General features: G+C 61.7%; 72 protein-coding genes (1 of these 72 cut by a window edge). 38 read left to right on the top strand and 34 right to left on the bottom strand.

Features of this window, described 5'->3' with window-relative positions; all coding sequences use genetic code 11:
* Positions 1-109: 109 nt before the first annotated feature.
* A complete protein-coding gene (locus tag ACQRBT_RS09885) occupies positions 110-967 on the bottom strand; it encodes an SDR family oxidoreductase (RefSeq protein WP_412046215.1) in 858 nt (285 codons plus the stop codon).
* Positions 968-1,155: 188 nt separating this feature from the next.
* Here ACQRBT_RS09885 and exbB point away from each other — a divergent pair, with 188 nt between their 5' ends.
* From exbB to ACQRBT_RS09855, 6 genes are all read left to right on the top strand, one after another.
* A complete protein-coding gene (gene exbB, locus ACQRBT_RS09880) occupies positions 1,156-2,136 on the top strand; it encodes a tonB-system energizer ExbB (protein WP_198761018.1) in 981 nt (326 codons plus the stop codon).
* A 6-nt stretch (positions 2,137-2,142) separates the two neighbouring features.
* Positions 2,143-2,568: a TonB system transport protein ExbD gene (gene exbD / locus ACQRBT_RS09875; RefSeq protein ID WP_003195519.1), complete on the top strand. Its 426-nt coding sequence runs from the start codon at positions 2,143-2,145 to the stop codon at positions 2,566-2,568.
* On the top strand, positions 2,565-3,314 hold the full coding sequence (locus tag ACQRBT_RS09870; RefSeq protein ID WP_411984916.1) for an energy transducer TonB family protein: 750 nt from the start codon (positions 2,565-2,567) through the stop codon (positions 3,312-3,314). Before exbD ends, ACQRBT_RS09870 begins: the two co-directional genes overlap by 4 nt.
* A gap of 131 nt (positions 3,315-3,445) precedes the next feature.
* Positions 3,446-4,366 carry a hydrogen peroxide-inducible genes activator gene (locus ACQRBT_RS09865; RefSeq protein WP_016975936.1) on the top strand — a complete coding sequence of 307 codons (921 nt, stop codon included), beginning with the start codon at positions 3,446-3,448 and terminating at the stop codon, positions 4,364-4,366.
* Between the two features lie 8 nt (positions 4,367-4,374).
* On the top strand, positions 4,375-6,450 hold the full coding sequence (gene recG, locus ACQRBT_RS09860) for an ATP-dependent DNA helicase RecG (RefSeq protein WP_060756688.1): 2,076 nt from the start codon (positions 4,375-4,377) through the stop codon (positions 6,448-6,450).
* Positions 6,451-6,526: 76 nt separating this feature from the next.
* On the top strand, positions 6,527-7,927 hold the full coding sequence (locus tag ACQRBT_RS09855) for an aminoacyl-tRNA deacylase and HDOD domain-containing protein (protein ID WP_412046216.1): 1,401 nt from the start codon (positions 6,527-6,529) through the stop codon (positions 7,925-7,927).
* 153 nt (positions 7,928-8,080) lie between these two features.
* On the opposite strand, the gene ACQRBT_RS09850 is transcribed toward ACQRBT_RS09855, so the two are convergent.
* The 13 genes from ACQRBT_RS09850 to tagH all read right to left on the bottom strand — a co-directional run bounded on the left by ACQRBT_RS09850 (position 8,081) and on the right by tagH (position 25,548).
* Positions 8,081-8,458 (bottom strand): helicase, encoded by a 378-nt coding sequence (locus tag ACQRBT_RS09850; RefSeq protein WP_104995025.1) that lies wholly within the window; start codon positions 8,456-8,458, stop codon positions 8,081-8,083.
* A 124-nt stretch (positions 8,459-8,582) separates the two neighbouring features.
* Positions 8,583-9,506 (bottom strand): type VI secretion system-associated lipoprotein TagQ, encoded by a 924-nt coding sequence (gene tagQ, locus ACQRBT_RS09845; protein WP_060756676.1) that lies wholly within the window; start codon positions 9,504-9,506, stop codon positions 8,583-8,585.
* An 84-nt stretch (positions 9,507-9,590) separates the two neighbouring features.
* A complete protein-coding gene (locus ACQRBT_RS09840) occupies positions 9,591-11,303 on the bottom strand; it encodes a formylglycine-generating enzyme family protein (RefSeq protein ID WP_412046217.1) in 1,713 nt (570 codons plus the stop codon).
* The gene (locus ACQRBT_RS09835; protein ID WP_412046218.1) at positions 11,296-12,480 is read right to left on the bottom strand and encodes an ABC transporter permease; all 1,185 of its coding nucleotides are present in this window, start codon (positions 12,478-12,480) and stop codon (positions 11,296-11,298) included. The genes ACQRBT_RS09840 and ACQRBT_RS09835 overlap by 8 nt, the downstream gene beginning before the upstream one ends.
* A complete protein-coding gene (locus tag ACQRBT_RS09830; protein WP_060756673.1) occupies positions 12,480-13,184 on the bottom strand; it encodes an ABC transporter ATP-binding protein in 705 nt (234 codons plus the stop codon). The genes ACQRBT_RS09835 and ACQRBT_RS09830 overlap by 1 nt, the downstream gene beginning before the upstream one ends.
* Entirely contained in the window at positions 13,184-16,150 is a 2,967-nt protein-coding gene (locus ACQRBT_RS09825) for a serine/threonine-protein kinase (RefSeq protein WP_161548598.1), read from the bottom strand. The genes ACQRBT_RS09830 and ACQRBT_RS09825 overlap by 1 nt, the downstream gene beginning before the upstream one ends.
* Positions 16,147-16,866 carry a PP2C family protein-serine/threonine phosphatase gene (locus tag ACQRBT_RS09820; RefSeq protein WP_060756671.1) on the bottom strand — a complete coding sequence of 240 codons (720 nt, stop codon included), beginning with the start codon at positions 16,864-16,866 and terminating at the stop codon, positions 16,147-16,149. The genes ACQRBT_RS09825 and ACQRBT_RS09820 overlap by 4 nt, the downstream gene beginning before the upstream one ends.
* Positions 16,867-17,520: a type VI secretion system-associated protein TagF gene (gene tagF, locus ACQRBT_RS09815; protein ID WP_090367944.1), complete on the bottom strand. Its 654-nt coding sequence runs from the start codon at positions 17,518-17,520 to the stop codon at positions 16,867-16,869.
* Complete coding sequence (gene tssM, locus ACQRBT_RS09810) at positions 17,517-21,017, bottom strand: type VI secretion system membrane subunit TssM (RefSeq protein WP_412046219.1); 3,501 nt, start codon at positions 21,015-21,017, stop codon at positions 17,517-17,519. The genes tagF and tssM overlap by 4 nt, the downstream gene beginning before the upstream one ends.
* Positions 21,014-22,303: a DotU family type VI secretion system protein gene (locus ACQRBT_RS09805; protein ID WP_060756668.1), complete on the bottom strand. Its 1,290-nt coding sequence runs from the start codon at positions 22,301-22,303 to the stop codon at positions 21,014-21,016. The genes tssM and ACQRBT_RS09805 overlap by 4 nt, the downstream gene beginning before the upstream one ends.
* Before the next feature lie 6 nt (positions 22,304-22,309).
* The gene (tssK, locus tag ACQRBT_RS09800) at positions 22,310-23,644 is read right to left on the bottom strand and encodes a type VI secretion system baseplate subunit TssK (RefSeq protein WP_161548595.1); all 1,335 of its coding nucleotides are present in this window, start codon (positions 23,642-23,644) and stop codon (positions 22,310-22,312) included.
* 18 nt (positions 23,645-23,662) lie between these two features.
* Positions 23,663-24,172 carry a type VI secretion system lipoprotein TssJ gene (tssJ, locus tag ACQRBT_RS09795; protein WP_060756666.1) on the bottom strand — a complete coding sequence of 170 codons (510 nt, stop codon included), beginning with the start codon at positions 24,170-24,172 and terminating at the stop codon, positions 23,663-23,665.
* A 53-nt stretch (positions 24,173-24,225) separates the two neighbouring features.
* A complete protein-coding gene (gene tagH / locus ACQRBT_RS09790; protein ID WP_161548594.1) occupies positions 24,226-25,548 on the bottom strand; it encodes a type VI secretion system-associated FHA domain protein TagH in 1,323 nt (440 codons plus the stop codon).
* A 394-nt stretch (positions 25,549-25,942) separates the two neighbouring features.
* On the opposite strand from tagH, the gene tssA reads away from it, so the two are divergent.
* From tssA to ACQRBT_RS09730, 12 genes are all read left to right on the top strand, one after another.
* On the top strand, positions 25,943-26,962 hold the full coding sequence (gene tssA / locus ACQRBT_RS09785) for a type VI secretion system protein TssA (protein ID WP_060756664.1): 1,020 nt from the start codon (positions 25,943-25,945) through the stop codon (positions 26,960-26,962).
* 54 nt (positions 26,963-27,016) lie between these two features.
* A complete protein-coding gene (gene tssB / locus ACQRBT_RS09780; protein ID WP_003231688.1) occupies positions 27,017-27,523 on the top strand; it encodes a type VI secretion system contractile sheath small subunit in 507 nt (168 codons plus the stop codon).
* A gap of 2 nt (positions 27,524-27,525) precedes the next feature.
* Entirely contained in the window at positions 27,526-29,025 is a 1,500-nt protein-coding gene (tssC, locus tag ACQRBT_RS09775; RefSeq protein WP_060756663.1) for a type VI secretion system contractile sheath large subunit, read from the top strand.
* A 165-nt stretch (positions 29,026-29,190) separates the two neighbouring features.
* Positions 29,191-29,679: an Hcp family type VI secretion system effector gene (locus tag ACQRBT_RS09770; protein ID WP_060756662.1), complete on the top strand. Its 489-nt coding sequence runs from the start codon at positions 29,191-29,193 to the stop codon at positions 29,677-29,679.
* Positions 29,680-29,757: 78 nt separating this feature from the next.
* Positions 29,758-30,273, top strand: coding sequence for a type VI secretion system baseplate subunit TssE (tssE, locus tag ACQRBT_RS09765; RefSeq protein WP_060756687.1), 516 nt, complete (start codon positions 29,758-29,760; stop codon positions 30,271-30,273).
* Positions 30,270-32,129, top strand: a complete 1,860-nt coding sequence (tssF, locus tag ACQRBT_RS09760; protein WP_060756661.1) for a type VI secretion system baseplate subunit TssF — start codon at positions 30,270-30,272, stop codon at positions 32,127-32,129. Before tssE ends, tssF begins: the two co-directional genes overlap by 4 nt.
* Positions 32,093-33,136, top strand: coding sequence for a type VI secretion system baseplate subunit TssG (tssG, locus tag ACQRBT_RS09755; RefSeq protein ID WP_412046220.1), 1,044 nt, complete (start codon positions 32,093-32,095; stop codon positions 33,134-33,136). Before tssF ends, tssG begins: the two co-directional genes overlap by 37 nt.
* Positions 33,129-35,786 carry a type VI secretion system ATPase TssH gene (gene tssH / locus ACQRBT_RS09750; RefSeq protein ID WP_412046221.1) on the top strand — a complete coding sequence of 886 codons (2,658 nt, stop codon included), beginning with the start codon at positions 33,129-33,131 and terminating at the stop codon, positions 35,784-35,786. The genes tssG and tssH overlap by 8 nt, the downstream gene beginning before the upstream one ends.
* 155 nt (positions 35,787-35,941) lie before the next feature.
* Complete coding sequence (locus ACQRBT_RS09745) at positions 35,942-37,882, top strand: type VI secretion system Vgr family protein (protein ID WP_412046222.1); 1,941 nt, start codon at positions 35,942-35,944, stop codon at positions 37,880-37,882.
* Between the two features lie 15 nt (positions 37,883-37,897).
* Positions 37,898-38,332 carry a DcrB-related protein gene (locus ACQRBT_RS09740; protein WP_010207557.1) on the top strand — a complete coding sequence of 145 codons (435 nt, stop codon included), beginning with the start codon at positions 37,898-37,900 and terminating at the stop codon, positions 38,330-38,332.
* A gap of 12 nt (positions 38,333-38,344) precedes the next feature.
* Positions 38,345-42,730 (top strand): RHS repeat-associated core domain-containing protein, encoded by a 4,386-nt coding sequence (locus ACQRBT_RS09735; RefSeq protein ID WP_412046223.1) that lies wholly within the window; start codon positions 38,345-38,347, stop codon positions 42,728-42,730.
* 1 nt (position 42,731) lies between these two features.
* A complete protein-coding gene (locus ACQRBT_RS09730) occupies positions 42,732-43,301 on the top strand; it encodes an imm11 family protein (protein WP_060756657.1) in 570 nt (189 codons plus the stop codon).
* Between the two features lie 403 nt (positions 43,302-43,704).
* Here the strand turns inward: ACQRBT_RS09730 and ACQRBT_RS09725 are convergent, their stop codons facing one another.
* From ACQRBT_RS09725 to ACQRBT_RS09715, 3 genes are all read right to left on the bottom strand, one after another.
* A complete protein-coding gene (locus ACQRBT_RS09725; RefSeq protein WP_003213368.1) occupies positions 43,705-43,980 on the bottom strand; it encodes an HU family DNA-binding protein in 276 nt (91 codons plus the stop codon).
* Positions 43,981-44,171: 191 nt separating this feature from the next.
* The gene (locus ACQRBT_RS09720; RefSeq protein ID WP_161548587.1) at positions 44,172-45,320 is read right to left on the bottom strand and encodes an NAD(P)/FAD-dependent oxidoreductase; all 1,149 of its coding nucleotides are present in this window, start codon (positions 45,318-45,320) and stop codon (positions 44,172-44,174) included.
* 37 nt (positions 45,321-45,357) lie between these two features.
* Positions 45,358-45,525, bottom strand: a complete 168-nt coding sequence (locus ACQRBT_RS09715; RefSeq protein ID WP_060756655.1) for a rubredoxin — start codon at positions 45,523-45,525, stop codon at positions 45,358-45,360.
* Positions 45,526-45,720: 195 nt separating this feature from the next.
* On the opposite strand from ACQRBT_RS09715, the gene ACQRBT_RS09710 reads away from it, so the two are divergent.
* Both ACQRBT_RS09710 and ubiA read left to right on the top strand, forming a co-directional pair.
* On the top strand, positions 45,721-46,284 hold the full coding sequence (locus ACQRBT_RS09710) for a chorismate--pyruvate lyase family protein (RefSeq protein WP_060756654.1): 564 nt from the start codon (positions 45,721-45,723) through the stop codon (positions 46,282-46,284).
* Complete coding sequence (gene ubiA / locus ACQRBT_RS09705) at positions 46,284-47,174, top strand: 4-hydroxybenzoate octaprenyltransferase (RefSeq protein ID WP_060756653.1); 891 nt, start codon at positions 46,284-46,286, stop codon at positions 47,172-47,174. Before ACQRBT_RS09710 ends, ubiA begins: the two co-directional genes overlap by 1 nt.
* A 32-nt stretch (positions 47,175-47,206) precedes the next feature.
* On the opposite strand, the gene ACQRBT_RS09700 is transcribed toward ubiA, so the two are convergent.
* Positions 47,207-47,587 carry a COG4315 family predicted lipoprotein gene (locus ACQRBT_RS09700; protein ID WP_412046224.1) on the bottom strand — a complete coding sequence of 127 codons (381 nt, stop codon included), beginning with the start codon at positions 47,585-47,587 and terminating at the stop codon, positions 47,207-47,209.
* Between the two features lie 153 nt (positions 47,588-47,740).
* Here ACQRBT_RS09700 and phoB point away from each other — a divergent pair, with 153 nt between their 5' ends.
* The 3 genes from phoB to ACQRBT_RS09685 all read left to right on the top strand — a co-directional run bounded on the left by phoB (position 47,741) and on the right by ACQRBT_RS09685 (position 51,408).
* The gene (gene phoB / locus ACQRBT_RS09695) at positions 47,741-48,430 is read left to right on the top strand and encodes a phosphate regulon transcriptional regulator PhoB (protein WP_003176964.1); all 690 of its coding nucleotides are present in this window, start codon (positions 47,741-47,743) and stop codon (positions 48,428-48,430) included.
* A gap of 80 nt (positions 48,431-48,510) precedes the next feature.
* Entirely contained in the window at positions 48,511-49,797 is a 1,287-nt protein-coding gene (phoR, locus tag ACQRBT_RS09690; protein ID WP_218580481.1) for a phosphate regulon sensor histidine kinase PhoR, read from the top strand.
* Positions 49,798-50,067: 270 nt separating this feature from the next.
* Positions 50,068-51,408 carry a hemolysin family protein gene (locus tag ACQRBT_RS09685; protein ID WP_060756650.1) on the top strand — a complete coding sequence of 447 codons (1,341 nt, stop codon included), beginning with the start codon at positions 50,068-50,070 and terminating at the stop codon, positions 51,406-51,408.
* 70 nt (positions 51,409-51,478) lie between these two features.
* On the opposite strand, the gene ACQRBT_RS09680 is transcribed toward ACQRBT_RS09685, so the two are convergent.
* The 7 genes from ACQRBT_RS09680 to ACQRBT_RS09650 all read right to left on the bottom strand — a co-directional run bounded on the left by ACQRBT_RS09680 (position 51,479) and on the right by ACQRBT_RS09650 (position 60,984).
* A complete protein-coding gene (locus tag ACQRBT_RS09680) occupies positions 51,479-52,387 on the bottom strand; it encodes a response regulator (protein WP_090367918.1) in 909 nt (302 codons plus the stop codon).
* Between the two features lie 168 nt (positions 52,388-52,555).
* Complete coding sequence (gene phoU / locus ACQRBT_RS09675; RefSeq protein WP_060756648.1) at positions 52,556-53,317, bottom strand: phosphate signaling complex protein PhoU; 762 nt, start codon at positions 53,315-53,317, stop codon at positions 52,556-52,558.
* Positions 53,318-53,388: 71 nt separating this feature from the next.
* Entirely contained in the window at positions 53,389-54,222 is an 834-nt protein-coding gene (gene pstB / locus ACQRBT_RS09670) for a phosphate ABC transporter ATP-binding protein PstB (RefSeq protein WP_060756647.1), read from the bottom strand.
* 77 nt (positions 54,223-54,299) lie between these two features.
* The gene (gene pstA, locus ACQRBT_RS09665) at positions 54,300-55,970 is read right to left on the bottom strand and encodes a phosphate ABC transporter permease PstA (protein ID WP_060756646.1); all 1,671 of its coding nucleotides are present in this window, start codon (positions 55,968-55,970) and stop codon (positions 54,300-54,302) included.
* 15 nt (positions 55,971-55,985) lie between these two features.
* The gene (locus tag ACQRBT_RS09660; RefSeq protein ID WP_412046265.1) at positions 55,986-58,019 is read right to left on the bottom strand and encodes an ABC transporter permease subunit; all 2,034 of its coding nucleotides are present in this window, start codon (positions 58,017-58,019) and stop codon (positions 55,986-55,988) included.
* Positions 58,020-58,448: 429 nt separating this feature from the next.
* On the bottom strand, positions 58,449-59,438 hold the full coding sequence (locus ACQRBT_RS09655; RefSeq protein ID WP_060756644.1) for a phosphate ABC transporter substrate-binding protein PstS: 990 nt from the start codon (positions 59,436-59,438) through the stop codon (positions 58,449-58,451).
* A gap of 256 nt (positions 59,439-59,694) precedes the next feature.
* Positions 59,695-60,984, bottom strand: coding sequence for an MFS transporter (locus ACQRBT_RS09650; protein WP_060756643.1), 1,290 nt, complete (start codon positions 60,982-60,984; stop codon positions 59,695-59,697).
* Between the two features lie 456 nt (positions 60,985-61,440).
* Here ACQRBT_RS09650 and ACQRBT_RS09645 point away from each other — a divergent pair, with 456 nt between their 5' ends.
* The gene (locus ACQRBT_RS09645; RefSeq protein ID WP_003176975.1) at positions 61,441-61,845 is read left to right on the top strand and encodes an acyl-CoA thioesterase; all 405 of its coding nucleotides are present in this window, start codon (positions 61,441-61,443) and stop codon (positions 61,843-61,845) included.
* Positions 61,846-61,902: 57 nt separating this feature from the next.
* Entirely contained in the window at positions 61,903-62,802 is a 900-nt protein-coding gene (locus tag ACQRBT_RS09640) for a D-hexose-6-phosphate mutarotase (protein ID WP_412046225.1), read from the top strand.
* 53 nt (positions 62,803-62,855) lie between these two features.
* Here ACQRBT_RS09640 and ACQRBT_RS09635 read toward each other — a convergent pair whose 3' ends face one another.
* From ACQRBT_RS09635 to ACQRBT_RS09615, 5 genes are all read right to left on the bottom strand, one after another.
* Positions 62,856-63,392 carry a DUF3299 domain-containing protein gene (locus ACQRBT_RS09635; protein WP_060756686.1) on the bottom strand — a complete coding sequence of 179 codons (537 nt, stop codon included), beginning with the start codon at positions 63,390-63,392 and terminating at the stop codon, positions 62,856-62,858.
* 78 nt (positions 63,393-63,470) lie between these two features.
* Entirely contained in the window at positions 63,471-63,716 is a 246-nt protein-coding gene (locus ACQRBT_RS09630) for a GlsB/YeaQ/YmgE family stress response membrane protein (RefSeq protein ID WP_412046226.1), read from the bottom strand.
* A 105-nt stretch (positions 63,717-63,821) separates the two neighbouring features.
* On the bottom strand, positions 63,822-64,907 hold the full coding sequence (locus ACQRBT_RS09625; RefSeq protein ID WP_060756640.1) for a 5-(carboxyamino)imidazole ribonucleotide synthase: 1,086 nt from the start codon (positions 64,905-64,907) through the stop codon (positions 63,822-63,824).
* A gap of 11 nt (positions 64,908-64,918) precedes the next feature.
* Positions 64,919-65,410 (bottom strand): 5-(carboxyamino)imidazole ribonucleotide mutase, encoded by a 492-nt coding sequence (gene purE / locus ACQRBT_RS09620; protein WP_060756639.1) that lies wholly within the window; start codon positions 65,408-65,410, stop codon positions 64,919-64,921.
* 327 nt (positions 65,411-65,737) lie between these two features.
* The gene (locus ACQRBT_RS09615) at positions 65,738-66,646 is read right to left on the bottom strand and encodes a LysR substrate-binding domain-containing protein (protein WP_060756638.1); all 909 of its coding nucleotides are present in this window, start codon (positions 66,644-66,646) and stop codon (positions 65,738-65,740) included.
* A 182-nt stretch (positions 66,647-66,828) separates the two neighbouring features.
* Here ACQRBT_RS09615 and aspA point away from each other — a divergent pair, with 182 nt between their 5' ends.
* From aspA to ACQRBT_RS09580, 7 genes are all read left to right on the top strand, one after another.
* On the top strand, positions 66,829-68,253 hold the full coding sequence (gene aspA, locus ACQRBT_RS09610) for an aspartate ammonia-lyase (RefSeq protein ID WP_060756637.1): 1,425 nt from the start codon (positions 66,829-66,831) through the stop codon (positions 68,251-68,253).
* A 390-nt stretch (positions 68,254-68,643) separates the two neighbouring features.
* A complete protein-coding gene (locus ACQRBT_RS09605; RefSeq protein ID WP_244384841.1) occupies positions 68,644-70,095 on the top strand; it encodes an alanine/glycine:cation symporter family protein in 1,452 nt (483 codons plus the stop codon).
* 80 nt (positions 70,096-70,175) lie between these two features.
* Entirely contained in the window at positions 70,176-71,153 is a 978-nt protein-coding gene (locus tag ACQRBT_RS09600) for an asparaginase (RefSeq protein ID WP_412046227.1), read from the top strand.
* A 114-nt stretch (positions 71,154-71,267) separates the two neighbouring features.
* Positions 71,268-75,872, top strand: a complete 4,605-nt coding sequence (locus tag ACQRBT_RS09595) for a hypothetical protein (RefSeq protein ID WP_412046228.1) — start codon at positions 71,268-71,270, stop codon at positions 75,870-75,872.
* Positions 75,873-75,935: 63 nt separating this feature from the next.
* Complete coding sequence (locus ACQRBT_RS09590; protein ID WP_412046229.1) at positions 75,936-76,928, top strand: AraC family transcriptional regulator; 993 nt, start codon at positions 75,936-75,938, stop codon at positions 76,926-76,928.
* A 122-nt stretch (positions 76,929-77,050) separates the two neighbouring features.
* The gene (locus ACQRBT_RS09585) at positions 77,051-78,091 is read left to right on the top strand and encodes a histone deacetylase family protein (RefSeq protein ID WP_412046230.1); all 1,041 of its coding nucleotides are present in this window, start codon (positions 77,051-77,053) and stop codon (positions 78,089-78,091) included.
* A complete protein-coding gene (locus ACQRBT_RS09580) occupies positions 78,088-79,179 on the top strand; it encodes a polyamine ABC transporter substrate-binding protein (protein WP_244384821.1) in 1,092 nt (363 codons plus the stop codon). The genes ACQRBT_RS09585 and ACQRBT_RS09580 overlap by 4 nt, the downstream gene beginning before the upstream one ends.
* 50 nt (positions 79,180-79,229) lie before the next feature.
* On the opposite strand, the gene ACQRBT_RS09575 is transcribed toward ACQRBT_RS09580, so the two are convergent.
* Complete coding sequence (locus ACQRBT_RS09575) at positions 79,230-81,500, bottom strand: hypothetical protein (RefSeq protein WP_412046231.1); 2,271 nt, start codon at positions 81,498-81,500, stop codon at positions 79,230-79,232.
* A gap of 74 nt (positions 81,501-81,574) precedes the next feature.
* The gene (locus tag ACQRBT_RS09570; RefSeq protein WP_412046232.1) at positions 81,575-83,116 is read right to left on the bottom strand and encodes a PLP-dependent aminotransferase family protein; all 1,542 of its coding nucleotides are present in this window, start codon (positions 83,114-83,116) and stop codon (positions 81,575-81,577) included.
* Positions 83,117-83,203: 87 nt separating this feature from the next.
* On the opposite strand from ACQRBT_RS09570, the gene ACQRBT_RS09565 reads away from it, so the two are divergent.
* Genes ACQRBT_RS09565 through ACQRBT_RS09555 form a run of 3 tightly spaced genes read left to right on the top strand, consistent with a single transcriptional unit; the run spans position 83,204 to position 84,967 of the window.
* Complete coding sequence (locus ACQRBT_RS09565; RefSeq protein WP_412046233.1) at positions 83,204-83,842, top strand: FMN-binding negative transcriptional regulator; 639 nt, start codon at positions 83,204-83,206, stop codon at positions 83,840-83,842.
* Entirely contained in the window at positions 83,839-84,285 is a 447-nt protein-coding gene (locus tag ACQRBT_RS09560) for a GNAT family N-acetyltransferase (protein WP_412046234.1), read from the top strand. The genes ACQRBT_RS09565 and ACQRBT_RS09560 overlap by 4 nt, the downstream gene beginning before the upstream one ends.
* A gap of 10 nt (positions 84,286-84,295) precedes the next feature.
* A complete protein-coding gene (locus tag ACQRBT_RS09555) occupies positions 84,296-84,967 on the top strand; it encodes a GNAT family N-acetyltransferase (protein WP_090367891.1) in 672 nt (223 codons plus the stop codon).
* Between the two features lie 72 nt (positions 84,968-85,039).
* On the opposite strand, the gene ACQRBT_RS09550 is transcribed toward ACQRBT_RS09555, so the two are convergent.
* Positions 85,040-85,936 (bottom strand): homocysteine S-methyltransferase family protein, encoded by an 897-nt coding sequence (locus ACQRBT_RS09550; RefSeq protein WP_412046235.1) that lies wholly within the window; start codon positions 85,934-85,936, stop codon positions 85,040-85,042.
* A gap of 112 nt (positions 85,937-86,048) precedes the next feature.
* Between ACQRBT_RS09550 and ACQRBT_RS09545 the strand changes: the two genes are divergently transcribed.
* The 3 genes from ACQRBT_RS09545 to ACQRBT_RS09535 all read left to right on the top strand — a co-directional run bounded on the left by ACQRBT_RS09545 (position 86,049) and on the right by ACQRBT_RS09535 (position 89,135).
* Positions 86,049-86,870, top strand: a complete 822-nt coding sequence (locus ACQRBT_RS09545) for an ABC transporter substrate-binding protein (RefSeq protein WP_198761043.1) — start codon at positions 86,049-86,051, stop codon at positions 86,868-86,870.
* Between the two features lie 32 nt (positions 86,871-86,902).
* Positions 86,903-87,670 carry an amino acid ABC transporter permease gene (locus ACQRBT_RS09540; protein WP_412046266.1) on the top strand — a complete coding sequence of 256 codons (768 nt, stop codon included), beginning with the start codon at positions 86,903-86,905 and terminating at the stop codon, positions 87,668-87,670.
* 154 nt (positions 87,671-87,824) lie between these two features.
* The gene (locus ACQRBT_RS09535; protein ID WP_412046236.1) at positions 87,825-89,135 is read left to right on the top strand and encodes an autotransporter outer membrane beta-barrel domain-containing protein; all 1,311 of its coding nucleotides are present in this window, start codon (positions 87,825-87,827) and stop codon (positions 89,133-89,135) included.
* Positions 89,136-89,216: 81 nt separating this feature from the next.
* On the opposite strand, the gene oadA is transcribed toward ACQRBT_RS09535, so the two are convergent.
* Positions 89,217-90,846 carry the 3' portion of a sodium-extruding oxaloacetate decarboxylase subunit alpha gene (gene oadA, locus ACQRBT_RS09530; protein WP_060756622.1) on the bottom strand. It continues 179 nt past the right edge of the window, so only the last 1,630 of its 1,809 coding nucleotides appear in the window; its start codon lies off the right edge, out of view; its stop codon occupies positions 89,217-89,219.

Raw genomic sequence — 90,846 nt, 5'->3', positions numbered from 1 at the left:
CCAAACCCAGGCACCTCGGACCTCCTGAAATACTGCGGCGTCTTTGTTGGGGCGGCTTTGCCACCCAGCGCGGGGCAAGCCCGCTCACTACAAGAATCAGCCGTTTTATTCAGCTCTTACCTTCAAGAATCGCTGCATACCCTTCGCGGTAACTCGGATAGGCCGGGCGCCAACCCAGTGCTTTAGCTCGAGCATTACTGCATTGCTTGCTGCCGGCACGCCGCACACTGGCGTCTTCGGCCCATTCGGTCACACCCAGGTACTCGCGTAGCCAAGCCACCACTTCAGCCAGCGGCGCGGGCGCATCGTCGACACCGATATAGATCTTGTCCAGCGCCCCCCCCTGCTCCACATGGCGCAACAAAAACGCCAGCAGGCCTGCCGCATCATCCGCATGGATCCGGTTGCCATACAAAGGTGGCTCGATCGCCACGCGATAACCTTGGCGAACCTGGGTCAACAGCCACTCTCGGCCCGGGCCGTAGATACCGGTCAAGCGCACGATGGTCGCGGGGATACCGCTGTTGAGGGCGACATGCTCAGCCTCCAGCATCACTTGGCCGGAGTAACCTTTGGCCTGAGTGTCGGAGGTTTCATCGACCCACTCACCGTTCTGCTGTCCATACACACTGCTGCTGGACACAAACAACAGGTGCTTCGGCGCCTGGCCGTAGTCCTGCAGCCACTCCAGCACATGCTGCAAGCCTTGCACATAAGCGGCGCGGTAGCCGGCTTCATCGTGGTCCGTTGCGGCAGCGCAATACACCAGGTAATCAACCCCGCCGATCGGCCAGGTGTCAGGGCAGTCCTTGTTGAACAGGTCACCGGCAATGCCGATTACGCCGTCGGGCAGCCGCGAAATATCGCGACGCAGGCCGTGAACCTCCCATTCCGAGGCCAGCAATTGGCTAGCCAACCGACTACCCACATCACCGCAACCGGCAATCACAACAGAAGGCGCAGACATTTCAAAACTCCGTTCTTAAAGGCGCAGATTAGCCGCCGAAGATGACCAGCGGCCAGCAAAAGGACAAATAAAGTAACTGTATTACTTTAGTTAACAAGAATTACTTGCAATAATGACCGCCCATTTGTCCTCGGCCCAACGGGTCTGGAAGGGCGATCACCCATTTTCTTCTCTCAGGTCCGGCCAGCATGACACGTAATATCAACCCCGCTTCGCCAACCCTGCTTCACAGCCCCTCCCGCGCCTGGCGTGCGGTGGCTGCGATGCTGTTCAGCGTACTGCTGGCGCCGACCGCCGCATTCGCTGACGCCACCGCCCCAGCCGCTCCGGCCACTGCCGAGCACAGCACTGCAACCCCGGCGGCTCCTGCCGCCGCACCGGTTGCCACTGACCCAACACAGGCCGCCACTCCAGCGCCTGCCGCCGAACCCGGCGTTGTGCTGGAAGAAGACAACACCCTGGGCATGGCCCATGACCTGTCGCCGTGGGGCATGTACCAGAACGCTGACGTGGTGGTAAAAGCCGTGATGATCGGCCTGGCTATCGCCTCGATCATTACCTGGACCATCTGGATCGCCAAAGGCTTTGAACTGCTGGGCGCCAAGCGTCGTCTGCGCAGTGAAATCGCCCACCTGAAAAAGGCCACCACCCTCAAGGAAGCGAGCGACACCGCGACCAAGAAGGGCACCCTGGCCAACCTGCTGGTACACGACGCACTGGAAGAAATGCGCCTGTCGGCCAACACGCGTGAAAAAGAAGGCATCAAGGAGCGCGTAAGCTTCCGCCTGGAGCGCCTGGTGGCCGCCTGCGGTCGCAACATGAGCAGCGGCACCGGTGTACTCGCGACCATCGGCTCTACCGCGCCATTCGTCGGCCTGTTCGGCACCGTATGGGGCATCATGAACAGCTTCATCGGTATCGCCAAAACCCAGACCACCAACCTCGCCGTCGTAGCCCCCGGTATCGCAGAAGCCTTGCTGGCTACCGCCCTGGGTCTGGTTGCGGCGATTCCTGCGGTGGTGATCTACAACGTGTTCGCCCGTTCGATTGCCGGCTACAAGGCGCAGGTGTCGGATGCGTCGGCAGAAGTCCTGTTGCTGGTCAGCCGCGACCTCGATCACCTGCCTACCGAGCGCAGCTCGCAACCGCACATGGTGAAAGTGGGGTAATCGGCCATGGGCCTGCATTTGAATCAAGGCGACGACGAGCTCGTCGAGAACCACGAGATCAATGTCACGCCGTTTATCGACGTGATGCTGGTGCTGCTGATCATCTTCATGGTGGCGGCTCCACTGGCGACTGTAGACATCAAGGTCGACCTGCCCGCGTCCAGCGCCAAGCCCGCGCCGCGGCCGGAGAAACCGATCTTCCTCAGCGTCAAGGCGGACCAACGCCTGTTCCTGGGTGAAGAAGAGGTCAAGGCTGAAACCCTGGGCCCGGTGCTCGACGCCAAGACCCAAGGCAAGAAAGACACGACGATCTTCTTCCAGGCCGACAAGGGCGTGGACTACGGCGACCTGATGAGCGTGATGGATGCCCTGCGGGCAGCCGGCTACCTCAAGGTGGGCCTGGTCGGACTTGAGACGGCAGCCAAGAAATGATCACGACGCGCCACAAACTGACGCGTTATGGCACCAGCCTTGCCGTCGTGCTGGGCGTGCATGCCGTCGCGATCATCATCGCGCTCCAATGGTCCGCGCCGCATCCGGTGCAGCTGCCGCCGGCGGCCATGGTCATCGACCTGGCGCCGATGCCGGCACCACCACCGCCGGCGCCGCCCAAGGTCATCACGCCGCCGCAACCGCCCGCTCCGGTGGAAGAGCTGCCCCTGCCGAAACTGGCCGAGGCGCCCAAGCCAACGATCCAGGTGCCCAAGCCGGTCAAACCCAAGCCCAAGCCTGCGCCGCCCAAACCGGTAGAGAAGAAGCCCGAGCCGCCCAAGGAGAAACCTTCCGAAGAGCCGCCGAGTGAAACACCACCGACCAACGCGCCTGCAGAAAAGTCGGCCCAGCCGGTGCCCGGCCCGTCACCCCAACAGGTCGCCGCCAAAGCATCCTGGGAAGGTGCCCTGCTGGCGCATCTGCAGAAGTACAAGAAGTACCCGCCAAGCGCCCAGCGCAGCGGCAAGGAAGGCCTGAACCGCTTGCGCTTCGTGGTCGATGGAGAGGGCAATGTGCTGTCCTATGAGTTGGTAGGCCGCTCCGGCAACGCCGACCTGGACCGTGCGACCCTGGACATGATCCGTCGTGCCCAGCCACTGCCCAAGCCGCCGGCCGACATGTTGAAAGGTGGCAGCATCGAAATCGTTGCGCCCTTCGTCTACAACATCGAAAAGCGCCGCCGGTAACGCTGAGCGTGGTGAGGGGCAACTCTCACCACCTTCAGCAAAATCCCCACTCAATCCCCACCAAAGTTCTGATAACGTGCGTCTATCGATTGCAGCCGGTATGCTTGGGCTGTACCTCATGGACGCCCGCTATGACTCTTACAGAATTACGCTACATCGTGACCCTCGCCCAAGAGCAGCACTTCGGCCATGCGGCCGAGCGTTGCCATGTCAGCCAACCGACCCTGTCGGTGGGCGTGAAAAAGCTTGAAGACGAACTCGGTGTGCTGATCTTCGAGCGCAGCAAAAGCGCCGTGCGCCTCACCCCGGTGGGTGAAGGCATTGTGGCCCAGGCCCAGAAAGTCCTGGAGCAGGCGCAGAGCATTCGCGAGCTGGCCCAGGCCGGCAAGAACCAGCTGACCGCGCCTCTGAAGGTTGGCGCCATCTATACGGTCGGCCCCTACCTGTTCCCGCACCTGATTCCGCAACTGCATCGCGTTGCACCGCAGATGCCGTTGTACATCGAAGAAAACTTCACTCATGTGCTGCGCGACAAGCTGCGCAACGGTGAGCTGGACGCGATCATCATTGCCCTGCCATTCAACGAAGCAGACGTGCTGACCCTGCCGCTCTATGACGAGCCGTTCTATGTGCTGATGCCGGCCTCGCACCCATGGACGCAGAAAGACACGATCGACGCCGGCCTGCTCAACGACAAGAGCCTGTTGCTGCTCGGCGAAGGCCACTGCTTCCGCGACCAGGTGCTCGAAGCCTGCCCGACCCTGACCAAGGGCAACGACGGCGCCAAGCACACCACCGTGGAGTCCAGCTCCCTGGAGACGATTCGCCACATGGTCGCCTCCGGCCTGGGCATTTCGATCCTGCCGCTGTCGGCAGTGGACAGCCATCACTACGCCCCCGGCGTGATCGAAGTGCGCCCGCTCACGCCACCCGTGCCGTTCCGTACCGTGGCCATTGCCTGGCGCGCCAGTTTCCCGCGGCCCAAGGCCATTGAGATCCTCGCCGACTCGATCCGCCTGTGCTCGGTGGCCAAGCCGACGGCTGCGAGCTGACACGTCGTATGACTGAACTGTCGCAGGTGTCGGTGACGGCACTCAAGGGTGTCGGTGAAGCCATGGCCGAAAAACTGGCCAAGGTCGGCCTGGAAAACCTCCAGGACGTGCTGTTCCACCTGCCGCTGCGCTATCAGGACCGCACCCGCGTGGTACCTATCGGCCAGTTGCGGCCTGGGCAGGATGCGGTGATCGAAGGCACCGTCAGCGGTGCCGACGTGGTCATGGGCAAGCGCCGCAGCCTGGTGGTACGCCTGCAGGACGGCACCGGCGGGCTGAGCCTGCGCTTCTACCACTTCAGCAACGCACAGAAAGAGGGCCTCAAGCGCGGCACCCGCGTACGCTGCTACGGTGAGGCGCGCCCCGGCGCCTCGGGCCTGGAGATCTACCATCCGGAATACCGCGCCATCACTGGCGACGAGCCGCCGCCGGTAGATACCACGCTGACGCCCATCTACCCGCTCACCGAAGGCTTGACTCAACAACGCCTGCGCCAGCTGTGCATGCAGACCCTGACGATGCTCGGCCCGAAGAGCCTGCCCGACTGGCTGCCCCTGGAGCTTGCCCGCGATTACCAATTGGCGCCCCTGGACGATGCGATCCGCTACCTGCATCACCCACCCGCCGACGCCGATGTCGACGAACTGGCCCTGGGTCATCACTGGGCCCAGCACCGCCTGGCCTTCGAAGAACTGCTGACCCACCAACTGTCCCAGCAACGTCTGCGCGAGAGCATGCGCTCGCTGCGCGCGCCGGCGATGCCCAAGGCCACGCGTTTGCCCGCACTCTACTTGGCCAACCTCGGCTTTACCCCGACCGGAGCACAACAGCGCGTCGGCAATGAAATCGCCTACGACTTGAGCCAGCAGGAACCGATGCTGCGCCTGATCCAGGGCGACGTAGGCGCCGGCAAGACCGTGGTCGCCGCCCTCGCCGCCCTGCAAGCACTGGAGGCCGGTTACCAGGTCGCGCTGATGGCGCCTACGGAGATCCTTGCCGAACAGCATTTCATTACCTTCAAACGCTGGCTCGAACCCTTGGGTCTGGAAGTCGCGTGGCTGGCCGGCAAGCTCAAGGGCAAGAACCGTGCGGCGGCGCTGGAACAGATCGCCGCAGGTGCGCCGATGGTGGTCGGCACCCACGCATTGTTCCAAGACGAAGTGCAGTTCAAGAACCTGGCACTGGTGATCATCGACGAGCAACACCGCTTCGGCGTGCAGCAGCGCCTGGCTCTGCGCCAGAAAGGCGTGGGCGGGCGCATGAACCCGCACCAGTTGATCATGACCGCCACCCCGATCCCGCGCACCCTGGCCATGAGCGCCTATGCCGACCTCGACACCTCGATCCTCGACGAACTGCCTCCCGGCCGTACCCCCGTCAATACCGTCCTGGTCACCGACACCCGCCGCGTGGAAGTAATCGAGCGCGTACGCGGGGCCTGCGCCGAAGGTCGTCAGGCCTATTGGGTGTGCACGCTGATCGAAGAGTCCGAAGAACTGACCTGCCAGGCCGCCGAAACCACGTACGAAGACCTCAGCAGCGCCTTGGGCGAATTGAAGGTCGGGTTGATCCACGGCCGCATGAAGCCTGCGGAAAAAGCCGCGGTGATGGCCGAATTCAAGGCCGGCAACCTGCAACTGCTGGTGGCCACCACGGTAATCGAGGTGGGTGTGGACGTACCCAACGCCAGCCTGATGATCATCGAAAACCCCGAGCGCCTGGGCCTGGCGCAATTGCACCAGCTGCGCGGCCGTGTCGGCCGGGGCAGCGCGGCCAGCCATTGCGTGCTGCTGTATCACCCGCCGCTGTCGCAAATCGGTCGTCAGCGCCTGGGCATCATGCGTGAAACCAACGACGGTTTTGTCATCGCCGAGAAAGACCTCGAACTGCGCGGCCCCGGCGAAATGCTCGGCACCCGCCAGACCGGCCTGCTGCAATTCAAGGTCGCCGACCTGATGCGTGACGCCGACCTGTTGCCCGCCGTGCGTGACGCGGCACAAGCGCTACTGGAGCGCTGGCCGGAGCATGTCAGCCCATTGCTGAATCGTTGGCTACGACATGGACAGCAATACGGCCAAGTGTGACGCCTGCCTCACTTTCCGACCAACACCTGTATCAAGCTGGTTATACTTCTTGGACTGTACGAATTTGGATCAGGCCATGTCAGAAGTAGCCCTCGCCACAGCCCCACTGACCGCTCCGCCGGTCATTCGGGCTCTGCTCGCAAAGCTCGCCATCCCCTACACGGAAGTTGCCGAACAACCTGGCCTGAATCCCGCGCGAAAGGTCCAGGTGGTACTGCTGGAAGATGCCGTTGGCGCTCTCATGGTGCTGTTCCCCCAGAACCAGTTGCTTGACCTCAACCGCTTGGCCGAACTGACCGGGCGCCGCCTGACGGCCGTAGCGCCGGAGCGCATCGAACGCATGCTGGGCAAGCATGAATTGAGCCTGCTACCCGGGCTGCCCGCGCTCACCAGCTCGCCATGCCTGTACGAAGGCAGCTTGCTCAACGAACCGAGCCTGCTGGTGCATTCGGGCGAAGCCGGGCTGCTGCTGGAAATTGCCAGCGACATGTTCAAGACCATGCTCACCAAGGCCAGCGCCGGGCACTTCGGCGAGCCGTTGAGCAACATCCGCCCTAACCTCGATCGTCCCAATGATGACCGCGAGGAAATTACCCAGGCGATGCAGGCGTTTACCGCCCGTCGTATCCAGCAACGCCTGGAAGCGACCATCGAAATTCCGCCGCTGGCCGATACCGCGCAAAAAATCATCAAGTTGCGCGTCGACCCCAACGCCACCATCGATGACATTACCGGCGTGGTCGAAACCGACCCGGCCCTGGCTGCCCAAGTGGTGAGCTGGGCCGCGTCGCCGTACTACGCCTCGCCAGGCAAGATTCGCTCAGTGGAAGACGCCATCGTGCGTGTGCTGGGCTTTGACCTGGTGATCAACCTGGCGCTTGGCCTGGCCCTGGGCAAGACCCTGAGCCTGCCCAAAGACCATCCGCACCAGGCCACCCCGTACTGGCACCAATCGATCTACACCGCCGCCGTGATCGAAGGCCTGACCCGCGCCATGCCGCGCTCCCAGCGCCCGGAAGCCGGCCTGACCTACCTGGCCGGCTTGCTGCACAACTTCGGTTACCTGCTGCTGGCCCACGTGTTTCCGCCGCATTTCTCGTTGATCTGCCGCCACCTGGAGGTCAACCCGCACCTGTGCCACAGCTATGTCGAACAGCACCTGCTGGGCATCAGCCGCGAGCAGATCGGCGCCTGGCTGATGCGCTACTGGGACATGCCGGACGAACTGTCCACCGCCCTGCGCTTCCAGCACGACCCGGCCTACGATGGCCAATACGCCGAGTACCCGAACCTGGTGTGCCTGGCCGTACGTTTGCTGCGCAGCCGTGGCATCGGTTCCGGGCCGGATGAAGCGATCCCGGAGGCGCTGCTCGAGCGCCTCGGGTTGAGCCGTGACAAGGCAGAGGACGTGGTGGGTAAAGTGCTGGATGCCGAGGTGTTGTTGCGCGAGTTGGCATCGCAGTTCAACCAAGGCTGACGCTCAGCTTGTGTAGTGAGCGGGCTTGCCCCGCGCTGGGTGGCAAAGCCACCCCAACAGCAACGCCGCGGTGTTTCAGAGAGACCGAGGTGCCTGGGTTTAGGGCGGCTGCGCCACCCAGCGCGGGGCAAGCCCGCTCACTACAAAGCGGTGTCAGGCTTTCTTTTTCTTCGGCTTCAAATATTTGGTCAAGCCCTGGAACCAGATTACCAGCGCCGGGTTTCCCTTGATCTGGATCGACTTGTCCTGAATCCCCGTCATGAACGCCAGTTGCTTGTTCTTCGCCTGCATCGTGGCAAAGCCATAAGCAGCGTCTTTGAAGGCGATGGCAAATGCCGGTGACGGGTGCACACCCGAACGGCTGGTGATGCGCTGGTCTTTGACGATGAAGTGACGGGCAACCTTGCCGTCGAGGGTCTGCAACTGGAACGCCAGGTCTTTATCACCCAACTGTTGCTGGAAGGCAGGATTGGTGCGGCTGGCTTTGCCCATCATCAGGCCCAGCACCCACAGCAGAAGACGAAATTTCATGCACACGGCCTCGGTGTATTTGTTAAGTGGCCGCAGCAGTGTAACGATTTGCAGGCAGAACGCCACCGATCTCGCGCTTTAGCGGGAGATCGGCAGGCGTTTAACGCTTATAGCAACATCTTGCTTAAACGTTAGGGCAAGGCACCGGCGCCCAGTCGGCCAAGTTCGGATCGCGGCAAGTACCTTCGATCTGGGCCTTGCCGGCGCTGGCAACCTGCTTGCTTTCAGCTTGCTTGGCCTGCACGGTCTGGATGCTCTTCTCGGTAGTGACCGCTTCTTTAGGCACGGTTGGCAGCACCGGCTTTTTCGCAGGTTTTACGGCTTTCTTACCCTTGGTCGGCGCTACCACAGGCGTGGTGTCGGCGGTGGCGACGGTGACCACGTCGGTGCGTTGCACGCCAACCTGTTGCAGGTCTTTCTCATAAGCCTGGGTGTAGTTGTTCAGGTCTTCACTGGCCTTGCCGTTGACCGCGACGATCAGGTCGTTGGACTCCTTCAGGCCCGCGACGATTTCCGCCAGGCGCTTGCGGCCTTCGGTGTCGTTGACGGTCTTGGCCTTGCGGTCATTCACCAGCTGGGTGAACGCGCTCTGATAGCACTGCTGGGACGCTTTGGCGTAAGCGGTGCTGCGGTCGATGTCGGACGCGCTTTTATTGAAGTCGGTGGAGTAGGACGCGATGCGCTGCTTGTCATCGGCGATCTGCTTTTGACGCTCGGTGTAGTAACCCGCCGCGCCGCCAGCCAGTGCACCGCCCGCAGCACCAATGGCCGCGTTACGACCGCGCTTGTCGGCGTCGCCGGTCAGGGCACCCAGCAATGCACCACCGGCCGCGCCGATGGCCGCACCGGTCACCACCGACTTGGTCATGTTCGAATCGGTGGCGCGCAGGTGCTGCACCGGCTCGTAGCAGTTCGGGTAGTACTCGACCTTGGTGCTCGACGCGACCTTGGACGCCGGTGACGTGGCGCAACCAGTCAATACGGTACTGAAACCGGCTGCGATCAGCAGCAGGTGACGCTTGGAAACCGCCTTACGGGAAAAAAGCATAGGTGTGATCTCTGTTAAGTTTGACTTGCCCAGCACGGCCCACCGCCGCCTGAGTCCCTTCCAAGCTCGCCGCACAACCAACGGTCAAGACCGCTGACCGCTCGCTGCGAGCAGTTCCTTCAAGATCGTTGCCGGGTCGGCCCGCTGTTGCTTGCGGTAGTTGCCGACATGGCGAACGAACAGTGTCGCGCGCGTCACCAAGCTCTTGCCGAGCACAGGTTTGCGATCCAACTCTTCCTTGATCCGTTGAAACTGAGCCTGGATCACCGCATCGGTATAGCGCGTGCCGGTGGCCAGGTTGTCGATATAGATCGCCACCGCGCCGTCGAGGGCGCTGCGGCCATTGTCGATGGCCGTAGCGAACAGCGTCGCACTGGCTTCGTCCTTGTTGGCGACCGCCTGATCGCGGCTCTTCTGCAGGTTGATCAGGCGGATGTTGTAGTTGCTGATGGTCTCGGCCACCAACGCAGCGGACTGGATCAGGTTGCCCGCCGCCTCTTCGCGTTGCTGGGCGATCAGCGAGACGTTGCGCTTGAGCTCTTCGTTGACCAGCCCCAACTCGGCTTGCAGCTTGGGGTCGACACTGGCGGCAATGATGGTGTCCAGGCGCTTGGTCGGGTCCTGGGCTTCGTCGATGGCATCGGTCAGTGCGGCCAGGCGCCCTTCTTTCTGCCATTGGGCAAACAGCTCCTTGTAGCGCGAACGCGGCGCCGACAGCGCGCCGATCGCCACACGGAAACCGGTGGTCTCATTGCTTTGCTCGGTGCCGTCGGCGGCGAACAGCGGGTACTCACGGCGCATGCCGGTAAACAGCGTGCCCTCGCCTTCGAGGTAATTGCCGCCCTTGACCACAAAGCCGCCGTAGGTGCCCTGGCGTCGCCCGGCGTGCACCAACTGGAAGGACTCCTGGACCATCTCCGCAGCGTTGCCGATCACATCGAACAGGCCGATCGGGTTGGGCAACTTAGTACCGATGGGCATCAGGCGTGCAGCCTGGCCGGTGCCGCCGGCCACCTGGTTGAACACCGCGTAATCCGCCAGCGGGCCTTCGCCTTCATGGCCTTCGACACGCCGAGGGAACAAGCGGCCCTCCAACTCCTGGCGGCTCACCGCCTGCCCGCCGCGTGCGGCGTATTCCCATTCCACTTCGGTGGGCAGGCGCACAAACCCCAGGCCACCGTCTTCCGCCGAAGAGCCGCGACCGCTGACCGGCAGCAAATCACGGTGGTATTTCATCAACCAGGCGCTGTACACCGCCGAGAAGCGTTCGGCTTCAAAGCGTGACAGCTTCACCTTGGGCAGCCGCGCCGCCATGCCGGTGGGAATGTCGCAGGCCGGCGCCGGTTCACCACTGGCCAGGGACTGCGCCTGGGCCATCACCGCAGCATATTGGCGGGCGGTCACTTCGTACTTGCCGATGAAGTACAGCATGGGCTTGAGCGGGGTCTTGGCGTCGGCCTTCGGCATCAAGGGCGCAATGACGTTGTTCCAATCCTTGGGCAGATCCTTGAGGGTGAACTGGCCGTTGATGAAGTCGCGCCGGTAGCCGGAAATAAACGATTGCTGGTAACCCGCCTCGCCTTCGGCGAAGGGGTAGCCAAGACTGATTTCGCGATCGTCCAGGGTGCCCTGGGCGAGTACGTAGGCGTAGCGGAACACCATGTTGCCTTCGCACGGCAGCGGCAGGCTCACGTCGTCCGGCAGCGGTTTTGGATTGTCGAGCTTGTCGCTCGCCTCATCAGCCCAGGCCAGCGAGGCCAGGCTCAGCACCACACAGGCACCCAGTAACTTATACATCTCTGATTCCTTCAGAAGCCTGGATCCGCGCCACACGCCAACCACCACAGGCCGCCGCCACGGCGCTGACGCCGAGGACTGCAACCAGGGCCAGGCCGTAATGACGCGCCAGCAGGTGGCTGGCGTATTCGCCCGGAACCTGCACAAATAGCTTATTCAACCCCGCCTCGGCCAGGCCATACAACCCTGCACTGAGCACGGCGGCAGCACCTGCGCTGTACAACGCTTGCACCACCACAAACCACAACAGCCCACCGGTGGAAAAGCCCAACAGGCGTAACACCGACAATTCCCGGCGCTTGCGCGCCACGGCGGCCAAAGCCCCGGCGAAGATCGCCGCGAACGCGCCCGCCAAGGCCAAACCGGCGATGATCCAGAATACGATCGACAGGTTGCGGCTCAACGACTGCACCTGCGCGATAGTGTTCGCCTGGGTCGATACCAACAGGTTCTGCCCGGCGAAATACACACGTAACACTTCTACATCGCTGAGACGGCGTGCGTACAGGCGAAATGCCGGGTACACCCGCTGCTCACTCGCACCGACCGCGTCACCTTCCCACCCCAGCGCCGGCACCGCACGGCCGTCGCGATAATCTTCGGCTGCTTCCAGCAGGCCCAGGTCGGCAAACAGCCCATCACGGGCGAACGCCTCCAACGGCAGCACTGCCAGCACCTGCACACGCGTGCCCCGGGCCTCGACACGCCCGGCCACTTGCCGCGCAAAGCGGGTGTCCAGCCAATCGCCGGGGCGTGCCGCAAGCTTTTCGGCGGCGGTGTGGCTCAGCACGATCTGGTCCATGCCCTTGGGCATCGGCAAACCGGCCAGCAACGGGTCACCCGGCGCGGTCGGCAGCATTTCCAGGGTCAGCGTGCCGACCTGCGCCGTCGCTGCAATCTGCCGCGTGCGCGGCACGGCAAACGCCACGTCGCTACGTTGCCCCAGTTGCTCGACAAACGCAGCGCTGAATCGACCACCGCCCAACGGAATAATTTCACGGGTAGCGGGGTCGGTCTCCAAACGTTCGGTCAAACTGCCAACCAGTCCAAATTTCAAGCCAAATAACACCAGCAACGGCGCGATCACCGCCACCAACGCCAACACTGAGCAGGCCGATAGCCAGGCATCATTGCGGTAATCCTGCCAGGCCAGGGACGCCACCAAGCCGATGCGCATCAACAGGCCTCCCCGAGGGTGGCGGTGACGCCGCCATCCGTGTCGCGACGGCAACTGATGCGCCGCACCTGCAAGCCACTGGCACGGGCCAAGGGTTCGTCATGGGTGGCGATCACGCAGGCGGCACGGTGTTCGCGAGCCTGCGCCAGCAGCGCCTGCATGACCCGTTCGGCATTCAGTGGGTCCAGCGACGCGGTCGGCTCATCCGCCAACACCAGTTGCGGCCCGTGGGCCAGGGCGCGTGCACAACTGACGCGCTGACGCTGGCCTACCGACAATGCAGCGGGTTTCTTGGCCAACTGGTCACTGATCTCCAACTGCGCGGCCAGCCGTGTCACGCTGCCGTCATCCGGCAAACCGAGCAGTTTGCGCGACAAGGCGATATTGCCGCGCACATCGAGAAACCCCAACAATCCGCCGGTTTGCAGCACGTAGCCCAGATGCCGGCTGCGCAGCTCGGCCAACGTCGATTGCCGATCCGCTCGCCACAGCCCGCCGATGTCCTGCTGATTGAACTCGAACTGCCCCACCTGATCCGGCGCCAGCACTAACGCCAATAGATCCAGCAAGGTGCTCTTGCCACAACCGCTGGGCCCGACGATCGCCAGTTGCTCACCCGCGCGCAGGTGCAGCGCCGGGATCACCAGGCTGTAACGCTGGCTACCCACGCCCCGGCTCTTGTGCATTGCGCTCAGGTTCAGCATTACGGCAACGTCGACAACGGCACGCGGTACAACGCATCACCCGGCTCGGCATCGCCGAAACGAACCCAGTTGGCCAGGTCATTGTGGAAGGTTTCGTAAAGGCGGATTTTCGAATCCAGCTCGTCGATAAAGTCTTCCTGCTCGGCCACGCTCAACGACAACCACAAGTCCTGGGTCATGTTCAGCGACTTGCTGCGGTACGGCAGGCCTTCCAGGTATTCGCCGAGGAGGCCGCCATCGGCCAGGTTGCCGCCCTTGCGCAACGCCTGCGGGTCGCGGCTCATGTAGGCCGAGGCACTGGCGATTTCCTGGAAGAAGTCCTTGGGTGAGCTTTGGGTTTTGCGCGCCGCGTCGACGATCAGTTTCAGCGACTGCTGCAAATCGTTGAGCTGCAACTTGGTCAGCATCACGCACACCTGGAACGCCGGCAGCGCCGGGTTGGTCAGGTCGCGGTCGGCGGTCCAGGCGCTGACCAGTTGCGGTGCCTGGCTGGCGGTTTTGCGCCCGAGGAAATCCATGTGCATGGCATAGCCGACGGCGGCGGATTTGTCCGCCAGGCTCGGCGCGCTGCTCAGCAACGGCACCGGCTGCGGTGTGTTGCTGCGCACTTGATGAACGAGGTTGGCGAACACCGTGCCGATCTCATCGACGCGCTCGCCCAGTTTGCGTACATCGCCGCCCGGCACGGGCGTGTACAGGTCGCCGATCTGCGGGTTGGCGTCAGCCGTGAGGATGCGGTACTGGCTCTCGGCACCGGCGTGGGTTTTCTTGCCGGCATCGGTACGCAGGTGCAGCGCGTAGATCTTGATCTGCTTACCCAACGCGGCCTGACGCACCTCGGCTTCGTTCATCTGGGTGGCGGCGAACGGATCGTTCTTGCGCAACGCGCCGGCGTCAGTGACCAGCAGGATAATGCGCCCGCCATAGCCGGACCAATCCATGCCATCCACGGCCTGCATCACCCCAGCAAAAGCGTCTTCGTTGAACGAATGGCTGGACACCGTGGACGCTTTGACTTGCCGCGCCATATCGAGAAAGCGCTGCGGGTCGCGACCTTGATCCAGGGTGATCAAGGTCTTGGCCACATATTCCAGGCCCGGGGTTTTCTTGATGCTGTTGCGAAAACCCACCAGGCCGAAGCTGACGCTGTCCAGCTCACCGCGTTCGGCGATACGGGTTTGCAACTCATGCACCACGTCACGCACCTGGTCGATGTAGGGCTGCATCGACACGGTGGTGTCGACCACCAGCACCACAGCGGTACGGAACGCATCGGCACTGACCGAAGGTACAGCCGGCTTGGCAACGCTGCTGCCAGGATCGATGGACGCCACGTTGAGCAACTGCACCGGCTGGCCATTTTCGTCGAAGCTCTCTTTGGAGTCGAAGATCGGCAACAGGTAAAACTGGTTCTGCGGCACGGCGCTGGCGGTCGGCTCGAGCGCCAGCACTTGCTGATTGTCTTCGCTGTTTTTCTGCGCCTTGGCCAAGACGTTTTTGGCCGCTGCGGGGTCGGCCAGCAACTTTTCCACTTCGCCGGGCTGGCGCAGGAACATCACCGGTGCCCGGCCCGAGCGCTCGGTAAACTTGAGCACCAGGCTCTGCTTCCAATCGCTGACCTGGGCGGCGGGCAACCAACCGTCACTGCGACCATCGGTAGCGGCGCCGACGCGTACCCACGGGCTGCCATCGACCTCTTTGCGTTGGTACACATACAGCACGGAGAACGCCGGCAAGGCTTTGCCGGGCGCAGCCCCGGCATCGCTGGAAAGCTTGGCGCCGGGCTTGCTGAGCACGCGCTGGAACAAGGTCTTTTTGCCCGCCATCAGCAAGGGGTGCTGACCGCCATCCGCGTCAGCGACCACAGGTTTCAACTCAGGCGGCGGCGTTTTGGGAACGACGGCGGCCGGCGGCGCGGCAGGCTTATCAGTGCCGCTCAACCACCAGTAACTGGCGCCGCCGATGGCCAGCGCCACCGCCACGGCCACCGCCGCCAACGCCAATACCGGCCCGCGACGCTGCTCGTTATGCTGGGACGCCGCCGGTGGCACCACCGGTTGGCGCACAGGCTCAGGCGGTGCGCTCGGAATCTCAATGGATTCAGGGGTGATGCCGCCCAGATCAAAGCTCATCGGGACCGGCAACGGCCGCACCAGAGTGGCTTCCAACGAGTCCGCCGGCAGTTGATCGAGCGCCAGCAGCAACGCCGCCGCATCGGGGAAACGATCAGCCGGGTCCTTGGCCAACAACTTGCGCAGCACCCCTTGGTAACGGCCATGGTGCACCGGCAGTTCCGGCAACGGCTCGGTCAGGTGCGCCAGCGCCGTGGAAAGCGCATCGGTGCCGTTGTACGGCAGCTTGCCGACAAGGATTTCATAGAGCACCACACCGAGCGCGTACAGGTCGGCGCGACCATCAATTTCCTGGCCCCGCGCCTGCTCCGGGCTCATGTAGCTGGGCGTGCCCACGGCAAACCCGGCTTGGGTGAACTGGGTACGATCATCCAGGGACTTGGCGATGCCGAAGTCCGACAACACCGCCGTGCCATCGGCGCGGAACAGGATGTTGGCAGGCTTGACGTCACGGTGGACCAGGCCCTGGGCATGCGCATAGCCCAACGCCGAGGCGATCTGGCGGATCAGCGTGACCCCTTGCTCCGGCGTCAGGCCGGCGGCAATGCGCTCCTTGAGCGTGCCATTGGGCAGGTATTCCATGGCCATGTAATACAGCTCACCGACGTTGCCGATGTCATGGATGGTCACGGTGTGCGGATGCGACAGCCGCGCCAGGGTCTTGCCCTCGCGCAGGAAACGCTCGCAGAAGGTCGGGTCGGCCGCCAGTGCCGCCGCCATCACCTTCAACGCCACCTTGCGTTCCAGCGAGCGTTGGGTCGCCAGGTACACGCTGGCCATGGCGCCTTCACCGATCTCGCCTTCGATGTCATAGCCCGGGATCACGATGTTCATGGCGACACCTTCACGACAATGGTGGTGATGTTGTCCGGCGCACCCCGGTTAAGCCCCAGGTGCACCAGGCTGCGCACGATTTCATCCGGCGCGTCATGCCCCAGCACTTCGCGGATCTCATGATCTTCGACGGTCTTGTTCAGACCGTCGCTGCACAGCAGGTAGCTGTCACCGGGGGCGATCAGCAGGTCGACGACGGCCACCTCCAGCTGGGCTTCCACCCCCACCGCGCGGGTGACGATATTGGCGCGTGGATGCACGCGGGCGTCGGCTTCGCTGAGCAGGCCGCTGTCTTGCAGGTCCTGCACGTAGCTGTGGTCGCGGGAAATACTTTCCAACACGCCGTCGCGCAAACGGTACAGGCGACTGTCACCGGCCCACAGGCACACCCCGCGCAAGCCGCGCGCGGCCAGCACCACCACGGTGCTGCCCATCATGGTCACGCCACGGTTGGCGGTTTCTTCACGCACGATCGCATTGATGCGGATCAGGTCATTACGCAGCGCCGCCGAGTATTCATCGAGGGAGCGCCCTACCGGCACCTGACGCAGACTGTCGACAATCAGGCTGCTGACATAGTCACCCGCCGCATGCCCGCCCATGCCGTCGGCCACCACCCACAGGCGGTTTTCCGGCAGGTCCAGGCAGGCGTCTTCATTGACCTGGCGCACCATGCCCACATGGCTTTTGCTCGCGGATTTGAACGTCGACCCCATCTACACCACACCTTCTTGTCCGAGCAAAAACTGCGCAAAATCGTCGGCGGCAGGCAAGCCCTGACACCGCAATAAACCAGGGGAAATACGTTGCGAGCCGCGGCCCCACCAGAGGCTGGCACCGGCGCAGGCTTGTTCGGCCAGCGCGGTCATCCGGTCGTGAGGCAGCGTGGCGTTCATCCGTTGCAAACCGGCGAAACGACTGTCGACCACTCGCAGCTCGCTGGCTGGAAGGCCCAGCTTGTCGACGCCAGCGTTGAAGCTTTCGAACGTGGCATCGGCGTCCAGGGTACTGAGCAACAGCTCTTCGGCCTGCTCAAACCAGGTATCCGGCCCCCCCACGAGTGACGCAGGATTGGTGTCCTGGTCCAGCAGGGTCACCACCGCCAACGGAAAATACCGCCCGACCCGATCGATACTCGGCATCACCACGCCCGCCGCCGCATCCGGCCCGCACACGCCCGGCGCCAGCACAAAGCGCCACAACGGGCTGACCAGGTACACGTTGAGCCATTCGCCGCCCAGGCTGTTTTGGCTGGCGAGCAAACCTGCCGCCAACCAGCTGTCCCACGGGCCGATAAAACTCTGGGGCAAGGCGCGGCTGACGAAGTCACCGCGGCTGGCCAACTTGCCGTAGAAACCCAGCGTGGTCATAACCGCTCCGGCAGGCTGAAACCGCTGAGCACGCGGCTCTTGAACGGGTTGAAGGCGCTGTTGGCGCGTAACTCGTAGGCAATGCTTGCGCCGTCGACCCGCAGGCGCAGGTTGAAGCGATCCGGCGAGTTACCGGCCGTGAGGTCCGACTGCTCCAGCAGGCGGAACCAGGCCCACGGCCCATCCAGGGTCACACCGGAGCGCCCACTGGCCGACGGCGGCATGATCGAAATACGCACCACGCCAATGCTGCCGGGGTTCGGCCATTGCATCGCAACCGGGCGGCTGGGGCCGTGGTCATAGCTCAATTGCTGGCCGTCGAGGTCGAGCAGGAACTGGGTGATGGTCGGGTCCATCGACACCGGCTTGAGTTCGAAGCGTACGATGGGCTGGGTGCCCCCGGCGCGGAAGAACGCATCACGAATGGCCGCCGCGCGCTGGAAAGTCTGCAGCACACCCGGCGCGATCCCGAGCTTTTGTGCCGCGCCCGGCTGCCAGCGCCAGGTTGGGGTGGAGGTGTCCACATACGGCTGCAGGTACTTGCGGAAGTAGTTGTCCATGACCCCGCCCACGCCGAAAAACTGGCCAAAGTCATCCAGGGTCGCGTCCCGCGCACTGCCCGGCGACATCGGGTAGCGCCCGGCCAGGGACTGGCGATACACGTTGACCACTTCGCTGACCCAGGCCGCGTTCAGTTGGTTGCGCACCCCGCCCATCATGCTGTTGGTGGTGGAGTTGACCACCGACTTGACCATGCCCTGCACCAAGGGTGGCTGGCGCTCGGCATTCAGGCTGACCCGCGTGGCCGCAGCCGCCGCCTGGTTCTTCGCCTCGCCGAGCAAGGCATCGCCACTGGCGCCGACCATGGCGCTGACCTGCACATACAGCGCATTCATGTCCGCGAGCAGGCCGTCGATGGCCGCCGGCTCGCCCTCATTCTTGCTGACAATGCTGTTGAGTTCGGCAAAGTGCGCGGTCACCGGATCGTCCGCCACCTGCGGCTGGCTGGCCGCCTGTTGCTCCTGGCCGAGCAGGCTGCCCAGGCGTTCCTTGAGCTTGTCGACGCCACCTTCCACTGGTACGCCTTTGGCCGCCAGCTGGCGTTCCTCAGCTTGCAGGTCGGTTTCCTTGGCCACCGCCACCAACAGTTTTTTCAGCGGTGAGGTCGGCCCGGAAATCACCCGCAGCACATCGGCCGCCTGGGCCACGCTGGTGATCGGTACGAAGTCGATGTCTGCCAACAGCGCGTCCCATTGGCGCTGGTAGTCCTGGAAATACAGGCGGCGCACGTCACCGGCCAGGCTCACCACGTTCTGTTGATCGGCCTGCTCGCGGCCCAGCACCCATTGCTCTTCGGCGAGCGTGCCGGTCTGGTTCAGGCTGCTCAGCAAAAACGCCTGGCGGTAGCCCTTGGCGGTGAAGAAACCACTGAGTGGCTCACCCAGCGGCTTGCCGCTCTTGCGACTGAAGACCAGTGCGGCATCGCGACCGGCGGCTTCATTGATGCGAAAGTCCGGGATACCGTCGGGCAATTTCTGGCGCTTGACCCGGTCGTACACACGTTGGGCCACCGGCAGCTGTTGCAACTGGCGACGCAGGTCATCGATCAGCCGAGGATCGAGACGCGCATTCGGTGGATGGCGATCAAACAGGGCCTGCAAATGCCCACTCAAGGCCTGGCGCTGATCGGCCGGCAAATCGCGGGGCAGGCTGCGGTCCCAATCCAGGGCGATCCAGGCTTTGATGAAGTCCGGGTCGTAGTGCTCGCTGTCGGCAAGCATCAGGTAAGCCTTGAGCCCTTCGTACAGGAAGTCGGAGTTGCCACCGCCGCGCAGTTGCTCTTCGATACGCGTCACCAGACGCGGCGCGAACACCGCGATCAGCAGTTTGCGGTACACGCTGCCGGATTCGGCTTCGAGCATATCGCCCTGGTACAGGCCCAAGCCTTCGGCCCAGCCGGGCGGATCGCCGGCAAGGTTTTTCGTGGCGTTGAGCAACGGCAGCACGGCGAGCACTTCACGCTGGGCCGGGCTCAGGTTCTGCACCGCCTGGCCCAGTGGCGCAACCTTCTGGTCAACCTGGGCGATATACGCCTGGTTGGCGCGATAACTCACCCACCACAAACTGCTGACCACCACCACCAAGGCCACGGTGGCCGCCAGGACGCCGCGTGCAATCCACTTGCGCCGACGTTCGACCTTCGGGTTCACCCCGACCAGCCCACGTTCGGCAAACGCCACGGCGCTGAACAGTTTTTCGATGAAGTAACTGCGCCCGGTGCCGCTCTGGCGGGCCAGGTGCTGGCGATCCAGGTTCATGCTCTGGGCCATGGCGCCGATCAGGCGATCAATCGGGCTGCCTTCCTGAGTACCGCTGGTGAAGTACACGCCGCGCAGCAGCACGCGTTCTTCGAAGGCATTGGGTTTGAACACACCGTCGAGGAAGCTTTGCAGGCAGTCCTTCAAAGCCCCGAACTGCTGCGGGAAGCCGTAGATCAGGTCGCGTCGCGCCGGGTCGCGTTCCTGTTGCAGGCGTTCCACCAGGCGCTCGTTGAGGCGTTGTTCCAGCCCTGCGAATTCGCTTTGCAGATGCGCCAGCGGGCCGTCGCTGTGCTTGCCGTCGTCCAGGGCAAAGGTCATGCCCCATACCTGGGCGCGGTCTTCCTTGCTCAGGTTGTCGAAGAACTCCATGAAGCCGGGCACCAAGTCGAGCTTGGTCAGCATCAGGTAGATGGGGAAACGCACGCCCAGCTGGGTATACAGCTCCTGGATACGCAAGCGAATCGCCGCCGCGTGGGCAGCGCGCTCGGCTTCAGTCCCGAGCAACAGATCCGACAGGCTGATCGCAATGAACGCACCGTCGATCGGGCGGCGTGAGCGTTGCTTTTTCAGCAGGTCGAGGAAACCCAGCCACGCGGCTTTATCGACCGTGGAGTTGCTGTCTTGAGTGGTGTAGCGGCCAGCGGTATCGAGCAGCACGGCCTGGTCGGTAAACCACCAGTCGCAGTTGCGCGTACCGCCGACACCGCGCACGGCCCCGGCGCCCAATTGGGCCGCCAGCGGGAAATGCAGCCCGGAGTTGACCAGCGCGGTGGTCTTGCCCGAACCCGGTGGGCCGATGATCACGTACCACGGCAATTCGTAGAGGTTGCGCCGCTCATCACCACCGAGCTTGGCTTTCTTCAGCAGCGCCAGGGCCTCGTCCATGCGCTGGCGCAGGGTGCTGAGTTCTTCGGCGGTGGCGACACTGTTGGGGTCGACCGGGGTTTGCGCCGCCAGGCTGCGCATCACTTCGGCGGCCTGCCGACGCGCCTGGATGATGCGGAACACGCGGTAGGCGATCCACACCGCAAACACCAGGATGATCAGCGCCCAGCGGCGCCCTTCCGGCATCAACAGGTCGAGCAGCGGCCCGACAAACCAGATGATCAGGCTCAGGGCGATCAGGCCCAGTACCGGGATCACCCAGCGAATCATGAAACTGAAAAACGCCTTCACTCGACGCCCTCCGCCAATACGGTGATTTCAACCCGACGATTACGGGCACGGCCTTCGGCGGTGGCATTGGTAGCCACCGGCTCGGTGTCGCTTCTGCCCTCGGCGCTGAAGCGCTCGGCCTGGCCGGTCTTGGCCGCCAGGATCTCCAGCACCGACTTGGCCCGCGCTTCGGACAACGCCCAGTTGGACGGGAAACGCAGCGTGGCAATCGGGCGGTTGTCGCTGTGCCCGGTGACACGCACCTGGCCTTTGACTTTGCGGATGGCGTCGGCAATGCGCAGCATCAGTGGCTGGTAGTCATCGACGATGCTGGAACTGGCCGAGGCGAACAGTTCATCACCACGAATGGTCACCACGGAACGGTCGACCGCATCTTCCACGGCAACACGACCGGCCTTGATGTCTTCCACCAGGAAGCCGGCCAGGCGTGGGCGTTCGATGATTTTGGGTTGTGCCACCGGACGGTCGATCGACTGCACCGGGATCTCGCCCAAGGCATGGATATTCTTGAATACCGGCTCGGCATCCGACGCCAGTTTCAGGCGCAAGCCGAACAACAGCGCCAGCAGCAGCGCCAGGCCGATGGCCACGGCGATCCACGGCGGCATGAATTGCGCCAGGCGATCACGCGCCACCGTCACACCGCGCCAGTGCGGCGACAGCTCGCGCTCGTGTTCACCACGGGCACTGCGAATCGTCGCCGCCGTGCGCTCACGCAGGGCGTCCAACTGGCTGCGCCCGTCGTTCATCACACGGTAACGGCCTTCGAAACCCAGGCACATGCACAGGTACAACAACTCCAGCAGGTACAAGCGTTCCCGTGGGCTTTGCAGGCAGTGGTCGAGCAGTTGGAAGACTTTTTCACCGCCCCAGGCTTCGTTGTGCACCGTGATCAACAGGCTCTGCTTGCCCCAGTCGCTGGTGCTGCCCCACGGCGTGCTCAGCACGGCTTCATCCAGGGCGGTGCATAGCGCGTAACGGGCCAGCAGCACTTCGTTACGCGGGATGCCGGCGGCTTCAGCACGCTCTTCGAACTGGCGCAAATAAGCCAGCAGCTGCGCGCGCAGGCTGGCCGGCGCCGGATGGGCGATGGTGTTGCGCAGGCGTGTGAGCAACGCCAACAACGGGCCGGCGGCGCTTTCCAGCGGGTTCAGGCCCTGGCTTTTGCCGGTGAGCATCGGCGCGGCCGGCATCGACAGCGGGGCCGGTTCTGCACGCGCAGGTTCTGGCGCCCGGCCACCCGGGCGCGGCATGAACTGGGTGCGGTCATCATCATTGGGATGCATCGCGAATTATCCTCGAATCGCCCAGAAGGCCAGGTTCAAGCCCGGGAACTGCCCGGCGATATGGAAGGCAAATCCGCCGGAGTTGTGCAGTTGCTGCCAGTGCTCGCTGCCCCGGTCCAACTCGTAATAGGTACTGCCTGCGTGATACGGGATCTGCCGTGGCGCCACCGGCAACGGCAGCAGGCCGATGCCCGGCAGTTGCAGGTTGACCATGTCACGGATGTGCTCCACCGAGCCGACCTTGCTCTGTTGGCCGAAGCGCGCCCGCAGGGTTTCGCCAGGCACGTCGGCGCGCACCACCAGGATGAAGCTGGCGCTCTCGAGCAGGGTTTTGTCGGCAAGCATGGCCACGTGGATGCCATAGGCTTTTTCGACAATCGGGATCGGCGTGGCCTTGCTGTCGATCAGCATCGACAGCGCTTCACGCAGCGCCTGCATGACCGGGGCGAAGCTCAGCGCCAGGTCGTCATGCTGGTATTGCGGGTATTCCTGAGGGCGCCGGCCCGAGGTCGAAAAGGTCGAGAACTCGCCGGCCAGGCTCACCAGTTCACTGAAGAAGCGCTCCGGGTGCAGCGGGCTCAACTGGCTGAAATGCTGGAGCAGCGGCTGGGCGCGGTTGACCAATTGCAGCAGCATGAAGTCGGCAATCTCCGACGCGCCACCGGCCCCCGAGGCGACCACGCGGCCAGCCAGGGCTTCGCCGCGCTGGTGCAGCAGGCCGAGCAGTTCACTGCGAAAGGCCGTCAACGGTTTGCTCGCGGCGACGTCGAGCACCGGCGGGATGTAAGTGTCATCCAGCACCAGTGCGCGGTCGGCGCGTTTTTCCTTGATGCGCACAAGGCCCACGGCGGCGTAATCACTGATGCCATCCTGGGCCGTCAGCAGGCGCAGGGCGCGCGAGCCGACAGCCACGGGCGCACGGTTCTCGAACGGGGCATTGTCATCGCGCACTTCGCGCACCTGGCTGACATACCGCGCAGCTTCCAGGGCTTCGCCCGCTTCCACGGTATCGCGGGCACCGGCGCGCTTGAGCGGCAAGGCCAGGTACACCAGGCCGTCGCGCAGGTTGTCGTCGATATTCAACGGGCTCGGCGCGAGGTCGTCCTGAGGGATATTGAACGGCGTGCCATCCGGCAACAGGCCGCGCGCCGAAACGATCGCCAGCTTGCCCTGGGCCAGCAGCCCCTGGTCGATCAGCAACTCGGAAAAGCCCCAGGCACCGGCAGACAACGGGCGGCTGCGGGCGTCGATCAGGTTCTCCAGGTAACGGTCATGCTGCTGGAAGTGCTGCGTTCCGATGAACATGCCTTCCGACCAGACCACGCGATTGTTCCAGGACATGGGGGCTCCGAGGGTTTCTTATTGGGCAGGGCTGGATGGGGTAACCACGACATCGGCACGTACGGCGCGTACATCGAGGCTGATCTGATATTCGGTGTATTGGCGCGGTGGCACGTTGATCACCGTGCGCCATTGCGCACGGTCCAGCTCGCGATAGCCCACCAGCAAGCCGATCTGGCGCGTGGCAGGGTCGAGGTCACGCTGGATGCTCAGTTGCTGGCCGGGTTGCACCATCACTTCGTCCTGGTCCAGCAGGTCCAGGCCGAGGGTCGATTGCGCGCGATCCGCCAGGGCGAAGTAGTCGGAGCGCCCGAAGGTAGCGGCATTTTTCAGCTCGAAGATGCGCACACGCACGGGTGCGGCCTGGCCGTTGGCGCCCGGGTTGAGCCCGGCAATGGCATGAAAGTGCAACTCGACCGCGGCGGTGTCCGCTTCAGTTTCGCCCGCCACTTCGGGCTTGGCCGCGTCCTTGGCACACGCCGTCAGCAGCAGCACAGTAGCGGCTGCGAGTAAAAACCTGGGAATCATCCTGCGTCCTCAATGACGTTCTTAGCTATCCGTTAAATCCGTGTACTGCGTGTTCAGCGCCGCTGTCGTGCGCTGTGTTCTTCGTAGGCTCGGCTGAATTCGCGGCCGAACAGGTCCTGGAAATCTTCCTGGGCCTCGCGGGAAATATTGCTGTAAAGCTCAGTGAACTGCTGCCAGTACTGCGCCTGGCGCGAACCGTTGAACAGGCTCGATAAGCCGCCGGGTTTGCCCATGCGTTCCTCCAACTGCGAGGGTTCAAAGCGGGTGAGCAGGTGCTTGATCGCGGCCTCCACGCCGGCCATCACGGCCAGTTGGTGAGCACGCAGGTCATCGAAACTGTCGCGCACGGCCGCGTCCGGTGCCATAAACGCCTGGTTGCCGTGGCGAAGCAGCAGCAGCAAGGCTTCGTCGGCATTCGGCGCGAATTTCAACGGGTTGTTCTCGGCGGGCCGGATCATGGTCTGCTGCATGCGGAACTCGCCTTTGAGGCTGGCGCGGGCACGCAATACATCGATCAGGCCCTCGACCATCAGGCGGTAGCTGCGGCCGATGTTTTCCATCTGGGCGCAGGCATCGGCCTTGTCCAGACGCAACTGCTCCAGCCCGGCGCCACGCAGGAACGCTTGCAACAAGTCGGGGGATTGCTGGGGCTCGGCCACGGGGCGTACCGACTCGACCACGGGCGGCGGCTGAATCACCGGGGCGACCGGCGGTGGCGGTGCAACCGGAACGACCGGTGCCGGGGTATCGGCAAACAGGTCCCAGTCATCGGGAATCAGCGAGCCTGCGACCACGGGTTTTTCCACCGCCACCGGCGTCGGCGGGCGGAAGTCGTGCTGCTCGGGCGGCACATGATCCGCCACGGTCGGCGGCGGCACAGCAGTGGGGCTGAGGAAGTCGAACAGGTCCGGCAAGGTGTCCATTGCCGAGGCGCCCTGGAACTGCGGCGCGATCACCGGGGTCGGCGTTGGTGGCTTTGCCACGGCGCCCATCAACGCCTCGAAGCTGTTCGGCGAATTACCGGCAAACGGCTGGCTATCAACGGCTTGCACGTTGAAATCGATACGCGCCTGGATCTCGTAGTCGCCGATGCGGATCAGTTCACCATCTTGCAGCGGCTCGCTATTGCCACGGCGCATGCGGATACCGGCGCGAACCAACTCCACCCCGTTTGTACTGTTATCGGTTAAATAATAACGGCCATCTTTGTATTGAATAACGCAATGCTGTGAAGAGACGAGACGCTCCGGATCAGGCAAGACCCAGTCATTATCCGAACTGCGGCCAATAGCCATCACGCCCTGGTCCATGGACTTTTCCGAGCACTGCCCAGGGGTAATCTTGTGATAACTAGTGATAGTCAAACACAGCGACATCTTGCCTCCTTGCTGATTACATCGCGCGCGGTCGATTCCCGGGGCTACGCTTCCCGGGACATGCCCGCCAGGTCACACAAAATGACCCTGAATCTACCTAAACCCGCAAGATCGCTGATCTTAGCTGGCTTGCATGACAAAAATCCTGCTTGGCGGGCGCCGTTCGACCCACCAGTCGCGCAGGTTGTTAAACACCGCACATCTATCACAGAGGACGAATAGCTTACCTTGACAAGGCATAAGTACTACACCAAAAATGCACAACTTCTTGAACATCACTGATGTCACAGTAGTGGCACTCTGACTATATGACCAAGAAAACATGCAAAGTTCCTCAGACAACTAATGCATGCATTGCCCGCCGTCTATCGGGCTGATAAGGAGATCAAACTCAGTGGATGTGCCGTTGCTGCTCGCCGCCGTTTCCCCGACTTCGCCCTGTGGCGAAGACATGGAATATGACGCGCAATTTCTCCAGCTGGAGCGTGATGCCAAGGGCCAACCCGAGCGCAGCATGGGCGACTCGATCCTGCCCGCCGAACCGCCGGAATGGCGCAGCATCCAGCAGCAAAGCCTCGATTTGCTGCAACGCAGCAAAGACCTGCGCATCACTCATTTTCTGCTGCAAAGCACCCTTGCCCTGCAAGGCGTGGCCGGGTTGGCTGAAGTCCTTTCGTTGATCAACGCCTTGCTGCGCGACTATTGGGTCGACCTGCACCCGCGCCTGGATGCCGACGACGATAACGACCCCACCGTGCGCGTCAACGCCCTGTCCGGCCTGACCGGTGACACGACCATCCGCCTGCTGCGCGAAAGCATCCTCACTCGCTCGCGCACCTTCGGCCCGGTCAGCCTGCGGGCGGCGCTCAATGCCAGCGGCCTGCAGATTTTTGCCGACGAGCAGCTCGGCGCGCAGCAACTCCACGCCGCGTTCCTCGACAGTGACCCCGAGCACCTGCAAGCCACCCGTGACGCCTTGAGCGCAGCGCGTGCGGCGTGCGAGGCCATCGAGGAGCAGGTCAATGACCAGGTCGGTTCCGCCCGAGGCGTGGACCTGAGCGCCTTGAAGCAACCGCTCAAGCAGGCGCTGCAAATACTCAATCAAGCGGTGCCAGGCACCGACAACAGTGGCGAACCCGAGGCCGTCAGTGACGACAATGCCCCCTCGGTCGACTTCGCCGCTGCGCCTGTGGCAGTGCGCCCGGCTGGCGATATCGCCAGCCGCGACGACGTGCTGCGCAGCCTCGACAAGATCCTTGCGTACTACACCCGGCATGAGCCTTCGAGCCCGCTGCCGGTGCTGTTGAATCGGGCCAAGAACCTGGTGCACGCCGACTTCGCGGCCATCGTGCGCAATCTGATTCCCGACGGCATGTCCCAATTTGAAAACCTGCGCGGCCCGGACAGCGAGTAAGCCACCGGGCTATGCAGTAACAACACCGTCGCTCAAGCGACCAGGAGCAGCAACGTGGCGAAGCAAAGTTCTCAGAAATTCATTGCGCGCAACCGTGCGCCTCGAGTGCAGATCGAGTACGACGTCGAGCTCTACGGCGCCGAGAAGAAGGTCCAACTGCCCTTCGTAATGGGTGTGATGGCCGACCTCGCCGGCAAACCTGCCGAGCCGCTCGCCGCCGTGGCCGACCGCAAATTCCTTGAAGTGGACGTCGACAACTTCGACTCGCGCCTCAAGGCCATGCAACCGCGCGTGGCCTTCCACGTCCCCAACGAACTGACCGGCGAAGGCAACCTGAGCCTGGACATCACCTTCGAGAGCATGGACGACTTCAGCCCGGCCGCCGTGGCGCGCAAGGTCGATTCGCTGAACCAGCTGCTCGAAGCCCGCACCCAGCTGGCCAACCTGCTGACCTACATGGACGGCAAGACCGGCGCTGAAGAAATCATCATGAAGGCAATCAAGGACCCGGCACTGCTTCAGGCACTTGCCAGCGCGCCTAAGCCTGCAGGGGACCAGTAATCATGACCGACAATACCGCCCGCGAAGGCAGCCAGATCCTCGGCACCCAGACCGAAGAAGCCAGCGAGTTCGCCAACCTGCTGCTGCAGGAATTCAAGCCAAAGACCGAGCGTGCCCGCGAAGCCGTGGAAACCGCAGTGCGCACCCTGGCCGAACAGGCCCTGGCGCAAACCGACCTGGTGTCCAATGACGCGATCAAGTCGATCGAATCGATCATCGCGGCCATCGACGCCAAGCTCACCGCCCAGGTCAACCAGATCATTCATCACCAGGATTTCCAGCAGCTGGAAAGCGCCTGGCGTGGCCTGCATTACCTCGTCAACAACACCGAGAGCGATGAGCAGCTCAAGATTCGCGTGCTCAACATCTCCAAGCCCGAACTGCACAAGACCCTGAAGAAATTCAAGGGCACCGCATGGGACCAGAGCCCGATCTTCAAGAAGATGTACGAAGAAGAATACGGCCAGTTCGGCGGTGAGCCGTACGGCTGCCTGGTGGGCGACTACTACTTCGATCAGTCACCACCCGACGTGGAGCTGCTGGGCGAGCTGTCGAAAGTCTGCGCCGCCATGCACTCCCCGTTCATCGCTGCCGCTTCGCCGACCGTGATGGGCATGGGCTCGTGGCAGGAACTGTCGAACCCGCGCGACCTGACCAAGATCTTCACCACCCCGGAATACGCCGGCTGGCGCTCGCTGCGTGAATCGGAAGACTCGCGCTACATCGGCCTGACCATGCCGCGCTTCCTGGCTCGCCTGCCGTATGGCGCCAAGACCGACCCGGTGGAAGCCTTCGCCTTCGAAGAAAACACCGACGGCGCCGACAGCTCCAAGTACACCTGGGCCAACGCCGCCTACGCGATGGCCGTGAACATCAACCGCTCGTTCAAGCACTACGGCTGGTGCTCGCGCATCCGTGGCGTGGAGTCCGGTGGTGAAGTGGAAAACCTGCCGGCCCACACGTTCCCTACCGATGACGGTGGTGTGGACATGAAGTGCCCGACCGAAATCGCCATCAGCGACCGCCGTGAAGCGGAACTGGCGAAGAACGGTTTCATGCCGCTGCTGCACAAGAAAAACACCGACTTCGCCGCCTTCATCGGTGCCCAGTCGTTGCAGAAACCGGCCGAATACGATGACCCGGACGCCACCGCCAACGCCAACCTGGCTGCGCGCTTGCCGTACCTGTTCGCCACCTGCCGTTTCGCTCACTACTTGAAGTGCATCGTGCGCGACAAGATCGGTTCCTTCAAAGAGAAGGACGAGATGCAGCGCTGGTTGCAGGACTGGATCCTCAACTACGTCGACGGCGACCCGGCCCACTCCACCGAAACCACCAAGGCCCAGCACCCATTGGCTGCCGCTGAAGTGATCGTGGAAGAAGTGGAAGGCAACCCGGGTTACTACAACTCCAAGTTCTACCTGCGCCCGCACTACCAGCTCGAAGGGCTGACCGTGTCGTTGCGCCTGGTATCGAAGCTGCCTTCGGCAAAAGGCGCTTAAGTAAGTCGCTCTTCTGTGGGAGGGGGCTTGCTCCCGATGCAGGCAACTCGGTCTCTCAGTCGGACCGAGGTGATGCCATCGGGAGCAAGCCCCCTCCCACACAAAAGCATTGCCCCTTCTGGGGCATAACCAAATTCAGTGGCAGGGGCCACACAGGGAGAAAACATGGCTGTTGATATTTTCATCAAGATCGGCGACATCAAGGGCGAGTCCATGGACAAGGCCCACAAGGACGAAATCGACGTACTGAACTGGAGCTGGGGCATGTCCCAGTCCGGCAACATGCACGTCGGCGGTGGCGGTGGCGCCGGCAAGGTGAATATCCAGGACCTGTCGCTGACCAAGTACGTCGACAAGGCGTCGCCTAACCTGATGATGCACTGCGCCAGCGGCAAGCACATCGACAAGGTCAAGCTGACCGTGCGCAAGGCCGGTGGTGAAAGCCAGGTCGAGTACATGGTGATCAACCTGGAAGAAGTGCTGGTAACGTCCCTGAGCACCGGCGGTTCGGGCACTGATGACCGCCTGACCGAGAACGTCACCCTGAACTTTGCCCAAGTGATGGTCGACTACCAGCCGCAGAAAGCCGACGGCACCAAAGACGGCGGCGCGATCAAGTTTGGCTGGAACATCCGTTCCAACACCAAGCGCTGATAGCTCTGGTGGCCGTGGCCCAGCGCCACGGCCCCAGAAACTTTGTCCTCCTCACACCCCGTCCGTGGAGCTGCTTTGGTGGTAACTGAAATCGCTTCCCGCGACCGTCTGCAACCGTCCCTGCTGGACCGGTTGACCGACGACGACCCGACCAACCCCAAGGAAAGCGCCGACAAACGCGTGCTGTCCCTGACCCAATTGAAAGCCTCGGTGCTGCGCGACCTGGCGTGGCTGCTCAACACCACGTCGTTGCTCGATGCCGATGCCACGTTGCACACCCCGGCCGGTACTTCGGTGGTCAATTACGGCCTGCCGGCATTGGCGGGAAACAGTGCCTCCAGTGTCGATATCAAAGCGCTGGAAGCCCTGATCTACCAGGCCATTGCCACCTTTGAGCCGCGCATCCTGCGCCACACCCTGCGCGTCAAAGCCCGCCTCAGCCAGGGCGAGATGAACCACAACGCGTTGAGCTTCGAGATCGAAGGCGACCTGTGGGCACAGCCGGTGCCTCTGCGCCTGTTATTGCAAACCGACCTCGATCTGGAATCCGGCCATGTGCGTGTCGTCAACGCCGACCAGCGGAGACGAGCATGAACCCGCGCCTGCTGGAGCTGTATAACCAGGAACTGCATCACGTGCGCGAAAGCGCCGCCGAGTTCGCCAAGGAATACCCGAAGATCGCCAGTCGGCTGACCCTGTCCGGTATGGACTGCGCCGACCCGTACGTCGAACGCTTGCTTGAAGGTTTTGCCTACCTGACGGCCCGCGTGCAGCTCAAGCTCGACGCCGAGTACCCGACCTTCACCCACAACCTGCTGGAAATCGCGTACCCGCACTACCTCGCGCCAACCCCGTCGATGACCGTGGTGCAGCTGCAGACCGACCCCGACGAAGGCTCCCTGGCCAGCGGTTTTTCGCTGCCCCGCGACACGGTGTTGCGTGCGGCATTGGGCCGTGAAACCCAGACCTGCTGCGAGTACCGCACCGCGCACCCGGTGACGCTGTGGCCGTTGCAGGTAGCCAACGCGGAATACTTCGGCAACCCCGCCGCCGTGCTTGGCCGCCTGGCCGCCAGCGAACCGAAGGCCAAGGCGGGTTTGCGCCTGACCCTGCGCACCGGCGCCGAGTTGCCATTCAACAGCCTCGACCTGGACAGCCTGCCGCTGTACCTCAGCGGTGCCGACGAGCAGCCGTTCCGCCTTTACGAGCAACTGCTCGGCAACGCCTGCGCGGTGTTTGCGCGCAAGCCTGGCGGTGATTGGGTCGAGCGCCTGCCCCAGGACGCGCTGCGCTCACGCGGCTTCGACGACGCCGACGCCGCCATGCCGGTGGTGGCGCGCGCCTTCCAGGGCTATCGCCTGTTGCAGGAATACTTCGCCCTGCCCCATCGCTTCCTGTTTGTCGAATTTGCCGAACTGCGCCGTGCGATCAAGCGCTGCGACGGCCAGGAACTGGAGCTGATCGTGCTGTTCGACCGGCATGAACCGAGCCTGGAAGGCAGCGTCGGCGCGGCGCAGTTCCTGCCGTTCTGCACGCCGGCGATCAACCTGTTTCCCAAACGCCTCGACCGTATCCACCTGTCCGACCGGGTCAACGAGCACCATGTGATCGCCGACCGCACCCGGCCGATGGATTTCGAGATTCATTCGCTCAGCGGTATCACCGGCCACGGCACTGGCCCGGAGCAGCCATTCCTGCCGTTTTATGCGGTGCGCGACCCCTCGCGCTATGGCCGCGACCTGGCCTATTACATGGTGCGCCGCGAGCCGCGTGTGTTGTCCAGCGACCAGCGTCGCAACGGCCCGCGCTCCACGTATGTGGGCAGCGAAACCTTTGTCAGCCTGGTCGACAGCCGGCAAGCACCCTACCGCCACGACCTGCGCCAACTCGGCGTGACCGCGCTGTGCACCAACCGCGATTTGCCGTTGTTCATGAGCGTGGGTAACGGCAAGACCGATTTCACCCTGGCCGACAGTGCGCCGGTGCTGGCCGTGCGTTGCGTGGCCGGCCCGAGCCGCCCGCGGGCCAGCCATGCGCATGATGCCAAGGCCTGGCGCCTGATCAGCCAGTTGTCGCTCAACTATCTGTCGCTCAGCGAGCAGGGCCAGGGCGCGGGCGCCTTGCGTGAACTGCTGCGCCTGTATGGCGACAGCAACGACGCCGCCCTGCAATTGCAGATCGAGGGCCTGCGTGAAGTCAGCAGCAAAGCCGTGACCCGGCGCCTGCCGATGCCTGGCCCGATCGTGTTTGGCCGTGGCCTGGAGATCACCCTGGAATTCGATGAAAACGCGTTTCGCGGCACCGGGGTGTTCCTGCTCGGTGCGGTGCTGGAGCGCTTCCTGGCACGCTACGTGTCGATCAACAGTTTTACCGAGACGGTGATCCGTACCACCGAACGCGGCGAGATCATGCGATGGAAAGCCAAGCCCGGGCGGCGTCCGACCCTGTGAACACACTGGATGCGATGCATCAGGAACCCTGGGAATACGATTTCTTCCAGGCGCTGCGGCGTATCGAGTGCGAATCGCCCGACCTGCCGCGCCTGGGCCATTCCCTGCGCCTGGCGGATGACCCGCTGCGCCTGGGGCAGCAGGCCGATTGCACGTTCGCCCCGGCCACCCTGGCCGCGGTCGACCCCGGTGGTGACGGCAAGCCGGCGCGCCTGGAGCAATTCTTCTTCGGCCTCGGCGGCCCCAATGGCCCGCTGCCGCTGCATATCACCGAGTACGTCCGCGAGCGCCAGCGCAACAACGCCGACAGTACCAGCAAGCAGTTCCTGGACGTGTTCCACCATCGCTTGCTCAGCCTGTTCTACCGGGCCTGGGCCGAGGCCCGGCCCACCGTCAGCCATGACCGCCCGGATGATGACTACTGGTCCGCCCGCCTCGCCGCCCTGAGTGGCCGTGGCATGCCAAGCCTACTCAACCAGGGGCTGATTGCCGACGCCGCGAAGCTGCATTACAGCGGCCACTTGTCGGCGCAGACCCGCTACCCGGATGGTTTAAAGGCGATCCTCAGCGAGTACTTCGGCCTCCCGGTGGAGATCGAAGAGTACGTCGGCCAATGGCTGGAACTGCCCGAACGCAGCCGCGTGGGTGTCAGCGCCAACCAGCTGGGCGTGGACTTTTGCCTGGGCAGCCATGTGTGGGACCGCCAGCACAAATTCCGCATCCGCCTGGGGCCACTCAAGCTCGATGACTACATGGGCATGTTGCCCGGCCACCCGCCATTCAATGAGCTGGTCGCGTGGGTGGCCGAGTACCTGGGCCATGAACTGGACTGGGACTTGAACCTGGTTCTGCAACAACCTGAAGTACCGGCGCTGCAACTCAATGGCCAGTTCCGCCTGGGCTTCAACACCTGGCTCGGCCAACCCGCGCACGACGCCAACGACCTAATCCTGGCCCGGCATTACGCCGATCAGGCCACCACCTCAAGGAATCCAGAGCATGGGTGAAATCAGTCGCGCCGCATTGTTCGGCAAACTCAACAGCGTGGCCTACAAGGCCATCGAAGCCGCCACCGTATTCTGCAAGCTGCGGGGCAACCCGTATGTGGAACTGGCCCACTGGTTTCATCAACTGCTGCAACTGCAGGACTCGGACCTGCACCGCATCATTCGCCAGTTCAACGTGGAGCCGGCGCGCCTGGCCCGTGACCTGACTGAAGCGCTGGACCGCTTGCCCCGCGGCTCGACCTCGATCACCGACCTGTCCTCCCATGTGGAAGAGGCCGTGGAGCGCGGTTGGGTCTACGGCAGCCTGATGTTCGGCGAAAGCCAGGTGCGCACCGGTTACCTGGTGTTGGGCATCCTCAAGACGCCGAGCCTGCGCCATGCGCTGCTGGGCCTGTCTTCCGAGTTCGACAAAATCAAGGCCGAGGCCCTGAGCGAGCGCTTTGATGAATACGTCGGTGACTCGCCGGAGAACGCCCTGAGCGCCAGCGACGGTTTCAACGCCGGCGCCGTGCCGGGCGAAGCCAGCGGCGCCATGGCGCCAAGTGCCATGGGCAAGCAGGAAGCCCTCAAGCGCTTTACCGTCGACCTGACCGAGCAGGCCCGTAGCGGCAAGCTCGACCCCATCGTCGGCCGTGACGAAGAGATCCGCCAACTGGTCGACATCCTGATGCGCCGCCGCCAGAACAACCCGATTCTCACCGGTGAAGCCGGTGTGGGCAAAACCGCCGTGGTCGAAGGTTTCGCCCTGCGCATCGTCGCCGGTGACGTGCCGCCTGCGCTCAAGGATGTGGAATTGCGCAGCCTCGATGTGGGCCTGCTGCAAGCCGGCGCCAGCATGAAAGGCGAGTTCGAGCAGCGCCTGCGCCAAGTGATCGAAGACGTCCAGGCGTCGCCCAAGCCGATCATCCTGTTTATCGACGAAGCTCACACCCTGGTCGGTGCCGGTGGCGCCGCCGGCACGGGCGACGCCGCCAACCTGCTCAAACCGGCATTGGCCCGTGGCACCTTGCGCACCGTGGCCGCGACCACGTGGGCCGAGTACAAGAAGCACATTGAAAAAGACCCGGCCCTGACCCGCCGCTTCCAGGTAGTGCAAGTGGCCGAGCCGTCGGAAGACAAGGCGCTGCTGATGATGCGCGGCGTGGCCTCGACCATGGAACAGCACCACCAGGTGCAGATCCTCGACGAAGCCCTGGAAGCCTCGGTGAAGCTGTCCCACCGCTACATCCCGGCGCGCCAGTTGCCGGATAAATCCGTAAGCCTGCTGGACACCGCCTGTGCCCGCGTTGCCATCAGCCTGCACGCGGTGCCGGCTGAAGTGGACGACAGCCGCCGTCGTATCGAAGCCCTGGAAACCGAGCTGCAAATCATCGCCCGCGAGCATGCCATCGGCATTGCGATTGGGGCCCGTCAAAGCAACACCGAAGCGCTATTGAGTGCCGAGCGTGAACGTCTTGCAACGCTGGAGAGCCGCTGGGCCGAAGAGAAAGCACTGGTCGATGAGTTGCTCGCCACCCGTGCCACCCTGCGTGAAAAGGCTGGCGCGGTGGACAGCGGCAACGATGAATTGCGCACGCAGCTGGTCGATCTGCAACAGCGCCTCAGCGCCCTGCAAGGCGAAACCCCGCTGATCCTGCCGACCGTGGATTACCAGGCCGTGGCCTCGGTGGTCGCCGACTGGACCGGTATCCCGGTGGGCCGCATGGCCCGCAACGAGCTGGAGACCGTGCTCAACCTCGACCAGCACCTGAAGAAGCGCATCATCGGCCAGGATCACGCCCTGCAGATGATCGCCAAGCGCATCCAGACCTCCCGCGCCGGCCTCGACAACCCGAGCAAGCCGATTGGCGTGTTCATGCTGGCCGGCACCTCAGGCGTGGGCAAGACCGAAACCGCCCTGGCCCTGGCCGAAGCCATGTACGGCGGCGAGCAGAACGTCATCACCATCAACATGAGCGAGTTCCAGGAAGCCCACACCGTATCCACCCTCAAGGGCGCGCCACCGGGCTACATCGGTTACGGCGAAGGCGGCGTGCTGACCGAGGCGGTGCGACGCAAACCCTACAGCGTGGTGCTGCTGGACGAGGTGGAAAAAGCCCACCCGGACGTGCACGAGATCTTCTTCCAGGTGTTCGACAAGGGCGTGATGGAAGACGGTGAAGGCCGGGTGATCGACTTCAAGAACACCCTGATCCTGTTGACCACCAACGCCGGCACCGAGCTGATCTCCCACGTTTGCAAAGACCCGGCGAACGTGCCGGAGCCGGAAGAGATCGCCAAGGCCCTGCGCCAACCGCTGCTGGAAATCTTCCCGCCGGCGTTGCTGGGTCGCCTGGTGACCATTCCGTACTACCCGCTCAGCGACGAGATGCTCAAGGCGATCACCCGCCTGCAGCTCAACCGCATCAAAAAACGCGTGGAGAGTACGCACAAGGTGGCCTTCGACTACGACGACGCAGTGGTCGACCTGATCGTCTCGCGCTGCACCGAAACCGAAAGCGGTGGCCGTATGATCGACACCATCCTCACCAACAGCTTGCTGCCGGACATGAGCCGTGAGTTCCTCACGCGCATGCTCGAAGGCAAGGCGTTGGCGGGTGTGCGCATCAGCAGCCGGGATAACGAATTGCACTACGAGTTCAACGATTGACCTGAAGGAACACAATCAAACGGTGGGAGGGGGCTTGCTCCCGATAGCGGTGCATCAGGCCCCTATGCATCAACTGACACACGGCTATCGGGAGCAAGCCCCCTTCCACCGTTGAACCGGTTTCTTCAGTTATCAAGGTATTTACGGGACTACCGATGCTTTTTAACCAAGCCTCACGCCTGGCCAAGATCACCAGCCCGCTCGGGCCGGATGTGCTGCTGCTCAATGAAATGGGCGGCGGCGAAGAGCTGGGCAGGCTGTTCAACTACGAGCTGCAACTGACGTCGCTGGACGCCAACATCGACCTTAACCAGTTGCTCGGCAAACCGATGAGCGTGGGCCTGCAACTGGCCGATGGTGGCGAACGACACTTCCACGGCATCGTTGCCCGTTGCAGCCAGAACATCGACCAAGGCCAGTTCGCCAGTTACCAGGTGACGCTGCGCCCGTGGCTGTGGCTGCTCAGCCGTACGTCGGACTGCCGGATTTTCCAGAACCTGAGCATCCCGCAGATCATCAAGCAGGTGTTTCGCGACCTGGGTTTTTCCGACTTCGAGGATGCCCTGAGCCGGCCGTATCGCGAGTGGGAATACTGCGTGCAGTACCGCGAGACCAGCTTCGATTTCGTCAGCCGCTTGATGGAACAGGAAGGTATCTACTACTTCTTCCGCCACGAGCAGGACCGCCATGTGCTGGTCTTGGCCGACGCCTATGGCGCCCACACCACGGTGCCCGGCTACGCCTCGGTGCCGTATTACCCCAAGGACGAACAACAGCGCGAACGCGACCATATGCACAACTGGCATCTGGCGCAGGAAGTGCAGCCGGGCTCGCTGGAACTCAACGACTACGACTTCCAGCGCCCCAGCGCCCGTATCGACGTGCGCTCGGCGATGCCACGTCCGCACACCGCCGGCGACTACCCCCTGTACGACTACCCCGGCACCTACGTGCAAAGCGAAGACGGCGAACACTATGCACGCACCCGCATCGAAGCCCTGCAAACCCTGCACGAGCAGATCGAGTTTGCCGGCAATGCGCGGGGCCTGGGTTCGGGCCACCTGTTCAGCCTCACCGGCTTCAGCCGCCAGGACCAGAACCGTGAATACCTGATCGTCGGTTGCCGCTATTACATCAATCAGGAAAGTCTGGAAAGCGGCGGCGGTTCAGGCTCGGCGCAGTTCGAAAGCAGCCTGACCTGCATCGACGCCCAGCAAAGTTTCCGCCCAATGGCCAACACCCATCGGCCCATCGTCAAAGGCCCGCAGACCGCACTGGTGGTCGGCCCTAAAGGCGAGGAGATCTGGACCGACCAGTACGGCCGCGTGAAGGTGCACTTCTACTGGGACCGTCATGACCAATCCAACGAAAACAGCTCGTGCTGGATTCGTGTGTCACAGTCCTGGGCAGGCAAGAACTGGGGCTCGATGCAGATTCCACGGATCGGCCAGGAAGTGATTGTGAGCTTTCTGGAGGGCGACCCCGACCGGCCAATCATCACCGGAAGGGTCTACAACGCCGAGCAGACGGTGCCCTACGACCTGCCGGAAAATGCCACACAGAGCGGCATGAAGAGTCGTTCGAGCAAGGGCGGCACGCCGGCCAACTTCAATGAAATCCGCATGGAAGACAAGAAGGGGCTGGAGCAGTTGTATATCCATGCCGAGCGTAACCAAGACATCGTGGTGGAGGTGGATGAGAGCCATTCGGTGGGGCATGACCGGAATAAGAGCATCGGCCATAACGAGACGGTGACCATCGGCAATAACCGCCTTCGCATCGTCAAGCAAGAGGACATCCTCTCGGTCGGCCAGCGCAAGACCGACAGCATCAGCCAGAGCTACGTCATCGAAGTGGGCGAAAACCTGCGCCTGGTCTGCGGTGAAAGCATCCTGGAATTGAACGCCAGCGGGCAGATCAACCTCACCGGCGTGCAGATCAGCTTCTATGCCAGCGGCGATGCCGAGTTCAACACCGGCGGCGTACTGCACCTGAACAACGGCGGCGGCGCCGGGGCGACGCCTGATGGCCAGGGAGTTAAAACCAGCATCGACGCCAATATCAAAGCCGCGTTCCCCACGCCTAAAAGCTCCTGACGAGACCTGTTTGCCATGACGTACCGCATCAACGAATTCCAGTTTCAACTGCCTGCCAGTGAGTTGCAGGACGCGACTATCAATATCCTCAAGTTCCCTGAATTGGGGACCTCCCTGATCGTCAGCCGTAGCCTGCTGGCCGAGGGTGAAACCTTGCACAGCAATTTCAATGACCAACTCCAGCGCCTGGAAAAACAGGTACAGGACTTGCGCTATCAACCGGGTGTTGACGTGCGCCTGGGCGCAGCGCAAGAGGTGGAAGGGATCGAGTTGCGCAGCCAGTTCAACAAGGGCAATGACAAGGTGTTCCAGTATCAACTGGCGCTGGTGCTGCCGGGTACGCGCAAGATGCTCGCCTTGAGTTACGTGAAGGCCGACAAGCTAGGGGATGCCGAAGCGGCGCATTGGGCATTGATCAAAAACTCGCTGTCGTTCGACGCTATTTCCTGATGAGCAACTTGAATGTCTGACGCGTTATGGGCGGCCCGGATGGGCGATGCGCTGTCCCACACTTCGATGATGGCGGACATCCTTGGCGGTGTGCTGGAAGTGGCGGCCAATATCGCGATCACCGCTGTGGCGACCGCTGCCGTGGTGGCCGCCACCGGTATTACCGTGGTCACCGGCGGGCTCGGCTGCTTCCTGCTGGGTGCGGTAGTAGGCACGATTGTCGGCCTTGCCATGAGCAAGAGTGGGGCCGATAAGGGCCTGACGAAGTTATGCGATGCCTTTAGCAACGCATTGTTTCCGCCCACGGTACAGGCAAACATTCTCACCGGGTCCACCAACACCCTCACCAACAATATCCCCGCTGCCCGCGCCGCCGGGGCGATCAGCTCCCATGTCGCGCCGGCTGGCACCGAGCTGGAAGAAACCAAGCCTGAACCCGACCCCAGTTACCTGGATATGGCCGAGAGTTTCTTCTCGCAGATGTGGCGCCCTACGGTCGCGACGCCCGCGCCGGGCGCCGTGCCCAAGCCGTTGGACATGGTCGTGTGCATGAAGCATCCGCCGATGCCGCCACAGTTTCTGGCCGAGGGCTCGGAAAAGGTCACGGTCAACGGTCAACCGGCGGTGCGCAGTGGTGACCGTAGTACCTGCGATGCGACAGTGGTGTCATCGGGGCTGATTTCCTCCAATGTCACCATTGGCGGCGGCTCGGTAGTGGTGCGTGAAATTCGCAGCGGCAAGACCCCGGGCGTCGGGCTGGCGGTGACGGCGCTGCTGATGCTCAAGGGCGGCAAGGGCAAGTTCTTCAGCAAGTTGCCGTGCATGTTGATTGGTGGGGCGACCTCGATGGCCGTCAGCAGTGCGATGGGCGCGCTGGCCAACGCGGCGATGGGCTCGTCGAACCCGGTGCATGCGGCGACAGGCGCGAAGGTGCTGGGCGACGTCGAGGAGCTGGACTTCGTACTGCCCGGCATTCTGCCAATCGACTGGCAGCGCTTCTACAACAGCCGCGATGAACGCCCTGGCACACTGTTCGGGAAAGGCTGGAGCGTGACTTATGAAGTGTGCGTCGAGATCCGGCCCCATCCGGAGGGCGGTGAGACGCTGATTTATACCGATGAGCAAGGTCGGTCCATCGACATGGGCTCCATTCCTTTAGGCGGTGCAGTGTTCAGTGCCGGTGAAGGGCTCGCGGTGCGACGCCACCTCAACGGGCAGTTGTTGATCGAAAGCGATGATGGGCTGTATCGCTTATTTGAACCCTCTGCCAACCTATCATTACTGCGTCTTAGCCAACTCGGCGACCGCAATGACAACCGCATCCATGTCGACTACGACGAAGCCGGCCATCTGGTAAGGCTGCGCGATACGTTCGATCTGGTGCAGGTTGAGTTGATCCGCGATCAAGGCTTCCTGGTACGGATCGAACGCCTATACCCCGATCAGCGCCGCGAAACGCTCGTCAGCTATAACTTCGACGCGCAGGGAAACCTCGCCGAAGTGCGTGGTGCCACCGGCCAGGTTCAGCGGCGTTTCGCTTACGACAGTGGCCGCCGAATGGTGGAACATCAACTGCCCACCGGATTGCGCTGCTTCTATGAGTGGGCTTTGGGTGAAGATCTGGAATGGCGTGTGGTGCGACATTGGACCGATGAGGGCGACGCTTACCAGTTCGACTATGACTTGCAGGCCGGTATCACCCGCATCACCGATGGCTTACAACGCGTCAGTACCCGGCACTGGAACAGTCAACACCAGATCATTCTGTACAGCGACAACCTCAACCACACCTGGCTGTTCGAGTGGAATGATGAACGCCAGTTGCTCAGCGCCACTGACCCTCAGGGTGGGTGCTTCGAATACAGCTACGATGAGGCCGGCAACCTGATCGGCGAAACCGACCCATTGGGCCGCAGCGACTCGACCCTGTGGCTGGAACACTGGGCGTTGCCGCTGGTGGAGACCGATGCCGCCGACAACAGTTGGCAGTACCGCTACGATCCGCGCGGTAACTGTATCGCCGAGACCGACCCACTGGGCAACATCACTCGCTACCGATACGACGCCCACGGACAGGTCGTGGAAATCATCGACGCCACCGGCAAAAGCAAAAAGCTGCGCTGGAACCCGTTCGGACAACTGGTCGAGCATATTGATTGTTCGGGTTATCCGACGCGGTTCAGCTACGACGAGCGCGGTTATCTGCAGGTCATTATCGATGCGCTCGGTGAGCGCACTCAATTCAGCTACGACGCCCAGGGGCGGTTGCTCACCACTCAATTGCCGGACGGCCGTACCGAGCAGTACCAACGCGATGCAAGTGGGCAACTGGTCGGTTACACCGACCCGGCCGGGCACACCACGCTGTATCAGCACAACCGTCGCGGGCAAGTACGCCAGCGCACCGACGCCCATGGCCGGCAGGTGCAGTTCGACTATGACAGTTATGGGCGGCTGCAAGCGTTGATCAACGAGAACGGCGAGCGTTATCGCTTCGCGTGGGATGCCGGCGACCGTTTGGTCGAGCAGCAAGACCTCGATGGCAGCGCCAAGCGCTACGACTACGATGCGTTGGATAACATCACGACGGTGACAGCTGTACCCGCGCCTTACGGCAATGGCCTGGCGTTGGTACCCGACACGCCACCCGATCCTATCGTGCATCAACTGGAACGCGATGCGGTCGGTCGACTGGTGGCCAAAACCACCGACGATGGTCGCACCGATTACAGCTACGACGCGGTGGATCAGCTCACCGCTGTAATCTTCACCGACCTGCAAGGCAATGCCCAGGCGCTGGGCTTCGCCTACGACGCCCTTGGCCAGTTGACTGCTGAACACAGCGCTGCAGGTGCCCTGCAACACCACTACGACGAACTGGGCAACCTGATCCAGACTCAGTTGCCGGATGGCCGCTGGCTCAACCGCCTGTACTACGGCAGCGGCCACCTGCACCAGATCAACCTCGACGGCCAGGTCATCAGCGACTTCGAACGCGACCGCCTGCACCGCGAAGTGCTGCGTACCCAAGGCCAGCTCAGTACCCGCAGCGAATACGACCGCAGCGGCCGCCTGCGTTCACGCCAACGCCGTCTCGCCAGCCAACCCTCATTGATGCCGGCAGCGGCGCAAAAGCAGTTCGAGTACGACCCCGCCGACAACCTGATCGGCAAACTCGACCAACAACCCGCCGCGCAACATCGCCAACTGCTGCACTACGACGCCACCGGCCGCATCATCGCCAGCCAGGACAGCCTGCACGGCCAACGTGAAACCTTCGCTTACGACGCCGCCGCCAACCTGCTGGACGGCCCGCAGGCGGGTGCCGGGTTGGTGGTGCATAACAAGCTGCTGACTTATCAGGACAAGCGTTATCGCTACGACGCCTTTGGCCGCACGATTGAAAAACGCAGTGCCAAACGAGGTGTGCAGCGATTTGCGTATGACGCCGAAAGTCGGTTGGTTGAAGTGCGTAACGACGACGGCAGCGTAGTGCGAATGACCTACGATCCACTGGGCCGACGCATCGGAAAAACTGAGCATGGCAGTGATGGATATCCACTGGGCGAGTCTCGGTTCACATGGAACGGCCTGCGATTGTTGCAGGAGCATAAACACAGCCAGACCAGCGTCTATGTTTACGAAGATGATGGCTATGAACCTATTGCCCGCGTCGACGGTGTGGGTCCGTTGCAGAAGATTCGCTATTACCACAACGACCTGAACGGATTGCCCGAGCAACTGACCGAGGCCGACGGGCATAACGTCTGGCGCGCTACGTATCAGGTGTGGGGCAATACCGTTGAGGAAGTGCGTGAGCCGTATTACATCGAAGAGCAGAACCTGCGGTTTCAGGGGCAGTATCTGGATCGGGAGACGGGGCTGCATTACAACACTCTACGTTTCTACGATCCCGAGATAGGGAGATTCACGACGCCAGACCCGATTAGCTTACTGGGCGGCATCAACCTATACCAATACGCGCCAAATCCAATTACTTGGGTTGATCCATGGGGACTGTTTAATTGGAACTACAAAAATATGCCTGGAATCGATGGATTCCAGAAACACCATATTATTCCTCAATCGCTGGCTGATCATCCTGCTCTGAAAAAAGCCGGATTCGAAATACACAAAACTTCCAACATCATTTACTTACCTAGTGAAGCGGGCAAGCACGAATATCGAACTATTCACAAAGGCTCGCATCCGGGTTACAACAAAGCTGTTCGCGCACAACTCAATGAAATATCCATTGCTGGCAAGGCCGGAAAATGGAAAAAAGCTCAGTACGCGCAAGCGGTGCGGGAGGTTGTCAGCTCTCAAAGGTCAGGATTACGCAATGGGCGTACCCGACTGAATAAAAATTCAACTCAAGCAGGTCGCTGCGGGAAATAATATGTACCTATTAGAAATCAGTGAAAACTACTCGGAAATTTACTGGTTCAAATATGACCAGAAAACCTCTCCTGACCACCTATTATTTATTAGTGGAGAAGAACAATCATTAATCCCCACTACCCCGACCTTTAGAAACAATAAAAAAATCAGCAAACCTCGTTTATTGTCTTTCGACCTCCTTCAAAGTGACACGCTTGAATTCGTAAGCGAGGCAATGGCCAACGTATTGCGTGAATTCCCCAAAGACGTCCAGCTTTTTCCTGCTAATGTTTACCTGAAAGAAGAAAAGCTGGACGCTTACTATGTATTCAATGTGATCCAGACACTACCTTGTATTGATTTGGATAACTCTCAGCATGGTCCCATGTTCAGCTTTATGCCTGATGGCCCGCTGAAATTCACCACCCTTCAAAGTCTGCCACCTGCTACCTTAGGCAATCACCATATCGTAAGGGCCAAGGAAAGTTCACAACGCATTTTTGTTTCCCAGCACTTCAAGCAACAGTGCGAAGCGGCCCAGCTTAAGGGGCTTCGATTCATAGACTGCTCCAAAGGTATTCAAGTCTGAGCAGAACAGAAGACTTAGTCACACCTCAAAAAAGGCATAAAAGCAAAGCCTGCACTGAAGGGGACTATTTATTCAATTAACTTAAATAAATCCGCCCCCTATTTATTGATTCGAAAAATAGACTTTCATTGATGAAACAACACAACCGCGCTTGATAACAATTTGAAAACTAAATTTTGACATCTCCAACAATAACGATGAGATTTCAGCAAACTCGTGAAATTTCTTACGACGAACGTCACTCTCTACCGATTGAAGAAAACTTCGGACGTTTATGGATTACTTCTACGGATGAGGCTGATCTGAAGCCGAGTCAGTCGTCAGTCACACAAAAAATGGGCACCCGACCCAGTCGACGTGCCCATTTTCTTACCAACCCGCCTCCCTTCAGACGGCCTCGCGATTACGGGTTGACGCTGTCTTTGAGCGACTTGCCCGGCTTGAACGCAACGGTGTTGCTCGCCTTGATTTTCACCGGCTCGCCGGTCTGTGGATTTTTGCCGGTGCGGGCGCCGCGGTGGCGTTGCAGGAAGGTGCCGAAACCAACCAGGGTGACGCTGTCCTTGCGGTGCAGGGCGCCGGTGATTTCTTCGAGAACGGCGTTGAGGACGCGGTTGGCCTGTTCTTTGGTGAGATCCGCTTTTTCAGCGATGGCGGCTGCGAGTTCTGGTTTACGCATATGTGAAGCCTCTTTGACGGTTTTTTGTTGTTATGTCCGTGCTGCTCTCTTACGGAGCAGCGCCCAAGGCGCCGCAGGCTCTACTCTGCGGCAGACGGGAGTGAGGATGGCATGCCCTCGCACGCTCCGCCAGCCTCGCGACGACCTTTCTGAGGGTAGGAACGTGCTGATTCCGACAGAACGACCGCTATTTACGCCAACAACGGCGGAAGCTCTTTATTGAGGGCCAGTTTTTCCATGACGGCGCTGCCGGTCAGCGCGTAACCCAGCAGGCGGCCGTCGGCGTCGCGGCACAATGCCTTGATGTCGGCACCCTGGCCTTCAACGTTCCACACGCCTTCCGTGCCCCTTGGCGGAGGTGACACCACCAACGGACAGATCGGGGTTTTCACGGTGATCGGCATCGGCCCGTAGCTGACAGCGGTGGCGTTACCGGCCAGGGTCTGGGCCAGGGCGCGGGCGCAGCTCATCAACGGCATCACGTACAGCAGGTTCAGCCCATCGACCTCGGCGCAGTCGCCCAGGGCGTAGATGTTGGCGTGAGAGGTCTTGAGATAGCGATCGACCATGATCCCGCGGTTGGTCTGCAAGCCGGCGGCGGCGGCCAGGTCGACACGCGGGCGCAGGCCGACGGCCGAAACCACCAGGTCGCAGTGAATCACTTCCCCGTCCGACAGATGAGCCTGCAGGCCATCTGCCGTGCGCTGCAAGCGGTTGAGCACCGGGCCCAGGTGGAAGCGTGCGCCGAGACCTTCCAGCCCAGCCTGCACCGCTGCGGCCGCCGCCGGGTGCAACAGGGTCGGCATGACTTGTTCACACGGCGCCACCAGGTCGATTTCATAGCCGCCGAGGATCAGGTCATTGGCGAATTCGCAGCCGATCAGACCGGCGCCCAACAGCAACACACGGCGCTTGCCGGCGGCTGCGGCGCGAAAGCGTGCGTAGTCTTCAAGGTCGTTGATCGGGAAAATCAGCTCAGCCGCATCGCCTTCTACCGGCACCCGCACCGTCTCTGCGCCCCAGGCCAGGATCAAGTCGCGATACGCTACCGCTTCCTCGCCGATCCACAGCCGCCGGTGGCCCGGATCGATGCCGCTGACGCGGGTGTGGGTACGCACCTCGGCCTTGAGTTGCTCGGCCATGGCGCCGGGTTCAGCCATGCTCAGGCCATCGGCTTCCTTGTTCTTGCCAAAGCCGGTGGAGAGCATGGGCTTGGAGTAGGAGCGCCCGTCATCCGCAGTGATCAGCAGCAATGGGGTCTCGCTGTCGAGCTTGCGAAACTCCCGGGCCACGTTGTAACCGGCCAATCCTGTGCCGATGATCACGACAGGTGCGTTCATTCCCTTCTCCTTGCAGTAGGTTTCTTGAAACTGAGAATTAACCGATCTCGATCATTTCGAAATCCATTTTGCCTACGCCACAGTCCGGGCACAGCCAGTCTTCCGGGACATCTTCCCAACGGGTACCCGGCACAATTCCGTCATCCGGCCAACCGTCTTTTTCATCATAAATCAGGCCGCAAACTATACATTGCCACTTCTTCATCACTTGCTTCCTCAGGGTCCAGGCATCTTGGCCGACGGTCGATAGACCCACGTTGCCGTGCGGCTCAGGGCGTTTTGTACTGATCGGGGCCGGCAGATGCAAGCATGATCGACGCATGGGGCCGGTTCACCCCGGCAAAAGTGCAGGACGCCATGGTAAGCTCGCCGCCTCTTTTGCTGCCAATACTGACCCACCGTGCCGCACTCAATCGCCCCTTCCGATGCTTGCCAATGGCTGCCCCAGAGCCTTCTGAGCCCAGTACCCGCGCCCCTGACCCTCAACTGGCTGTTCAATGAAGATTCGCTGACGCGGCGGCTGACGTGGCTGTCCAACGACGGTTTCAGCGTGACGCCGTTGTTCGAGGGCTGGCAGCCATTGCGTGATGATGAATGTGTGGCGCTGGGCTTGCCTGCCGCTACTGTCGGCTGGGTGCGCGAGGTGTATCTGCGCGGTCATGGTCAGCCGTGGGTGTTCGCCCGTAGCGTGGCGGCGCGCAGTGCCCTGCAAGGCGACGGCCTGCATATGGATGAGCTGGGCAGCCGCTCGCTGGGGGAATTACTGTTCTGCGACCACGCTTTCGTCCGCCAGGCCATTGAGGTGTGCCACTACCCCAGCCAGTGGCTGCCGACTGCGGATCAGGCCGATGGCCTTTGGGGCCGCCGCTCGCGCTTCGATCGCGGACCTTTGAGCGTGCTGGTCGCGGAAGTCTTCCTGCCCAGCTTCTGGCATGCGCTGCATGACCATCCGGAGAACTGCTGATGTACCAACGTCTGCTCAAATCCTTGAACCGCCTGAACCCCAGGGCCTGGGATTTCATTCAATTGACCCGTATGGACAAGCCCATCGGCATTTACCTGCTGCTGTGGCCGACGCTGTGGGCATTGTGGATCGCCGGCAAGGGCTCGCCGTCCCTGGCCAACATCGTGATTTTTGTGCTTGGCGTGACCCTGACTCGCGCTGCCGGTTGCGTCATCAATGACTGGGCGGACCGCAAGGTCGACGGCCATGTGAAGCGCACCGCGCAACGTCCGTTGGCCAGCGGCAAGATCAGTTCAAAAGAAGCCCTGGTGTTCTTTGCGGTCCTGATGCTGATCAGCTTCCTGCTGGTGCTGCTGACCAACGCTACAACCATCTGGTTGTCGCTGGGCGGCCTGGCACTGGCGGTCAGCTATCCGTTCATGAAGCGCTACACCTATTACCCGCAAGTGGTGCTGGGCGCGGCGTTTTCCTGGGGTATGCCGATGGCGTTCACCGCCGAGACCGGCCACCTGCCCGCCGCTGCATGGCTGCTGTACATCGCCAACCTGCTGTGGACGGTGGGTTACGACACTTACTACGCCATGACCGACCGCGACGATGACTTGAAGATTGGCGTGAAGTCCACGGCCATCCTGTTTGGAGATGCCGACCGCGTGATCATCCTCACATTGCAGGGCCTGTCGCTGGCTTGCCTGTTGCTGGCAGGCGCCAGGTTCGAGTTGGGGGGCTGGTTCCATCTGGGCTTGCTGGCGGCGGCGGGCTGTTTTGCGTGGGAGTTCTGGTACACCCGCGACAGGGACCGGATGAAGTGCTTCAAGGCGTTCCTGCACAACCACTGGGCCGGGTTGGCGATATTTGTCGGGATTGTGGCCGACTATGGGTTTCGATGAGGGGCCAGGCCCCTCACCTTTAGTCGGTAGGTTTAAGGCTTGGCAACCTTCCAGGCCCCGTCCATTTTGCCTTCTCCGGTCATGTCTCCAGCCTTCTTGTCCATCACAAAGGTGTAGAGGGGTTTGCCGGCATAGGCCCATTGGCTCTTTTGATCATCACGGGTGATCACAGTCCACTTGCCCATAGGCTTGTCGGTGGACTCAGCCATCAATGGCGGCCAGTTGGCGGCGCATTTGTCATTGCACAGGGATTTACCGTCTGCATCCTTGGCAAAGGTGTACAGCGTCATCCCCTTGTGATCCACCAAGACCCCATCCTTGGTCATCGCCGGGTCCATTGCGAATGCCAGCGTCGGCAGCGTCAACGCCGCCGTGACCAGCAGGGCCTTCCAGGAAAACGTACTTTGAGTCATCGGAACCTTCCTTTTGTGGTTGTCAGGATTCGGTCCCAAAGCGTAGCCCAGAGCGACGCAAATTGCCCAAGCGACTAAATTACTGTCACACGACTGCAATAATTCCGTTATCTAATGCGGCGCAAGACAGTTAAATGACAAGAGGATTTAGGCATGGTTGGCAGGAGCATTCTGATCGTCGACGACGAAGCGCCCATCCGAGAGATGATCGCCGTTGCGTTGGAAATGGCCGGCTATGACTGCCTGGAGGCGGAGAATTCCCAGCAGGCCCATGCCATTATCGTCGACCGCAAGCCAGACCTGATCCTGCTGGACTGGATGCTGCCCGGCACCTCCGGCATCGAGCTGGCCCGCCGCCTCAAGCGGGATGAATTGACCGGGGATATCCCGATCATCATGCTCACCGCCAAGGGCGAAGAAGACAACAAGATCCAGGGCCTGGAAGTAGGCGCTGATGACTACATCACCAAACCCTTTTCCCCACGGGAACTGGTCGCGCGCCTGAAGGCCGTACTGCGCCGAGCCGGCCCGACCGATGGCGAAGCCCCGATTGAAGTCGGCGGCCTGCTGCTGGACCCGATCAGCCACCGCGTGACCATTGACGGCAAGCCTGCCGAAATGGGCCCGACCGAGTACCGCCTGCTGCAGTTTTTCATGACCCACCAGGAACGCGCCTACACCCGTGGGCAATTGCTGGACCAGGTATGGGGCGGCAATGTGTATGTGGAAGAACGTACCGTCGACGTGCATATCCGCCGCCTGCGCAAAGCCTTGGGCGATGCCTACGAGAATCTGGTACAAACCGTGCGCGGCACTGGCTACCGGTTTTCCACCAAAGGTTGAGCCGCGCCGAATTTCCTGAACAGCTGACAAGGACGCATGTTTAAGTGAACCAGAACTGGCATGGCACCCTGATCCGCCACATGCTTTTGCTGATCACCGGCTGCCTGCTGGTAGGCCTGATCAGCGGCTATTACGGCTGGAGCCTGGCCGTCGGCCTGGCCTTGTACCTGGGCTGGACCCTCAAACAACTGCTACGCCTGCATGAATGGCTGCGCCAACACAAACCCGATGAAGCACCACCCGACGGCTATGGCCTGTGGGGCGAGGTGTTCGACAGCATCTACCACCTGCAACGCCGCGACCAACGGGTCCGTGGGCGCCTGCAAGCGGTGATCGACCGGGTGCAGGAATCCACCGCCGCGCTCAAGGACGCGGTGATCATGCTCGACAGCGATGGCAACCTGGAGTGGTGGAACCGCGCCGCCGAGACCCTGCTGGGCCTCAAGACGCCTCAGGACAGCGGCCAGCCGGTGACCAACCTGGTGCGTCATCCACGCTTCAAGGAATACTTTGAGCAGGACAATTACGAAGAGGCGCTGGAAATCCCCTCGCCCACCAATGATCGCGTGCGCATCCAGCTGTACTTGACCCGCTACGGCAACAACGAACACCTGATGCTGGTGCGCGACGTGACACGCATCCACCAGCTGGAACAGATGCGCAAAGACTTCGTCGCTAACGTTTCCCATGAGCTGCGCACGCCGTTGACGGTGATCTGCGGTTATCTGGAGACGTTGCTGGACAATGTCGACGAGATCAACCCACGCTGGAACCGTGCCCTGCAGCAGATGCAGCAGCAAGGTTCACGCATGCAGACCCTGCTCAACGACCTGCTGTTGCTGGCCAAGCTTGAGGCGACCGATTATCCGTCGGACAACCACCCGGTCACCGTGCAAAGCCTGCTGAAGACCATCAAGAATGATGCCCAGGCCCTGTCCGGCGAGCGCGGCCAGCAAATCACCCTGGAAGCCGACCCGCTGGTGCTGCTCAAAGGCAGCGAAGGCGAATTGCGCAGTGCGTTCTCCAACCTGGTGTTCAACGCCGTCAAGTACACCCCGGACGGGGGCAATATCCGTATTCGCTGGTGGGCCGACGAACACGGCGCACATTTGAGCGTGCAGGACTCCGGCATCGGCATCGACGCCAAGCACCTGCCGCGCCTGACCGAACGTTTCTACCGTGTCGACTCCAGCCGCAACTCCAACACGGGCGGCACCGGGCTGGGCCTGGCGATCGTCAAACATGTGCTGCTGCGCCACCGCGCACGACTGGAAATCAGCAGTGTGCTGGGGCATGGCAGCACCTTCACCTGCCACTTCCCGCCAGCGCAGGTGACCCACTCGCGGCTCGTCGGAAATGACGAATAACTCAAACCCGACACCAATCTCAATGTGAGAGGGGGCTTGCTCCCGATAGCGGTGTATCAGCCTCAGATGTACCGACTGACTCACGGCTATCGGGAGCAAGCCCCCTCCCACAGTTGCAATTGTGCTGTTTCGAAGGCGCCATTCCAGGCTCCACCCGGCAGTGGGCACTAGGCAAGCGCCCCGCCAGCCGCTACATTGGCCGACTTGCACGCGCCTTTGCGGCCCACCTGCCACCCCTTATTGAACACACGGAACCTGCAAAACCCCATCATGGACCCTTCCCCTGGTATCACCCTCGCTACACTCTTCGCCGACTTCGGCATGATTCTTTTCGCACTGATCCTGGTACTGCTCAACGGCTTCTTCGTTGCGGCGGAGTTTGCCATGGTCAAACTGCGCGCCACCCGGGTCGAGGCCATCGCCCACCAGAACGGCTGGCGCGGGCAGATCCTGCGCACCGTGCACAGCCAGCTCGACGCTTACCTGTCGGCCTGCCAGCTGGGTATCACCCTCGCCTCCCTGGGCCTGGGCTGGGTGGGTGAGCCCGCCTTTGCACATATCCTAGAGCCGTTGCTGGAAGCCGTAGGCGTGCAATCGCCAGAGGTGATCAAGGGCGTATCGTTCTTTGCCGCCTTCTTCGTGATTTCCTACCTGCACATCGTGGTCGGCGAACTGGCCCCCAAATCCTGGGCCATCCGTAAACCGGAGCTGCTGTCGCTGTGGACGGCGGTGCCGCTGTACCTGTTCTACTGGGCGATGTACCCGGCGATCTACCTGCTCAACGCCAGCGCCAACGCCATCCTGCGCATTGCAGGCCAAGGTGAGCCCGGCCCGCATCATGAGCACCATTACAGCCGCGAAGAACTCAAGCTGATCCTGCACTCCAGCCGTGGCCAGGACCCGAGCGACCAAGGCATGCGGGTACTGGCCTCCGCCGTGGAAATGGGCGAGCTGGAAGTGGTGGACTGGGCCAACTCCCGGGAAGACATGGTCACCCTGGACTTCAATGCCCCGCTCAAGGAAATCCTCGCGCTGTTCCGCCGCCACAAATTCAGCCGCTACCCGGTGTACGACGCGGTACGCAACGAATTTGTCGGCCTGCTGCACATCAAGGACCTGCTGCTGGAGTTGGCGGCCCTGGACCACATCCCCGAGTCGTTCAACCTGGCCGAACTGACCCGGCCGCTGGAACGTGTGTCGCGGCACATGCCGCTGTCGCAGTTGCTGGAGCAGTTCCGCAAAGGCGCCGCACACTTTGCCCTGGTGGAAGAAGCCGACGGTAAAGTCATCGGCTACCTGACCATGGAAGACGTGCTCGAAGTGCTGGTGGGCGATATCCAGGACGAACACCGCAAGGCTGAACGCGGCATTCTCGCCTATCAGCCCGGCAAACTGCTGGTGCGCGGCGATACCCCGCTGTTCAAGGTGGAACGCCTGCTGGGTGTGGACCTGGACCACATCGAAGCCGAAACCCTGGCCGGCCTAATCTACGACACCCTGAAACGGGTGCCCGAAGAGGAAGAAGTGCTGGAAGTGGAAGGCTTGCGGATCATCATCAAGAAGATGAAGGGGCCGAAGATCGTATTGGCCAAGGTCCTGCTGCTGGATTAACCCCTGCACACCAGAAACCCTGTAGTGAGCGGGCTTGCCCCGCGCTGGGGGGCAAGCCCGCTCACTACAATCACGCACCCGGGACGAAGTGCTTCTGTGCCGTACCCCGTGCGATCAGGCGCGAGATGTAGTCGAGTTTCTGCGCATCCTGGTCGATAAACCGGAAGGTCAGTTGCAGCCAGTCGCTGTCGGGCTTGGGCTCGTAGGCGACGATAGCGTGCAGGTAGCCGTTCAAGCGGGCGACTTCGGCGTTTTCGCCTTGCTCAAGGTCGAGTACCGCACTTTCCAGTACCTGAGGCAGGATTTCGCCGCGACGCACCACCAGCAGCGCTTCCTTGATGCTCAGCGCCTTGATCACACATTGCTGGCTGCCGCTGGACAGTCGCAGCTGGCCTTGGCCGCGGTTACCGGTCGGCGCTGCTGACGGCGCCTGTACCGGAGGGCTGTTGAGCAAGCCCTTATTTGGCGCGGGCGCAGCCGCCGCGACAGGGGCTGCGCGCACGGCCTCAGGCTTGCCACCGGTCAGGGCGCTCAGGGAGTCGTTGCCAAAAGCCGAGTTCACCTTGGTCGGCGCACTGGCGACCAAGGCGTCGAGACGGCCGACCTTGTGCAAAGCCTGTTTGACCTTGTTCAACAACTGTTCGTTGGTGAAGGGCTTGCTGACGTAGCCGGAAACGCCTGCCTGGATCGCCTGAACCACGTTCTCCTTGTCGCCACGGCTGGTCACCATCACGAACGGCATGGCCTTGAGGTGCGCTTGCTCACGGCACCAGGTCAGCAGCTCCAGACCGGACATCTCGGGCATTTCCCAGTCGCACAGCACCAGGTCGAAGCTCTCGCGCATCAGGACGGATTGCGCCTTTTTACCGTTTACCGCGTCTTCGATCTTGATCCCGGGGAAGTAGTTACGCAGGCACTTCTTCACCAAGTCGCGGATAAACGAGGCGTCGTCCACCACCAATACACTGACTTTACTCATCGACCCTTCATCCTATAGAAACTTCGGCACGCAAAACGCCTGACTGATAGCATTTTGCCAAAACTCGCGGGTCACAGAAGAACTTTATTGCTCCTGCTGTGCAAGAAAAATTGTAGCCACAAACAAAAACGCCCGACCAAAGGCCGGGCGTTAATTTCTCGGGCAACCTTATTTATCGTCAGGTTCGCCGGGAACATTAGGGTTTTGATCAACGGTCCCTTCAACTTCGGCTTTCATGCGCTTGAGGCCCATGTGCCGCACGTCGGTGCCGCGAACCAGGTAAATCACCAGTTCCGAGATATTGCGCGCGTGGTCGCCGATACGCTCCAGGGAGCGTAGCACCCAAATGATGTTCAAGACCCGCGAGATAGAGCGTGGATCTTCCATCATGTAAGTGGCCAGCTCGCGCAGCGCCGTCTTGTACTCGCGGTCGATGACCTTGTCGTACTGGGCCACCGACAACGCCAACTCGGCGTCGAAGCGGGCAAACGCGTCGAGCGCATCGCGCACCATGTTGCGCACCTGGTCGCCGATATGGCGCACTTCCACGTAACCGCGCGGCGCTTCGCCTTCTTCACACAATTGAATGGCACGACGGGCGATCTTGGTGGATTCGTCTCCGATGCGCTCCAGGTCAATCACCGACTTGGAAATGCTGATGATCAAACGCAGGTCGGATGCCGCCGGCTGGCGACGCGCCAGGATCCGTAGGCATTCTTCGTCGATATTGCGTTCCATCTGGTTGATCTGTTCATCGATCTCGCGCACTTGCTGGGCCAGGCCCGAGTCGGCCTCGATCAGCGCGGTGACGGCGTCGTTGACTTGCTTCTCCACCAACCCGCCCATCGCCAGGAGGTGGCTGCGCACTTCCTCAAGCTCGGCGTTGAACTGCGCGGAGATGTGATGGGTAAGACCTTCTTTGCTAATCATGTTGGCGTCCTTGGAACGTCCGGTAAGGTGCGGAGAGCCGCAGCATTCAGTGCAATCGAAACCACCGGATACTAGCCGTAGCGACCGGTGATGTAGTCTTCGGTCTGCTTCTTCGCCGGATTGGTGAACAGCGTATCGGTGTCGCCGAATTCCACCAGCTTGCCCATGTACATGAACGCGGTGTAGTCGGAAACCCGCGCCGCCTGTTGCATGTTGTGAGTCACGATAACGATGGTGAACTTGGACTTGAGCTCGTAGATCAGCTCTTCGACCTTCAAGGTCGAGATCGGGTCGAGCGCCGAGCAAGGTTCGTCGAGCAGCAACACTTCCGGCTCCACGGCGATGGTACGGGCGATCACCAGACGCTGCTGCTGGCCGCCGGACAGGCCGAGTGCCGAGTCGTGCAGGCGGTCTTTGACCTCATCCCACAGCGCAGCGCCTTTCAAGGCCCACTCCACCGCTTCGTCGAGGATGCGCTTTTTGTTGATGCCCTGAATGCGCAGGCCGTAGACCACGTTTTCGTAGATGGTCTTGGGGAACGGGTTCGGCTTCTGGAACACCATGCCCACGCGGCGACGCAACTCGGCCACATCTTCGCCCTTACGATAGATGTTGCTGCCGTAAAGGTTGATGGCGCCGTCCACACGGCAACCGTCCACCAGGTCGTTCATGCGGTTGAACGTACGCAGCAGCGTGGACTTGCCGCAGCCGGACGGGCCGATAAAAGCCGTCACGCGTTGCTTGGGGATGTTCATGCTGACGTCGAACAGCGCCTGTTTCTCGCCGTAGTACAGGCTCAGGCCCGGTACTTCGATGGCCACGGTTTCCTGGGCCAGGCTCAGGCTCTGTTTGTCGCGACCCAGGGCCGACATGTTGATGCCGTGGGTGTGGGTTTCGTGTTGCATGGGATGCTCCCTGTGCTACCAATTCGTTGTGTGGAAGCGGCTTGCTCGCCCCCACATTGAGTCCGCGTCAATTCGGATCAGCTATCCAGTGCTTTGTATTTTTCGCGCAGGTGGTTACGAATCCACACTGCCGACAGGTTGAGCGTGGCGATCACCAGCACCAGCAGCAGGGCCGTGGCGTACACCAGTGGCCGCGCGGCCTCGACGTTGGGGCTCTGGAAGCCGACGTCATAGATATGGAAGCCCAGGTGCATGATCTTCTGGTCCAGGTGCAGGTACGGGTAGTTGCCGTCCAGCGGCAGCGACGGTGCCAGTTTCACCACACCCACCAGCATCAGCGGAGCCACCTCACCAGCGGCACGGGCCACGGCGAGAATCATGCCGGTCATCATCGCCGGGCTAGCCATCGGCAGCACGATCTTCCACAGCGTTTCCGCCTTGGTCGCGCCCAGTGCCAGGGAACCTTCACGCACGGTGCGGGGGATCCGCGCCAAGCCTTCTTCGGTGGCTACGATCACCACCGGCACGGCCAGCAGCGCCAGGGTCAGCGAGGCCCACAGCAGGCCCGGCGTACCGAAGGTCGGGGCCGGCAGGGCTTCGGCGAAGAACAGACGGTCGACCGAGCCACCCAGGACGTACACAAAGAAACCGAGACCGAACACGCCGTAAACGATGGCCGGGACGCCCGCCAGGTTGTTCACGGCGATGCGGATCACGCGAGTCAGAGTGTTCTGCTTGGCGTACTCACGCAGGTAAACCGCCGCCAGTACACCGAACGGCGTCACGATCATCGCCATGATCAGGGTCATCATCACGGTGCCGAAGATCGCCGGGAAAATCCCGCCTTCGGTGTTGGCTTCCCGTGGGTCGTCGCTGAGGAATTCCCAGACCTTGCTGAAGTAGAAACCGATCTTGGTCAGGGTACCCATGGCGTTCGGCTGGTAGGCGTGTACCACTTTACCAATGCCGATTTCCACTTCCTTGCCGTTGGCGTCGCGAGCCGTCAGGCTGTCGCGGTTGAACTGGGTGTGCAGGTCTGCCAGGCGTGCTTCGACCTCTTTATAGCGATTATTCAGCTCGGCACGGCCCGCTTCCATATCGGCCTGGGCCGTGGCGTCGAGCTTGCCTTCCAGCTCCAGCTTGCGACCGTGCAGGCGGATGCGCTCCAACCCGGCGTTGATCGCGCCGATATCGGATTTCTCCAGGGTCTTGAGCTGGGCAGCCAGCTTGTTGACGCGCTCGACACGGGCTTGCAGCTCAGGCCACGCAGCCTCGCCTTCGGCGACAACCTTGCCATCCTGTTTGACGTTGATCAGGGTGCCGTAGAAGTTGCCCCACTCACGACGCTCGATGGCCATCAGCTCGACCGGTTTGGTCTGGTCTTTCAACCACTCGCCGACGATCCAGGTGAAATCGTTGCCGTTCAGGTCACGGTTGCCGACCTTGATCAGCTCGCGGGTCATGAATTCCGGGCCCTGGTCAGGCACCGGCAAGCCGGCGCTTTTCAGGCGCTCGCGGGGCACTTCTTCCTTCTGCACCACTTCGCCGATGACGATGTGGTTTTCCTGGCCGGGCACGCTGTAGTTGGCCTGGATCAGGTCAGCCGGCCAGAAATGACCCAGGCCGCGCACCGCAATCACGGCCAGCAAGCCAATGGTCATGATGACCGCGATGGACACCGCGCCACCGCTGATCCAGACGCCGGGGGCGCCGCTCTTGAACCATCCATTCAGGGAGTTCTGTTTCACAGACTTCTACCTTTCTTAAAGCGACGAGTATTTCTTGCGCAGACGCTGACGGATCAGCTCGGCGAGGGTGTTCATGATGAAGGTGAACAGCAGTAGCACCAGCGCCGAGAGGAACAGCACGCGGTAGTGGCTGCCGCCTACTTCCGATTCCGGCATTTCCACCGCGACGTTGGCTGCCAGGGTGCGCAGGCCTTCGAACAGGTTCATTTCCATCACCGGAGTGTTACCAGTGGCCATCAGTACGATCATGGTCTCGCCGACGGCACGGCCCATGCCGATCATCAGCGCCGAGAAGATACCCGGGCTTGCGGTCAGGATGACCACGCGGGTCATGGTCTGCCACGGTGTGGCGCCCAGGGCCAGTGAGCCCAGGGTCAGGCCGCGCGGCACGCTGAATACGGCATCTTCGGCGATGGAGTAGATGTTCGGGATCACTGCAAAACCCATGGCCAGGCCGACGACCAGGGCGTTGCGCTGGTCATAGGTGATGCCCAGGTCGTGGGAGATCCACATGCGCATGTCGCCGCCGAAGAACCAGGTCTCCAAGTATGGGCTCATATACAGCGAGAGCCAGCCCACGAACAGGATCACCGGGATCAGGATCGCGCTTTCCCAGCCATCCGGCACCCGCAGGCGCAGCGACTCAGGCAAGCGGCTGAAGATGAAACCGGCAACCAGGATGCCAATCGGCAGCAGCATCAGCAGGCTGAAAATCCCCGGCAGATGCCCTTCGACATACGGTGCCAGGAACAGGCCGGCGAAGAAGCCGAGGATCACCGTCGGCATCGCTTCCATCAATTCGATCACCGGCTTGACCTTGCGGCGCAGGCTCGGGGCCATGAAGTAAGCGGTGTAGATCGCTGCGGCAACCGCCAGGGGTGCGGCCAGCAACATGGCGTAGAACGCGGCTTTCAGCGTGCCGAACGTCAACGGAGCCAGGCTCATCTTGGGTTCGAAGTCGGTGTTGGCGGCGGTCGATTGCCAGACGTATTTAGGCTCGTCGTAGTTTTCGTACCAGACTTTGCTCCACAACGCGCTCCACGACACTTCCGGGTGCGGGTTGTCCAGCAACAGCGGCTGCAGCTTGCCGCCGGCTTCGACGATCACTTGATTGGCGCGCGGCGACAGGCCGAACAGGCCTTGCCCATCCACCACCGGGTCCACCAGCAGGGTGCGGTGCGCGGTGCTGTGGAACACGCCGAACTTGCCGGAGGCGTCGAGGGCGGTGAAGCCTTTGCGACGCTCTTCAGCAGTGATTTCCACGATCGGCGCAGTGCCCATCTGGAAGGTGCGGATCTGTTTCAGGCGCTGTTCGCCATCCGGGTCGCGGGCCATGAACCACTGGGCCAGGCCGCCCTTCGAGTCACCGACGATCAGCGAGATGCCACCGACCAATTGCGTACTGGCGGTGATTTCGGCGGTGCCGTCTTCGAGCAGCTTATAGCGCCCATTGAGGCTCTTGTCGCGCAGGCTGAACACGTCGGCCAGGGCACGGCCGTTGACCACATACAACCATTGCTGGCGCGGGTCGATGAAGATCGCCTTCACCGGCTCAGTCATTTGCGGCAGCTCGATGCGCTTCTGCTCGCTGGTCACTTCGCCGGTCATCATGTTTTCTTCGCGGCTCAGGCCCAGCGCGTTCAAATACGAACCGGCGGAACCGGCCACCACCAGCGAAGAGTCGGTAGCGTTGAGAGCGACGTGCTCCAGCGGGCGGCCTTGATCGTCGAGGACAATCGGCGTTTCACCGTAGGGGTATTCCACGGCTGGGTTGATAGTTTTCTTGCCGTCCGGGTAAGACACCTTATAGGTGTGGCGGAAGACGAGGGCCTGGCCATTGGACAAGCCGAGGATCACCAACGGGCTGCCTGGCTGGTCTCGACCGATAGACACCACTTGGCTGCCGGCCGGCAGCGGCAGGTCGATACGCTTGAGCTCGGCGCCGGTCTGTACATCAAAGAACAGCGCCTGGCCCTTGTCGGAAACCCGCATGGCAACTTGGTTCTGTTCTTCGATGGCGATCATCAGCGGCTTGCCGGCGTCCTGCATCCATGCAGGCGTCAACGCATCTTCCTTGGTCAGCGAAGCCCCTTGGAACAGCGGCGCGACAACGTAGGCAAGGAAGAAGAAAATCAGGGTAATGGCGCCGAGGACGGCGAGGCCGCCGACCAGTACGTACCAACGGGTCAGGCGATCCTTGAGCGCGCGAAGGCGGCGCTTGCGTTGCAGTTCAGGCGTATTGAAATCAATGCGCTTGGGGGGAGAAGTCGTCGTCATGGTGGAATTGGCCAGATCATTCATGCGCACACCCTAGCGATCCTGTATGACAGAAAGATGACAATGCAGTGACGCAAGAAATCCGCCGCTAGCAGGGCTTGCAGCGGATCAGAAATTAAGAGGCGAGGTCCAGGTCTTACCGACCCCGCCTGGGCCTTGAACCGTGGAGCGAACCCGGTTCAAGGCGGCTTTACCGAAGGCTTACTTGGCGCCTTCTTTCAGGCCCAGGTCAGCCAGGGCCTTGGCGGCAACTTTGGCTGGCAGTGGGATGTAGCCGTCCTTGACGACAACTTCCTGGCCTTGCTTGGACAACACAAGCTTCACGAACTCAGCTTCCAGCGGTGCCAGAGGCTTGTTCGGGGCTTTGTTGACGTAGACGTAGAGGAAGCGCGACAGCGGGTATTTGCCGTTCAGGGCGTTTTCTTCGCTGTCTTCGATGAAGTCGGTGCTGCCTTTCTTGGCCAGGGCAACAGTCTTCACGCTTGCAGTCTTGTAGCCGATGCCCGAGTAACCGATGCCGTTCAGCGAGGAGCTGATCGACTGCACGACCGAAGCCGAGCCTGGTTGTTCGTTCACGTTTGGCTTGTAGTCGCCTTTGCACAGGGCTTCTTCTTTGAAGTAGCCGTAAGTGCCGGATACCGAGTTACGACCGAACAGTTGCACTGGCTTGTTGGCCAGGTCGCCGGTCACGCCCAGGTCACCCCAGGTTTTCACGTCGGCTTTAGCGCCGCACAGACGAGTCGAGGAGAAGATCGCGTCGACCTGTTCCATGGTCAGGTGCTGGATCGGGTTGTCCTTGTGTACGAAGACCGCCAGGGCATCCACGGCAACCGGGATAGCGGTTGGCTTGTAGCCGTACTTCTGCTCGAAGGCAGCCAGTTCGGTGTCCTTCATCTTGCGGCTCATCGGGCCCAGGTTGGAGGTGCCTTCAGTCAGCGCAGGTGGCGCAGTGGCGGAGCCGGCGGCTTGAATCTGGATGTTGACGTTCGGGTATTCCTTTTTGTAACCCTCGGCCCACAGGGTCATCAGGTTGGCCAAGGTATCGGAACCGACGCTGGACAAGTTGCCCGACACACCAGTGGTCTTGACGTACGCCGGAATTGCCGGATCAACACCAGCGGCCACCGCGTTGGCGGTCGCAACGCCAGCAGCGACAAAAGTCATTGCCGCCATCAAACGTTTCAGTTTCATGCCTTGCTCCTAGCAGATAGGGATAGTTGGATCGGGGCCAAGTATCAGTAGGCCGTGTGAACACTCTATGTCTGGAATGTGACAATTAGATGAAAGGCCAGCATTCATGAAAAATCTGACAGGAAGGAGAAACTCAACAAATTCGGGGTTTGCGAGGCAGGTTGAAGCGTTTGGGGAGTTGTTTCAGAAACACTCTGTAATCGTTGCTCGAACACCGGTGGCGAGCGAGCCTGCTCGCCACCGGCTCATCGATAGCTCAGCGCCCGCGCTTCCACAGGTATCCGCCCACGGCCATTCCCATCACACACAGGACAGCAACGTAATAGGCCGGGCCCATCGGGCTTTCCTTCATCAGCAACGACACCGCCAATGGCGTCAGGCCACCGAATACGGCATAGGCGACGTTGTAGGAAAATGACAACCCACTAAAGCGCACTACTGGCGGGAAGGCTTTCACCATCACGTAGGGCACCACGCCGATGGTGCCGACAAACAGACCGGTCAAGGCATACAGCGGGAACAGCCAGTCGGGATGGGCAAGCAGGCTGTGATACAGCGTCCATGAGGTCGCCAGCAGCAGTGCGCAGCCGCTGACCAACACGCGGCCGGCGCCGAAGCGGTCGGCCAGGGCGCCGGAGGCGATGCAACCCAGGCTCAGGGTGACGATGGCCAGGCTGTTGGCTTGCAGGGCGACGGTCGGGCTGAAGTGATAGAGGGTTTGCAGCACGGTCGGGGTCATCAGGATCACCACGACAACGCCGGCCGACAACAACCAGGTCAACAGCATCGACAGCACGATGGCGCCACGGTGGTCGCGCAATACTGCGCGTAATGGTAACTCGGCGGCCAGGGCCTTGCGCTGCTGCATCTCGGCGAAGATCGGCGTTTCATGCAGCCAACGACGCAGGTATACCGACAGCAGCCCGAACACACCACCGAGCAGGAACGGGATGCGCCAGGCGTAATCGGCGACCTGCTCCGGGCTGTAGATCGTGTTGATGGCCGTGGCCACCAGCGAGCCCAGCAGGATACCGGCGGTGAGGCCGCTGGTCAGGGTGCCGCAGGCGTAGCCGATGTGCCGGGACGGAACGTGCTCGGAGACGAACACCCAGGCGCCCGGCACTTCGCCACCGATCGCGGCGCCCTGGATGATCCGCATCAGCAGTAACAGCAGCGGCGCCCACAGGCCGATCTGCGCGTAGGTCGGCAGCAGCCCCATGATCAGGGTCGGCACGGCCATCATGAAGATACTCAAGGTGAACATCTTCTTGCGGCCCAGCAAATCGCCGAAGTGCGCCATGATGATGCCGCCCAGCGGGCGTGCCAGGTAGCCCGCGGCGAAGATGCCGAAAGTCTGCAGCATGCGCAGCCATTCAGGCATGTCGACGGGGAAGAACAGTTTTCCAACCACGGTGGCGAAAAACACGAAAATGATGAAGTCGTAGAACTCCAGCGCCCCGCCCAAGGCAGACAGCGACAGCGTTTTATAGTCGTTGCGGGTCAGCGGGCGCGAAGGTTGCGCACTGCTTGCGGGCACGGAGGACATGGCAAGGCTTCTCTTATAGTAATCAGAACGGCAAGCCCGGGACTTGCATCGGGTTTGGCAAGATAGCAAATCGCTTGGAAAAGCACAGCGTCCGCCGAATAACACTTCAATGGGCGAAATATTCCTTGTTCATACGCTTTAACCGCAATAAGAAGCACAGTTGCCGGAAAAAGCCGCATTACAGACGCTAATTGCCGACCAAATGAGCGTCGGGTGGTCGTCGCGGCGCAATCGTCCCGATATACTCGGCCCTTGCAAGCGCCAGACCCGCTGTCTTGAGGGGCTGCTGTGCCAAAACGTTGTTGGGTGCCATCCAGCCGATTTGGCAGAGTTTCCCTTTAGTCCGCCTTACGAGAAACGCATTGAGCGGTGTATGTTGGTGCTGAAACGTTTTTTTGAAGACGGCTATCCACTTGAAATACCCATGAAGCGTCACGGGTCAGAGGCACCCTCGGCATGATCGAACTCGAACAAGAAGATCCTATCCCGCAAGGCGATCTCGCTCTGCAAATCACTGCGCTTCCGCGTGAAACCAACGGTTTTGGCGACATCTTTGGTGGCTGGCTGGTCGCACAGATGGATTTGGCCGGCACCGCCATGGCCAGCAAGGTCGCAGGTGGGCGCGTGGCCACCGTGGCGATTGATCGCATGGCGTTCCTGGTGCCGGTGGCCGTGGGCGCGCAGTTGTCCTTCTATACCCAGGCCCTGGAAATCGGCCGCAGCTCGATCCAGATGATGGTCGAAGTGTGGAGCGACGACCCGCTGTCCAGCGAATGGCGCAAGGTCACCGAGGCGGTGTTTGTCTTCGTCGCCATCGATGGCAGCGGCCGTACTCGTTCGGTACCGTCGCGCGCGCGTTAAACCTCGCCGGTTTTTGACGGTCAATTGCCCCATTGCCTGCCCATTGAGAGTATTGCCATGCCTACGCCCCACGTTGAAGCCGTGAAACAGGACGAGCTGGATTGCTGGCGCATCCGCCACAACGACGCCGAACTGATGGTGGCCCAACAGGGCGCGCACATCTTCAGTTATCAGCGCCAGGGCGAGCAGCCGCTGATCTGGCAGAACCCTGAGGCGGTGTTCAAGACAGGCAAAGGCATTCGTACCGGCGTGCCGGTGTGCTGGCCGTGGTTTGGCGTATTCGACCGCAACCCGCAGAGCGTGAAGGCGATGCGTCAAAGCGAGCAGCCGGCTGGCGCTCACGGTTTTGTGCGCACCGCACTCTGGACCTTGGCCGCAGCCGAGGCCGAAGGCAATGCACTGCGCGTCGACTTCGTGTTACCGGCGCCGGCAGGTGGTTTCCCTGGCTGGCCCCATCAGGTCGACCTCAAGCTGAGCCTGCTGCTGGACGACCAACTGCATATCCGCCTGACCAGCCATAACCGTGGCACCGACACCGTGACCCTCAGCCAGGCACTGCACACCTACTTCGCTGTCAGCGATGTGCGAAACGTACAGGTCGAGGGCCTGGATGGCCTGGCGTATATCGATACTGCCGACGGTTGGGCCGAGAAAACCCAATCCGGCCTGCTGCACTTTACTGCAGAGACGGATCGCATCTACCTCGATACCCGGACGCAGCTGAATATTGTCGATAAAGACTGGCAACGCCGCATCCAGCTGACCGCCGAGGGCTCCAGGTCCACTGTGATCTGGAACCCGTGGACCGAGCGCGCCAAAGCGCTGGACGACATGGCCGACGACGGCTGGCCGGGCATGCTGTGCATCGAGACGGCCAACGTGCTGGATGATGTGGTGAAGCTGGCGCCCGGCGAAAGCCACACCTTGGGCGTGAGCCTCAGCGCTATCACCCTGTAAACAAAACATGTGAGAGGGGGCTTGCTCCCTCCCACAGGGATAGGCGTTGCGGATTAGAGATCCGACTCCTTCACGACCCGCACCTTCGCCGCATCCAGCGCATAGGCGGCATCCGCCAAGTCGTTATTCACCTTCTCCACCTTCAGCATGCCCGTGACCCATAGCGGCGTGTAGATATCCTCCAGCTTCAGCCCCTTGGGATAACGCACCAGCACCAGCTGGTTAGGCGGTGGTGGCGGCACATGGATGCAGGCGCCCGGGTACGGCACCAGGAAGAACAACGTACTGCGACCCTTCGCGTCGGTTTCCAACGGGACGGGGTAGCCGCCGATACGGATGTTCTTGCCGTTCATGGCCGCCACGGTCTTGGTCGAATACATCACCGCAGGCAAGCCTTTGCTCTGCTTCAAGCCACCTTTGTCGGTGAAGGTGCCTTGTGCTTCGGGAGAGTTGTGGTCGATTTCAGGCATGGCTTCGAGCGCTTTCTGATCCGAGAGCGGCATCAGGTCTAGCCAGTCGGTTTCCGGCAGTTCGCCAGCGTGCGCCAGGCCGGAGCCCAGCAAGAGAAGCGTTAACAGAAGTCGGCGCATGGGGAAGCTCGGCAAGTACAAAGTGGCGAGCATTCTAACCCTCTGCACCTGCGCAGCGCAGAGGGTTCAACGCGTGGATTATTTCTTTTTCAGCAGGCCGTAGATAACCAGCAGCACGACAGCGCCAACCAACGCACCGAAGAAGCCTGCGCCTTGGCCCGCCTCGTAGATGCCCAGGGCCTGACCACCGTAGGTGGCGACCAGAGAACCTGCAATACCCAGCAGGATCGTCATGATCCAACCCATGCTGTCGTCGCCAGGCTTGAGGAAACGCGCCAGCAGACCGACGATCAGGCCGATAAAGATGGTTCCGATGATACCCATGGCATTTCCCTCTGAATGTAGGTGAACTATGCCAAAGCCTAGCAGGCTTTGGCATCCTGCAATCAGAGGACGGCGACCCCCAAATGGTTCCCGCCGATCCCGGGCTTATTGTTCGGCGATCAGCGCTTCAACCTTGAGGATCTGCGCTTGCAGCGTTGCGCGATCCTTGCAACGCAGGTTGGCATGACCGACCTTGCGCCCCGCCTTGAAGGCCTTGCCGTAGTGATGCAGATGGCAGTCGTCGATAGCGATGACTCGCTCAACCGCAGGCACCGTGCCGATGAAGTTCAGCATGGCGCTCTCGCCGACCTTGGCCGTAGACCCCAGCGGCAAGCCGGCGACCGCCCGCAGGTGGTTTTCGAACTGGCTGCACTCAGCGCCTTCGGTGGTCCAGTGCCCGGAGTTGTGCACACGCGGGGCGATTTCGTTGGCCTTGAGGCCACCGTCGACTTCAAAGAACTCGAACGCCATTACGCCAACGTAGTCCAGCTGCTTGAGCACGCGGCTGGAATAGTCTTCGGCCAGGGCTTGCAGCGGGTGATCAGTGCTGGCCACCGACAATTTGAGGATGCCGCTGTCGTGAGTGTTATGCACCAACGGGTAGAAGCGGGTTTCACCATCACGGGCACGCACGGCGATCAGCGAGACTTCACCGGTGAACGGCACGAAGCCTTCCAGCAGACAGCCAACGCTGCCCAGCTCGGCAAAGGTGCCGACCACATCAGCCTCGGTACGCAGGACTTTCTGGCCCTTGCCGTCGTAACCCAGGGTACGGGTTTTCAGCACGGCCGGCAGGCCGATGCTGGCGACGGCAGCGTCCAGGTCCGCCTGGGACTGGATGTCGGCGAAGGCCGGGGTCGGAATGCCCAGGTCCTTGAACATGCTTTTCTCGAACCAGCGGTCGCGAGCGATACGCAGCGCTTCGGCGCTCGGGTACACCGGTACGAACTGCGACAGGAAGGCCACGGTTTCGGCCGGGACGCTTTCGAACTCGAAGGTCACCAGATCGACTTCGTCAGCCAGTTGGCGCAGGTGGTCCGGGTCGCTGTAGTCTGCGCGCAAGTGCTCACCAAGAGCGGCCGCGCAAGCGTCCGGCGCCGGGTCCAGGAAAGCGAAGTCCATTCCCAGCGGCGTTCCCGCCAGGGCCAGCATGCGGCCCAATTGGCCGCCACCGATTACACCGATCTTCATCGTCAACAACCTCAGGCGATACGTGGGTCTGGATTGTCCAGCACGCTGTCTGTCTGTTCAGCACGGAATTTTTTCAGCACCGCATGGAATTGCGGGTGCTTGGCGCCCAGGATGCTGGCGGACAGCAAGGCTGCGTTGATCGCACCGGCCTTGCCGATCGCCAGGGTCGCCACCGGAACACCGGCCGGCATCTGTACGATGGACAGCAGCGAGTCCACGCCCGAGAGCATCGACGACTGCACCGGTACGCCGAGCACCGGCAGGTGGGTCTTGGCCGCACACATGCCCGGCAGGTGGGCTGCACCACCGGCACCGGCGATGATCACCTCGATGCCACGGGATTCTGCTTCATCGGCATACTGGAACAGCAAATCCGGAGTGCGGTGGGCGGAGACCACTTTCACTTCGTAGGGAATGCCGAGTTTTTCCAGCATATCGGCGGTGTGGCTAAGGGTGGACCAATCGGACTTGGAGCCCATGATCACGCCAACCAATGCACTCATCGTCGTGCCTCTTCTCTCTGGGCGCCCGCGGGCGCGTCAAAAAACAACAAGCCACGCGGGAGACCGGCGTGGCTTGTTGTACGAAATTCAGGCCGATTGGACCGGCCGAAGGCCGCGCAGTATACCGTAATAATGCAGATAAACAGCCCCTGGAATGACCATCTGTCTTACGGCGCAAACCAGCGGTTTTATTGACTTACGAGTCAGTCCAAGACACCGCAAAACCCTGTGGGAGGGGGCTTGCTCCCGATAGCGGCGTATCAGTGACAAATAAGTACCTGACACCCCGTCATGCCAGGCCCCTCCCACATTTGAACAGTTTTGGTCTCAGGCATTCTGCGCCGCTCCCCCCTCCAGCTTGCGCCACAGCAGCCGCACGTTCGCCTTGCGCACCAACGCGCAGCGATACAGACGGATCTCCAGCGGCACATGCCATTGCGGGCCGCCGCACACGACCAGTTCGCCCCGGGCCAATTCCGCCCGTACGCTCAGTTGCGGTACCCAGGCGATGCCCAAGCCTTCCAGGGCCATGCTCTTGAGGCTATCGGCCATGGCGGTTTCATACACCGTCGTAAAGCGCAGCGCACGCTGGCGCAGCAGCAGGTGCACCGAACGGCCCAGGAAAGCACCGGCGCTGTAGGCCAGCAACGGCACGCTGGCTTCGCCCTCCAGGTCGAACAGTGGCTTGCCCTCGGCGTCGGCGGCGCAGACCGGGAGCATTTCGGTGTTGCCCAGATGCAGCGAGGGGAAGATTTCGGCATCCATCTGCATCGCCGCGTCCGGGTCGTAGAACGCCAGCATCAGATCGCAGCCACCTTCGCGCAGGGCGTGCACCGCGTCGCCGACGTTGGTGGCGACCAGCCGCGTGGCAATGTTCAAGCCTTCGTTGCGCAATTGCGCAATCCAGCGCGGGAAGAAGCCCAAGGCCAGGGAATGGGCCGCTGCCACTTGCATGACCTCACCCTGCCCGCCTTCCAGGTGATGCAGATGGCGCAACACTTCCCCGAGCTGTTCGACCACCGTACGCGCGGTGACCAGGAACAACTGCCCCGCCGCCGTCAGTTCCACCGGCGTACGCGAGCGGTTGACCAGGGTCAGGCCCAGCGCGGCTTCCAGGCTACGGATGCGGCGACTGAACGCCGGCTGGGTCACAAAGCGCCGCTCCGCCGCCTGGGAAAAACTGCGAGTTGCCGCCAGGGCACTGAAGTCTTCCAGCCATTTGCTCTCAAGGTTCATCACTTCCTCCCACGGGTATGCACCATTTTGGCACACACGCCCGCCATCATAGCTGGGTCACATCCACATTATGCCGTTTGTGCATGGGTCAGTGCTGAACAGCATTGGCCCAAAAACTTATGGAAGCCTAGCATTCGCAGCGTTCCGGCCAGTTCCGGGTCCATATCGAGATGATTTCCGTCATGTCCTCCGCTGCATCTTTCCGTACCGAAAAAGACCTGCTTGGCGTACTCGAAGTACCCGCCCAAGCGTATTACGGCATCCAGACCCTGCGAGCGGTGAATAACTTCCGCCTCTCGGGCGTTCCGATTTCGCATTACCCGAAATTGGTGGTCGGTCTGGCAATGGTCAAGCAAGCGGCGGCTGACGCCAACCGCGAGCTGGGTCAGCTCAGCGAAGCCAAGCACGCTGCCATCAGCGAAGCCTGTGCCCGTCTGATCCGCGGCGATTTCCACGAAGAGTTCGTGGTGGACATGATTCAAGGCGGCGCCGGCACTTCAACCAACATGAATGCCAACGAAGTCATCGCCAACATCGCGTTGGAGGCCATGGGCCACAACAAGGGCGAGTACCAGTACCTGCACCCTAACAACGACGTGAACATGGCGCAGTCGACCAACGACGCCTACCCGACCGCGATCCGCCTGGGTCTGCTGCTGGGTCATGATGCGCTGCTGGCCAGTCTCGACAGCCTGATCCAGGCGTTCGCCGCCAAGGGTGAAGAATTCAGCCACGTCCTGAAAATGGGCCGTACCCAACTGCAAGACGCCGTGCCGATGACCCTCGGCCAGGAATTCCGCGCCTTCGCCACCACCCTGGGTGAAGACCTGGCCCGCCTGAAAACCCTGGCGCCGGAACTGCTCACCGAAGTCAACCTGGGCGGCACCGCCATCGGCACCGGCATCAACGCCGACCCACGCTATCAGGCCCTGGCGGTACAACGCCTGGCCGTGATCAGCGGTCAGCCGGTCGTACCGGCCGCCGACCTGATCGAAGCCACTTCCGACATGGGCGCCTTCGTACTGTTCTCCGGCATGCTCAAGCGTACCGCGGTGAAGCTGTCGAAGATCTGCAACGACCTGCGCCTGTTGTCCAGCGGCCCGCGTACCGGCATCAACGAAATCAACCTGCCGGCACGCCAGCCAGGCAGCTCGATCATGCCCGGCAAGGTCAACCCGGTGATCCCGGAAGCCGTGAACCAGGTAGCGTTCCAAGTGATCGGTAACGACCTGGCACTGACCATGGCAGCCGAAGGCGGCCAACTGCAGCTGAACGTGATGGAGCCGCTGATCGCATTCAAGATCTTCGACTCGATCCGCCTGCTGCAACGCGCCATGGACATGCTGCGCGAACACTGCATCACCGGCATCACCGCCAACGAAGCCCGTTGCCGCGAGCTGGTGGAGCACTCCATCGGCCTGGTCACCGCGCTGAACCCGTATATCGGCTACGAAAACGCCACCCGTATCGCCCGTGTCGCCCTTGAAAGCGGCCGCGGCGTGCTGGAATTGGTGCGCGAGGAAGGCTTGCTCGACGATGCCATGCTCGACGACATCCTGCGCCCCGAGAACATGATCGCTCCACGCTTGGTCCCCTTGAAGGCCTAAGTGTCTGTTGCACCGCTCACCAGGCTGAGGGACTAGACACCTCTCACCTTTTGAGGGCCTGAAGGCTCGTTCTTCAGGCCCTTTTTTTGTCTCAAGGTTGTGAAATGATGCCCATAAAAACTCCAATATCGCCCTGTAAACCCTCCTTGCCAGCCGACACACGGCTGAAACCTTTAATCGTCTCGTGCAGACGGATCCCGCTCGCCTAGGTATAGTGCCGCCCCTCTTCGCGTCTACGGCCATCGATACGAGGCCCGAAGCAACGCGAAAGCGCATGAATAACAACACCCGCAAAAGGATTGGGATCGAACCGTCGCGCACTGCCTGGTGCTATGCGAAGGCCCGGACCGTCCTGCGTTTGCCATTAGAAAAATCAGCGAGGAACACTCCATGCTCGAAGTCATCAACGACTTCCTCTCAGGGAAAGTACTGATCGTGCTCATTGTCGGGCTCGGCGGTTATTTCACGATCCGCTCGCGTTTCGTTCAATTACGTCACTTTTTCCACATGTTTTCGGTGTTTCGCGACAGCCTGAAAAACAGCTCCGACCAACTCAGCTCGTTCCAGGCGCTGATGCTCAGCCTGGCCGGCCGTGTGGGTGCCGGTAACATCGCCGGTGTCGGCATTGCCGTGACCCTGGGTGGCCCGGGCGCCGTATTCTGGATGTGGGTCACCGCATTGGTGGGCATGTCGTCGAGCTTTATCGAGTGCTCCCTCGGTCAGTTGTACAAGCGCACTGACGCCGAAGGCACCTTCCGTGGCGGCCCGGCTTACTACATCCAGCACGGCCTGCAAAAACGCTGGCTGGGCATGCTGATGGCGTTCCTGCTGCTGGTCACATTCGGCTTTGCCTTCAACGGCCTGCAAGCCCATGCCGTGACCCACTCGCTGAACAATGCTTTCGGCCTCGACACCACCTACACCGGCCTTGCCCTCGCGGTATTGCTGGGCCTGGTGTTCATCGGCGGGATCAAGCGAATCGCCTCGATTGCCGACCTGCTGGTGCCGGTCAAGACTCTGGTCTACATCGCAGTAACCCTGTACGTGATCGTGCTGCAATTCGACCACGTGCCGGCCATGCTCGCGACCATCGTCAAGAGCGCCTTCGGCCTCGACCAAGCCTTCGGCGGCCTGGTGGGCAGCGCAATCATCATGGGTGTGAAGCGCGGCGTGTTCGCCAACGAAGCCGGTCTGGGCAGCGCGCCTAACGTGGCGGCAGTGGCTTCGGTAGAACACCCGATCGCCCAGGGCGTGGTCCAGGCGTTCAGCGTGTTCCTCGACACCTTCGTGATCTGCACCTGCACCGCGCTGCTGATCCTGCTCTCCGGTTTCTACACCCCAGGCTTTGAAGGCGACGGCATTGCGCTGACCCAGAACTCCCTGGCAGCCGTAGTGGGTGACTGGGGTCGCATGTTCATCTCGGTAGCCCTGGCGTTGTTCGTGTTCACATCGATCATGTACAACTACTACCTCGGCGAAAGTAACCTGCGCTTCCTGGTCGGCAACAACCGCAAGGTGCTGATGGGCTACCGCACACTGGTGCTGGTGCTGATTTTCTGGGGCTCGATCGAGAACCTGAGCACCGTATTCGCCTTCGCCGACATCACCATGACCCTGCTGGCGTTCGTCAACCTGTTCGCCCTGGCGTTCCTGTTCAAGATCGCCATGCGCATCCTGAACGACTACGACAATCAGCGGGCAGCGGGCATCAAGACGCCGGTGTTCGATTCCAGCCAGTTCCCTGATCTGGATCTGGACCCCAAGGCCTGGCCGGCCAATCCGGTGAAACCGGACAGTGCCCCGGCGGCTGAACTGAGTGCTCAAGCGCAGCGCCAAGCGTAATAAGAGCCGATAGATGACACGCCGCCCGGCCTTGGGCATGCTCTGGGCCCGGCGGCGTTTTTCGTTCAGGAGATTTCTTGATGCAATCAGCTAACAACGTGATGGTGCTCTACACCGGCGGCACCATCGGCATGCAGGCCAGCGCCAATGGCCTGGCGCCTGCATCCGGTTTCGAAGCGCGCATGCGCGAACAGCTTTGCAACCAGCCATTGCCCGCTTGGCGTTTCCGGGAAATGTCCCCGCTGATCGACAGCGCCAATATGACCCCGGCTTACTGGCAGCGCCTGCGCACCGCCGTGGTCGAGGCAGTGGACGCCGGCTGCGACGCAGTGCTGATCCTGCACGGCACCGACACCCTTGCCTACAGCGCGGCGGCGATGAGCTTCCAACTGCTGGGGCTGCCGGCGCCTGTGGTGTTCACCGGCTCCATGCTGCCGGCCGGCGTGCCGGACAGCGATGCCTGGGAAAACGTCAGCGGTGCGCTGGCAGCCTTGGGCGAAGGCCTGGCGCCCGGCGTTCATCTGTATTTCCACGGCGCGCTGATGGCGCCGACCCGTTGCGCGAAGATCCGCAGCTTTGGTCGCCACCCGTTTGCCGCGTTGCAGCGCAATGGCGGCGTGGCCCGGGCCAGTGACATTCCGGCGGCCCTGGATTTTCGTCAGCCCAAGGCCCTGGCCAACATTGGAGTGTTGCCGCTGGTGCCGGGCATCGCGGCCGTGCAATTGGATGCGCTGATCGACAGCGGTATCCAGGCGCTGATCCTCGAGTGCTTCGGCAGCGGCACCGGGCCCAGTGACAATCCTGCGTTCCTGGCCAGCCTGCAACGGGCACAGGACAAAGCAATCGTGGTCGTTGCCATCACTCAATGCCATGAAGGCGGCGTGGAGCTGGATGTCTACGAAGCCGGCAGCCGCCTGCGTGGCGTCGGCGTGTTGTCCGGCGGAGGCATGACCCGTGAGGCGACATTCGGCAAGCTCAATGCACTGATCGGTGCCGGGCTCGAGGCATGCGAAGTCCGTCGCCTGGTGGAACTGGACCTCTGCGGCGAATTGCGCTGAGGGCTGGCCCCCATCGTACATAAGCACCACCGCTCCTGACGCGATGCTTCCTAGCATGGCAACGCTCCGGTTTTTCCGGAGCGTTTGCCACTATCTCGCCTGTCAGGAAGCGCCATGCCTCTATCTCTCTCCACCGAGCCCGACCCAGAGCTCATTGATGCGCTGATTGCGCAAATGTGCACCGGCCCCGCGTTTCGCGAAGTGGCCGCGACAATGCTGCGCGCCCAGTTGAAAACGCTGTATCCCGATTGGGATATGGACCCGAACACGATCGTGGTTGGCACCCCGTCATGGGATGTCAAAGATGGCCAGGTCATCCCCGTTGGCCGTGATTATGCGGTGCTCACCGATATTCTCGTGGTGCAGGCGGTATTTGCCCTGCCGATGCTCTACCTCGAAGGCCAACATTTTTTGGCCCAGTTGCCGATCGTTGAGCCTGCGGTGCACCTGCCGGTGCGTATCCTCGATATTGCCGGTGCGATGAACATCCTGGCCCCGATAATGTTGCGGGCTTATCAACAAGCGCAATTGGACTACTGGAACAGCATCGAGAACAGCGGCGGTTCACGTTGGCACAGCTTGTCGATCATGTTGCGCGACTTCTGGAACATCAACCAAGTGCCTGGCTTGACGGAAGACGATTGCTTCATGGCGCGTCAACTGTTCCAGACGTCGGATGCCGCGACACGCAAGCGCGAGACCTTTGATGCCCCTCGCGCTTATGTGATTGATATCGACGAAGTCGATGCCGACGGCAAGGCCAACCATGTGGATGATTACTTGATCAGCGTCCTGATCGGCAACCAGAATGGGGCCGAAGTCATTCTCACCCAGTCACTGTTCTCGGGGTTCAAGAAATACCTTTCGCTGGAAGCGCTGGGCCAAGACCTGCCAATGCTGACGGTGGCCAATAAAAAGCAGCGGTGGCGCCTCGTCGAACCGGAAGGAGATTTTTTCGATTATCTGGCCTGCGCGTTGATCAGCATCCAGGTCAAGGATATCGGCGCCATCGACGTTTCTGATCTGGGCACGCCGGACACGCCTCGCAACCGCCCTGCGCAGCCGCCGGCACCGCGTTCCAAACGCAGCACACGGCCCTTGCAGGAATACGTACACGCCCTGCCCGACTGGCTGACCAGCGCCTCCATCTCTGACCAGGATGCCTATGCCCGACACCTCAAGGACCTGGCAACCCTGCACAGTGCCAACGAAGGCCGCAGCTATGACGAAGGCATCAGCTCTCTTCACGCGTACACCCTTGAACGGCTGAAAGCCGAAATGCTCAAGGATCACCCCGACGCTGATGCGCGGTGGCTCGATGGCGTCGAAATCGTGGTGCGCAGCCCTGTGGTCTGGGGCCTGTTCACCGTCCCCGGAAAAATAGAGACCACAGCATTCACCCTGCCGGAGCTTGCCCTGCAGAACTTGATCGCCCTGCCATTAGGGAACAAGTCCCTGCGTTATCACATCACGCTGGTGCTGCCGCAATGGTTCACCGTCAACTACCTGGAACGCCTGATCAGCCGGGTGGATGTCGGGAATACCTACCCGGCACTGATCAAGGAAAAACTGCTGGCGCACCCACAGGAGGCGGATCGCCGCCAGCGGCTCTATGCCGAGCACTTGCGCATTCAACTGCCGTTGCTGGCATTGCAATGCAAGATACGCGGCGAAAGCGCCATTGATGAGCAAGGCTACGCCTACGTGAAAGCCGTCATGCGCGCCGAGCCCAGTGACCGGCAAGTGCAGGGCCAACCCATCGTGATCCGCCCACTGGCGTTTGTGCCGACTCGCCGAGCAGATAAAACGCCGGATAAGGTCGCCAATATGTTCGTGATCGGTCCCCAGGACCCGGCCGCCGGTCCATGCCTGTTGTATCGGCCGTTGCTCGACAACCCCCTGTCGCAGTTCCCTTCGCCCAGCAACTTGCTCTATGCCCTGCAGCAATCAGTAAACCTGCGCGAATCCGTACTGGCCTGGCTGCCCGATACGGTGAGCACTGACTATGCCCGCTATGTATTCCCTGGCGACCTGCCCTCGCCCTGGGCCGTGGTCGATTTCATGGTCGACCCCTTCAAGGTTTGGACGATGGGCGGGCCGGTGCTTCTGGGCCAGGCCACGATCACCGATGACCAGTTCAAGACGCTCTACCACGCCAATGCCAATGCCATGGTCACCCTCGCCGACCGGCAATCGGTGTCCAATGCCGAAGCCCGCTGGGCCACGTTCAAACGCACCGGCTGGATGACCTTCAATCTGGCCTTGCCATTCCTCGCGCGTACCGTGGGCATCGCCGCCTGGATCTGGCAGATCATGGATGAGTTACAAGTGGTGGTGGAGACCCGCGCCCATCCTGAGCAGGACTCCACCTGGACCGCACTTACCGACTTGCTGCTGAACATCGGCATGGCCATCACTTTGCACAGTGCCAGCCGCAGCGCCCCTGCGGGTTCAGTGCGCAACGAACCGACGCCCGCACCACGGCCACCAGCCGCCCCGGAACCTGTGACAACCAGCCAGCAGCCGACGATTTCGGCAGAGGCACTCGCCGTACATGACCAGCCCCTGATCGTCAGCGGCGCGATCAATCGCGCACCGCCGCGCCTGGCAACCGTGCTGGACAGTTTCAAGGTGAGCAAGCCTGACACGTTGGGCGAGGCGCACCACGAGGCAGGCCCGTGGCAAGACCTGTATCGCGGCGGCCAGCATTGGTATGCGCCAGTAGGCGAACGCTGGTTCCAGGTCACAGTGGATGAAGGCGAAACCGTGCTGATTGTCGACGCTCGAAACCCTTCGCGTACTGGCCCTCCGCTGGTTCACAACAGCAAGGGTCAATGGTTCATCGATACGCGCCTGCGCCTTCGGGGAGGCAGCCCCAAACTCATGAGTACCAAAGCCCGCGCGCTGGCCCGACAAAAAGCAGAGGAGCTACGTCGGCAGCTGGAAATATTCGAAAGCCAGAAAAAAGCCAACCAGGAGGCGTTGCAGAACGCGCGCCAGGCGATGGATGCGCAGCCCTCCACATCAACGCAAGCATTGCGCCAGGCTTATCTGCAGACCCTGCAAACCCAACGCACGGAATACGAGACGGCGTTGCAGATGCTCAAGGAAATGAACGTGCATGAACCCACGGCGCAATACGCGCCAAAAGCCTTGAGTTACATCAAGGCCCAGGCCCGATTGACCCAGGCTACGCTGAGCGAAATCCTTTCGCGCTTCACACCCAAATGGCGCATCGTGCATGAGCAGCTGCAACGCCAGGCTGTGGTGTCCATGGAGCGACCGATTGAAGACTTCCGTGAGATGCGCGAGCTGACCGGCGCATTGCTTGTACAGCTGGAATACATGCACGGCCGATTCCGGGAGCTCAAAAGCCTGGCCAGGGACGGTGCCGTTTTGCTGGATACCCTCAAGAGCTCGATGCCGGTCTACAGCGTTGACGACCTGAAGGCCATTCGCGTGTCGCTCAGCCGCAACCTGTGCCTGCCCAAGGACACCTTGCAGACAGCTCCCGAGGCCTGGTCGGAAATAGACAACATCATCGACACAGCGGATGTCGCAATCCAATGCCTGCGCGATACATTGGAGGAGCGCAGCGATCGACGCCTGGATGAACGCTTTGACACCTTGAGCAACCTGGTCGAGCAGTTTCAACTGCTGGACGAACGCCTGCAGGATTTTCCCGTGGAGTACTCCGCGCACGCCATCACCGACCAGTTGCAGGAGTTGCGCGGCGAGCTGAGTGGCTTCCAGCGGCGCGCCGCGAGGAACCTCGGGGTATTGAGTGCCGAGCGCGGAGTGCTCAGGAGCCGACCGACCCCGCCCTCGACCCCGCCACGCCCGTTGAAACAGTTTATCCACACTCGCTACGGTGGCCTGCTGATCGGTGAGCCGCGCTTGAACGAAGTCGGGCTGGAAACCGGCCTGGTGGATATTCGCTCACCGCTGACCCATCAGATCCTCGCCACTTACCATGAAAAATCCAAGGGTGTCTGGGTACTTCACGAAAGAGCCCCATCCCCTTCCGCCGAACCGGCTGAGGTGGATCTGCAGTTGACCATCAATCAGGGCCAGGCATTGCTCGATGGGCTGCCCGCCTTTCAAGCGCGTGCCCGTGCCCACAGCAACCTCGCCGATCGTGAGCCCTTTGGGATCGAGTATCTGTACCACAAACACGCACAGCGATTGGAGAAGGCAAGCAATGCCATCGAGCAGGCACTGACTCAACATAACATCACAGAGAGCGACGCCATGGCGCTTCCCGCGAGCGAGGTGACCAAAGCGATTGATAGCGCGTTGGCCCAGCTCTATCAGCAGAGTAATCAACTGGTGCAAAGGGCGCTCAAGTTGTCTCCTCCTACCGTGACAGGGGTGCAGTGGCTTAAACAACACAATACGATCGCCATCAAGAAAACCGTGAACCGCCGTCGAATCAAGTCCCACACGCCTGACTATCTGGATGAGTACACCATCAGCGACCGCGTGACGCGCGAAGTGCTCTGGTATGCCCACTTTCACTACAGTGCCAACTGGACACCGGACAAGTCGATGTTATCTGCACGCCTGAAGACTCCAGCCGAGCACAGCCAGGGCGCCGCCGCCGACTCGCCCAAAGGCTTGAACCATCAACAAGCCGTTGCCTACTACCGCAGCGAGATCAGCCTGCAGCAAGCCCGTGAGCTGTTTTTCGAGCGCCCAAAATCCGAGTCCAGTCGTTAATCGCCACCAGGGGCACGGCATGCAATTTGCTGCGCCAGTGCACTTCTTCGCGCTGGTGTCCCCATGCTGCATTCACACCTGACGACCCTCAACGCTGTATCTCTGGTCCTGACAACCTTCAAGGACCAGGGGCTGCCGGCCGAGGTATTACTGGCCGGCAGCGGCATTGGCACAGCAGACCTGCGCCGCGCCGACACGCGCATCACCACCTGCCAGGAGATGCGCGTATGCGCCAATGCCGTAGCCCTGCGCCAGGACATTGGCCTGGAACTGGGCCAGCGCATGCACGTGTCGTCCTACGGTCTGCTCGGCTATGCGTTGTTGACGAGTGCCACCTTAGGTGACGCTTTGCGTCTGGCGCTACGCTACCCGGCGCTGTTGGGAACACTTTTTGAACTCAGCCTGGTGGAAGACGGCGAACAGATTTGGCTGACCGCCGGCGACTATCGGGAAAATCCCGCGCTGGCGGCGTTCAATGTGGAGTTTTGCCTGGTGTCGATGAAAGTCATTTGCGATGACTTGCTCGGCGGCCCGCTGCCGTTGCGTGAAGCGCGTTTCGACTACCCGGCACCCGCCTACCACCCGCGATACGCGGAGCGTTTCGACTGCCCTTTGCAGTTTGACGCACGGCACAACGGCTTTGCGTTCGACGCCCAGTGGTTGCAACAACCCTTGCCCCTGGCCGATGCCATCACCCATCGGGCGATGGCCGAACGCTGCCGCAAACAGAACTCCGAATTCACCGGGCGCCAGGCCTGGCTCAACCGCGTGCGCCAGTTGCTGGCCGAGCAACTGCACGCCGCGCCCGGCCTGGACGGCTTGGCGGCGCAGATGAACTGTTCCGCACGAACCCTGCGCCGGCATCTGCATGCGTTAGGTTGCAGCTACCAGCAATTACTCGACGAGCTGCGCTTTGAGCAGGCCAAGCAATGGCTGGCGCAAGGGCAATGGCCCATTTACAAGATCGCCGAACAATTGGGTTTCAGCGAGACCGCAAGTTTTCGCCACGCGTTTATGCGCTGGAGTGGGGTCGCGCCCAGCCTGATGCGCCATTAGCGGGCGAATTACGGTCAAAGTCTTTGGCCACATTTATCCCCTTCTGGCCGCTCCTGCCATTCTCTTGGCCGCCCCCGCACCGCAACACTTGAAGGCACAACAACACGCCTGCGGGAGCCCCCATGCTGACGATCTATTCAGACGATCACCATCTACACCACGGACGCTGCGAATTGATGGACGGGCAATTGATGCCCTGCTTCGAAATGCCCTCGCGCGCCGACCATGTGCTGCAACGGGTCAAGGACCGTGACCTGGGACCGGTGCAGGCACCACAGGACTTCGGCCTGGCCCCGCTGCAACGCATCCACAGCCGCGACTATCTGGATTTTTTCAAAAACGCCTGGGCCCGCTGGACCGAATACGGCCAGGACGGTGACCTGCTGCCCTACACCTGGCCTGCCCGCACCCTGCGCCGGGTGTTGCCCACCAGCTTGCATGGCCAACTGGGCTACTACAGCTTCGACGGCGGTGCGCCGATTACCGCTGGTACCTGGCAAGCCGCCTACAGCGCGGCACAGGTAGCGCTCACCGCGCAGCAGGCGATCCAGCAAGGCGCCCGCAGTGCCTTTGCCCTGTGCCGTCCGCCCGGGCATCACGCCGCCAGTGATTTGATGGGCGGTTATTGCTACCTGAACAACGCCGCCATCGCAGCCCAGGCGTTCCTCGACCAGGGCCATGCAAAAGTCGCGATCATCGACGTGGATTACCACCACGGCAACGGCACCCAGTCGATTTTCTATGACCGCAGCGATGTGCTCTTCACCTCCATCCACGGCCACCCGGAGGCTGAGTTCCCGTTTTTCCTGGGGTATGCCGATGAGCTGGGAGAGGGGCCTGGCGAGGGCTTCAACTTTAACTACCCGCTGCCGGCCGGCTCCGGCTGGGACACCTGGAGCGCCGCGCTCGAAGCGGCGTGCCAGGAGACCGAGCGCTTTGATGCCGACGTCATTGTGGTGTCCCTGGGAGTGGACACGTTCAAAGACGACCCTATCTCGCAATTCAAACTCGACAGCCCGGATTACCTGGCGATGGGCCGGCGCATCGCGCGTCTTGGCAGGCCCACGCTGTTCGTGATGGAAGGCGGCTACGCCGTCGAAGAAATCGGTATCAACGCCGTCAACGTCCTCGAAGGTTTCGAACAAGCAGGAGCCGCCCAATGAAGATGCTCACCACCCTGGCCCTGTGCGCCGCCGTATTGAGCGGCGCGACGCAGGCCGAAGAAAAACCCCTCAAGGTCTACAACTGGTTCGACTACATCACGCCCAAGGCCCTTGAGGACTTCAAGGCACAAAACCCCCAGATCAAACTGGTGTACGACATCTTCGACACCAACGAAGCCCTGGAAGCCAAGCTGCTCACCGGCAACTCCGGGTATGACGTGGTGGTGCCGTCCAACGTGTTCCTGGCCAAGCAGATCGAAGCGGGCGTCTTCCAGCCCCTGGATCGCAGCCAGCTTCCCAACTGGAACCACCTCGACCCCAAGCTGATGAAGCTGATCGAGGCCAACGACCCCGGCAATAAATTCGCCGTGCCCTACATGTACGGCACCATCCTGATCGGCTTCAACCCAGACAAGGTCAGGGCGGCACTGGGGCCCGACGCACCGGTGGACAGTTGGGACCTGATCTTCAAGGAAGAGAACATCAGCAAGCTCAAGCAATGCGGCGTCGCCTTCCTGGATTCGCCGTCGGAAATCCTGCCGCTGGCCCTGCAGCACCTCGGCCTGGACCCCAACAGCAGCAACCCCAAGGATTACGACAAGGCACAAGCCCTGTTGATGAAAATCCGTCCGTACATCACCTACTTCCACTCCTCCAAGTACATGGCCGATATCGCCAACGGCGACCTTTGCGTGGCCGTGGGTTACTCGGGCAGTTTTTCTCAGGCCGCCAACCGCGCCAAGGAAGCCAAGAACGGCGTCACCGTGGACATGCGCCTGCCCAAAGAAGGCGCACCGATCTGGTTCGACATGCTCGCCATTCCCAAAGGCGCGCAGAACCCGCAAGACGCCTACACCTTCATCAACTACTTGCTGCAACCCCAGGTGATTGCGCCGATCAGTGATTTCGTCGGCTACCCCAACCCGAACAAGGACGCGACCGAACACGTCGACCCAGCCATTCGCAACAACCCCAACCTGTACCCGACCGAGGCGGCGATGGCAACGCTCTACACCTTGAAACCCCTGGCGCGTGATGCCGAACGCGCCAGGACGCGCGCCTGGACCAAGATCAAATCCGGTACTTGATCACGCAGTGGCAAGGCCCACCGGAGCGAGGTCGCTCGCTCCGGTGGGTGTTACATCACATCCAGAAAAATGCGCCGCCCGGAGGGTGTGCCGATCGGCCCACGGTAGACCTGCGAGTGGCGCCCGGCGCTGCGTTCGGCCTGTTCAAAGACGCGGCCCATTTTGCGCTGCGCGGCTAATTTCAGGTGCGCCTTGGAGGGCTGGTCTGGCGGTGTGTGCAGCAAGGGGTAATGAAAGTGCGCGTACCACAGGGGCCGATAGCCGCCCATCACGTCCAGTACTTCGTATTCCTGCAGATAGTCCACCGTGCCGTCGATGGTTTCCGGCACCCGGCCATTGATCCGGCGGATACAAATCGCACGTTGCCCCAGCAGGTATTCCACATCGCCAACGGTTGGGGTCTGGCTGGTGCGGATCATATCGATACGCAGGCGATGACCTTTGTTGCGCAACTGAAGGGCAGTGGCCCGCAATTGGCTAATCAAGGCAACGCAGTCCTCATTGCTGCGGCTTTGGGTGAATTGCGCAAGCACGCGGGCAGCGTCGTCCAACCCCCGCGCCAGTTGCTCGAACTGCTCCTCTGCTGCAACCGGCGGCGTGCCGGGGCGCAAGGTTTCGGCCTCCGCCTGGTTGGCCCGGGCCAGTGAGGCCTGGCCTGCATCGAATGCTCTACGCCCACGCACACTCAGCCCTCGCACATCACGCTTGAGCCGCGGCACCCGGCGGATGTCCCACTGACCTTGGTCATTACTGATGATGTCGGGCCCCAGGGTTACTGGCTTTTGCAGCCGATCGACCACCTGGTAGACCGGGCTGTTGATATTAAAGACAGGGCTGATGCGAATGTGCGACAGCACGTAGAAGTGGTTCTCGTCCTTGTTGTAGACGAGCCCGTTATCGAAAAGGTGGAGACCTTTATGGAGCCCCTCATGAATCATCTCGCCTACCTTTGACGGGTGTGCTATCGCCGCCAATTGATGCTGCTGAACTGCCGAAAGCACCTGCCGTGCCCCCGCCCACGCGGCATCCAGCCGCTTGACGCGCGGGTGTGGCGACGCAGGCTCCTGGCCTTGTGGCCTGGCGGGATAAACCAGCAGCAGGGCCACCTGCCGCATCCAGCGAACGCCGTCGCGCCAGGGTACTTGAGCATTTTGCGTAACCTGCGCCTTGAAGGGGCTTGCGAGCAGCATCTTGCGGGTCAAGAACATTTCAGCGAAAGGCTGGGACAACACCGCGCCAGATGCAGGGGCAGTCATCACTTGTTGGAAGACCTGTGCCGACCACGGCCGAAACACCAACCAGGGGCCGACCTCATCGCTCCCAGCACCGATCAGGTAGCCTGACTCATCCGCCAACCGCCTGAACACCATCGGCTCGCCCTGCACGTGACGATGGGTCGCGTAAGTTCTCACGGCTGCGCGAAGCCGGTAATAACCCTCGAGCGTAACCCCCGCCAGACCTTGAAGACTGTATTCCAACGCCACCTTGCACAGGTCCATGGCCATTTCCCGAGCGAAGCAGGCTTGGTGCGCGGCGTCGTCCTCCGGCAGGTCGTCGAGCTGGGCGCGGGCGCAATATTTCTGATAGGCCCAGGCGGTTCTCACCAACAGCCTGCTGTAAGCCAATCGCCCCACGCGCGAGGCTTCTTTCAGCCAGGACGGTAACGATTCACGCAGCCCCTGCGGCTCGGGGTCCTGCTCGAAGAAATCACGGAACCGGGTCGCCCAGGCCAGTTGTCGATCCAGAGGCTCAAGGCGCGGGCTTTCACTGAGGTCAATCGCATCGATACGTTGCAACGCCGCTTCCAGCCCACACAGCGCCCAGCCCTCGAAGACGTCATGCTCAAGCCGCTCAGCGTCTACCAACACCTCGGCCTGCTGAGCAGACGTAAAAACCTCAAGGCCATGTCTCACGGAGTAGATCAGCGTTGTACCGGCCCCCACGATCGCCAATGCGAGGTCGTTGTGCCGTTGAACGCCATAGACCTCAATCGTGGAGGTTCGCTCGCCGCTGTCGGGAAACGCGAGCACAGCCTGGAGCAGCCTGCGGATGACGGGATCTGCCTGCTTGCGCAGAACCTTACGCAGCCGCTGTGCAAGCATCTGCGATAACTCGCGCCAGCGAGTTTCCGACGCCGCGCCGGGCGCGCAGAAGAACTCGATCAACTGCTCGGCGTAATACTCAAGCACCGCCTCCGGGTCGGCATCGAGCTGGGCCTGAGTAATGCCTAACGTGCCAAGGGTGGGGCGTAAAGCGAACAACTGGCTGGTGCGCAACTGCAGCGCATCGACAACGGGGGGTGGGGAAAGTGGGTCGGGCATGATCGTCTACCTAGAGCAAAGACACAGGAAGCCCTCACGGTATTGGCCTCTTCACCCGGCCAGACGGTAGTTAATTACCCGGCCTGCCATGCGGCGCGCAGACGCTTGAGCGCGAGTGCAATTTCCACCTCCGGCACGGCGGCAAACCCCATCACCAGGCCAGCGCGCTGGTCAACCGGCGTGCTTGATTGGGGCAGCCAGTAACTGCTCAGGCCGTTGACTTCCACCCCCACCTCACGGGCCTGGGCGAGCAGTTGCTGTTCGCCCGCCAATGTCTCCACCCGCACGGTCAGGTGCAGCCCAGCGGCCACGCTGGGCAGTTCGCCGATACCCCCCAACCCGTCCGGCCAACCCGCGAGCAACGCGTTGCGCCGGCTCAAGGCAGCCCGGCGCATACGGCGGATATGCCGCTGGAAGTGCCCGGCCGCCATGAATTCGGCCATCACCGCCTGGGTGCTGACTTCCGAGTGGCGCATGTCGACGGCACGGCGCCGGGAGAAGGCGTCCACCAGCCCCGGCGGTAATACCAGATAACCCAGGCGCAAGGCCGGGAACGCTACTTTGCCGAACGTGCCGACATACAGCACCCGCCCACTGCGAGCCAGGGCCGCCAAGGGCGACAGGGGCGCGCCGCTGTAGCGGTACTCGCCATCGTAGTCGTCCTCGACGATCCAGCCGCCCGTACGCTCGGCCCAGGCCAGCAGTTCCAGGCGTCGGGCCAGGCTCATCACCACACCCAGCGGGTATTGATGGGAAGGCGTGACATAAGCCACGCGGCAATCGGCAAGGGTATTGAGTACCTGGCAGTCGATACCCTCGTTGTCCACCGGTACTCCGTGCAGTCGCCCACCGGCCAGGGCGAACGCATGGCCGGCAGCACGATAACCGGGGTTTTCCACTGCCACTGCATCGCCAGGCTCTACCAGCAACTGTGCACAAAGGCTGATTGCCTGCTGCGCGCCGCTGGTGATCACTATTTGTTCAGCCGTGCATTGCAAGCCACGTGAGCTGCGCAGGTAAGCGGCAATCAACCCGCGCAAGCGAGCATCGCCAGCCGGGTCCCCGTAACAGAGTTGCTCCAGATCCGGCTTGCGCCAGAACGCCCCATTCAGCTTGGCCCACACCTCGAACGGGAACAGATCGAACGCCGGTACGCCCACGCGAAATGCCCGTGGCGGACCCGATGGAGGCTGAGACAGGTGGTTGGTTTTTATCCGCTCGACACCGGCACTGTGGATAACTTCGTCATCCAGATTTTCCGGCAAATTCGCCGCGTTTGTGGATAAGGCTGGGGATAAGCCTGTTGAAAACCCTGTGGACAGTTTTGTGGATAGTTTTTTTGCGGTGGGCAGTTGGGCTACATAGGTGCCATCACCGACCCGGCTCTCGATAAAGCCCTCGGCGTAGAGCTGGTCGTAAGCGCGCACCACGCTGTTGCGCGAAATCGACAACGCCGCCGCCAAATCACGGCTAGCCGGCAAGCGCGTGCCGCTGACCAGCCGCCCGTCCAGCACCCGCTGGCGCAAGGCGTCATACAGCTGGCGAGTCAGACCTTGGCAGCGATCCAGCTCGATTCCGGCGGGGTTGAATGACATCGGCGGCAAAACAGGCGGCATATTGGACCTATGAAATTGACCCTAGATGGCTCTTACAACGAACCAATAGCCTGCCTAGGATGCAAGCATTCGCCAAGGAAAATCTCCATGTACACACCGCGTGCCTTTGCCCTCGATGACCTGCCCGAAATCCAGCAACTGATCCAGCACACCCGCTTGGCGCAGTTGGTAACCTTTGGCGAACAGGGCCTGCAAGCCAGCCACCTGCCGCTGTTGCTCAACCCCGATGAAGGCCCCAACGGCACGCTCTATGGGCACCTGGCCAAGGCCAACCCACAGTGGCAAGCGCTGCAAAAAGGCAGCGACGCCCTGGTGATCTTTGCCGGCGCCGAAGCCTACATCAGCCCGGCCTTTTATCCGGCCAAGGCCGAGCACGGCAAAGTGGTGCCCACCTGGAACTACATCGCCGTGCACGCTTACGGCAAGGCCGAGGTGTTCACCGATGCCGCACGCTTGCTCAAGCTGGTCAGTGCCCTCACCGACCGTCATGAAGGCAATCGCAGCCAACCGTGGAAAGTCAGCGACGCCCCGGCCGACTACATCGACGGCATGCTCAGGGCCATCGTCGGCTTTGCCCTGCCGATCGACCGCCTGATCGGCAAGCGCAAACTCAGCCAGAACCGCAGCGCGGCCGACGTTGCCGGCGTTCGCGAAGGCCTGGCCGCAAGCCCGGACGTGCGTGACCAGACCCTCGCGCGCTTTATTCCCCAAGGAGTTTCAGAATGAACCCGACCGACATCCGCCAGGTGACTGCTGCCGACCACGCCGCCTGGCTGCCGTTGTGGCAAGCGTATTTGAAGTTCTACAACACTGAACTGCCGGACGCGGTGAGCCAAAGCACCTGGCAGCGTTTGCTCGACGCCAATGAGCCGACCCATTCGGCGCTGGCCTGGCAGGACGGCAAGGCGGTGGGTATGGTCAACTTCATCTACCACCGCTCCAACTGGAGCATTGAAAACTCCTGCTACCTGCAGGACTTGCTGGTGGACCCCGCTCAACGCGGCACCGGCGTCGGTCGTCAGTTGATCGAATTCGTCTACACCACCGCCAAGGCCGATGGTTGCTGCAAGGTCCATTGGCTGACCCACGAAACCAACGCCACGGCGATCCAGCTGTATGAACGCATCGCCGAACGCCCGGGTTTCATTCAATTTCGCAAAGGCCTTTAAGGAGCGCAGCATGTCCATTTCCCCCGCCGACTGGAAAGGCGTCCCGGCGCCTACCGTGCAACGGCTTGAAGGACGCTTTATACGCCTGGAAAAACTCGACCCGGCGCGCCATGCCGACGATCTGTTCCAAGCGCTTCAAGGCCCCGGTGCCGACCCGAAACTGTGGGACTACCTGCCTTACGGGCCTTTCCCTGAGCGCAGCGCCTTCAATGACTGGTTGAATAATCACGCAGCTCACAGCGACCCGTATTTTTTCAGCGTGATCGACCGCGCCAGCGGTCAGGTCCAAGGCATCCTCAGCCTGATGTCCATTGTCCCGGCCCAAGGCCGTATCGAGATCGGCCACGTCACCTTCGGGGCGCCGATGCAGCGCTCACCGAAAAGCACCGAGGCGGTGTACCTGCTGGCCAGGTATGCCTTCGAACAGGGCTATCGCCGCCTGGAATGGAAGTGCAACAACGCCAACGCCCGCTCCAAATACGCGGCCGAGCGCCTGGGGTTCAGCTTTGAAGGTGTGTTTCGCCAACACATGGTGGTCAAGGGGCAGAACCGGGACACCGCGTGGTATTCCATCATCGACGCGGAATGGGCGGCGATTGGCGCAGGCTTCGAGGCATGGTTATCAGAAGCCAATCAGACGGGATCGGGCCAGTTGAAAACCCTGGCGCAGTGCCGGGCCTGACCCTCCCAGACGACGCATGATGCCTGTGGCAGGGAACGGGTTCCCTGCCACATTTGCAGTTGCGTTGGCCAACTACCCCAGCTTCTGGGCCAGCACCGCAATATGCTCAGGCCCGATCCCGCAGCAACCGCCCAGATGGCTGGCACCGCGCGCCTGCCAATCAGCGGCCCAGTGCAGGTAGCCGGGTGGGTCGAGGTCGTCGCGCAACGGGTCGAGGCCATCGTTGGCCGTGGCTCCCTTGGGCTGCGGAGGGAAGGCATTGGCGTAGGCACCGATCTGGATCGCTACGCCCAGTCGCTCAAAGGTCTGGCGCGCAGCATCAATCGCCGCGCCGATCACTTCCGGCTGGCTGCAGTTGAACAGCAGCACCTGCACGCCCAACTGCGCAGCCGCCTCGGCCGCGTCCGCCACCGGCTCGCCGGAGCGCAGCCGTGGTACTTCGTCGGTGTCTTCGTCCTTCAAGGTAAACGACAGCCAGAACGGCTTGCCATCCTGAGGCAGACCGGCCTTGATCGCCCGCGCTTCGACAATCGAGCTTTGGGTTTCCGCCAGCCACAGGTCAACGTGAGGCGCCAGGCCTTGCACCAGCGGTGTGAGTAACTCGGATACACGCTGCGCTTCAAATAAATCCGGGCGATATGAGCCAAACAACGGCGGCAACGAACCGGCCACCCGTACATTTTTACCCGAGGCCGTCACCGCCCGCCGCGCCAACTCACCCGCCAAAGCCGCCAAGGCTTGGCCTTCAGTCGCAAATCGAAGCTCACCAATATGAAACGGCACCACCGCATAGCTATTGCTGGTGATCACGTTCGCGCCACTGTCGATATAAGCCGCATGCACCGCCTCCACCGCCTGCGGCGCCTCGCTCAACGCCAAAGCCGACCACTCCGGCTGACGGAACGGCGCGCCACGGCGTTGCAGTTCACGGCCCATGCCACCATCGAGAATCACTGTTTCTGCGCCCATATGCTTTTTACTCATAAGCTTATGAAAATAACTCACTATGAGAGTCGTTTTTATAACTATTTAATACGCTGAATTCGCTGCATCACAACTCTTTTTTCTAAAGGTGTCATTCGTGAAACTTAAACCCCTGTTGGCCTTGGGCCTGCTGACACTGGCGACTTGCACCCAAGCCTTCGGTGGCGCCACGCTGGATCGCATCGAGCAGAAAAAAGAGCTGGTGGGCGTGCTGATGGAAAGCTACCCGCCATTTTCGTTCCTCAACGACCAGAACCAGCTGAGTGGCTTCGACGTTGACGTGGCAAAGGCTGTGGCACAGAAACTGGGCGTGAAGCTGCGCCTGGAGACGCCCTCATGGGACGTGATCGCCGCCGGCCGCTGGAGCGGGCGCTACGACATTTGCATCTGCTCGATGACCCCGAGCAAAGCCCGCGCCGAAGTGTTTGATTTCCCGGTGGAGTACTACGCCTCGCCGGCGGTGATCGTGGTCAATGCCAAGGACGAGCGCATCCACACGGCCAAGGACCTGAGCGGCAAGAAAGTCGGCCTCACCAGCGCCTCCAGTTACGAAAGCTACCTGAACAAGAACCTGGTGATCGAAGGTGCCGAAGACACGCCGTTGCAGTACCCGTTCGAGAATGTGCAGATCGCCCCGTACGACACCGACAACGTCGCCTTCCAGGACCTCGGCCTGGGTGCCGGCGTGCGCCTGGATGCCATCCTCACCAACCTGGTTACCGCCCAGCCGCGCCTGACCGAAGACAAGCGCTTCAAGCTGGCCGGCGAGCCGCTGTACTCGGAGCCCAACTCGGTCGCCATCGAGAAAGGCGACGCGGCGTGGGACAGCAAGGTGCGTGAGGTCTTTGCCCAGCTCAAACAGGACGGCACCTTGAGCGCGCTGTCGCAAAAATGGATTGGCGCCGATATCAGCCGATGACACCGTCCAGACCACCCTTGCTGCAGCGCCTGCTGGGCTTTCGCACACGGCTGTACCTCACCTGGGCGGCGCTGTTCGCCCTGTTTGCCAGCTTCTTCCTGAGCTTTGACCTGAAGTTCTCGATCATCCTCGACAAGTTACCCAACCTGGTCGGCCTGCACTTGGCGCCCAACGGCTTCCTGCAAGGCGCCGCGCTGACGCTCTTCCTGTGCCTGTGCTCAATGCTGGCGTCATCGGTGTTGGGCTTTATCACCGCCCTGGGGCGCCTGTCGAAAAGTGCCGTGGCGTTTGGCATTGCCAGTTTTTACGCCTCGTTCTTTCGCGGCACGCCACTGCTTATCCAGATCCTGCTGATCTACCTGGGCCTGCCACAACTGGGCCTGGTGCCGGGCGCTATCGTAGCCGGCATCATCGCGCTGTCGCTGAACTATGGCGCCTACCTGAGCGAGATTTTCCGCGCCGGGATCCTGGGCGTGCCTCATGGCCAACGCGAAGCCGCCCTGGCCCTGGGTATGCGCGACAGTGCGATCTTCTGGCACGTCACCCTGCCCCAGGCCATGCGCACCATTGTTCCGCCCGCCACCAACCAGTTCATCTCCATGCTCAAGGACTCGTCCCTGATCTCGGTGATGGGCGTGTGGGAAGTGATGTTCCTGGCGCAGTCCTACGGTCGTTCAAGCTATCGCTACATCGAGATGCTCACCACGGCGGCGATCATCTACTGGGTGATGTCGCTGGGGCTGGAACTGATCCAGGCCCGTATGGAGCGGCACTACGGTAAGGGTTATGCCAAGCGATGAAGGCCAAAGGGACACAGCGGCCTGCCGCCTGGGCGCAATTTTAATCGCAGCAGACTAGAGACATCTCCCGCAAACGAGGGGTAGCCGGCCTGACAGTTATCCCTTCTGCCCCCCGCTAAATTCCACCGCCTCATACATGAAGAGGTGGGTTTAGATGACGTTTATACACAAGCAATTCGCACTCGCTATCACCCTGCTGCTGGGAGCCGCCAGCGCTCACTGCGCTCAGGCACGTGGCGATATGGAGCCAGACAGCGAGTGGTTTGCGCCAGCCGCGCAGAGCAGCGAAAAAGCGCATATCGGCCCGGTGGAGCCTGCGCCTGAAGAGTTTTATTTTGCCGACCATGCCGGCAGCCGTAACGGCCTGAGCGTCGCCCGCGTGCTGGACTCCGCAGTCGATGCACTGCTGGCGTCGGACGCATTGAGCGAATGGGAAAAGCACCAACTCGAGGAGTACGGCCATTACCTGGGCAGCCTGGCGCCGGGCCGGTTAGCCGCCACGCTTGAACAATTGGCCGGCAGCCAGAACGCCAATCTGGGCACCGCGACTCAATACAGCCTGCAGCCCCTGACCGCCAACCTGTTGTCGGCAATACGTCAGTTGGATAAAGACACCCGCGAGACGGGGCGCTTTTGGCTCCAGGGCCTGGGAAGCGGCGGCCGGCTCAATGCCCAACACGGTAGCGCCGGCTTGAGTCAAAGCACCCAAGGCGTGCTGCTGGGTGCCGACTGGTCACTCGACCACGCATGGCGGATCGGTGTAGTGGGTGGCAAATCGGACAGCGACCTGAGCACCAAGGGGTTCCAGGGTGAGTTGGACAGTTGGCACCTGGGTGGATACGCCGTGCGCCGAGACGGCCCGTTCGCATTGCGCCTGGGCGCGCTCTACAGCCGGCATACCGGGCAAAACAAACGCACGGTCGATTTTGACTTCGTCGGCTACCGCGAGTCCCTCACCGGCAAGTACACCGCTCAGAGCCAAAACGCTTTCGCAGAGCTTGGCTATCAACTGGACACTGTCGGCCTACGTGCCGAGCCCTTCGCCGGCATCGGCTTGCAGCGCTACCAACGTGAGCGTTTCCAGGAAAAAGGCGGCTATAGCGCGCTGAACGTCGGTACACAGACCCAGCAAAACCTCAGCAGCACCGTTGGCCTGCGCTTGAGCCATGACTTTGCACTGGGTAACCGCATCGCCCTCAAACCGCACCTGAGCACCCACTGGAAACATCTGTATGGCAGCGTCGACAGCCGCGTGCGCCAGTCCTTCGCCCAGGAAAAACGCGAGGACTTCAACAGTGAGTTCACCATTGCCGGCGCTTCCCTGGACCGTGACAGCCTGGCATTGCGCACCGGCGTGGACATGGCCCTGTCGGCCGAACATAGCGTAGGCCTGGCCTATACCGCCGAGGTCGGCAGCCACAGTCGCAACCACGCGTTGATGGGGCAGTGGGCGATGACGTTCTAAGGCCGGACCGCCCGAGCGCCAGGCAAAAAAAAGGGGGCACATGCCCCCCGAGGTTTAAGCGGTAGTGTCGAAGGCTGTGGATCAGCCTTCGATTTCGATCAGGATTTCACCCGGGTTGACCCGGTCGCCCTTGGCCACATGCACCGCAGTGACCTTACCGGCAATGGCGGCCTGTACTTCGGTTTCCATCTTCATGGCTTCGGTGATCAGCACGGCCTGGCCGGCCTTGACCACGTCGCCTTCCTTGACCAGCACATCGACGATATTGCCCGGCATTGCCGTGCTCACATGACCCGGCGCGCTGGCGTGCTTGCGCTTGCTGCCGCCGCTGCTGACAAACTCGTTGAGCGGTTCGAACACCACCTCTTCCGGCATGCCATCAATGGACAGGTAGAAATGCCGTTTGCCTTCAGCCTTCACACCGACACCGGTGATATCCACGCGGTAGCTTTCGCCGTGCACGTCGATGACGAACTCGGTCGGTACACCTTCGCCCCCGGCGCGGGCCACGCCGCCGGCTTCTGGGATCGGCAACAGGACTTCCGGCGCCAGGGTGCCGGCCTCACGCTCTTCGAGGAACTTGCGGCCGATGTCCGGGAACATGGCGTAGGTCAGCACGTCTTCTTCGGACTTGGCCAATGCGCCGATCTCGCCACGCAGCTTGGTCATTTCCGGCTTGAGCAGGTCGGCCGGGCGCACGTCTATCACGTCTTCACTGCCGATGGCCTGGCGACGCAATTTCTCGTTCACCGTGCCTGGGGCCTTGCCGTAGCCACCCTGCAGGTACAGCTTCACTTCGTTGGTGATGGTCTTGTAGCGTTCACCGGCCAACACGTTGAAGAACGCTTGGGTGCCGACGATCTGCGAGGTCGGCGTGACCAGCGGCGGGAAACCGAGGTCTTCGCGCACACGCGGGATTTCAGCCAGTACTTCGCCCATGCGGTTGAGGGCGCCCTGCTCCTTCAACTGGTTGGCCAGGTTGGAAATCATCCCGCCCGGTACCTGGTTGACTTGCACGCGGGTGTCGACCGCGGTGAATTCGCTTTCGAACTGGTGGTACTTCTTGCGCACGGCGTAGAAGTACAGACCGATTTCCTGCAGCAGCTCCAGGTCGAGGCCGGTGTCGAACTCGCTGCCTTTGAGGGCCGCGACCATCGATTCGGTGCCCGGATGGCTGGTGCCCCAGGCGAAGCTGGAAATCGCGGTATCGATATGATCGGCGCCGTTTTCAATGGCCTTGAGTTGGCACATCGCGGCCAGGCCGGCGGTGTCGTGAGAGTGAATGAACACCGGCAGGCTCTGCTCGGCTTTCAAGGCCTTGACCAGTTCGCCGGTGGCATACGGGGTCAGCAGGCCAGCCATGTCTTTGATCGCGACCGAGTCGCAGCCCATGGATTCCATCTGCTTGGCCTGGGCCACAAACGCGTCGATGGTGTGCACGGGGCTGGTGGTGTAGGCGATCGTGCCCTGGGCATGTTTGCCGGCGGCTTTCACCGCTTCGATGGCCACGCGCAGGTTACGCACATCGTTCATCGCGTCGAAGATGCGGAACACGTCGATGCCATTCACGGCGGCCTTGGCGACAAACGCTTTGACCACGTCGTCGCTGTAGTGGCGGTAGCCCAGCAGGTTCTGGCCACGCAGCAGCATTTGCAGGCGGGTGTTAGGCAACGCGGCGCGCAGTTTGCGCAGGCGCTCCCACGGGTCTTCT

This window comes from Pseudomonas sp. R19M, assembly GCF_050312585.1.
GTDB classification, from domain to species: Bacteria; Pseudomonadota; Gammaproteobacteria; order Pseudomonadales; family Pseudomonadaceae; genus Aquipseudomonas; species Aquipseudomonas palleroniana.
Note: the sequence above shows the minus strand (reverse complement) of the source record. Positions and strands in the feature narration are given on the sequence as shown.

What these genes read in the sequence shown, in the direction of transcription:
- ACQRBT_RS09555 (WP_090367891.1), top strand. Translation starts at nt 84,296, where the DNA reads ATGTCCATTTCCCCCGCCGACTGGAAAGGCGTCCCGGCGCCTACCGTG.
- ACQRBT_RS09645 (WP_003176975.1), top strand. Translation starts at nt 61,441, where the DNA reads ATGATCGAACTCGAACAAGAAGATCCTATCCCGCAAGGCGATCTCGCT.
- ACQRBT_RS09640 (WP_412046225.1), top strand. Translation starts at nt 61,903, where the DNA reads ATGCCTACGCCCCACGTTGAAGCCGTGAAACAGGACGAGCTGGATTGC.
- ACQRBT_RS09830 (WP_060756673.1), bottom strand. Translation starts at nt 13,184, where the DNA reads ATGCTGAACCTGAGCGCAATGCACAAGAGCCGGGGCGTGGGTAGCCAG.
- ACQRBT_RS09725 (WP_003213368.1), bottom strand. Translation starts at nt 43,980, where the DNA reads ATGCGTAAACCAGAACTCGCAGCCGCCATCGCTGAAAAAGCGGATCTC.
- ACQRBT_RS09650 (WP_060756643.1), bottom strand. Translation starts at nt 60,984, where the DNA reads ATGTCCTCCGTGCCCGCAAGCAGTGCGCAACCTTCGCGCCCGCTGACC.
- ACQRBT_RS09635 (WP_060756686.1), bottom strand. Translation starts at nt 63,392, where the DNA reads ATGCGCCGACTTCTGTTAACGCTTCTCTTGCTGGGCTCCGGCCTGGCG.
- ubiA (WP_060756653.1), top strand. Translation starts at nt 46,284, where the DNA reads ATGTACCAACGTCTGCTCAAATCCTTGAACCGCCTGAACCCCAGGGCC.
- ACQRBT_RS09575 (WP_412046231.1), bottom strand. Translation starts at nt 81,500, where the DNA reads ATGCCCGACCCACTTTCCCCACCCCCCGTTGTCGATGCGCTGCAGTTG.
- ACQRBT_RS09865 (WP_016975936.1), top strand. Translation starts at nt 3,446, where the DNA reads ATGACTCTTACAGAATTACGCTACATCGTGACCCTCGCCCAAGAGCAG.
- ACQRBT_RS09685 (WP_060756650.1), top strand. Translation starts at nt 50,068, where the DNA reads ATGGACCCTTCCCCTGGTATCACCCTCGCTACACTCTTCGCCGACTTC.
- ACQRBT_RS09585 (WP_412046230.1), top strand. Translation starts at nt 77,051, where the DNA reads ATGCTGACGATCTATTCAGACGATCACCATCTACACCACGGACGCTGC.
- phoU (WP_060756648.1), bottom strand. Translation starts at nt 53,317, where the DNA reads ATGATTAGCAAAGAAGGTCTTACCCATCACATCTCCGCGCAGTTCAAC.
- tagF (WP_090367944.1), bottom strand. Translation starts at nt 17,520, where the DNA reads ATGACCACGCTGGGTTTCTACGGCAAGTTGGCCAGCCGCGGTGACTTC.
- recG (WP_060756688.1), top strand. Translation starts at nt 4,375, where the DNA reads ATGACTGAACTGTCGCAGGTGTCGGTGACGGCACTCAAGGGTGTCGGT.
- ACQRBT_RS09835 (WP_412046218.1), bottom strand. Translation starts at nt 12,480, where the DNA reads ATGCGCATCGGCTTGGTGGCGTCCCTGGCCTGGCAGGATTACCGCAAT.
- tssC (WP_060756663.1), top strand. Translation starts at nt 27,526, where the DNA reads ATGACCGACAATACCGCCCGCGAAGGCAGCCAGATCCTCGGCACCCAG.
- aspA (WP_060756637.1), top strand. Translation starts at nt 66,829, where the DNA reads ATGTCCTCCGCTGCATCTTTCCGTACCGAAAAAGACCTGCTTGGCGTA.
- ACQRBT_RS09590 (WP_412046229.1), top strand. Translation starts at nt 75,936, where the DNA reads ATGCTGCATTCACACCTGACGACCCTCAACGCTGTATCTCTGGTCCTG.
- ACQRBT_RS09870 (WP_411984916.1), top strand. Translation starts at nt 2,565, where the DNA reads ATGATCACGACGCGCCACAAACTGACGCGTTATGGCACCAGCCTTGCC.
- ACQRBT_RS09885 (WP_412046215.1), bottom strand. Translation starts at nt 967, where the DNA reads ATGTCTGCGCCTTCTGTTGTGATTGCCGGTTGCGGTGATGTGGGTAGT.
- pstB (WP_060756647.1), bottom strand. Translation starts at nt 54,222, where the DNA reads ATGCAACACGAAACCCACACCCACGGCATCAACATGTCGGCCCTGGGT.
- ACQRBT_RS09660 (WP_412046265.1), bottom strand. Translation starts at nt 58,019, where the DNA reads ATGCAGGACGCCGGCAAGCCGCTGATGATCGCCATCGAAGAACAGAAC.
- tssG (WP_412046220.1), top strand. Translation starts at nt 32,093, where the DNA reads ATGGAAAGCCAAGCCCGGGCGGCGTCCGACCCTGTGAACACACTGGAT.
- ACQRBT_RS09820 (WP_060756671.1), bottom strand. Translation starts at nt 16,866, where the DNA reads ATGGGGTCGACGTTCAAATCCGCGAGCAAAAGCCATGTGGGCATGGTG.
- tagQ (WP_060756676.1), bottom strand. Translation starts at nt 9,506, where the DNA reads ATGCTTTTTTCCCGTAAGGCGGTTTCCAAGCGTCACCTGCTGCTGATC.
- ACQRBT_RS09630 (WP_412046226.1), bottom strand. Translation starts at nt 63,716, where the DNA reads ATGGGTATCATCGGAACCATCTTTATCGGCCTGATCGTCGGTCTGCTG.
- phoB (WP_003176964.1), top strand. Translation starts at nt 47,741, where the DNA reads ATGGTTGGCAGGAGCATTCTGATCGTCGACGACGAAGCGCCCATCCGA.
- ACQRBT_RS09825 (WP_161548598.1), bottom strand. Translation starts at nt 16,150, where the DNA reads ATGAACATCGTGATCCCGGGCTATGACATCGAAGGCGAGATCGGTGAA.
- tssF (WP_060756661.1), top strand. Translation starts at nt 30,270, where the DNA reads ATGAACCCGCGCCTGCTGGAGCTGTATAACCAGGAACTGCATCACGTG.
- tssJ (WP_060756666.1), bottom strand. Translation starts at nt 24,172, where the DNA reads ATGATTCCCAGGTTTTTACTCGCAGCCGCTACTGTGCTGCTGCTGACG.
- tssH (WP_412046221.1), top strand. Translation starts at nt 33,129, where the DNA reads ATGGGTGAAATCAGTCGCGCCGCATTGTTCGGCAAACTCAACAGCGTG.
- ACQRBT_RS09560 (WP_412046234.1), top strand. Translation starts at nt 83,839, where the DNA reads ATGAACCCGACCGACATCCGCCAGGTGACTGCTGCCGACCACGCCGCC.
- ACQRBT_RS09770 (WP_060756662.1), top strand. Translation starts at nt 29,191, where the DNA reads ATGGCTGTTGATATTTTCATCAAGATCGGCGACATCAAGGGCGAGTCC.
- exbB (WP_198761018.1), top strand. Translation starts at nt 1,156, where the DNA reads ATGACACGTAATATCAACCCCGCTTCGCCAACCCTGCTTCACAGCCCC.
- exbD (WP_003195519.1), top strand. Translation starts at nt 2,143, where the DNA reads ATGGGCCTGCATTTGAATCAAGGCGACGACGAGCTCGTCGAGAACCAC.
- ACQRBT_RS09680 (WP_090367918.1), bottom strand. Translation starts at nt 52,387, where the DNA reads ATGAGTAAAGTCAGTGTATTGGTGGTGGACGACGCCTCGTTTATCCGC.
- ACQRBT_RS09715 (WP_060756655.1), bottom strand. Translation starts at nt 45,525, where the DNA reads ATGAAGAAGTGGCAATGTATAGTTTGCGGCCTGATTTATGATGAAAAA.
- phoR (WP_218580481.1), top strand. Translation starts at nt 48,511, where the DNA reads ATGCTTTTGCTGATCACCGGCTGCCTGCTGGTAGGCCTGATCAGCGGC.
- tagH (WP_161548594.1), bottom strand. Translation starts at nt 25,548, where the DNA reads ATGTCGCTGTGTTTGACTATCACTAGTTATCACAAGATTACCCCTGGG.
- ACQRBT_RS09625 (WP_060756640.1), bottom strand. Translation starts at nt 64,907, where the DNA reads ATGAAGATCGGTGTAATCGGTGGCGGCCAATTGGGCCGCATGCTGGCC.
- ACQRBT_RS09700 (WP_412046224.1), bottom strand. Translation starts at nt 47,587, where the DNA reads ATGACTCAAAGTACGTTTTCCTGGAAGGCCCTGCTGGTCACGGCGGCG.
- ACQRBT_RS09655 (WP_060756644.1), bottom strand. Translation starts at nt 59,438, where the DNA reads ATGAAACTGAAACGTTTGATGGCGGCAATGACTTTTGTCGCTGCTGGC.
- ACQRBT_RS09550 (WP_412046235.1), bottom strand. Translation starts at nt 85,936, where the DNA reads ATGGGCGCAGAAACAGTGATTCTCGATGGTGGCATGGGCCGTGAACTG.
- ACQRBT_RS09600 (WP_412046227.1), top strand. Translation starts at nt 70,176, where the DNA reads ATGCAATCAGCTAACAACGTGATGGTGCTCTACACCGGCGGCACCATC.
- purE (WP_060756639.1), bottom strand. Translation starts at nt 65,410, where the DNA reads ATGAGTGCATTGGTTGGCGTGATCATGGGCTCCAAGTCCGATTGGTCC.
- ACQRBT_RS09740 (WP_010207557.1), top strand. Translation starts at nt 37,898, where the DNA reads ATGACGTACCGCATCAACGAATTCCAGTTTCAACTGCCTGCCAGTGAG.
- ACQRBT_RS09565 (WP_412046233.1), top strand. Translation starts at nt 83,204, where the DNA reads ATGTACACACCGCGTGCCTTTGCCCTCGATGACCTGCCCGAAATCCAG.
- ACQRBT_RS09735 (WP_412046223.1), top strand. Translation starts at nt 38,345, where the DNA reads ATGTCTGACGCGTTATGGGCGGCCCGGATGGGCGATGCGCTGTCCCAC.
- ACQRBT_RS09580 (WP_244384821.1), top strand. Translation starts at nt 78,088, where the DNA reads ATGAAGATGCTCACCACCCTGGCCCTGTGCGCCGCCGTATTGAGCGGC.
- ACQRBT_RS09570 (WP_412046232.1), bottom strand. Translation starts at nt 83,116, where the DNA reads ATGCCGCCTGTTTTGCCGCCGATGTCATTCAACCCCGCCGGAATCGAG.
- ACQRBT_RS09720 (WP_161548587.1), bottom strand. Translation starts at nt 45,320, where the DNA reads ATGAACGCACCTGTCGTGATCATCGGCACAGGATTGGCCGGTTACAAC.
- ACQRBT_RS09615 (WP_060756638.1), bottom strand. Translation starts at nt 66,646, where the DNA reads ATGAACCTTGAGAGCAAATGGCTGGAAGACTTCAGTGCCCTGGCGGCA.
- ACQRBT_RS09605 (WP_244384841.1), top strand. Translation starts at nt 68,644, where the DNA reads ATGCTCGAAGTCATCAACGACTTCCTCTCAGGGAAAGTACTGATCGTG.
- ACQRBT_RS09595 (WP_412046228.1), top strand. Translation starts at nt 71,268, where the DNA reads ATGCCTCTATCTCTCTCCACCGAGCCCGACCCAGAGCTCATTGATGCG.
- ACQRBT_RS09745 (WP_412046222.1), top strand. Translation starts at nt 35,942, where the DNA reads ATGCTTTTTAACCAAGCCTCACGCCTGGCCAAGATCACCAGCCCGCTC.
- ACQRBT_RS09855 (WP_412046216.1), top strand. Translation starts at nt 6,527, where the DNA reads ATGTCAGAAGTAGCCCTCGCCACAGCCCCACTGACCGCTCCGCCGGTC.
- ACQRBT_RS09840 (WP_412046217.1), bottom strand. Translation starts at nt 11,303, where the DNA reads ATGTATAAGTTACTGGGTGCCTGTGTGGTGCTGAGCCTGGCCTCGCTG.
- ACQRBT_RS09535 (WP_412046236.1), top strand. Translation starts at nt 87,825, where the DNA reads ATGACGTTTATACACAAGCAATTCGCACTCGCTATCACCCTGCTGCTG.
- ACQRBT_RS09805 (WP_060756668.1), bottom strand. Translation starts at nt 22,303, where the DNA reads ATGCATCCCAATGATGATGACCGCACCCAGTTCATGCCGCGCCCGGGT.
- ACQRBT_RS09730 (WP_060756657.1), top strand. Translation starts at nt 42,732, where the DNA reads ATGTACCTATTAGAAATCAGTGAAAACTACTCGGAAATTTACTGGTTC.
- ACQRBT_RS09850 (WP_104995025.1), bottom strand. Translation starts at nt 8,458, where the DNA reads ATGAAATTTCGTCTTCTGCTGTGGGTGCTGGGCCTGATGATGGGCAAA.
- tssK (WP_161548595.1), bottom strand. Translation starts at nt 23,644, where the DNA reads ATGTCCTGGAACAATCGCGTGGTCTGGTCGGAAGGCATGTTCATCGGA.